The following is a 115071-nucleotide window of genomic DNA, read 5'->3' as shown; positions in this document are numbered from 1 at the left end:
GAAGCTCTTGCGGTTCTCGGCCGTCAGCGTCGCCAGCTTCATGCCGAGTATACTTGTGTTTGCATGGGCCGGTGGCTGAGCCTGCGGCGACTGCTGCTGGTTGTCACCCTGGTCCTGTCCATCCATGCCATCATCATTGCCGCCGTCGCCCCCGTCCGGATTGATGACGCCGTCATGATTGCCCTCACCATCAGGCGCGAGCTGAGGCTGCTTGTCCTTGTCGGTGTTCGCCGCTGCCGCCTGATCGCTATTTTCCAGCCGGCCAAGCGTGACCTTGACGGTCTGCTCCTTGCCGTCGCGGAAAATGATCACATCCACTTCCTTGCCGACCGGGCTTTCAGCGACGACACGCGGCAGGTCGCGCATTTCAGCCACATCCTTGCCGTCGAATTTCAGGATGACGTCACCTGCCTTGATGGTGCCGTTGTCGACGGGGCCGCCCTTGATGACGCCGGCCACGAGTGCGCCCTTCGCGCTGCCGAGACCGAGACTGTTGGCGACATCATCCGTCACCGGCTGAATACGAACGCCGAGCCAGCCGCGACGGGTTTCGCCGAAATCCCTGAGCTGCTTGACGACGCCCTCGGCCAGCTCCGAAGGCACGGCAAAGCCGATGCCGATCGAGCCGCCGCTCGGGGAGATGATGGCCGTGTTGATGCCGATCACCTCACCCTTCATATTGAAGAGCGGGCCGCCGGAATTACCCTTGTTGATCGCCGCATCCGTCTGGATGAAGTTGTCGTACGGACCGGCATTGATGTTGCGCCCGCGCGCAGAAACGATACCGATGGTCACGGATCCACCCAGGCCGAAGGGATTGCCGATCGCCATCACCCAGTCACCGATCCTCATCTTGGAGGAATCGCCGAACTTCACCGCCGTCAGCGGATGCTTCGGCTCGACCTTGAGGAGCGAGAGATCGGTCTTCGTATCGGTTCCGATCAGCTTCGCCTTCAGCTTCGTCCCGTTCGGGAATATCGCCTCGATATCATCGGCGCCTTCGATGACGTGGTTGTTAGTGACGATATAGCCGGCCGCATCGATGACGAAGCCAGAGCCGAGCGAGCTTACCTTGCGGTTGCTGTCCTCGTTATTCCTGTTCTTGAAGAAATCGTTGAAGAAATCCTGGAACGGCGAATTGTCCGGCACCTTCGGCGTCGCCGGGCCATCCCCCTCGTCCTTCACCTTCTGCGAGGTGGAGATGTTGACGACGGCATCGAGCAAACCGGAAGCAAGATCTGCAACCGAAGCGGGGCCGGCATTCATCGCCGGGTTCATCGTCATCGTCGGTGTGTCCGCAGGCGGCGTCTGGTTGTTGGTCGCTGCCGGTGCCTGAGCGCCCGCAGCCGCGCCGCTATTCTGCGTCTGCGCATAGGCCTGTTCGGCGCCACCGACGACGGGACCGGCAATCAGCGCCATGCTGGCCAGCAAAGCGAACGAACGTCTGAAAGGCAGGCGAAGGGTCGGGGCCATCAGGCATCCTCATCGATAAAGGGAAATCTTGAATAAGCATCAACATAAGGCGGAATGATGAAGCGCGAAATCACCTTTTTGCGAAATCCCCGAACCTCAATCCGACCAAGGCATTTATGGCAAAGGTGATGTGGTTTCCGATAAAGAAAAGGGCCGCCGTGAGGCAGCCCTTGGATTTCAGCGGGTTGACGCCTCAGTTCGCCGGAGTCGTCGTCGGACTGGCCAGCGCCGGCGCGCCGGAATTGGGCGCGGTACCGTTGGGACTATCGAAGAACTTGAAGAAGTCCGACTTGTTCGGCGGCAGGACCAGCGTCTTGCCACCGGAAACGAACGCCTTGTTGTAGGCGGCCATCGTGCGATAGAATTCGTAGAAATTCGGATCGCGCGACGAGGCATCGGCGAAGATGCCGTTGCGCTCGGCTTCACCCTGACCACGCAGGACTTCCGAATCCTTCTGCGCATCCGCGATAAGCTCGACGACCTGACGGTCCGCGATCGCGCGGCGGCGCTGGCCTTCTTCGTTACCCCGTGCGCGGAGGAGCTCGGCTTCCGCCAAACGCTCGGCCTTCATACGATCATAAGTATTCTGCGACACTTCCTGAGACAGGTCAGTGCGGCGGATGCGGACATCCTCGATGTTGAGACCGAGCGTCTCGGCATCGCGGCGCAGATCGTCGCGCACTTCGGTCATCATCGACGCGCGTTCGTTGGACAGCGCCGCTTCGAAGTTGCGCAGACCGTAGACACGACGCAGCGAGGCGTCGAGGCGGGTTCTGAGACGGGATTCCGCCGCATCACGATCGCCCGACACCGCCTCGCGGAACTTGCGAGCATCGGTGATCTTGTAGACCACGAAAGCATCGACCTCGTAGAACTTGCCGCCCGACACCTGGACGCGGATATTGTCCAGATCGAAACGGAGTTCCTGCAGCTGTATGTATTGAACGCGGTCAGCATCCATGAAGGCGAAAGGCAGCTTGAAGTAGAGCCCCGGCTCCGCCTTGACTGCGCGGATCTGGCCGAAACGCAGGACGATAGCCTGCTCCCGGGCATTGACCACGAACACCGACGAATAAACGAGCAGCAGCAGCACCGCGAGCGCGATGAGAATGGTTGGTAAACGGCTGGACGTCATTATTTGGCCTCCGGCTGAGCTGCAGTGGCGGGCTTGCCCGCCCGCGTCGCGGGCTGCTTGCCGATGTCGTTCAGCGGCAGATAGGGCACGACGCCCTGCTTGTCATCGATGATGACACTGTTGGAATTGCCGATAACGGTCTCCATGGTTTCAAGGAACAGCCGCTTGCGGGTGACTTCCGGCGCCTTGATGTACTCGTCGTAGATCGAGATGAAGCGCTGTGCTTCACCCTGAGCTTCCTTTACGACACGATCCTTGTAGGCAGCCGCTTCTTCGCGGATCTGAGCCGCGCGACCGCGGGCCTGACCGAGCTGCTGGTTGGCGTATTGATTGGCCTCTTCAACCTGCTGGTCTTCGTTCTGCTCGGCGCGCTGTACTTCTTCGAACGCATCGGCCACTTCGCGCGGCGGTGCTACATCCTCGATCGGTACGGCAGTAATGGCGATGCCGGCGCCGTAGCGGTCCAGCGTATCCTGGATGATGGCCCTCACCTGAACGGCGATTTCCTGGCGGTTATCGCGATAGATGTCCTGGGCGGGACGGCGGCCGACGACTTCGCGCATGGCGCTTTCTGCAACCTGCTGCAGCGTTTCGTCGGGACTTTCGAGATTGAAGAGATAGGATTGCGGATTAGTTACCACAAAGAGAACCGAGAATTGGACGTTGACGATGTTCTGATCGCCCGTCAGCATCAGGCCGGCAGTCGAACCGGCGGCCGAGCGACCGCCGATATTGCGCTGCTGTTCCGTGACCTTCACGAACTCAACGCGATCCATCGGCCAGAAATGGAAATGCAGGCCGGGCATCGAGACTTCCGTGTTCGGCTTGCCGAAACGCAGTTCCACACCGCGCTCATCCGGCTGCACCGTATAGACGCACTGAATCAGCCAGAAAACACCGATAACCGCAGCGATGATAAGAAAGACGCCCGCATTGAAGCCACCAGGGATAAAGCCTTTCAACCGGTCCTGGCCGCGGCGAATAATATCCTCGAGATCCGGAGGCCCTCCGTTGCCGCTTCCCCGCGGCCGGTTCGGTCCTTGCCCCCAAGGTCCCTGATTATTTCCACCGCCGCCGCCGCCGCCCCACGGGCCACCGCCGCCGCCATTCTGATTGCTCCAAGGCATCAAAACCTCTTTGTTTGTTGACTCCCAGCACCGCGCCGAACCCGCAAAATTAGCAGGCGGCAGCGATTGCATCCCGTTATAGGTATCGACGCACCTGCTTTCAACGCAACTTCAGGAAGTTCGGCGGATTAACTGGAAAATATTTGAATTTTCAGGGCAGCCCTTATGCATTTCGCCTAAAATAACTGACGAAACGTGTCGGATAGGTGTCCTTCTCGCCGGCGGGCACGGCAAGCTCGCTGTCGACCTGCCAAAGGGCGGGATCGATGGCCGGGAAGGAGGTGTCGCCATCCACCTCCGCCTCGACATGCGTGATGAGCAACCGGTCGGCCAGACCGATCGCCTGCCGATAGATCTCGCCACCGCCCAGAATGCAGATCTCGTCGACGCCGCTCTCGGTCGCAAGGCGGGACGCAGCATCGATGGCTTCGCTCAGCGAATGCACCACCGTTACGCCTTCGGGCGAAAAGCTTTCATCGCGAGTGATGATGATGTTCGGTCGGCCGGGCAGCGGCTTGCCGATCGACTGGAATGTCTTGCGTCCCATGATGACGGGCTTGCCAAGGGTCATCGCCTTGAAGCGCTTGAGGTCGGACGACTGTCGCCAGGGCATGTCGCCGTCACGCCCGATAATGCCATTGCGCGAAACGGCAACGACGATGGTCTTGATCGGCTGGGTCATGCTTCCTCCCTCAAACAACGTTACCATCGCCATAGGCGAGTCGGCCTCATGATTCCATTGCATGATAGCGCTGACAGACCTTGGAAAGCACCCACCCGCCTGCAATCAACCGCCATTGTTGAGTTTATCGAGCTGTCCGGCCAGCACGCCGCCATCCTCGCGATCATCCGCCATCTTGCGGTAAAGACCGGCCATGCCTTTGAATATCAGCGCGGCGGGATCATCTTCGCCGAGGAAATCCGAGATCTCCTCCATCTCCGCGACCCAGCGATAGGCTTTCGGATACATGTCTGGGATGCCCTGCACAAATTTCGCATCGAGATCCGGCAGGCTTTCCCGGAGCTCGCGTTTCAGGGCCTCATCCGCTCCGGAGCGGATGGCGGCGAGCAGCATGGTGGTCCCAAGGCCTGTCACGCCCTTGTTGATGCCGGCATAGCACATCTTCAGCGCCGATGCGGCGCCGATCGGCCCATCGATTCGGCGCACCTGAAGCCCGCGTTCGGCCAGCGTGGCGCTGCTGTTGGCCGCATCGCCGCTGACATAAAGCTTGGGTCCCTTCTGGCCGGGCTTCGGCGGGCCGCCGATGATGGAACCATCGAGAACCACGCCGCAATCGCTGGCAAAGATCGAGGCGACCTGCACCATCGTCTGCGGCGAAATCGCATTGCAATCCATGAATGTCGTCTTCGTGCCGCGTCGACGCACGGCTGCTGCGATCTGCTCGGCCACGCCGATGGCGGCGGCGGGTGGAACGATGGAAAGGATGAGGCCGGCTCCGGCGATAGCGTCCAGCCCGACAACCTCCATGCCCGCAGACTTCGCTCGATCGATCGTTGTCGCCGAACGGCCTTCGAGATGGGTCAGCACCTTCGCGCCATTCTCGACCAAACGCCTCGCAATGGCGCTGCCCATCGCGCCGGCTCCGATGACTGCGATATCCACGACCGATCTCCCTCTTCACGCAAGGACGACAACATAGCGCCTCGCGACTAGGCCGACGAGCGGAATGCGGCGCGGGAACGATAAGTTTTGCGCATGGGCGATGGGCCAAAAAGCGATCGGCCAAGACAGGCGCCATAGCTTTTTCTTATAGGCTGCCGACCATTTCGAAATGGGCAATCGTCGCGCTTCCCGTCATCCCTAGTCGCCAGTCAAGACCTATCAGGGCTCGTCAAACACGGTACGGCACCGCATCCGGACCGAGCGGTCTCGACGCGGTGTTGGCCGGAGACGGAGGAAAATGCTGATCCATTTATTTGATGGCCTCGCCCACGGCATGCTGCTGTTCGTGCTTTCGTGCGGGCTGGCGGTGGGAGGGTCCGTGCCGCAGCACGGCCCTCCTTGCAGGCCTTGTCTGCAATCCGCCCCACCGACTTTTCGCATCACGAACCACCAGTCGCATGTCGACGATCGCATTCATCGGCTTCCTCAAGACCTGTTTCTGCGCTTCGTCCGCGAAAGGGTGAACGCATCGCCGGAAGCAACTTAGCCGCCGCGACGCTTGCTCTACGCGTTGCGGAGAACAAGAACGGCATAGATGCAGGGCCTGCCGCTCTTGTTCTTGAACATGCAATCCGTCGGCGGGCCGAGCTCGAGGCAATCGCCTGCCGACATTCGATGCCTTGCATCGCCTTCGAGAAAAATCAGCTCGCCCTCCAGCACCCAAATGAGCTGCCGCATGAAAGCATAGGCCGATGCCGGCATGGGAACATCGGCTCCCGCGGGCAATTCGATGCGAACCAGATCAAGCGGCAGGTCCGACTTCGGGGACACATGCCGCCGCTCGTAGCCGGTCTGCGGATCGACCCACACGGGCTGATCCTCCTTCTTCAGGAAACGGCCCTGCTGCATTTCAGCACGTGCCATCAATGTCGACATGCTCAGGCTGAAAGCACCCGACAGCTTGCCGAGCAGCGTTGCCGTCGGACTGCTCTCGCCACGCTCGATCTTGTGGATCATGGCGCGGGAAACGGCGGAACGTTCGGCAAGCTCTGTCAGCGACCAGCCGCGGCTCTCGCGTTCGATGCGAATGCGCGCACCGATGCGCTTGTCGATTTCATCAAGTTGAGACATCGTTTTACTATAGTAGACTTTCCTGAGGATAGCAATATGGAAATCCACAACAATTCCATAGCTAAATAATTGATATATTGACGTAATATTTTAAAATCAATTCATGCCTTAGGCCGCCCGTTATCAGCCTGATGGTTTTTATGATAACATAGTGGACAAGCGCAGAAATCGGCGTATGACAGAGTGAAACGATCAATCACACCAGAATCCAATTTAGTGGATAGCTTCACGGAGCAATCGATGCAAATTCGCGATGCCAATGACGAAGATGTCGCGGGAATAACCGCGATCTACAACGACGCCGTCGTCAACACAGCCGCGATCTGGAACGAGACACAGGTCGATGCGGACAATCGAAAGCGATGGCTGCAGGATCGGCGCAGGCTGGGCTATCCGGTGCTGGTCGCCATTGACGATCGCGGCGAAGTCGTCGGATATGCCTCATTCGGCGATTGGCGGGCCTTCGACGGCTATCGGCATACGGTCGAGCATTCCGTCTATGTCCGAAATGATCAATATCGAAGCGGAATCGGCAGGGCGTTGATGGTCGAGCTGATCGAGCGCGCCAAAACCATCGGAAAGCATGCGATGATCGCCGGCATCGAGGCCGGAAATGTCGCTTCGATCAGGCTCCATGAGAAGCTCGGCTTTCAGCAGGTCGGCCTTCTCCCGGAAGTCGGCACGAAATTCGGCCGATGGCTCGATCTGGCGTTCCTGCAACTGCTGCTCGATCGGCGCACTGAGCCCGATTCCCCGCCGACAGCCTGAAAGCGCCGGATACAATGGCAATCACGGTCGCAACGTTCGTTCTCTCGGGCTAACATTCGTTGCCGGCCGAAACGCCGCCTAGACGGCAACCTCAGCCGCAATCGCCGCGTGCGGCTCGTAGCCTACGACTTCGAAATCCTCGATGCGGTAGCCGTCTATGCTGTCGGGCCGACGCAGCAAGCGCAGGGTCGGGAACGGCTTGGGTTCGCGACTCAACTGCTCGCGGATCGCATCCAGATGGTTGAGATAGAGGTGCACGTCGCCGCCCGACCAGACCAGTTCCCCCACGTCCATATCAACCTGCTGCGCAACCATGGCCAGCAAGGCCGCCTGCTGCGAGATATTGAAGGGGTTCCCCAGGAACAGATCGCACGAGCGCTGGAAGACCATCAGGCTGAGGCGCGGACGCCGGCCTTCGGCGCCGGATATGTTCGACACATGGAACTGATAGACCATGTGGCAGGGATGCAGCGCCATGTCGGCCAATTCGCCGACATTCCACGCATGGAAGATCATCCGGCGGCTGCTGGGATTGGTTTTCAGGTCGTGAATGACCGATGCGAGCTGATCATGCACCCGGCCCTCGGCATCGCGCCACTGGCGCCATTGCTTGCCATAGACCGGGCCGAGATCGCCCCACTCGAGCGCAAAAGCCTCGTCAGCCAGAATTCGCGCCTCGAAAGCGATCTGATCGATGTTCTCGCCGGTGGCCTTGCGATATTTCGCCAATGGCCAATCGGTCCAGATCCGCACGTTTTCCTTAAGGAGGTTGCGGATGTTCGTATCACCCGTCAGGAACCAGAGCATTTCCTTGACGGCGAGCTTCCAGTAGACGCGCTTGGTCGTGAAGACCGGGAACTGCCCCTTCGAGAGATCGAAGCGCATCATCGCTCCGAGGCCGCTCAGGGTGCCGACGCCCGTTCTATCGATCCGGCGATCACCGTTCTCGAGCAGGTGCGCCATCAGGTCGAGATATTGATACTCCGGGTGGCGAACCATCTTCAGCTCCGAAATCGCTCTTGAAGTTTTCCGGGCGGCGCGAGTGACGCCAGCGGCAGTTCGCCGCCGCGCGCCCGGCCGATTCCTTTTTCGCAATTCTAGTGACAAGCTGGTGGGAAACCAACCGCGGCTGACAATAATCTCACCGATTCTCTGCCTTCCTGCCGCAAACCGATGTTTCAGCAAAGCATTTATGACAATTGCCCTTCCCTTCGCCCGCGGAAAACACTATATCAGCCATGCCGGTCTTCGGGCCGGCTATGGCGATAAATGAGCGGTGTAATAAACCTATTGGACCCGGGGGCGGTACCCGGCGCCTCCACCAAAAACCGGCCGGCTAACTGGCGTCAGACCGGCTTTTGATGGGGGCGAAACAGGATCGACAAGGGTGTAAAGATCGACTTTTTGCTCGGCATTGTACCGCCGTTATCGGGCTAAAATTGTAGTTGCAAACGACAACTATGCGGAAGCTCGTCTCGCTGCTTAATCGCGGTGTGACACTTCAAATAAAGTCCTAAGGGGTCGCACTCTTAGGCGGGGTTCGAAGGCACCTGGCAACAGAAGCCTTCACCTTATCCTCCAGTGCTATATTATATATGACGAGGCGATGACTCGCGCACGGGGCTTTCCCGTCGACGTTCGGCGTGGCATAAGCCTTACAAAAAGCATGGGCCAACGAAAGACAGGAAAGCATGGCGCAGGATCATATCCGCTACGACATTTTGGCACAGGACGCCCTGCGTGGAGTCATACGCAAGGTGTTGACCGAGGTTGGCGCCACCGGCCGTTTGCCCGGTGATCATCATTTCTTCATCACCTTTCTGACGGGCGCTCCCGGTGTGCGCATTTCGCAGCACCTGAAGTCGAAGTATCCAGAGCAGATGACCATCGTCATCCAGCATCAGTTCTGGGATATGAAAGTCACTGAGAGCCAGTTCGAGATCGGCCTGTCTTTCTCCGATGTCCCCGAAAAGCTGGTCATCCCCTTCAACGCGGTCCGCGGCTTCTACGATCCTTCCGTCAACTTCGAACTGGAGTTCGACGTGCCGTTGGCCGACGACGAGGAAATCACTTCCAGCGAGATCACCGCCTATCCCGTGACGGCCGAACACGCCGAAGAGCCGGCAGCGGCCAAGGACGGCGAGGAAAAGAAGCCTGGTTCCGTCGTCTCTCTCGACGCATTCCGCAAGAAGCAGTGAGCATGTCGGGGAAGCATCCGCTTCCCCTTTCCACATCGGCAACGGGAAAAGATCGATGAACGCCGAAATCGTCAATCTGCGCCAGTTCCGCAAGAAACAGGCTCGTTCCGAGAAAGAAAAGCAGGCAGAACAGAACCGCATCACGTTCGGCCGCACCAAGACGGAAAAGAACCTGACGAAGGCGCTCAACGACAAGGCCACAAAAGAACACGAGGCCGGCCGCAGGGAGACGCCAGAAACAGACGACTGACTACTGCGCCAGAATTAAAAAACTTCCGAAATCAGTTGCTTACCCGTGCATTTTGAATCACGTTACCAATATCCCACCGTTTCCGATTTTTTTGATCGACCCGCCGATGATCCGTAAACATTCCGCGACGCTGCATGGCCATCGCACGAGCTTTTCCCTTGAGGATGCCTTCTGGACAGAACTGAAGGCAATCGCCAATGTACGCGGCACGTCGCTCGCAGCGCTGATTTCCGAAATCGACGACGGACGCGATGCAGAGAGCAACCTCTCCTCCGCGCTGCGCCTCTATGTTCTCAAGTGGCTGAAAGAACGCAACTAGCGTCACTACTCCAGATTACGGCATCCGGTTGAAACCAATGCCGCACAAAGCCATGCGCTATTGGGGCCATGCGCTATTGGGCGACACCGGGCAATCCGTTGAAGTTCAATGGCGTTGTCGGCTGCGGCGACTGGCCGTTGAGCGCCGGCAATTGCTGGACCTCGGCTTTGGCACGAGCTTCGGCGGCGGCCTTGGCCTTAGCCTCCTCGTCCGCTTGCTTCTGTGCCGCAGTGCGCCTCATCAAATCGCGCAGCCGGATTTCTTCGGCCCGCCGCTGCTGCTCGATGGCCGCGTCGCGCTGCCGTTGGGCTTCGCGCGCAACGGCCACGTATTTGTAAAGCGAGACCTCGCGCCGGAGCCGCTGCTTTTCGAGGACATTGGCCTGAAGGCGCTCGACGCGCCGGCGCTCGCGCTCGAAAGCGCGCAGCGACAGGAAGCTGGTGACGTCGCTCACGTCCATCGTCCGGCCGGGCGTTGCCAGCGGGCCGGCGAAATCGAGGCGCAAAGCCGGCTCGGCGCCACTCTGCGCCTCGCTTGCGGCATTCAAGTCGATGCCGAGAGAGCCGCGCATACGCTCATCCGGCAAGCTGATTTCGGCATTGCCGGAGAGCTTCGCCACATCGTTGCCGGCGACGATGTTCGTAGCACGCACGACGCCGGAGGAGATATTGAACGGTATGCTCGTGGCCGGCAGCACCGCCTCGCCATTGTTGAGCAGCGTCTGCACGATCGGCAACACCTTTTCGGCCGTGATATCGCCCTGGATCTGATCCGTCGCCGACAGCAAGGGCGGCAGGACGGACAGATTAAGGCCACGCACATGAGTCTCTCCGAGCTTGACCTCGCCCGAACCACTGGCGTTGGCCGCAAGGTCGCCCATGCTCTTGCCGCTGGCTTCGACATTCATGGCCAGGCCAAAGCGGCCGCTGGCAAGTGGCGCACCGTCACGTTGCCAGGCGACCGCGGCAAGATCGCCGTTGGCGAGGCTGAGCTTCGTTTGCATAAGTCCGGTGCCGTCGGAATTGGCGAGCATCAGGCTGCCATTCAGCGTGCCGCCGTTCCAGCCGCCGGACAGATCGTTCAGCCGCAATTCCTCGCCCTTGTAGGCGACATTGCCGGTGAAATTCGAAATCGGACCGAATATGCCCGGCCATACCTGCTTCGCCGAAAGCTTGATGCCGATATCGAGCCCGCTGAAAGCCGGCAATCCGAGCTTGTCCCTGGTCAGCTTGCCGGTTTTGGCGTCCGTGATCGGGCCATAGATCGCCTCGGCCAGCCAGCCGAGATCCACCTTGTCGAGCGACAATTCCCCGGTCGCCTTTATGTTCGGCGCCTTTCTGTCGAAGGTGAGCGCGCCCGACACATTGTTGTCGGCAAACAGCCCCTTCATGCCGGAGAATACGATCTTGTCGGGGCTGACAGCGGCATTGGCCTGGAACTTGACCGGTAAGCCTGTGCCCATCTGCGGGATGCCGATGCCGTTCATGACGAAATAGGGATCGAGATCGGCGCTATCGAGCGATAGTGCGACGTTGCCGTTGAGGAAGCTGTCGGGGCGCACATCGACCTTGCCATTTGCAGTGAACGAGGTCTTATCGGTCGCGAAAGTCAACGCCGCATCGGCCGGATCTGTGCCGCTGGCGGACACTTTCAAGGTCATGCGGCCATTCGCATCGGCTTCGACCGGCAGCGGATCGAGACCGGCCTGACCGAAGAGGATCGACGTCACGGAATTTTCGAGCGTTCCTTCCAGCGTCGTCTTGCCCTTGCCTGCGAACGCCGCCAGATCGGACATGCGGTAATCGAAATTGACGCGGCTGCCGTTGGACACGCCGGCGAGCGTCACCGTCAACGCATTGTCCTGATCGCCGCCGAGCGTCACCGCGCCGCGAAGCGCGGTGTTTCCGTACCAGGCGGCATTGCGCACCAGACGATCCATGACAGGATGATGGGGCAGATGCTGGCGGAGCATTTCGAAGAAGGGGCCGGGATCGGCCGCCTTGAAAGTGATTTCGCCCGATCCTTTATAGCTCGCGGGCGAACCGTCGGCGCGACCCGTCGCAGTGATCTCCGCGCCGGCGACATTGCGTACCGCAAGCTTGTCAAGCGTCAGCGCGCCATCCGCGATCGAGAACGATGTATCGACATCGTCGGCCGGCACGCCGAAGGCGACGAATTTCGCAGCCTGCAGATGAGCGGTGATCCGGTGATCAAAAAGGGATTCGCCGGCGTCCTGACCGGTGAACAGGCCGGTCAACGCTCTCAGCGCATCGAGATCGAACGCATCGCCGGTAAGATCGACGGCAAGCTTCGGCGCATCCTTGTCGTTCGGCGCCTGGCGATCGAGGCGGCCCTTGAGCGTAGCCGAACCGATGGCGATCTCCAGATTCTCGAAGCGCTGCTCTTCATGCCGCAGGCTGACGTCAGCGGAGAAGCCGGCCTGGTGCAGTTGGCGGATAGACGGATCCACGGATCCCACCAGCCAGGAGGCGAGGCCGGAGGGCTGGCTGGAGGCCACGACGAGATTGCCGATGAAATTCGGCTCGCCCTGCAGCATCAGATTGCCCCGCGCCTCGACCTGCGTGCGCCCAGGCAGCGTGCCGATCGCGTGATCGATCTTCCAGCCCGTTCCCGCCGGCTCGAGATCGAGCTGCACGTCGCGAATGGTCGTGTCGCCGGCAACAATCGCGGGCAAGCGGAAGGTCGCCTTACCGGGCACTTGCGGCACCGGAATTTCTGCCGCGGTCTCAATCAGGCTGTTCAAACGCTGGCGAGCCGAAACGGCCGGGTTCCGGTTGGTCTTGCCATTGGGACCCTTGCTGTTACCCAGGCGATTGACGTCGATCTGCTGGCCATCGGCGGTCAACAGAAACTCCGGCTTGGTCCCGGTATCCAGTGTCGCCTCGCCCGTCACCACGTAGGGGTCGTCGGCAGCGCCGACTTCCAGCCTATACTCGGGAACGCGAATACGATCGTTTGTCAGCTCGAAACGGCCCTTGATGCGAGGCTGGACTTGCTGGTCGCCAGAATTGCCAGAACGTTTGTCGTCGACCCCGGCGTTGAACGAACCCATGTAGTCCGGTTTGCTGTTGACCAGCTTCAACTCGCCATCGAGATCGACATTGAGCGGATGCCGGTCGGGCATCAGCCGGGTGCGAACGCGCAAAACGCCGTTGTCATCAGGCTGGCTGCTGGAAATACTGAAGTTACCGTGCTCGCCATCGAGCGCCGCATCGCCTTCGATCCGCCATGGCCCTGCCAGCGATTTCGCCGACATCTCAGCATTGAAACCGGTAATATGCCGGGTGCGGCCGGATTGCTCGTCGATGAACAGGATATCGCCATCGTCCACATGCACGCTTTCGAGCACCACCGACTTGGCGGGAATCTCTGGCTGGCTGCCGCGCATCCAATCCAATGTGCCGTCCTTTGCCAGCCGCAGGTGCACCTTCGGCTTCGACACGCGCATATCGAAGATCAGCGCTTCGCCGGAAAGAAAGGGCGCCAGCTCGGCATCCATGGAGAATTCGGCAATCTGCACCAGAGGCGTACCATCGGCCTCCTGACCAACGCGAACATCATGCAGCGTCACGGAGGGAAAAGGCAGGAGGCGCGCATCGACGGTGCCGTGAACCGTCACCTTCTTGCCGATGATACGGCTCGCCTGATCCTCGAAATTCTTTCGAAAATCGGTCCAGTCTATGAAGATCGGAGCGAGCAGCGCCACGAACAGCACTACCACAAGCAATCCACCCAGAAAAACCAGGACCTTACCTAACAATGCGCACCGTCTCCAATCTTCATTCCAAATATACGATAGACCGTAACCTATCGGAGCACATACACCACATCGCCCCGGATACGCACGTTTCTATCCGATCCCATTGCAAAATCGCATCATTTTTCCCGAACGATGCGGCGTGATCTAGCGCATCCTGGCCGCTTTCCATGACAACGGTCAGAAAAGGGTGGCTCAAGCCTAGCGCCATTCACGCGGGTAGCAAGCCAAGATCATGGGAATGCTCCACCTTTCAATGCGTATGGAATATCTTACCAGGGTTGAAAATGGCATCGGGATCGAGTGCTTCCTTGATCTGTCGCATCAAATCGACGGCATCGCCGAGCTCCTGTTCAAGGAATGACATCTTGCCCTGCCCCACGCCATGCTCGCCTGTGCAGGTGCCATCCATGGCCAGTGCACGCGCATTGAGGCGGGCAACGAAAGCCTCGACCGTCGCGATGCCTTCGGGGGTCTTGTCGTCAAACAGGACAAGCACATGGAAATTGCCGTCGCCGGCATGGCCGACGATCGGCGCCAACAATCCATTCGCCTCGATATCGGCCTGGGTCTCCGCGACGCATTCGGCCAGCCGCGATATCGGCACGCAGACGTCCGTCGACAGTGCCGCCAGGTCAGGCGCAAGGGCGCGCGCTGCCCAATAGGCATCATGCCGCGCCTTCCAGAGCTTGTTGCGCTCCTCCGCATTAACAGTCCAAAGGAATTCACCACCGCCGCACTCGGCTGCGATCTCGGCGAATTGTGCCGATTGCAGCGCAACGGTCTCGTCGGTGCCGTGAAATTCGAGGAAAAGCGTGGGCTTCTCGTCAAAGGTCAGGCCGGAATAGCGATTGCAGGCCCGAAGCTGCATGGCATCGAGCAACTCGATGCGCGCAACGGGAATGCCCATCTGGATCGTCATGATGACGGCATCGCATGCCGCCTTGATATCAGGAAAGGCGCACGCGCCGCCGGCGATCTTCTGGGGAATTCCCTGCAGGCGCAACGTCACCGACGTCAGCACCCCAAGCGTTCCTTCCGCGCCGACGAACAGCCGGGTCAGATCATAGCCGGCGGACGATTTCTTGGCGCGGCGGGCGGTGCGGATTTCCTCGCCATTGGCGGTAACGACAGTCAATGCCAGCACGTTGTCCTTCATCGTGCCGTAGCGGACCGCATTCGTGCCCGAGGCGCGAGTGGACGCCATGCCGCCGATCGAGGCATTGGCGCCGGGATCTATCGGGAAGAACAGGCCGGTGTCACGAAGATAGGTGTTGAGCTCCTCGCGGGTCACGCCTGGCTCGACGGTGCAATCCAGATCCTCGGCATTCACTTCAAGAACCCGGTTCATCCGGCTGAAATCGACGGAAATTCCGCCTTGTGGTGCATTCACCTGCCCTTCCAGCGAAGAGCCCGTGCCGAAGGGGATGACAGGCACCTTATGCTCGGCGCAGACCTTGACGACAGCCTGCACGTCCTCGCGCGTTTCGGCGAAAACCACGCCGTCGGGAAGCTGCGCGGGAATATAGGTGGTCGTATGGGCATGCTGGGCGCGGAAGCTTTCGCCGGTCTGGAAGCGCTCTCCGAACGTCTGCTTCAGAATGCCGAGAACGGCTGATATCCCCGCCTCGTTGCGTTTTCCCGCCTTAGCATCAGCCAGCACCATCTTCCGAATCTCCCATCGCGAGCGTCAAAGGACGTTAACCTTTTGTCGGTTCTATGGGACATAGATGTGGCGGTGTCCAGCCATGAAAATGATCCACCGTTCTCGCGCCACATCGCCCCTTGCTTCTATTGCATGAGTGCCCGTTTGCAGCGCCCCGGATAGACACGTGCAAAGAAACGTCGCGACCTTAAAATGCGTATTTTTTAGGCAAGCGCCGGCAAACTATCCATCGAAGACGAACCCCTCTCGCGAGGATACCGGCAGCCGCCTGAGATGAACGTCGTGCCGGCGACTGGCATGGGTCTTGCGTTTGGCCCTCCAGCTTTCACATAGCCCGATTGGAAGGACACTCGATGAAGCGCAGACAATTGCTCATGGCACTCGGCATCGCGATGCTCGCGATGGGATCGCTTTCCGCCCCGCACACAGCCCGGGCGGATGCCTTGAGCGACATAACATCGCGCGGCACGCTCCGCGTCGCCGTTCCGCAGGACTTTCCGCCTTTCGGCAGCGTCGGCACTGATATGGCGCCGATGGGTTATGACATCGACATGGCCAACCTGATCGGCGAAAAACTTGGCGTGAAGACCGAGCTCGTGCCGGTCACCAGCGCCAACCGCATTCCCTATCTGCAGACGAACAAGGTCGATCTGGTGATTTCAAGCCTCGGCAAGAATGCCGAACGCCAGGCCGTCATCGATTTCTCCGACGCCTACGCGCCGTTCTTCAACGGGATCTTCGGCCCCGCCGACATTGCCGCCACCAAGCCGGAGGACCTTTCCGGCAAGACGATCGGCGTCACTCGTGGCGCGATCGAGGATCTGGCGCTGACGAAGGTCGCGCCGCAGGACGCGACGATCAAGCGCTATGAAGACAATAACGGCACCATCTCCGCCTTCCTCTCCGGCCAGGTGCAATTGATCGCGACGGGCAACGTCGTCGCGGCGGCAATCCTCGCCAAAAACCCGCCGAAAAAGCCCGAGATGAAATTCCTCATCACCAACTCCCCCTGCTACATCGGCTTCAACAAGAGCGAGCCGGCCCTGCAGAAAAAGGTCGATGAGATCATCGCCGCCGCCAAGGCCGATGGGACGCTGAACAAGATATCGCAGAAGTGGCTCGGTGCCGATCTTCCCGCCGGCTTCTGATCAACGCACGACGGACCGCACCACTGGCTGGCGGCGCGGTCCGTCCGAGCGAGGTATCTTCCCATGCGCTATCATTTCGACTTCGGCTGGCTCGCCGAATATTACCCCGTCCTGATCAAGGGCATCCTTGTCACTCTGGAGCTGACCCTGATCGGCGCCGTGCTCGGCATCATCCTCGGCATCGCCTGCGCCTGGGCGCGCGCGCTCGGCCCACGCGGGCTCAAGCCCGTCGTTGCAACCTATGTCGAGCTGATCCGCAACACGCCTTTCCTGATCCAGCTCTTCTTCATCTTCTTCGGCCTGCCCGGCATCGGCGTCCAGATGAACGAGATGACCGCAGCCAACCTCGCCATGGTCATCAATCTCGGCGCCTATAGCTGCGAGATCATCCGCGCCGGCATACAGGCAACGCCGCGTGGCCAGTTCGAAGCCGGCGCGAGCCTCGCGATGACGCCGTTCGAGACCTTCCGCCATGTCGTTCTCGTGCCGTCCCTGCAACGCATCTGGCCGGCGCTATCGTCGCAGGTCGTCATCGTCATGCTCGGTTCATCGGTCGTCTCGCAAATCGCGGCAGAGGATCTGACCTTCGCGGCAAACTTCATCCAGTCACGCTCGTTCCGCGCCTTCGAAGCCTATTTCGTGTCCACGGCGATCTATCTGGTGCTGGCGATCCTGCTCCGACAGGCGCTCGCGGGCGTGGGCGCATTGATCTTTCCACGCAGGGCCAGCCGATGATCCAGTTCACCACATGGGATATTCTCCGCGGCCTGCTGTTGGCCACGCGCTGGACGATACTTCTGTCGCTGGTCTCCTTTGCCGGCGGCGCCATCGTCGGCGCGATCCTGCTGTTCCTTCGCATCGGCAAGCGCAAGGCCGGTCGCATCGCCGTCAAATACTTCGTCGAGCTGTTTCAGGGCACACCGCTGCTGATGCAGCTCTTCCTCGCCTTCTTCGGCCTTGGCCTCTTCGGCATCGACGTGCCGGCTTGGCTGGCCGCCGGCGCAGCGCTGACCCTCTGGTCGTCCGCCTTCCTCACCGAGATCTGGCGCGGCTGCGTCGAGGCCGTCGCCAAGGGGCAATGGGAAGCCTCCGCCAGCCTCGGCATGGGCTATATCCAGCAGATGCGCTATGTCATCCTGCCACAGGCGCTGCGCATCGCCGTGCCGCCGACGGTCGGCTTCTCCGTGCAAGTCGTCAAGGGCACGGCGCTGACCTCGATCATCGGCTTCGTCGAGCTGTCAAAGGCCGGCACCGTCATCACCAACGCGACCTTCCAGCCATTCACCGTCTATGGCTTCGTCGCTCTCATCTATTTTGCCCTCTGCTGGCCGCTGTCGAAAAGCAGCCAGATCCTGGAAAGGAAGCTCAATGTCGCTCATCGAGGTCACTGAAGTCCGCAAAAGCTTTGGCAGCAACGAAGTCCTGAAAGGCATCAACCTCGATGTCGAGCCGGGCGAAGTCATCGCCATCATCGGCAAGAGTGGTTCGGGCAAATCGACGCTGCTGCGCTGTATCAACGGGTTGGAGACAATCAACGACGGCTCGATCTCTGTTGCAGGCGCGCAGCTTCTGCCAGATGACCTGCATCTGAAAGCATTACGTCTGAAGGTCGGCATGATCTTTCAGCAGTTCAATCTGTTCCCGCATCTAAGTGCCGGACGCAACGTCATGCTGTCGCAGATGGTCGTCAAGAAGATCGCCAAGGCCGAAGCCGAAACCATGGCACGCCGCATGCTCGATCGCGTCGGTCTTGGGCACAAGTTCGACGCCTTTCCGGACGAGCTCTCCGGCGGCCAGCAGCAGCGCGTCGCCATTGCCAGGGCGCTCGCCATGCAGCCGATCGCGCTTCTCTGTGATGAGATCACCTCGGCCCTCGACCCGGAGCTTGTGGCTGAGGTCCTCGCCGTCGTGCGCGAGCTGGCAAGCGAAGGAATGACGCTGCTGATGGTGACGCACGAAATGAAATTCGCCCGCGACGTCTGCTCCCGCGTCGTCTTCATGCACCAGGGCCGAGTGCATGAAATCGGCCCGCCGGGCGAAGTCTTCGCCAACCCGCAGACACCGGAGCTCAAGCAGTTCCTCGGATTTCACTGAGCGCCAGTCAGCTTCGCGGTCCGGCTCCCCGCACCATGCTGCCCCATGCGCCCGGTGCGATGCCGAAGGCTTTCTTGAAATGCCGCGTCAGATGGCTCTGATCGGCAAAACCGGTCGCGGCGGCAACCTCGGCGATCGACTCGCCGTTGCCGATCATCACCTTCGCCTGCTGCAGCCGCCGCATCAGCAGGAAGCGGTGCGGACTGGTCGCGAAGGCGGCGCGGAAATGCCGCGCGAGCGCAAAACGGTCGAGGCCGGTGATGCGCTCGAGCTCCTGTGAACGCACGTCGCGCGTGACATGCGCTTCGAGATAGTCCCGCGCTGCCTTCGCCTGCCCCCAGGCGATGCTGCCCAACGGCCTCTGTGGCAAGCGCGCATGCTGCACGAGGCCGTCAGCAAGGCGGGAGACGAAATCGTCGACAAAGAGCTCATCCAGTTCGCGATCGAGCTCGCCGAGTGCCGCCAGCAGCAGACCGGCAAGGCGATTGTCCTCAATGACGGGTTCGTCGACGAAGGGCAGCCCGATACGGGCAGCCGCCAGGCATTGAAACAGCACGGAAGGCTCCAGATAGAGCATGCGGTAGACGAGGCCGTCATCGGTTGCAGCACCGCCATCATGCAGTTCGTCCGGATGGAGGACTATCACCCGCCCCGGCAGGCTATTGCGCTGCTCGCCACGATAACGAAAGGTCTGCACGCCGCGCATGGTGACACCAAGCGCATAGGTATCGTGCCGATGCAGTTCGAAGGCATCGCCGCGAAACTGTGCCTGGATGCGCTCGATACCCGGATAGGGGGGCGCCGACAGGATGCGGTTCGCCTCCGGCGTCACGCACAAACGTTCAAGACGCTCGAAGGTCTCTACGGCTACATCCCCGCGCAATGTCCCATGTCCAGACTGCATGAAAGTGACCACCAATGTTCGATACCAAAATCGCCATCGTTCTGCGAAACGATCTTCAATCCTGGCAAAAGCTGAATGTGACCGCGTTCCTGACAAGCGGCATTGCCGGACAAAGTCCGGAAATCATCGGCGAACCCTATCGCGATCGTGCCGGCAACGTCTACAACGCATTATCGATCCAGCCGATCATCGTCCTCTCGGCCAATGAAGACAGCATCGCGACCATCCATCGCCGCTCGCTGGAACGCGGCGTCACTTCTTCGCTATTCATCGAGGAGATGTTCGCGACCGGTCACGACGTCGCCAATCGCGCCGTTTTCTCCGAATTCGCTCCTGAAGATGCCAAGGTCGTCGGCATCGCGATCCGCGCCGACAAGAAGATCGTCGACAAGATCACCAAGGGAGCAAGCATGCACGCGTGATAAAAGCGCGCAAGAAAAACGGCCGGATCGTGAGACCCGGCCGCACTGATTGAAAAGACTCAGCCGTTTTGGGTGATCGGTGCGATCTGGATCTCGACGCGGCGGTTCTGGGCGCGGCCAGCTTCGTTTGCATTGGACGCGACCGGCTGCGACGGACCGAAGCCGATGGCGGACATGCGGCGCTGGTCGATGCCCTGGCTGCCGAGGTAGGAGGCAACCGAGCCGGCACGGCGCTCGGACAGATCCTGGTTATGCTGCAGGCTGCCGGTCGAATCCGTGTGGCCGTTGACGTCGATCAGCGTACGATTGAACTTGCGCAGGACGATGGCGACGGAATTGAGGGTCGCAAAGAACTCCGGCTTGATCGCATCCTGGTCGACATCGAAGGTGATCGCCGACGGCATGTTCAGGATGATGCGGTCACCCGCGCGGGTAACCGAAACCCCGGTGCCCTGCAGCTGCGCGCGCAGCTCCGATTCCTGCTGATCCATATAGTTGCCGATGCCGGCACCTGCGAGCGCACCGACGCCGGCGCCGATCAGCGCGGCATTGCGGCGCGAAGCCGGGGAATGACCGATGAGAAGACCGGCAACCGCACCGACGCCGGCACCGAGTGCTGCACCGCCCGCCGTATTGGACACCTTCTGCTCGCCCGTATAGGGGTCAGTCGTGGTGCATGCATTCAAAAAACCCGCCGCTAGGGCAAGGATGGCAATTTTCTTGATCATAGAATCGTCGCTCTCCGGTTCGATGGCCGCAGCAGATATGAAGCATTGCGGCAATATGATGAAGAGAAATCTTATCCGGACCTTTGTCCCCTGTGCATAGCGCAAAGGCACAGCTTTTGCGGAAACCAATCGCCGCCCGCGATCTGCGGGGCTGACATCAACCCGTTTCACCCCGCTGCGGCGTAGGCCCGACAGTCAGAGATTCTGGAAGAGCTGCAAAACCGTATTGTAGCTCGCATTGGCGATCGAAAGCGATTGCAGCCCGAGCTGCTGCTGGGTCTGCAACGCCAATACCTTGCTCGACTGCTGTTCCATATTGGCATCCACGAGCTTGCCGACGCCGCTCGTCAACGAATCGCTGAGATTGCCGGCGAACTGGCTCTGAAGGTTGATGCGTGTCTCCAGGGAGCCGAAGGCCGAGCCGATCGTATTGAGCTGCTGCAACATCGCCGTAACGGTATTGACCATATCGACGATGGCGCCCTTCGTCGTATTCGCATCGAGTGAAATTTCCACCTGGCCGCTCGTGTCGCCATTCTTGCTGTCGATCAGCACATAGTTCTTCGCTGCCCCGGCATCCGTCGCAAAGGCCGTCGAGGTCAGCACGCCGTAGCCGCCGGTTCCACTCGACTGATCATCGATCAGGTATCGCGCATCCGCTGGGACGATGGTGCCTCCCGTCGATGCCACGCCCTCGTAGTTCAGCATGCCGATCGAAATGCTTCCGTTGGTGTGGCGGATGAGAGAGCCCGGCACCTGGTGCGGCTCTGTCGGGTCTTCGCCGTCCTGCAATACGATCCAGTTGACGCCGTTGAAGCTTGCCGACTCCCCGACGCTGCGAAGCTGCTGCTTGAGTTCGGTAATCTCGTCATTGAGCTTCGTCTTGTCGACGCTCGTCTCAAAGGCGCTGACAAGCTTCGTTCGGATCTGCGTCACGATGTCGATTGCACTGCTGACGCCCGTGGAGGCGGTGCTGACCGTGGATGCGGCAAGGCCAAGCGCATCATGCACCGCCGAAATGGCGCCGACATCGGTGCGAGTCAGAGTCGAAATTTTCCAGTATGTAGCGTCGTCCTTTACCGTCTGCACACGCAGACCGGACGACATCTGCCGTTCGGCATTGTTCAGTTTGACCTGGGTGTCCCTCAGCACTTTCAGCGCTGTATTCACAGAGGGACTGACCCTGATGAAAGTCGAAAAAATACTCACGGCACACGAACTCCGGACGCAACAATACGCAACAAATACAATGAGACATTGGAACCTTGCCGCGGGCGCTCATGCGCGCGGGCCGAGAGTGTCGGCAAACGGGAAGCCAGGCAAAAACAACACCTGAACTCCGGCGGTTACAGGTCACTATCATTAGCAAACATGCTTAATAAACAGCTAATCGTAACACATGATTTGCCATAAATAAGCGCAGAAGCTGCAGCGGGCGCAACTCACCCGTGCTCGACCTTCATTCGGCAGCCCGGAGATCGGCCAGTTTCGCGCGGAGCGCCGCGTCCGACATTTCCTCATGCAGGCGTTGCTCCTCATGTGTCTGCGGCTTGGCGAAGCGGGCAATAAGGAGATAGGCGACGGGCGTGATGTAAAGCGTCACCAGGGTCGCGAAACCAAGCCCGCCGACGATCACCCAGCCCAGCGCTATGCGCGCTTCCGCGCCCGCGCCTTCGGCAAACACCAGCGGCACGCCACCGAGGATGGTCGCAATCATGGTCATCATGACGGGACGTAGGCGGAGCGCGCAGGCCTTTTCGATTGCTTCGCGCACGCCCTCGCCCTTGTCGCGAAGCTGGTTGGCGAATTCCACGATCAGTATGCCGTTCTTCGCCATCACGCCGACAAGCAGCACCAGCCCAATCTGGCTGTAGATGTTGAGGCTCGAACCGGTGATGACAAGCGCGAAAACGGCACAGGCAAGGCCAAGCGGCACCGTGGACATGATGATCAGCGACGACAGCACGCTTTCGAACTGCGCAGCAAGCACCAGGAAGATGATGACGATGGCAAAGCCGAAGGTCAACGCCATGCCGCTGGAATTCTCCTCCAGCGTCGCCGCTTCCGCCAAAGGCATCAACCGCGCGCCAGGCGGCAATAGCGGTGCCGCGATCCTGGTCACCTCCTCGACGGCTTGGCCGAGCGACATGCCGTTCTTGAGGCCGGCGGTGATAGCAACCGACGCAAGCTGCTGCTCGCGGGTCAGCTGCGGCGCAACAGCATTCTCCTTCAGGGATGCGATAACCGACATCGGCACGATCTTGCCGTCGCCGGTCTTCAAATAGACGTTCTCAAGATCGGTCGGATCGTCGATCGGGCGCATCGTCGAGGTCAGCAGCACCGGATAGGACTCGCCGGCGACGAAGACATCGACCACGGAACGCCCTTCAAGCAGCGACTGCAGCGCGACCGAAAGACCTGTAATATCGACCCCGAGATCGGAAGCGCGCTCGCGATCGATGGCGACGGAAACCTGGGCCTGGGTCGGTTCGTTGTTAAGACGCGGCGTGTCGAACTGGCCCGTTGCATCGAGCGCCTGCACCAGTTTCAGTGCCGATTCAGTCAGCGCCTCGTGATTATTGCCGATAAGCGCCATCTGCACGCCACTGCCGGCGCCGCGAATGCGCAGGCTATTGGCCTGAATAACGTTGCCGCGTAGGGCCGGCACATTTGCCGTGGCGCGGTTGATGTCGGAAACGATGTCCTGCTGCGTGCGATGACGCTCGCTCCATGGCGCCAGGGTCAGCACCATGAAACCGCTATTCTTCTGGCCGTTCATGCCGGAGATTGCGTAGATATTGCGGATATCGCCGCTATCCATCAGCGGCTGCAGCCGCTCCTCGACGCGCTGCAATTGATCCTTCGTGTAATCGAGACCCGCCCCCTGCGGCGTGGTCAGGCGAAGCATGACCATGGCCCGGTCTTCGTTTGGCGTCAGTTCGCTTTTGACATTCATGAATGCCAAGACGGCGGCAGCCGAGAACAGGGCGCAGAAGACGATGACCACAAGCGGTCCATTGAGACAGGCCCGCAGCGTCCGACGATAGACGGCGGCAAACAGCTCGCCGAAACGGCCGAGCATGCCGTGATCCTCGCGCATCTCCTTGGTCAGCATGCGCGACGCGAGCATGGGGCAAAGCGTCAATGCCACGATCGACGACAGGCCGACGGAGAAGGCAAGCACGAAGCCGAACTCGCGGAACAGGCCGCCCACCTGCCCCGGCAGGAACGACAGCGGAATGAACACCGCAGCAAGCGTGGCCGTCGTCGCAATGACGGCGAAGAAGACTTCGCGCGTGCCGAGCACGGCGGCGGCCCGCGGCCCGATTTTCTCGGCCCTGCGACGGACGATGTTTTCCAGCACGACGATGGCGTCGTCGACCACGAGGCCGGTGGCAAGTACGATCGCCAGCAGCGTCAGGATATTGACCGAGAAACCGACCATGTAGAGCGCGGCGAGCGTACCCGTCAGCGCCACCGGCATGGTGACGACCGGGATCAGCGTTGCCCGCCAGTCTCTCAGGAAGAGATAGATAACGACGGTGACGATCAGCGCGGAAAGGATGAGCGCCAGCACCACCTCGTGGATCGCTCCCTGAATGAACACGGCATCATCGCTGGTGATGACGATACGCGTCCCCTCGGGCAGCGACTTCGAAAGTTGCGCGACAACAGACTTCACGCCTTCCGAGATATTGAGCGTATTCGACTGCGCCTGACGGATAATGCCGAGGCCGATCCCCTGCACGCCGTTGGAGCGCAGCGCGGTCGTCCCGTCTCGCGGACCGAGCGTTACGGTAGCGACATCAGAAAGCCGCACACGGTCCTTGACCATCAGCCGCGCAAAATCCTCCGGCGTCTGCAGCGCAGCCGTAGCGCGCACGACGATATCCTGACGGGCGCTTTTCAGCGACCCCGCCGGCACGTCGAGCGCGGCCGTCGCAAGCGCGGTCGTCAGATCGCCGATCGTCAATCCTCGCCCCGCCAGCGCTGCCTGATCGACATCGATCCGGAAGACTTTCTCCTGATCGCCGTAAAGCTCGACATCGGCAACGCCTTCGACCGAAGCCAGCCGGTCGGTAATCTCCTTGTCGACGAGCTGCGTCAGGTCGTCCATCGTCAACGTGCTGGAGGTTACGGCAAGGCGCATGATCGGCTGCGAATCCGAATCCGCTTTGACGATCTGCGGCGCATCGGCCTGATCGGGCAATTGCTCGGTGATGCGGCCGATGGCATCGCGGACGTCGTTGGCGGCGACCGAGAGATCCGTGGCGTCGGAGAACTCCAGCGTCACCCTGCTCTGTCCGAAGGACGAGCTGGAGGAGACCGATTTCAGACCACTGACGCGAGCAACAGCACCTTCGATGACCTTGGTCAGCTCCTGATCCACCGTCTGCGGCGACGCGCCGTCGAATACGGTTCGCACCGTGACGACGGGACGGTCGACATCCGGCAGCTCACGCACCTCGACACCGACATAAGCGGCAAGGCCGGCAACGACCAACAGCGTATTGAAAACCAGCGCCAGGATCGGCCGGCGCACGAAAAGCGCGGTGAAGGACTGCTTGCCCGAACCCGCGCCGGCTTCCTTCATCTCATCGCCCTGCTCCGTCATTGCGTGATGACCTCCGAGGCCTGGGCGACATCGCGCGCAAACCGAACGTCGCCGCCTTCGGTCACACGCTGCAATCCTTCGATGACGATGAGATCGCCATCGCGAAGATCGCCCTTGACCAAGACGGCATCCGGATTGCGCTGCACGATGCTGACACGCACCTTCGACGACTTGCCGTCGGCAACGCGCCATACATGCGCGCCCTCTCCGTCCCACTGCACCGCAAGCGGATCGACGGAGGGATAGGTTTCGCCGGAGAAGCGCATGCCGACATTGAAGGACATGCCGGCCCGCAGCTCATCGGCGGCGTTGTCGATGCGGGCGCGCACGCGCAAGGTCCGGCTGGCGCCATCGATACGATTGTCCACCGCCTCGACCACACCGGTGAAGACGCGCCCCGGCAGCGCAACCGATGTCGCTTCCGCCGGTTGATTGACCTTGACCGTATTGGCGAAGCGTTCCGGCACCCAATAGTCCACCAGGATCTCGGAGCGGTCGTCCAGTGTCACGATGCTCGTCGTCGTCGTCACGTTGTCGCCGACGACGACCGGCACGATCCCGACGATGCCGTCGATCGGCGCAACGATATCGCGGCGCTTCAAGGCGAGTTCCGCCGATTGCAGCGCCAGCTTGGCGCCCTGCTCGACGATCTCGGCATCGAAGACATCCATGCGCGACACGCTGGACTTGATATTGCGATAGAGCTGGGATTTCTCGGATGCGCTCCTCAGCGCTACTTCCGCCTGGCCGCGAGCGATGACCTGCTCGTCATCGTCGAGGCGGGCCAACACCTGTCCCTGCTTTATCCGATCGCCGGACTTGATGAGGATTTCCCGGATCGTGCCGGCTGCCTGCGGCATGACGACGACCGAACGAATGGCGTCGCCTGTACCGATGGCGCTGAGGCGGTCATTGACGATGCCGCCGACCACCGGCTCCGTAACGACGAGCGGCACATTCTGGCCGCGGCGTGCACCGCCATTGGCAGCACTAGCCTGCTTCTCGCCAGTGTCGCTCTTGCCGGGCGCAACAACCGCCACCACGGCTTCTGGAACGCCAGCTCCCCGCAACAGGCCAGCTGCGCCCGGCACGAAGGCCACGGCGGCGGCAAGACCTGCCACCAGCAAGAAAAAACACAAGGAAAGCTGCTTCCAGGCGGTCATGCACGTCTCCGGCTCGTTGTGTCAGAGGCGATGAAATCGCGTCGTCGGTTTGGCATGGCCTCGTCGCGTCAAGCGCGCTTGCCGAGGCCAAGTTCGGGTTGGCTTCATAACGCACGATTGTGCCCGATTTTGTGCAATATCGTTTTTTTATACATATGCGGCAAGCATTGCCGCAGACTATGACAAAGTTGTAATATTTCCGCAGACAACGAGGCGTTTCATTCGCACTCCCACATCTCCGTTCAGATGCGGGAACAGACTCCCCGTTACCTGCCTTTGCCTGTGAATGTGCACTTTTTGTTCTATTTTCAGCCCGTTTCTTTTGCCTTTCAGGGTAGAATCATTACATTGGGCCACATGACCATCGGACATGACGACATTCCCTTCTTTGACGAGGAGCCGGAGCATCTGGCGCCGCGCCGTTCTGCGCCGGATGCAGGCAGCATCGGCGGCGGCATTGCGGCCCGTGCCATGGCGGCGCGCGACAGCCACCGCCGGCCGGACTATCTCGCAGGCCTCAATCCGGAACAGACGGAAGCGGTGGAGACGCTCGACGGGCCCGTTCTGGTGCTTGCCGGCGCCGGAACCGGCAAGACGCGTGTGCTGACGACCCGCATCGCCCATATCCTCTCCACCAACCGCGCCTTCCCCAGCCAGATCCTCGCCGTCACCTTCACCAACAAGGCGGCGCGCGAAATGAAGGAACGCGTCGCCCTGCTCGTCGGCGGCGCTGTCGAGGGCATGCCCTGGCTCGGCACCTTCCACTCGATCGGCGTCAAGCTTCTGCGCCGCCATGCAGAGCTGGTCGGCCTCTCTTCCAGCTTCACCATTCTCGATACCGACGACGTCATCCGCCTGATCAAGCAGCTGATCCAGGCAGAGGGCCTGGACGACAAGCGCTGGCCGGCCAAGCAATTCGCCGGCATGATCGACACGTGGAAGAACAAGGGTCTTGGCCCCGCCGAGATTCCCGAGGGCGACGCCCGCGCCTTTGCCAACGGCAAGGGCCGCGAACTCTATGCCGCTTACCAGAACCGCCTGAAGACGCTGAACGCCTGCGACTTCGGCGACCTTTTGCTGCATCCGATCAATATGTTCCGGCAGAATCCTGACATATTGAAGGACTACCATCAGCGCTTTCGCTATATCCTCGTCGACGAGTATCAGGACACCAACACGGCGCAATATATGTGGCTGCGACTCCTGGCCCAACGGCCGAAGGGCGAGCTGCAGAATGTCTGCTGCGTCGGCGACGACGACCAGTCGATCTATGGCTGGCGCGGCGCGGAGGTGGACAATATCCTGCGCTTCGAAAAGGATTTTCCCGGCGCCAAGGTGATCAAGCTCGAGCGCAACTACCGCTCCACCGAGCACATCCTCGGTGCAGCCGCGCATCTGATCGCCCATAATGAGGGCCGGCTCGGCAAGACGCTGTTCACCGACCGTTCCGACCCTGACGACATCAAGGTGCAGGTGCACGCCTCCTGGGATTCCGAGGAGGAAGCCCGCGCCATCGGCGAGGAGATCGAGCAGCTTCAGCGCAACAAACACAAGCTGAACGACATGGCGATCCTGGTGCGCGCCTCCTTCCAGATGCGCGAATTCGAAGACCGTTTCGTCACGCTCGGCCTGAACTACCGCGTCGTCGGTGGCCCTCGCTTCTACGAGCGCCTCGAAATCCGCGACGCCATGGCCTATTTCCGCCTGGTCTGCCAGCCGGCCGACGATCTCGCCTTCGAGCGCATCGTCAACACCCCGAAGCGCGGCCTTGGCGACACCACGGTGCGCGCGCTGCACGACTACGCCCGCGTGCGCGATATTCCGATGCTGGCGGCAGCGGCCGACATCATCGAGACCGACGAGATGAAGCCAAAGGCGCGCAAGGCGCTGTTCGACGTCGTGCAATCCTTCCGCCGCTGGCAGGGCCTGCTCGAAAATACGCCGCACACCGAACTTGCCGAGCAGATCCTCGAAGAGTCCGGCTATACGGACATGTGGAAGAACGACAAATCGGCGGAAGCGCCCGGACGGCTTGAAAACCTGAAGGAACTCATCCGCTCGATGGACAGCTTCGAATCCATGCGCGGCTTCCTCGAACACGTCGCCCTCGTCATGGACGTCGAGCAGAACGAAAACCTCGATGCCGTCTCGATCATGACGCTGCACTCCGCCAAGGGCCTGGAATTCGACACCGTCTTCCTGCCCGGCTGGGAGGAAGGTCTTTTCCCTCATCAGCGCTCGCTCGACGAGAGCGGCCGCGCCGGCCTGGAGGAAGAACGCCGCCTCGCTTATGTCGGCCTCACCCGCGCCAAACACCGCTGCCACATCTGGTTCGTCTCCAACCGCCGCATCCACGGCCTATGGCAATCGACCATCCCGTCCCGCTTCCTCGACGAATTGCCGGTCACCCATGTCGAAGTCGCCGAAGTCGAGCAATCCTACGGCGGGTACGGCCGCGGCGGCTATGGCCAGTCGCGTTTCGACAAAGCCGAGCCTTTCGCCAATTCCTATTCCACCCCTGGCTGGAAACGCGCCCAGGCCAACAAGACCGACGCGACCCGCGACAACTGGGGCAGCCGCTCCGGCCACGCCGTCGAACGTATCGGCTACGGCGAAAGCGGCCCGAAAGTGCGCACGATCGACGGCGAGCTGGTGGCCAAGTCCACCTCCTCCGAACCCTCCAAATTTGCCATCGGCGACCGCGTCTTCCACATCAAGTTCGGCAATGGCAATGTGTCGGAGATCGAAGGCAACAAGCTGACGATCGAATTCGACCGCGCCGGGCAGAAACGTGTGCTGGATGGGTTTGTGGAGCGGGTTTGATTACCTAGATCATCCGGTTTGGGACCAGAGGGCGCACACGAATGCGAAGGCCTACGCCAATATAAAGCGAGGCCTTGGACTCACTGTAGGGCTCCTCATCTCCCCACCCTCCGTCATCCTCGAGCTTGACCCGAGGATCCACGCAAAGCATTCCGACCGGACGCATTGTGCCCACTAGAACCACGGGCGCGTCACACACCCGGATTCGCATGGAAGTATGGTTGCACGCGGCTCGTCTGGTATGAAGATCACGCAGACATCGTTTCAGCCATAAAGCGGGAAAAGTCTCTGAAACACTGGCATCGCCAATGGAAGATCGAGCTGATTGAGAAAATGAACCCCGATTGGCGCGCCCTATATTATGAATTGTGGTAGACGCTCAATCAGCCGCCCGCCCCCAACATCCCAGCCCTGCAAAATCCGCATCGCTAGCAAGCTACCAATCCAGTCCTAATCGATTATATCGACTTTGGCGGCTTCGGGATTGCGCGTTTCCCGCGGTATCTCGGCAAGCCGCTGCCAGCCTGCATCTCGGCCCGTTCGGGCTCTCGCCCGGGCCGATCGTCGAAGCCTGGCAAAAACAAAAACCGAGGATAAAAAAGTGGCTGGCTCAGCAACAAGCTCTGCGCCCACCAGCGCCCGTGCATCCGCACACCAAGGCCAGGGCAGTTATCAATTCGCGCTTATCGCACTCACCTCACTCTTTTTCATGTGGGGCTTCATCACCTGCCTGAACGACATTCTGGTCCCGCACCTGAAGAGCGTCTTTCAGCTCAATTACACCCAGTCGATGCTGATCCAGTTCTGCTTCTTCGGCGCGTATTTCATCGTATCGCTGCCGGCCGGAGCGCTTGTGAAGCGCATCACCTATAAGTGGGGGATCGTCGCCGGCCTCGCTATTGCCGCCGTCGGCTGCGCGTTGTTCATTCCTGCCGCCAGCTATCGCGTCTATACCCTCTTCCTCGGCGCCCTCTTCGTGCTTGCCACCGGCATCACGATCCTGCAGGTCGCCGCCAACCCCTATGTCACCGTATTGGGACCTCCCGATACCGCCGCAAGCCGGCTGAACCTGACGCAGGCATTCAATTCGCTCGGCACAACGATTGCACCGCTCTTCGGCGCCATGCTGATCCTGTCAGCCGCAACCGTTGCCGCAACCAACGCCACACCGGAACAGATCGACGCCATGCGCCTTGCCGAGGCGGGTGCGGTGAAATTCCCCTATCTACTGCTTGCGGTGGCTTTCTTGGTGCTTGCCGCCATCTTTGCGGCGCTGAAGCTGCCCGAAGTCGAAGACGAGGAAACGGTCGAACCGATGCGCGGCGGCGGCTCGGCCTGGCAGTATCGCCATCTCGTGCTCGGCGCTGTCGGCATCTTCCTCTATGTCGGCGCCGAAGTCAGCGTCGGCAGCTTCCTCGTCAACTTCCTGAGCCAGCCTGACATCGCTCATCTCTCCGAGGCCGATGCCGCGCATTATGTCTCCTATTTCTGGGGCGGCGCCATGATCGGCCGCTTCATCGGCTCGCTGATCATGCGCCATATAGACGACGGCAAGGCGCTTGCCTTCAATGCCGCTGCGGTCATCATCCTGCTCCTGGTCACCGTGCTCACGACCGGCCATGTCGCCATGTGGTCGGTGCTGGCAATCGGCCTGTTCAACTCCATCATGTTCCCGACGATCTTCAGCCTGGCGCTGCACGGTCTCGGCAAATATACGAGCCAGGGCTCCGGCATCCTGTGCCTGGCCATCGTCGGCGGCGCCATCCTGCCGATGATCCAGGGCGGACTTGCCGACACCATCGGCATCCATCTCGCCTTCCTGATGCCGATCATCTGCTACGTCTATATCGCCTTCTACGGCCTGATGGGCCACAAGCCCGCGTAAACCTTTGCAAACCATTGCGCCTCGTCCGGTCCGCCGGCGGGGCGCAAAAGGCTTGATCCGAATCCCGTCGCTTGGCATCGTGCAGTGCAACAGAGACGGAAGGACAGGCCTCATGAAAGCACTGCTGCTCATCGACATCCAGAACGGCTTCTGCCCCGGCGGCAATCTTCCGGTGCCCGATGGCGATCAGGTGGTGCCTGTTGCCAACGCGCTCATCGATAGCGGCAGATACGACCTGGTTGTGGCATCGCAGGACTGGCATCCGGCCGGTCACGGCAGCTTTGCCTCGGCCCATCCCGGCAAGAAGCCTTTCGAAATGGGCATGCTCTCTGGCAAGCCGCAGATGATGTGGCCAGACCATTGCGTCCAGAATACCGAAGACGCCATCTTCCACCCCGATCTCAACTCCGACGGTATCGACTTCGTCCAGCAGAAGGGCCAGAATCCGGCCGTCGACAGCTATTCCGCCTTTCGCGACAACGATCAAGCGGCGCTCACCGGCCTTGCCGCACGTCTGCGCTCCGAAGGGGTGACTGAGCTCGATCTCTGCGGGCTGGCGACGGATTATTGCGTGAAGTTCTCAGCGCTCGACGCGGTCGAGATGCTGCCGGGTGTCACCGTTCGCTTCATTGAGGATGCGAGCCGCGGTATCGATCCGGCCGGCGTCAAGGCGGCGATCGACGAAATGCGCACGCGTGGCGTCGCCATTATCGGCAGCAAGGATGCGCTTGCGTAAAATCGCGACGGCCCGGCTAAACCTTCTCTAAAGAAAATGGTGCAAGCTGTTCCCGATCAATGAGATATCGGGATTTTTCGCGTGCAATCGATCATCATCAACGGGCGTTTTCTCGGCCAGCCTCTGTCCGGCGTACAGCGCTTTGCGCGCGAACTCACGCTGGCGCTCGACCGTAAGATCTCCGCCGGCAATGTACCCGCCGTATTAAAGGGTGCAAGCTGGCGGCTGGCCGTTCCGCGGCACACCCCAGTCGATCTTGGGCTTTCCGCCATAGTGGTCGATTCCTTCGGCTCCGGCCCCGGCCATGTCTGGGAGCAGACGGCACTGCTGGCGCGTTCGCGCGGCGGCCGGCTGATCGGCTTCGGCGGCAGCGGCCCTCTCCTGCACCGCCGCCAGGCCGTCGTCATCCACGACGTAACGATCTTCCGGCACCCCAAATCCTTCAAGCGCAGCTACCGCCTGCTGCATGGCGCACTCGGCACGGTGCTAACCCGCACGGCCAAGATCGGCACGGTCTCGGAGTTTTCGCGCCAGGAGCTTGCCTCGGTCTTCCGCGTCTCGTCCGGCGGGATCGATGTCGTCTACAATGCCGTCGATCATTTCGCCGCGATCGAGCCGGATGAGACCATCGTCCAACGCCTCGGACTGCAGACCAACGGTTTCTTCCTGCTCGTCGGCACGATGAAGCCGAACAAGAATCTTGATTTTGCCATGCGCGCTTTCGAGGCGCTCGGCGACGAAAGCCAGAAGCTCGTGGTCGTCGGCGGCACTGCGCCGACCGTGTTCAAATCGGATGGTCCGCAGTCGAGCGATCGCCTGCTCTTTCCGGGGCGGCTCAGCGATGCAGAGATCGCCGCGCTGCAGCGTCATGCCACCGCCTTTGTCTTTCCGAGCCTCTATGAAGGCTTCGGCATCCCGCCTCTCGAGGCCATGACGCAGGGCTGCCCGGTGCTCGCGGCCGATATTCCCGCCGTGCGTGAAGCCTCCGGCGACGCGGCGCTCTATTTCGATCCAACCAGACAGGCCGAGCTTATCACCGGCATGCGAAGGATCGCCGAGGACAGCGCCCTGCGAGAGAACCTGCGTCGACGCGGCCGAGAAAACGTCGCCCGCTTCTCCTGGGACCGCAGCGCCGATCGTGTACTCTCGATGCTGGAAGATCTTTGAGCGCGAAGAGCATTCCGGACGGAAAACCGCTACGCACTTTTCCTGGAAATGCTCTAGGACCGGGCTTTCGGCCGGAACATCGTAACGAAATAGCTGTAGAGCCCGAGCAGGCAGAAGAGCGCACCACCGATTACGCCCGCCGAGACCGATATCCAGAGTGAATAGGTGAAGCCCGCAGTCGCAAGCACCGGCACGGCGAGGCCGACGGCGGAGAGCAAGACCGGCTGCCAGACGAAATCGAAGGGCAGCGATATCAGCACCTTCACGCCGACCGCCATCGCAATCAGCGCCCCGATCATGCCCCCGGCCATCAGGGCCGCATCGCCAAAGGAGCCGAGATAGCCGCCCGCCAGTGTCCCGGCATTCAACAGCACGCAGTCGATCGCGGCGAGCAGGAAAATCGCCAGCAGCCGATGCTGCAGATGCGCCGGCGTCGGCAGCATGTTGAGTGTCAGGGCGCGGCACACCGCAAGGCCGGTCACGAAAGGCGCCGCCACGAGAAACTCGTTGCGCAGGCCGGCGGAAATGACGAATTGCCCGATGGGCTGCAACAGCGCGAAGATGCCGGCCGCCGTCATCAGAGTAAAGCCGGTCAACAGCGAGTAGTAGTCGCCGAGCTTCTTCCTGAAAGCCGGAGTTGCGCCCTCGCGATCATAGGCGGTAACCACATCCGGATATTGAATGGCTTGCAAGGCTGAAACGATCAGCACGAAAGGCCGTTGCAGCAGATCGAACGCCAACAGCGCGCCGGCAGCCCCCCCTGCGCCCAGCACCGACGTCAGGATCGACTTCAATGCCAACGGCGCCAGAATGCCGATAACCGATGCACTGGCCGCGACGCTGCCATAGACGAAGTGCTTGCGGACCAGCGGCGGCTCGAAATGCGCCGCCTCGCGCAGGCTGTTGCGCGTGAGGAACCCAGCCCAGATACTGTAGGCGACATAGCCGGCCAGCAAGCCGGCGACCGTGCAGGTGAAATTCGGCGCAACGGCCGCACCGGCCAGCGTACCGACCGCAAGAATAGTGGCGCGCGAACCCTGGAGGCGCGAAAAGGCGCGAAACTCCTGGCGGAAGCGCAACATGGTGAGGTGCAGATCGCTGCCGCCCTGGAAGATAGCGACCATGCCACCGAACACGGCAATTTTGCCGGGAACCGAAAAGAAAATCGACGCAGATGCCGCCACCAGACAAATCGCGGCGCATACGGTGAATTCGATCGTCAGCGCGCTTCGCTCCAGGGCCTCGCTTCCGTGCGTCGACCCCGGATAGAAACGGCTGCAGGCAAAGCGGATCCATTCGAAACAGAAGATCGCCGCGAACTGGCTGATCGAGATGAAGAGCGAATAGGCAGCGTAATCAGCAGGAGCCAGCAGATGCGCGACCGCGATCAGCAGCCCGAAGGCCACCGCCGCCTGATAGAAATATGCCGCCAATGCCACGATCTTCGCCATGTGGGCAGCTAACAGCAAAAGATTGAGAAAAGCGCTAAGCTTGAGGGGAAGATTCGGAAATTGAGTGGCAAATGCCATTGATGACGACGTGACTGCAATCGCAACTTGGGGCCGCAAGCAGACATCTAGCTCGCCCGTGCTAAAGAACAGCCGTCATCACCAAAGAGTAGAGACGCCGTTTTGACGGAGCCTAAATTACTTGCAGGCGGCAACCCGCAAATACCCAAAGGCGAAGGCAATGGGCCTGTCCAGGCCTATATTGCGGCGATGCCCGGTTGGAAGCAGCACGTCGGACGCGCCATCGACGACGTCATCGAACGCACCATTCCCGGCGCAAGAAAAGCGGTCAAATGGAACACACCGTTATATGGCGTCGAAGGCCAAGGCTGGTTCCTTGGTTTTCATTGCTACGAGCGATATGTGAAAGTGACGTTCTTCCGCGGCGCATCGCTCGATCCGGTACCGCCGGGCCAGTCGAAGCAGAAGGATGTTCGCTACCTCGATATCCACGAGGATGACCTGATCGACGATAGCAGTCTTTCAGACTGGATCAGGCAAGCGAGCGCATTGCCTGGTGGAAGGCTCTAGAACCGCCCTTCTCATTCACCCTTGGCTTCGTTCCTCCATCGGATAGCTCTAGGTAAAGTCACAGACGATTGAACCCCAACGCCAGTGCACGGATTGCCGGCGATGCGCTCCGGAGCCATGGGGGCCGATTGGCATTGAATTGCCTTTTTGCACTGCACACGTTAGAAGAGCCGCCAAATTCAAGGGATGGAAACGGGCGGTGGGGGACAGCGCGGCCCGCGGAGGAGTGCCATTATGGAGATCGTCAATACGATAGCCGCCTTGCGCGAGCGCCTTGCTGCGCATCGCAGAGCCGGCAAGAGCGTCGGTCTGGTGCCGACCATGGGCTACCTGCATGCCGGCCATATGGAGCTGGTATCCCGCGCCAGGATGGAAAACGATATCGTTGTCACCTCGATCTTCGTCAATCCGTTGCAGTTCGGCGCCAACGAGGATCTGGCGAAATATCCGCGCGATCTTGAGCGCGACAGCGCCGTGCTGCGGGACGGCGGCGTCGATTTCCTCTTCGCGCCCGGCGTGACCGACATGTATCCCCGGCCGATGGAAGCGGTGGTTGACGTGCCGAACCTCGGTGCGGAGCTGGAAGGCGCGGTTCGCCCCGGTCACTTCGCCGGTGTCGCCACTGTCGTCACCAAGCTTTTCAATATCGTCCAGCCCGATAGCGCCTATTTCGGCGAAAAGGATTATCAGCAGGTGGCGATCATCCGCCGCATGGTCGAGGATCTGGCGCAGCCGGTTCGGGTCGTGCCGGTGCCGACCGTCCGCGATGCTGACGGATTGGCATTGTCCTCCCGCAACGTCTATCTCTCGCAAGAAGAGCGTGCCGCCGCTGTCATCGTACCGAAGGCATTGGCGGAAGCCGAAAGGCTCTACGATCTCGGCGCCGACGATCCCATCGCATTTGAGGAGGCCTTGCGCGCCTTCATCGAAAAGGAGCCGCTGGCAACTGCCGAAGTCGCCGCCGTTCGTCATCCCGATACGCTGGCGGAGCTGACGAAACTGCAGGGCCAGCCCGTGCTCGTCGCCCTCTTTGTACGCATCGGCACCACCCGCTTGCTCGACAACCGCGTAATCGGCCGCAAGCAGGCCGCCAGCGAAAAGGCCGCCTGAGATGAGCACTGTCGGACAAACCAAACGCATGAGGCCCGCCGCCATCGAAGCGATGAAGGGCACGCGCCCGATCGTCAGCCTGACGGCCTATACGACGCCGATCGCCCGCCTGCTCGATCCGCATTGCGACCTGCTGCTGGTCGGCGATTCCCTTGGCATGGTGCTCTACGGCATGGAGACAACGGTCGGGGTGACGCTTGACATGATGATCGCCCACGGCCAGGGCGTCATGCGCGGCGTCAAGCATGCCTGCGTCATCGTCGACCTGCCCTTCGGCTCGTATCAGGAATCGAAAGAACAGGCCTTTCGCAATGCCGCACGAATCCTCAAAGAGACCGGCTGCGATGGCGTGAAGCTGGAAGGCGGTGAGGAAATGGCTGATACGATCGCTTTCCTCACGGCCCGCGGAGTCCCCGTCTTCGGGCATGTCGGGCTGATGCCGCAGCAGGTGAACGCCACGGGCGGCTACCGCTCGCTCGGCCGCTCTGACAAGGAAGCCGACAAGATCCGGCGCGACGCCAAGGCGGTCGCCGATGCCGGCGCCTTCGCCGTCGTCGTCGAGGGCACGATCGAGCCGCTTGCCCGCGAGATCACCGCCTCGATCAGCATCCCCACCATCGGCATCGGCGCATCCCCCGCCTGCGACGGCCAGATCCTCGTCTCCGACGACATGCTCGGCCTCTTCAACGATTTCAAGCCGCGCTTCGTGAAGCATTTCGCGGAGCTGGCACCCGTCATTTCAAAGGCGGCGGAAACTTATGCGGAAGAAGTGAAGGCGCGGACGTTTCCCGGCCCGGAGCATACCTTCCAGCCAAAAAAATAGAGCCGGGTTCAACCCTTGGCCGGCTCCTTCTCCAGCAGGTAGATCGCCTCGCCGAAATCCTCCATCTTGCTCATCAGCGCGGCATGAGCATCCCGCAGGCCCTGATTGTAGTAATGGGGGCCAATCTCGGCGGTGAAGAAATCTAGCAGGAATTCGGCGGGCAGCGTGCCGAGCGTCTGGTCGAGCTCGTCGGCGAAATAGCGCTGAAGGCGGGCGACCATGGCTGCCTTCTCTTCCTTGGCAAAAGTGATCTTCTTCATAGTCAACGCCTCCCATTTTGCGAACAAGCCCAATAAGATGGATCAAGGAAATCAATTCACCCATCAAGTAAATTGAATTGCCGCCTCTTCGCGCGCAGCTTACAGCTCCGCCATTGAACAGCGCGCGGGAGCGGACACGCAAGGGGTGCAATCATATTTGTGATCCGCGCCCGGGGATGCAAATCCACTGTCCGGGATTACGCGCCGGGTTTTCCATGAAGGACAGAGCGGACCATGAGTCGCGCGGAATTTCTTGACGGGTTGAAGGGTGGCATCCCCGTCGGCCTTGCAGCAGCGCCCTTCGGCGCCTTGTTTGGCGCCTTGGCGCGCGATCAGGGCATGTCGCTCGGCGAACTGACCCTGATGAGCGGCACTGTTTATGCCGGTGCCAGCCAGATGGTGGGGCTGGATCTCTTCGGCCACAACGTCCAGGCTTGGCTCATAGTGCTGTCGATCCTGGCAGTGAACTTCCGCCACGTGCTCTATTCGGCGGCAATTGCCCGCTATATCAGGCATTTCTCGGCGGTCGAAAAATTCTTCACCTTCTTCCTGCTGGTCGATCCGCAATTCGCCGAGACGGTCAAGCGTCATGAAAGCGGCAAGCCCGTAACTTTCGCCTGGTATTTCGGCTTTGCGGCAATGGTTTATGTTCCCTGGGTACTGGTGAGCCTTGCCGGCGGTTCGCTCGGCAGTCTCATCGGCGATCCGAAATCCATCGGCCTCGATATCCTGCTGCCGATCTATTTCCTCGGAATCGTCATAGGCTTTCGCAAGCGCGATAACTTCCTGCCCGTCGTGGTGGCCAGCGCCGCGGCTTCGGCCCTCGCCTATCGCTATGTCGGCTCGCCCTGGCATGTCAGCATCGGAGCGTTAGCCGGCGTCGCCATCGCCGCTATTCTGCCGCCGGTGAAAGCAAATCGTAAGCCCGACCTCGTTCACGAAAACCACGAGGTCTGACCATGCTCGACTTCAATTCGCATATGGTCCTGCTGATCCTGGCTGCAGCCGTGGTGACCTTCCTGACGCGCATCGGCGGCTACATCCTCATCGTCAAGATGACCCGCATCCCGCCGCGCGTCGAGGCGGCGCTGAATGCGGTGCCCGCTGCAGTGCTGACGACCCTCGTCGCACCGGCCTTCTTCATCGGCGGCTGGGATACAAGGGTGGCACTATTCGCGGCCCTTCTGGTGGGCTTGCGCTATCCGCCAACATTCATGTTGATCGTAGGCTGGATCGTCGTGATGGCCTGGCGGCATTTCATCGGCGCTTGAAATGCCCGCAGCCGATCCCGCCCCTCAAACGAGAGGCGGGATGGCATGGTCTCAATGGCTGAGTTCGAGCGTCGCGTTCTCCAGCCAGGCCCGGATATCCGCATCATGGATCAGCGGCATCAGCGCTTCACGAGTCTTGGTATGATAGTCGTTCAGCCAATGCAGCTCTTCATGCGTCAGCAGTTCCACAAGGACCAGGCTGCGGTCGATCGGGCAGAAGGTCAGCGTCTCGAAACCCAGCATCGGCATATCACCGCCTTCGATCTCCTCCGGATCGCGAATGTAGATCAGGTTTTCGATGCGGATGCCGAAATGGCCGGGGCGGTAGTAGCCGGGCTCGTTCGAGAGAATCATGCCGGGCAACAGTTCCTGCGTCGATAGCCGCGAGATGCGCTGCGGCCCCTCATGCACCGAGAGATAGGAACCGACGCCATGGCCGGTGCCGTGGGCAAAATCGACGCCGGCTTTCCAGAGCGCGATGCGCGCCAGCGGGTCGAGATCGCAGCCGCGCGTGCCCTTCGGGAAGCGCGCCGTGCTGATGGCGATCATTCCCTTCAATACCAGCGTGAAGAGGCGCCTCTGTTCTTCGGGGACGGTGCCGACGCCGACCGTGCGGGTAATATCGGTGGTGCCGTTGATATACTGCGCGCCTGAATCGATCAGGAACAGCTCGCCGGCCTGGATCAGCCGGTCGCTCGCCGTCGTGACGCGATAATGCATGATCGCGGCATGCTCGCCGGCGCCCGAGATCGTATCGAAGGAAATGTCCTTCAGCGGGTTCTGCATGCTTTCGCCGACACGGGCGCGGCAGGCTTCCAGCCGTTCGGCGGCAGCAATTTCCGTCAGGGTGCCCGGCTTGGTGGTTTCCAGCCAGTAGAGGAATTCCACCATGGCGGCGCCGTCCTGCAGATGGGCTGCCGCGGATCCGTTGATCTCAGCGGCATTCTTGCAGGCGCGCGGCAGCTTGGCGGGATCATTCCCCTCGACGACCTCGCCACCCTCGCGGCGGATGATATCGGTGAGCGCATAGGAAGCGAGGTCCGGATCGACCAGGATGCGCCCACCATTCGCAGCCGCGAGAGCCAGCCGCTTCGCGAGGTCGAACGGCGGCAGCTGCTTGCAGATCTGCGCCAGGTAGGCCTCGGCCTCGACCTTGGTCTTGCGCTTGTCGAGGAAGAGCTCGGCCTCGGCCTCGGCATAGATGATGGCGCGTGCCAGCGGATGCGGTGTGTGCGGCACGTCGCTGCCGCGAATGTTGAAGATCCAGGCAACCGAGGACGGATCCGTGATCAAGGCCGCCTTGAGGTTCTTTTCCTTCAGACTGGCTGCGATCGTCGCCAGCTTGTCTCTCGCCAATATGCCTGCCTGGCCAATATCCTGAATGATGACGCCGCCGAGCGGTTCGTCGGGCCGGTCGCTCCAGAGCCGGTCCAGCGGATTGTGGGGCAGGAAAACCAACTTGCCGTCGATTTCGCCCAGCGCCTTCTCCAGCCGCCGCACTTCGGCGCCCGTATGCAGCCACGGATCGATGCCGAGCCGGAATCCCTTCTTTGCATTGCGCGGCAGCCAGACATGCGGCGGCTCGTTCACCAGGTCGCCGCCGGTAAAGACGGTGCGATCCACCTGCTCGGCGAGCTGCGTCACATAACGACCGTCCACGAAAACCACGGCTTGGCTGTGTGTCACAAGCGCAACACCCGCCGACCCAGTGAAGCCTGTGAGCCATGCCAGACGCTCCGAGCATCTGGGCACGTACTCGCCTTGATACTCATCGGCACGAGGCACGAGGAAGCCGTCAATGCCGAGATCGCCGAAGGCGTTGCGCAATCCGGCGACACGTTCGCGGCCGAATTGCGGGGTGGAGGTGACGTCGAAAGACTGAAACATGGCTTGATCCGAGACTGATGGGAATCCGTGAAACTGAGTGCTGCCAGTATGTTAGAGCATGATTGTCGGAAGTGCGACGTGATTTTCGGCTGCGGGCGAAAACTGTCGGCTGGGCGGCAAATCGAGCCCGCAGCATCGCAGGTCTCGAACCTGGCCGTTAACGAATCCGCCCATTTCATGAGCATCGCTGGTCAATTATGACATCTTCACGGCATGCAATATGCATATGACGCATGGCTCCCATGAGGCGTACCCCCTGCCACGCAAGCGGGCGAGTCGCTATATCCAGCGCATCGAACGGGGCTCACAACGAGCCCAACCAAAAAGGACTAAAAACAATGCCTATCTCCCGCTCTGCATATGTTAGCCCGGCGCTGGCTGGCGAGCGTCGCACCGTACGCCACTCCGTCGGCTCGCTTCGTCAGCTTGAAGTCGAAACGTCCAGGGCAATCGGCACAAGCCGTGGCGATCGCCACTAAGAGTTCATGAGCTACGCGTTCTAATTCGGTCGTGGTCCGGTTCTCCTCCTCCCTCCCCGGATCATGATCAGAACGGTAGAGCCCGCTTGAGCACTCCTCCACACGCTCGCGGGTAAGATCGGTCTAGGCCGATCCAAGGCGGTGCCTCGGCACCGCCTTTTTTTATTTTCTCTCGTCGGAAACAGGATTACGGAAAAGCGACCGGCTCAAGGCCGGTCGAGATGGATGGTGACCCAGCCGTTGCGCCAGATGGTGCGCACATGGCGCAGCTTCGCACCATTATAAGCAGCAAGAACCTTCCAGCGCTGTTCGGCGAGAATGCCGGAAAGAACGACCGAGCCGCCCGGCGCCAGATGGGCCACAAGTTGCGGCGCCATCTTGATCAGCGGACGCGCAAGAATATTGGCGATGATCAGATCGAACGGCCCATGACGCGAAAAGGCCGTGGAATGAAAGCCCGGCGCAGTCTCGAGCGCGATGCCTGAGGAAATGCCGTTGCGGCGCACATTTTCGCGCGCGACGCGCACGGCGACCGGATCGATGTCGGTGGCAAGAACCGGAATATTGCGCAGCTTGCGCACCCCGATCGCCAGCACGCCGCTGCCGGTGCCTAGGTCGAGCGCATTGCGCACACGCCGGCTGGCGAGAACCTTCTCGATCGTCTCCAGGCAACCCGCCGTGGTGCCGTGATGGCCGGTACCAAACGCTTGGCCGGCATCGATCTCGATGGCGATGTCGCTCGAGCCAATCTTGTCGCGGTCGTGCGAACCATGCACCAGAAAGCGCCCGGCGCGAACCGGCTTCAATCCCTCCAGCGACTTGGCGATCCAATCGACATCAGGAATGATTTCCTTTTCGACGGCAAGCTCGGGAAAGGCCGGCTTCAGCAAGGCGGCAAAGCGAGCGCGCACGTCGTCTTCGTCATCCGCGTAGAGATAGATCGAGGTTTCCCAGATGTCTCTCTTCTCGTCGATCTCGCTGGTAGCTATCGGCAACTCTTCGTCTTCGAACACCGGCGTCATCAGATCGAGAATCTGCTCTGCCTTCTTCTCGGTCGTCGTCACATAAAGGCGGATTTCACTCAACTCGTCGCTCTTTCTCGTTCTTACTCGGCCCAATCGATCCAAGGCGGCTTTGGCGTATCGTAACCGGCTACACTCCGAAGCAGGGCCAGCCGGGCCGGGCCGAATCGCAAGAGTAGCGGTGCCAACAGATTGCGCGCCTCAATGGCCAGCGGATTTGTCATGGTGATCAGTCGCGTCAGGCCATAGGTCTGCTTCAACACCTGCTTCACGGCGGGAATTCTCAGCGCCGAATACTCCTGTTCTCGCCCTTCCGCAATGAGCCAGGCAAGCCAGCAGGCATCTTCGATGCCGAGGTTCATGCCGCGCGCGCCTGCTGGCGAATGGATGTGGGCAGCATCACCGGCCAGAAACACATTGCCCTTCGCCATCGGCTCGACATGGCGAAAGTGAATGCGGAACTGCGAGGCCCAGGTCTTCTCGGCAACCTTGGCCGGATGAACGATGCGGCTTTCGAAACCCTCCAGCGTCGAAATATAGCGTATGACATCGGCAGCGACGGGCAGGCGTCCGATCATGCCTGGATCGAAGAGCGAGATCTCGGCGACATGCGTATCGACCGGATCTTCGTAGCGGAAATCCGCGAGATAGAAATAGGCCTCTAACGCCTCCCCGGGGAAACCGGCACTCAGCGCCTTGCGCACGACAGAATGCGCACCATCGGCACCGACGAGGATATCCGGCCGAACCGTTTCCATCGCGCCGTCGGCATGCCTGAGCGTAACCTCCGGCTTCCTCAAATCGGCCACCTCGCCCGCGACAACAGCCGTTTGCCATTCCGGCGCAATGCCGTGGGCCGAAAGCGCCTCGATCAGCAAGCGTTCGGTGCGGCCCTGCGCTAAAGCATGAACGGCGCTGAAACGACCGTTCACCTGCCGGGTATCCAGCTCGATGAGAGTTTTCTCTCCCGAACGAACACGAAAATGTTCGATGGGTTGAGCGGTGGCGATGATGCGTTCACCGACGCCGCAGGCGGAAAGCAGCGTCAGCGTGCGTGCATTGACACCAAGAGCTCGGCTCTCCTCGGCGGGTGTCGGGCCAGTGCCGTCATCGATGATGCGCGGCGCGAAGCCGCGTCGGGCAAGCTCAAGCGCGGCGGTTAAGCCGACAGGCCCCGCCCCCGCAATCAGGATGGATCTGGATTTCGCTTGGCCGCCAACCCCGTCGCCCATCTTGGCCCCTATCCCTTCTTGATCAGGTTCTCCAGCTTCTTCACCGCCACGTCCGGATCCTCCTGGTAGGCAATGGTTCCGGCAAAACCGCCGGCCGAATCCAGCAGGAAAACCGAGGCGGTGTGATCCATGGTATAATCGCCGTTCGGTTGCTTTTCGTCCACCGGCACCTTCTTGGCATAGACACGGAACCCCTTGACCATGTCCATCACCTTCGAGGGATCGCCCGAAATGCCGGTAATCCGCTTGGATACGTTGGAAACATACTGGTCCATGATTTGAGGCGTATCGCGCTCGGGATCGACAGTCACGAAATAGGCATTGAGCTTGGTGCCATCGGGATCGATCTTCTGCAGCCAACCGTCCAGTTCGAACAGGGTCGTCGGGCAGACATCCGGGCAATGCGTGTAGCCGAAGAACACGGCCGAAGGCTTACCGCGAAACGCTTGATCGCTGATTGGCTGTCCGCTCTGCGAGACGAGCGTGAAAGGCACGCCGTAAGGCCCCGCCGCTGCCGCCTCCGGCGCCCTTCCATTTCCGAAGCTCAGCCAGCCCAATATCCCGGCCACGATCAACACGGCCACCCAGACACCAATTCGCACGCTTTTCATGACTGCAATTCCTTGATCGGCCCCACCGTCCATCCCGCCTGAAAAATGCCGAAGGACGGTCCTCCAGCCGGTGTAACGGCTCGTCGTGGAGGACGCAATTCAACAAGACGTTTTGACGGAGCCGAAATCGTCGCAGCAGGGGGCCGCTAAGCCTCAAGCGTCCTCCGGCTCTTCCTTGCCGTTTCGGGCAGACCGAGGCGAAATCTGCCTGTGTGTTAAACCAATCCTAACCTGTCCGCGCCAACATCAACAATAAAAGCAAGACTCGACTTCGCCGGCCGCAGGCAAAGCGCGGCAGACCGATTTCTTTCAGAAGGGCATGACGCCCGCCGGATCAGCCAGGCGTTTTCCGCCGAAGCCACCGGATGCTGCCGCTGCACAAGCCGCTCCAGCCGATCCCTCTTTTTCAATCGCTAGCGTCGCGTGCCGCCGACGCCAAACGGGAAGTCCTCAATCATGACGAACGCCATCAAACAATCGGGCGCCTACCTGGAAATCGTCTCCTTCCATCTCGGCGATCAGGAGTTTTGCATCGATATCATGGCCATCCGCGAAATCCGCGGATGGGCGCCGGTAACGCCCATGCCTCATACGCCGCCTTACGTGCTCGGTCTCATCAACCTGCGCGGTGCCGTCATCCCCGTCATCGACATGGCCTGCCGCCTCGGTATGAAAATGACCGAGCCATCCGAGCGCTCGGCGATCATCGTCACCGACATAGCCGGAAAACTCGTTGGCCTCCTCGTCGAACAGGTATCCGACATGATGACCATCAAGAGCGAAGATCTGCAGCCGGCGCCGGAGATCATCCCGGAAACACAGCGCGCCTTCTGCCGCGGTATCGTGGCGCTGGAAAAGAGCATGGTCTGCTTCCTCAACCTCGATACCATCATCGCCGATCAACTGGCGCAGGCAGCCTGATCTCAACACATTGCCGCAAAAGAGAATCGCCCTGGGGCCAAGGCTCCAGGGCGATCGTTTTTGTTCGACCGACGTTGGCAGGGGTGTAGCCAATGCGCCAGCCATGCAGGCCGTGAACAGACGGAAGCATCGCTTCACTGTTCGTCTTCAAAATTGCATCAAAAAGATGCAATCCGAAAGCAACTAGAAGGAATTCGACAACCAAAGAGTATGACTTTTTTTGGTAATAGCCCTCTAACGGTTGTCGATGTGGTATCCTGATAGCTTATTTGGGTTTCCCGTTCTTCCAGCTAACGTTCTGACCGAACAGCGGTATTGTCGAAATCGCCATCTTGGCCGAGCCGTCCGTCAATTGCCGCGAATGGATGAGATAGACCAGCGTATCGTTCTTCTTGTCGTAGATTCGGGTCACGACCAGCTTCTTCCAGATAAGCGACAATCCGGCGCGAAACACTTCCTCGCCACTCTGGGACAGATTGATATCGCCGATCTCGATCGGGCCGGTCTGACGGCAGGCGATGGAGTTGTTGGAAGGATCCTCGAACCAGTTGCCCTTGCGCAATCGATCTATGACGCTGCGGTCGAAATAGGTGACGTGGCAGGTGACACCGGAGACCCCCGGATCAGACACGGCATCGACCAGAATATCATTGCCTGTCCAATCCACTCCCACCTTGCCGACGACTTCGGCAGAGGCGGAAACAGGAGCCAAAGCCAGGAAAGACGCGGCAATGGCGGCACAGAATTTCGGTGAACTCATCGGTCATCCTCCAATATCAGCCGCGGAGCTAGAGCGGCATCGCTAAGGTAAGAGTGCCGGTGAGCTATGCAAGAGAAGGCCGCTAATGCCGCTGCCTACGAACGACCGCTCAGCGATGGGCGCCGACGGCAGCTCCCATCGCGAGACGCCATCGCCAGGGCGACAGCGCCTCAAACCACGTCGAGAGCATTTGGCTTCATTTGCTTTCGATCGCGACCCCGCCCGTCTCCAACAGTGACTTGAGGTTGGACAATATCTTCGGCCAACCACCGGAGACCGCCTCGATGAACTTGGAATTCTCAAGCTCGATCGTATGGGTGACCGTCAGTTTCACCGCACCGTCGGCCGGCTCAAGCTCCATCACGCAGCGCGACCAGCCCTCGGCTTTCAGCTCCGGCCTGAACTCGTTGCGCCATCTGATGGCAAGACGTCGTGGCGGCTCGAACTCCGCGATTTCGCCCATATCGGCGATACGGCCATCGGGAAAGAGCATCTTCCATGGCGAGCCGACCTTCCAGTCGGTCTCGTGCGTCATGTCGAACCAATACTGCCTGATGAATTCGGGCGTGGTAAGCGCCGACCAGAGTTTCTCCGGCGCAGTGCGGATGAAGGTGACGTAGACGAACTTGCTTCCAGTCATGCCATTTCTCCTTGTTTCAATAGTCGTGCTTGTTGGGGCTATTGGCCGCCCTCGCCTTCGAGCGCCTTCTTCAAGGCCGAAAGCGTACTCAACTGCCGATGCTCGAACTTGTTGATCCAGCGCTCGGCGATCTCATTGATCGGCAGAGGATTGATAAAATGCAGCTTCTCCCGACCCTGCTTTTCGGAGGACACCAGATTGGCTTCCTCCAGAATGGCGAGGTGCTTTGCCACCGCCTGGCGGGTCATCCGCAGATCCTCGCAAAGCGCGCTCAATGTCTGGCCGTTGCGATCATAGAGTTGATCCAGCAACTGTCGCCTGCTTGCATCCGCCAAGGCCTTGAAGACCGCGTCATCATTCATATCAATACGGAACCATTTGGTTGCCTCTTTTGATCTTATAGGCAACCAAATAGTTGCCTGTCAAGCAATCTTTGAGAGAACGCGCTGTCGTAGTCGGGGATCGCAGAAATGATGGGGGTCGATTGACAATGACGCTTTCGCATCGGATCATTCGCCTCATGATCGCAAACCGCACCACCACGATGCATCTTATCACCACCTCACCCCTTGCAGGGCGAGTGGAAGCTGTGTTGCGCTGAGCGAACCGCGATCCATTTCAACCCTGCCGAGGCGAGCAGGGTTGAAATGGTCCTTGCTCTCCTCCCTTATCCCAAGGAGAGCCCATGAATTCCGAACAGGCAGAACCAAGCGAACGACGATCCGGCAAAATCGGACCCGTCGAGATTCGTGCAGCGCGTCCGTCCGATGCCGAAGCGATCACATCGATCGCCAACCTCTCCGGCTTTCGCGTCGGCACGCTGCGCCTGCCCTTCCAAAGCATCGAGGAGACGCAGCAGTGGCTGGATAAGCCTGCGCCTGGTGCGATCAACCTTGTGGCTGTGCTTGACGGACAGATCGTCGGCAATGCCGGCCTCCGCCGCCTCACAGGTCGGCGGATTCACGTTGGGCAAATCGGCATGGGCGTGCATGACGATTTTACAGGCCGCGGCGTCGGCTCCGCACTCCTCGCAGCCCTCATCGATACCGCCGACAACTGGCTGGCGATCAAGCGCGTGGAGTTGACTGTCTATGTCGACAACGCACCGGCGATCCGGCTCTATGAGAAGTTCGGATTCGAAACCGAAGGGCGGCTCAGAGCCTTCGCATTCCGCAATGGCGAATATGTCGACGCTTTCACCATGGCACGTCGGAAACTTTGAAAAATTCTGGCGGCGGATGCAGTACCGCCGCCATCCTCACCCACCGATAAGGTCGAGCCATTCGTCCTCAGTCATGACCTGGACGTCGAATTCCCGCGCCTTGTCGAGCTTCGAGCCTGCGCCCGGCCCTGCCACCACGATATCGGTCTTCTTTGAAACCGAGCCGGAAACCTTGGCTCCCAGGCTCTCGGCCTTGGCTTTCGCCTCGTCGCGGGTGAACTTTTCCAGCGATCCGGTGAAGACAACGGTCTTGCCGGCGACGGGGCTGCCTGAAGTCACCGGCTGCTCGGCCTCCTGAGGCTGCACCTCTTTGAGCAAGCTCGCGATCACCTCGGTATTTCGAGGCTCCTTGTAGAATTCGACGATCGCGCGCGCTACCACTTCGCCGATGCCTTCAATATTGTTGAGATCGTTCCACGCGTCGCCCGCAAGCGGGACCGCTTCCTTCATCGCCATCTCGAAGGCTTCGTAGGTGCCATAAGAGCGTGCAAGCAGCTTCGCCGTCGTCTCGCCGACATGGCGGATGCCGAGCGCGAAGATGAAGCGATGGAGCGCAATCTGGCGCCGTTCGTTGATCGCGGCGTAAAGTTTGCCAACGCTGACCTTACCGAAGCCGTCGATGTTCTCCAGCTTGGTAAGCGACGACTGCTGACGCCTTTCCAGGGTGAAGATGTCAGGCGCAGTCTTTATCTGCAGCGCCGGGTCATCGCTCGCAAAGAAGAAGTCGATCTGCTTCGAACCCAGTCCTTCGATGTCGTAGGCATTGCGCGAGACGAAATGCTTGAGATGCTCGGTCGCCTGCGCGCGGCAGATGAAGCCGCCGGTGCAACGGGTCACGGCATCGACCTTGCCGGTCTTTTCGTTGATATCGCGCACGGCATGGCTGCCGCAGACCGGGCATACCCTAGGGAATTCGTAAGGCACGCTCGACGCTTCACGCTTTTCCAACACGACGTCGACGATCTGTGGAATGACATCGCCTGCCCGCTGCACGATCACCATGTCGCCGACACGAATATCGCGGCCGTCGCGGATCGGCTCGCCCTTGTTGCCGATACCCCTGATGTAATCGGCATTGTGCAGCGTCGCATTGGTGACGACCACGCCGCCGACGGTGATCGGCTCCAGCCGCGCGACCGGCGTCAGCGCGCCGGTACGGCCGACCTGGATGTCGATATCGATCAGATGTGTGAACGCCTGCTCCGCAGGGAATTTATGCGCCGTCGCCCAGCGCGGTGAGCGCGAACGGAAGCCGAGGCGAACCTGCAGTTCCAGGCTGTCGACCTTGTAGACGACGCCATCGATGTCATAATCGAGATCGGGCCGCTGCAGGCCGATCTCCTGATAGTGGCCGAGAATGTCGTTGACGGAATTCAGCCGCTCTATCAGCGGATTGACCGGGAAACCCCATGTCTTGAAGGTCTGCACCATGCCGAACTGCGTATCGGCCGGCATGTCCGACATCTCGCCCCAGGCGTAGGCGAAGAATTTCAGCTTGCGGCTTGCCGTTACCCTCGCGTCGAGCTGGCGAAGCGAACCTGCAGCGGTGTTGCGCGGGTTGACGTAGGTCTGTTTGCCCTCCGCCTCCATCTGGGCGTTGAGCGCCAGGAAATCGCTCTTGGCCATATAGACCTCGCCACGCACCTCAACGACCGCAGGCGCGCCCGCTGGCAGGGTCTGGGGAATTTCCTTGATGGTTCTGATGTTGGCGGTGACATTCTCGCCGGTCGTACCGTCGCCGCGTGTAGCAGCACTGACCATTCGCCCGTTCTCGTAGCGGATCGACATCGAAAGGCCGTCAATCTTCGGCTCGGCTGTAAAGGCGATCGAGTTGTCGGGCAAACGGCCGAGGAAGCGGTAAACGCTCGCCACAAAATCCGCCACGTCCTCCTGCGAAAACGTATTGTCGAGCGACAGCATCGGTCTTGCATGCACGACGGGAGCAAAGGTTTCCGAGGGTGCGGCACCAACCCGCCGCGAAGGGCTGTCGGCTCGAATGAGCTCCGGAAACCGCGCCTCGATGGCATCGTTGCGCCGCTTCAGCGCATCGTAGTCCGCATCCGAGATCTCCGGCGCATCCTTGCTGTGATAAAGCGCATCGTTGCGCGCGATCTCCGCGGCCAGATAGGCGAGCGCGGCGGCCGCTTCCTCTTCGGTCAAATCCTCGACGGGCTTCTGTTCGGTGCTCATGAATCGACACTCCCCGATTTCGGAGATGTTTTAGAGCACTTCGAGAAAAAGTGCGAAGCGGTTTTCCGTCCCGAATGCGCAAAAACAAGGAGAAAAATCGGGCAATGGGACGAGGGCTGGAGTGCAGGGATCAGCCGTTGCCTGCCAGCAGCCGCTTTGCAGCCGCCCTCGCCTCTTCGGTCACCGATGCGCCTGCTAGCATGCGGGCGATTTCCTCGGTGCGGTCTTTCGGCGCCATGGTGGCAACCCGCGTGGAGATTTTTTCCGAGCCATCCGCAACGGGGCCTTTGGAGATCAGCAGATGAGTCGCAGCGCGTGCCGCGACCTGCGGCGCATGGGTGACGGAAAGTACCTGCACGCGATCGGACAGGCGCTTAAGCCGCTGGCCGATGGCATCCGCCACCGCACCGCCGACGCCGGTATCGATTTCGTCGAAAACAAGGGTCGGCGCGGAACCTCGATCGGCCAACGCCACCTTCAGCGCCAAGAGGAAACGCGACAGCTCGCCGCCGGAAGCGACCTTGGTGATCGGGCCTGGCCGCGTGCCCGGGTTGGTCTGCACATGGAATTCGACGACATCTATGCCATCGGCCGTCGCCGCTTCCGAATCGCTGGTGATTTCAACCATGAACCGCGCCCGTTCAAGCTTCAGCGCCGGCAACTCCGCCATCACGGCGGCGGCAAGCGCTTCACCGGCATGGTGGCGCTTATCGGAGAGGCTGCGGGCGGCCGCATCATATTCCGCCTTGGCAACGGCAAGCTCGCCAGCCAAACGCGCCAGTCTTTCCTCCCCGGCATCCACATCGGCAAGATCGGAGATCATCCGAACGGCCAGTGCCGGAAGCTCGGTCACCGGCACCGAATATTTGCGCGAGGCTCCGCGGAGCGCAAATAGACGCTCCTCGACCCGCTCCAGTTCCCGCGGATCGTATTCCGTCTTGCGGAGCGCGGCCTCGACTTCCATTTGCGCGTTGGAGAGCTGGTCCAGCGCCGCATCGAGCAGCGCTACGGTGTCTTCCAGCAAGCCTGGCGCCTCGTGGCTCTTGCGCTCCAGCCGGCGCACCAGCGAGGCAATGTGCGGCACGGGAGAAGCATTGCCGTTGAGGAATTCGGAGGCTTCAGCGATGTCGCCGGCGATGCGTTCGGCCTTCATCATCCGCGAGCGGCGCTCGGCCAGATCATCCTCCTCGCCATCCTGCGGCGATAGCTTCTCCAGCTCTTCGACGGAAGCGCGCAGATAGTCCGCCTCACGCGCGGCGCTCTCTACCTGTTCCCTGTGCTTTCGCAATGTCCGGTCGGTATCGCGCCAGACCTTATGAAGCCTGCCGACCCCTTGCGCTTCCTCGGCAAGACCGGCAAAGGCGTCAAGCAGCATGCGATGCGCATCCGTATCGACAAGCGCACGGTCGTCGTGCTGCCCATGAATTTCGACGAGAAGCTGACCCACCTGGCGCATGAGCTGAACGCTGAGCGCCTGATCATTGACGAAGGCCTTGGTGCGGCCGTCTGCGGACTGGATACGGCGAAAGATCAGGTCGCCGTCGTCGTCGATACCATTGTCGCGCAGCAACTTGCGGGCCGCGTGCTGCGTACCGACATCGAAGACCGCGGTCACCTGGCCACGATCCTCTCCATGACGCACGAGACCGCCATCGCCGCGCCCACCTAGGGCCAGCGACAGGCTGTCAAGCAGGATGGATTTGCCCGCGCCCGTTTCGCCTGTCAAAACCGAGAGCCCGGACTCGAAGGCAAGATCCAGCCGCTCGATCAGGACGATATCGCGGATCGAAAGCTGGATCAGCATCTGCGCTCAATCTCACGTCCCAAGTATAAGTTTCTTGCCCGCTCTGGAAATCCAGGAACCAGTGTTTTCGCTCGGCTCGACGCCGCCGCTCTTCAGCAGCTTATATGAGTCGGCATACCAGCGGCTATCCGGATAATTGTGGCCGAGAACAGCTGCTGCCGTCTGCGCCTCGGGAACGATGCCCATGGCGTAATAAGCTTCGACCAGGCGCGCCAGAGCTTCCTCGATCTGATTCGTAGTTGGATACTGCTCGATGACCACGCGGAAGCGAGCGATCGCGGCAAGATAATCCTTGCGCTCGAGATAGTAGCGCCCGATCTGCATTTCCTTGCCGGCGAGCTGGTCGCGGGCAAAGCGAATCTTCTCCTGCGCGTCGCTGACATACTGCGATTTCGGATAGTTGTTGACGAGTTTGGTCATCGCCTCCATCGTCTGCTGCGCGGCGCGCTGATCCTGGGTCACGTTGACAATCTGCTTGGCGTAGGACGAACCGACGAGATACTGGACGTAGTCAGCATCCTCGGAGCCGGGATATTGCTTGAGATAGCTATTGCCTGTCTGCACGGCATCATCATAGCGACCTGTGCGGTACTTCACGAAAGTGCTCATCACCAGCGCCTTGCGCGCCCATTCCGAGAATGGCTGCTGCTGGTTGATGGCATCGAACTTTTTACCGGCCTCCGTCATATTGCCTGCCTTGATGTTGGCAAGGCCCTGATTATAGAGCAGTTCCGGCGGATCGGTCTCGACACCGAGCTTGGTGATGTCGATATCCTTTTTCGTATTACAACCCGTCACCACCGCACCGGTACCAGCGAGGAGAAGCGATACGAGCAAAGCCCGTGTTGTAATCTTCATGCTTTCAGACCTTGCAAAACCCATCGGATCACTGTCCCACTAGCCGTCGTTGCGGAGACGGCATTCTCTCGCTGGCGTTTCTAGCCGCAAAAACACCATCAGGGCAACGCAATGATGATGCATTAACGCATTTTTGTGGCGAAGACCGCATATCAGCGGGCTTAATCACTGTTTTGACTGGGAATTCTTTCGCCGGTCTCCCTGACTTCCATGTCCTGCACCGACTGAAGGCAAACCTCGCGAATCTCCCGCCCAAAAAAAAGCCGCTCCTCATCGGAGCGGCGTCGTTTCCTGTCTAAGGTCTGAAAATCACGCCGACCAGGGCGCGAATTCCGGCGCGTTGACCGGAACGAAATCGCGGCTGTGAGCACGCTGACGCGGCGCCGATGTTTCGACGACATCGTAGGCGCTGGGATCGCTGAGCAATGCCTTCAGAGCATTCGCATTCATACGATGACCGCCGCGATAGGAACGGTAATGACCGATGAACTGCGCACCTGCCATCGCCAGATCGCCAACGGCATCCAACGTCTTGTGGCGAACGAATTCGTCCTTGGCGTAACGCAGACCCTCAACGTTGATGACCGTATCGTCGTCGGAGATGACAACGGAATTTTCCAACGACGAACCCAGCGCGTGACCCGAAGCCCAGAGGCGTTCGACATCGCGCATGAAACCGAAGGTGCGAGCGCGCGACAGTTCGGTCTTGAAGGTCTCGGCGGTCAGGTCGCCTTCCCATTTCTGCCGGCCGATCAGCGGGCATTCGAAATCGATCTCGACCTCGAACCGCGTCCCGTCATAGGGACGGAATTCGCACCAGGAACCGCCAGCCTCGATACGCACCGGCTTGGTAACCCGGATGTAACGGCGCTTGACGCCAAGCGAAACGATACCGACCTGCTCGATGGCCTCGATGAACGGAAAGGAACTGCCGTCCATGATCGGCATTTCAGCGCCCGTAACTTCGATGGCGACGTTGTCGAGACCGACGGCGTAGATAGCCGCCATGACATGCTCCACAGTCGCGACGGAGCGCGACGGCGAGAAGCCGAGCACGGTGCAGAGATCCGTATTGCCAACCTGCGAGGAAACGGCGCGCAGTTCCGTCACGTCGCCATTGTCATGCAGACGCTGGAAAACAATGCCGCTACCAGCCTCGGCTGGATAGAAAGTGATCGACACATCGGCGCCCGAATGAACGCCTATACCCGAAAGTGTCACGGGGTTTGCAATGGTGGTCTGAAAACCCAGCAATCCGATTGCCATATAAGTTCTGCCTTCGTCTATCTGATCCAGGCCGGGCGGTCATCTTCGGACGCTTACCTTATTGCCGGTTCAGTCTGTTAATCATGCTGCGGGCGCCACATACGTTCATCATTGAATGTGATTCCGCAGGCTTGCTTGGTAACTACATACGCGCCGAGGCATCGCATTCCAAATCACTGTTTCTTTCGCTTTGTTACGAAAGCAGTTGTTTGAATTTGCAGGATAATTTCAGATACGACAACGAGTCTGAAATAAGGAAAACCGGGATCTTTCGACCCCGGTTTTCTCAAAGATGGTTAGCAACCTATTAAAAGGCCGCCCAATATTGGCTCAGTTCGACTGACGACGCAGGAAGGCCGGAATTTCGAGCTGATCGTCTTCATGGCTCGTCATGCGTGCCGCCGGAACCTGGCGGCCCTGATCGTCGAGCTGGCCGCGACGCGGTGCGTAGAGGCTCGCTTCCGGCGACGGCGCACGACGCTGCTGCGGAGCGGCAGCGGCCGGAGCCATCATATCGTCGAAAGCAGGATCTTCGTCGCGACGACCAAGCGAATTGGTGATTCGCTTCAGCAGGCCCATGGGACCGCGCTCTTCGGCAGCCTGAGCGGCGACCGGCTGGGCGCGATGTTCCATCTCGGCCTTAACCACCGGCGGGAAGTCTTCCACCTTCGGCATGCGGACCTGCTCGGGAGCCTGACGGATGATCGGCTGCTGCTGCATGACCGGCGCCGGCTGCGGCTGAACCGGAGCCTGACGGACGGGCTGAGCTTCCGGCGCTGCCGCAAAGATGCGGCTCTGCGGACGGAAGTTCTCCTCAGGCGCTGAAGCCTGCGGCATGACCGGCTGCTGCTGAACTTGAGGCTGACGACCCATCTGGATTTCCAGCTCGCGTTCCAGGTCGGCTTCGGCAGCACGAATGGTCTGGGCGACCGGATCGATGGTGCGAGGAGCCGGAGCGGTGTGGGCCTGCGCGACATGGGCAGGCTGAGCTGCGGCCGCTGCCGGGGCGGCGGCCGCGGAAGGACGGATAGCCGGCTTCGCGACCGGGCGGAATTCCATGCCCCTGTCGGCCGCTTCGTTCATCGCACGGTCGATACCCGTTGCAACGACGGAGACGCGGATGATGCCTTCGAGCGATTCGTCGAAGGTGGCGCCGAGGATGATGTTGGCGTCCGGATCGACTTCCTCGCGGATGCGGGTCGCAGCCTCATCGACTTCAAACAGGGTGAGGTCGCGACCACCGGTGATCGAGATCAGCAGGCCCTGTGCGCCCTTCATCGAGGTTTCGTCGAGCAGCGGGTTGGCGATGGCGGCTTCTGCAGCCTGCATCGCGCGGCCCTGGCCGGAAGCCTCGCCGGTACCCATCATGGCGCGGCCCATTTCGCGCATGACCGAGCGGACGTCGGCGAAATCGAGGTTGATGAGACCTTCCTTCACCATCAGATCGGTGATGCAGGCAACGCCCGAATAAAGAACCTGGTCGGCCATCGAGAACGCGTCGGCGAAAGTCGTCTTGTCGTTGGCGATGCGGAACAGATTCTGGTTCGGAATGACGATCAGCGTGTCGACCGACTTCTGCAGTTCCTGGATACCCATTTCAGCAAGCCGCATGCGACGGCCGCCTTCGAAGTGGAACGGCTTGGTGACGACGCCGACGGTCAGGATGCCCTTGTTGCGGGCGGCCTGCGCGACAACAGGCGCTGCACCCGTGCCCGTGCCGCCGCCCATGCCGGCGGTGACGAAGCACATGTGCGTGCCGTTGAGGTGATCGATGATCTCATCGATGCATTCCTCGGCAGCTGCGCGGCCGACTTCCGGCTGCGAACCGGCGCCGAGACCTTCCGTGACGTTGACGCCGAGCTGGATGATTCGCTCGGCCTTCGTCATCGTCAGCGCCTGCGCGTCGGTGTTGGCGACGACGAAATCGACGCCCTGCAAGCCTGCCGTGATCATGTTGTTGACAGCATTGCCGCCGCCGCCGCCGACACCGAACACGGTGATACGCGGCTTAAGCTCGGTGATGTCTGGCTTATGCAGCTTGATAGTCATTGTACCCGTTCCTTCTCTCTATGGCCGCATCGCCACGCCGGCCAATTCACTCGATTTCACTTGCCTGACGCCTACCCCGGAAAGATTTGCCGGGATCAGGCATTCAAAAACTCTCTTTCAGCCATTGGCCGACACGGCCGATCCGGCTGTTGTTACCTCCAAGCGACGAGAGCAAGCCGCTGCTCGGCGCATGTGTCTCCATGTCCGCAACCTGCGGATAGATCATCAGGCCCACCGCCGTCGAAAAAGCCGGCCCCTTGGCCGCGGTCGGCAGGCCGGACACGCCCATGGGGCGGCCGATGCGGACATTGCGGGCAAGAACGCGGCGCGCCACATCCGGCAGGCCGGTCAACTGGCTGGCACCGCCGGTCAGGACGACGCGTTTGCCGACGATCGGGCTGAAGCCCGAGCGCTGAATGCGATCGCGGATCAGCTCGAGGGTTTCCTCGATGCGGGCCTTGACGATGCGCGACACCAGAGCCTTCGGCACCTGTGTCGGCTGATCGCGCTCATCCTCGCCGATCGGCGGAATGGAAATCAGCTCGCGCTCATCCGAGGAGTTCGCCAGCGCGGAGGCATGCACCACCTTCAGCCGCTCGGCATCCTCGATGCGGGTCGAAAGGCCGCGGGCAAGATCTGTGGTCACATGATGGCCGCCAAGGCTGACGGCATCGGTATGCACCAGCTTGCCTTCGGCAAAGACCGAGATCGTCGTCGTGCCGCCACCCATATCGATTGCGGCGCAACCGAGCTCGACTTCGTCATCGACGAGAGCGGCAAGGCCGCTGGCATAAGGAGTTGCCACCATGCCCTCGACCGACAGATGCGCACGATTGATGCAGAGCTCGAGATTGCGGAGCGCCGCACGCTCGGCCGTCACGACATGCATGTCGACACCCAGCACATCGCCGAACATCGCCAGCGGATCGCGAATGCCGCGCTCGCCATCGAGGGAATAACCGGTCGCCAGCGAATGCAGGACGGCACGCTCCTGGCGGATCGACTGCTGGCAGGCCGCGGCCAACACTTTCTTGAGATCGTTGCTTTCGACTTCCTGACCGCCCAGATCGATCGTCGCGGTATAGATATCGCTGCCGAGGCGTCCGGCGGAAACATTGACGATCAGGCTATCGACGGTAAGGCCCGCCATGCGCTCAGCCGCATCGACGGAGAGCCGGACCACGCTTTCCAGCGCATCGAGATCTGCGATCACGCCGGTCTTGATGCCGCGGGAGCGCTGATGGCCGATGCCGATGATCTCGATATTATGCGTGCGGTTCGGGAGAACCTGGCTCTCCTCGCGCGGTGTCAGCCGGCCGATCATGCAGACGACCTTCGTCGAGCCGATATCGAGGACCGATACGATATGCGACCGCTTCGAGGACAGCGGCTTCAACCGAGGCAGGCCAAAATGGGACGAACCGAACAAGCTCATGTATCCTGCCCTGCTTTCTTCAAAGCCTTGTTTCTGGCGTCGACAGCAGCTTCACGGCGAACCGCTGCGTCTGGGGTCAATTCAATGGCGGTACGATCGCCGAGACGGAGATCAACGGCGGCGATGTCGCGCTGCAGAAGGTTCTGATCCTTGTCGAGCTTGGTCAGCCGGGCGAGCGCGCCATCGATATTGTCTTCCGGCAATTTGATGATTACGCCGTTGTCGAGATAGAGATCCCACCGGCGACCGGCGACGCGTACAAACGCCCTCACATGGTCGCGAATATCCTGCCACTTGGCGAATTCGTCATCGATGGAAGCGGCTGCCGTTTCAGCATCGCGGCCGACGAAGAGCGGCAGCTTTGCGAACTTGTTGTCGCGCAGTGGTGCGATCACGCTGCCGTCCTTCTGGATCAGCGAAAGCTCGGAGCCATGCTGCCAGATGGCATAGGCCTTGCGCTCCGTCAGCTTCACCTCGACAGTTCTGGGATAGACCTTGCGGACCTCGACGCTCTGCACCCAGGGCAGATTGGCGATCTTCTGGCGAGCCGCATCCGCATTGAGAGCGACCAGCGACGTCGTACCGTCGAGACCGAGCAGCTGCAGGATCTCGATTTCCGACGTTTCGTCGTTGCCCGAAACTTTCACGTCCTCGATGGCGAAACCGGCAGCCGACGTCGTCGCCTCGGCGACAGCCTGGCTGTGCCCGCCGATCGACATGCCGTAAAGACCCGTCACAGCCAGGAGTACAAGGGTGGAAACCGTGCCCGTATGAGCTGGAATGTTAACGCGGCCCGAGCCGAGACTGACCAGGAAGCGTACGGTGCGGCGCATCGGGCGCGGCAGCACGAACGTATCCTCGACATCGTCGATGGCGAGCGGGACGCGATGACGGGACCGCCTCATATTTTTGACCGTCAGCGCAAACAAGACGCGTCCTCCACCATCCACCGGAGAAATTCACCAAAAGCGTAGCCGGCGTGAGCGGCCATTTCGGGCACCAATGAGGTAGGCGTCATGCCCGGCTGAGTATTGATCTCCAGCCAAACAAGTTCACCCTCTTCGGAAAAGCGATCGTCAAAACGGAAGTCAGACCGACTGACGCCACGGCAGCCGATAGCTTCATGCGCCCTTAACGATAATGTTTGTATGTTTTGGTAAAGATTTGGTGAAATTTCCGCCGGAAGCACATGTTTTGATCCACCATGGGCGTACTTGGCGTCATAATCATAGAAACTGTGACCCAGCGGCACGATCTCGGTGACGCCGAGAACCTTGTCGCCCATCACCCCGCACGTCAGCTCGCGACCCGGAATATAACGTTCGACCAGCACTTCATCGCCATAGCGCCACTCCGAAGACGTGATGATCTGCGGCGGATGCGCCTGATCCTCCTTGACGATGACGACGCCGAAGCTTGACCCTTCGCGCACAGGCTTGACGACATAGGGCGGCTTCATCGGATGCTCGCCGACAATGCCGAAGCGATCCATGACGATCGAACTGGCAACGGGAATGCCGGCCGCTGCGGCAACCGTCTTTGCGCGGGATTTGTCCATCGCGAGAGCGGAGGCGAGCACCCCGGAATGCGTGTATGGGATCTGCAGATATTCAAGAATACCCTGAATGGTGCCGTCCTCACCGAAAGGACCGTGCAGCGCGTTGAAGACCACGTCGGGCTTCATTTCGGCCAGGCGGCTGGCGACGTCGCGATCCACGTCGATGCGGGTAACCTCAAATCCTTCGGCTTCGAGGGCATCAGCGCATGCCTTTCCCGAGGAAAGGCTGACCGGCCTTTCCGAGGAAAATCCGCCCAAAAGGACAGCCACATGCTTGCCACCCATCAATACCCCCAGTGTTTACAGTCTCTTCTCTGCGTTCGCTCGACCTCGCCTACAGCGATTCTCGCCCCGCTTTCCATGGTCCGATTAGAACGACATTAAGGTTAATGAAGCGTTTACTTTCGTTAACTTTCGGTCGCCCTGCCGATGGTCGGTTTTCTCGAATCAAATCGGTCTAAAGAATTCTGCCATTGGAATCAGAGAGTTGCTACTTTTGAATGTCGACATTTAGATTTTTTTAAACAAAGAGGCCCGCATCGAGGGGTCCGATGCGGGCCTGAAAATCTTAAACCGACGCTGATCTCATTCGTTGTCGTCGACCAATTTCCAGACGAGTCCCCCTAACGCGCCACCCACGATCGGCGCCACCCAGAACAGCCAAAGCTGCTGCAACGCCCAACCGCCGACGAACAGGGCCTGCCCTGTCGAACGGGCCGGATTGACCGAGGTATTGGTGATCGGGATCGAAATGAGGTGGATCAGCGTCAGCGAAAGGCCGATCGCGATCGGCGCGAAGCCGGCCGGCACCTTGCTGCTCGTCGAACCGAGAATCACAACCAGGAAGAACAAGGTCAACACGATCTCGGCGACCAGTGCCGATAGCAGGGGGTAGCCACCCGGCGAATGTTCTCCGTAGCCGTTTGCCGCAAAGCCGCCGAGCTGGAAGTCGGCCTTGCCGCTCGCGATCAGATAGAGCACGGCCGCCGCCACGACCGCGCCGACAACCTGCGCGACAATATAAGGAATGAGCTGCCCGGCGGGGAAACGACCGGCAACCGTCAGACCAACCGAAACGGCTGGGTTGAAATGGCCGCCCGAGATACCGCCGACCGCATAGGCCATGGTAAGCACCGTCAAACCAAACGCAAAAGCAACACCTAGAAAACCGATACCGAGGCTCGGAAATGCCGCGGCGAAGATTGCACTGCCGCAGCCGCCGAATACGAGCCAGAACGTCCCAAGAAACTCAGCAATGAGTTTTTTCTGCATTAACCCTTCTCCTGTGCCCGCAACCGAAGCGAAAGTCAGCCATTTTTAGAAAAAGATCCCGGGAAGGACTCGCCGAAGACACGCCCACTCAGTGGCCAACATTCGCTCAGTTGCTCGCGAATCAACCATTACGGTTAAACAATAGCATGCAACCGGTGATTTCTTGTTCATTTAGCGTTTGCGTCGAATAAAAATTACGCTAAGGACACCTTTTACTCGCTAAGGTAACCTTAGCGTCATCTAAAATGGTGGGACCATGACTGACGCGATAACTCCTTTATCGCCGACCCCCTCGTCATCGAACAATGCTGTTGCGAATTCCCCGGCACGTGTTCTGATCGCGAGCCTCATCGGCACAACGATCGAATTCTTCGATTTCTACGTCTATGCAACGGCGGCGGTTATCGTCTTCCCGAAGCTGTTTTTCCCTGCAAGCGATCCGACCTCGGCGACGCTGCAATCCTTCGCGACCTTCTCCATCGCCTTCTTCGCGCGCCCGATCGGCGCGATGATCTTCGGCCACTTTGGTGACCGAATCGGCCGAAAGGCGACGCTCGTCGCGGCATTGATGACCATGGGCCTCTCGACCGTAGTGATCGGTCTGCTTCCGACCTATGAATCAATCGGCGTTGCGGCTCCGCTCCTGCTGGCACTTTGCCGTCTTGGCCAAGGCCTTGGTCTCGGGGGCGAATGGGGCGGCGCGGTGTTGCTCGCCACGGAGAACGCGCCGGAAGGCAAGCGCAGCTGGTACGCCATGTTCCCGCAGCTCGGCGCCCCCATCGGCTTCATCCTTTCGGCAGGTCTCTTCCTGACCCTCCGCGAAAGCATGACGGATGCCGACTTCCTGAGCCATGGCTGGCGTATCCCCTTCCTGATCAGCCTCGTATTGGTCGCAGTCGGCCTCTATGTCCGACTGAAAATCACCGAAACACCGGAATTCCGCCGCGCCATCGAAAAGGAAGAGCGCGTTTCCGTTCCGATCGCTGTCATCTTCCGCTCGCACCTCCGCAGCCTCTTTCTCGGCACGATCATCGCGGTCGCGACCTTCGTGCTGTTCTATCTGATGACTGCATTTACCTTGAGCTGGGGCACCAGACCGGCGGGCACTGGACCGCTGCCGGCAGGTCTCGGCTATTCGCAAGGCCAGTTCCTCGTCGTTCAGCTCGTTGGCGTCGTCTTCTTCGGCCTGATGATTCCGATCTCCGGCCTGCTCTCGGACCGCTATTCGCGCCGGCTGGTTCTGGTGCTCACGACCATCGGCATCTTGATCTTCGGCCTGTTCTATTCGTCGCTGCTGACCGCCGGCCTTGCGGGCGCCTTCGCCTGCTCGATCATCGGCCTGGCGCTGATGGGCTTCACCTACGGTCCGATCGGAGCGGCATTGGCTGCCCCCTTCCCGACCGCCGTGCGTTATACCGGTGCCTCGATGACCTTCAATCTCGGCGGCATCGTCGGTGCATCGCTCGCTCCCTATATCGCCACCTGGCTCGCAACGAACTACGGCCTGGTCTACGTCGGCTACTACTTGACGGCCGCGGCAGCGCTCTCGCTGATCGGCATCGTCCTGTCGGGCAACGACGAAATCTGAGGATATTGCGATAACCAACTGAAAAGGCCGGGTGAAAACCCGGCCTTTTCAGTTGAATCAATTTGTGAGCTACAGACGGATCAGAATACCCTACTCCGTCGTGACGCCCTGGAACGGACGAACTTCCCGGCCGGGCATGAAGCTGCCGAGGCGCTTGATTTCCCATTCCAGCTTGACGCCGGACTTCTCGAAAACCTCGCGGCGAACCTGCTCGCCCAGATATTCGAGATCGTAACCGGTTGCCTGCTCCATGTTGATCATGAAATTGCAGTGCAGCGACGACATTTGCGCGCCGCCGATGACAAGACCGCGGCAACCGGCCTCATCGATCAATTTCCAGGCGGAAAAACCATCCGGATTCTTGAAGGTCGACCCGCCGGTCTTCTCCCGAATCGGCTGCACGGTTTCGCGATGCGCCCGCACGGCATCCATCTCTGCGCGGATCTTGGCCTTGTCCTCGGGATAGCCCTCGAACAGAACATGGGTGAAGATCAGATCTTCCGAAGCGTCGGAATGTCGATAGCTATAGCCCATCTCGGCATTGGTCAGCACATGCTTCTCGCCCTTGCGGTCGACCGCGTGCACCTGGACGACGCGTTCGCGTGTCTCGACGCCGTTAGCGCCGGCATTCATCCGCGCCGCGCCGCCGATAGTGCCCGGTATGCCGTAGTAGAAATGGAAACCGCCAATGCTGTTGTCCATCGCCATGGCCGCGACGTGCTTGTCCGGGCATGCGGCGCCCGCCTGGATGCGGTTATCGCCCTGGAGTTCGACAGAGCCGAAGCCCTTGGCCGAAAGCCGCAGGACAATGCCCGGGATGCCGCCATCGCGCACCAATATGTTCGAACCCACGCCGACCACCGTCAGCGGCACTTCTTCTGGCAGGATCTTCAGGAACGCAATGAGATCGTCCGTGTCGTGCGGCTGGAACATCAGCTCCGCCAACCCGCCGGCGCGGAACCACGTCACACGATCCATCGGCGCATCCGGCGTCAACCGACCCCTGATGTCCTTTACACCGTCGCCGAGCGACGCCAGAAGCTTTTCCCCATTTACCTGTTTCATGCGGACTTACCCGAGAGGCCTTCCAATTCCTTTGGCAATGATGCTGCCCAATACGTAATGCTGCCAGCCCCCAACAAAACCACAAAATCACCCGGTCGCGCAATCTCCGCAACCATGGCGGCAAGATCTTCCTGCGATGGCAGATAGCGCGCGTCGCGATGGCCACCAGCCTTGATGCGCGAAACCAGCGTCTGCGAATCTACGCCTTCGATCGGATCCTCGCCGGCGGCATAGACGGGTGCCAGGAAAATGCTGTCGGCATCGTTGAAGCAGGCGGCGAATTCCTCGAAGAGGCTCGACAGACGCGTATAGCGGTGTGGCTGGTGGACAGCGATGACACGGCCATTGCAGGCTTCGCGCGCGGCCTTCAGCACCGCCTTGATTTCGACAGGGTGATGGCCGTAATCGTCGAAGACCTTGATCCCGTTCCATTCGCCGGTCAGCGTGAAGCGGCGCTTGACGCCGCCGAAAGACGCCAGACCCTTGGCGATCGCCTCGCTGGAGATGCCGAGCCGGTTGGCAACGGCAACCGCCGCCGTCGCATTGGAAATATTGTGCCGACCAGGCATCGGCATCACGAGGTCCTTGATGTGGATCACCTTGCCGGTGCGGCGCCTGCGGATTTCGACGTCGAACAGCGACCGCGTGCCGTCGATGCGGACATTTGCAAAGCGCACATCAGCCTGCGGGTTCTCGCCATAGGTGATGATCTTGCGGTCCTCGATTCGACCGACCAGGGACTGGACTTCCGGATGGTCGATGCACATGACGCCGAAGCCGTAGAACGGCACGTTTTCGACGAACTGCCGGAAGGCGGCGCGGACGGCATCGAAATTGCCGTAGTGATCAAGATGCTCCGGGTCGATATTGGTGACCACAGCGACGTCGGCCGGCAACTTCAGGAAGGTGCCGTCCGATTCGTCGGCTTCGACCACCATCCATTCGCCCTCGCCCATGCGCGCATTGGTGCCGTAGGCATTGATGATGCCGCCGTTGATCACGGTCGGATCGAGCCCGCCGGCTTCGAGCAGCGTTGCCACCAGCGACGTGGTCGTGGTCTTGCCATGCGTGCCGCCGATGGCGATGGCATTGCGGAAACGCATCAGCTCGGCAAGCATCTCGGCACGGCGCACCACCGGCAACAGCTTTTCGCGCGCGGCAACGAGTTCCGGATTGCTCTTCTTGATGGCAGTGGAGACAACAACGACTTCGGCATCGCCGAGGTTTTCCGCCTTGTGACCGATATGGACCGGGATGCCCTTGTCGCGCAGCCGCTGCACGTTGGCGCTTTCCGATTGATCGGACCCCTGCACGCGATGACCGAGGTTATGCAACACCTCGGCAATGCCGCTCATGCCGATACCGCCGATCCCGATAAAATGTACAAGGCCGATTGCCTTCGGCAGCTTCATGCGCCTGCCCCCTTGAATTGCTGAATTGAACGTCCCCCGGCAATAGCCTCAACCATGTCGGCGAGCAAGTTTGCCGCATCCGGCTTGCCTGCCTGTTTGGCGGCAGCCGCCATCTTTGCGAGCTTTTCCGGCATCGTCATCGAACCGCGCAGAATGGTCGAAAGCTTCTCCGGCGTAAGCTCGGATTGCGCGATGACCTTGACGCCGCCGGTTGCCGCAAGCGCTGCCGCATTGGCGGCCTGATCATGATCCAGCGCATGCGGATAGGGCACGAGGATCGCCGGGCGGCCGATGACGGCGAGCTCGGATACCGTCGAAGCCCCGGAGCGGCAGAGAACCAGATGCGCCGCACCGATACGCTCGGCCATGTCGGTGAAGAACGGCGCTATATCCGCGCCCATCTCCAGCCTTCTGGTGCAGCTGTTGACCGTCTCCATATCCTCGGGTCGCACCTGCTGTGTAATCCGCAGGCGCTTGCGCAGCGGCTCTTCCAGCAGGCTGATGGCCGTTGGCACCGCCTTTGAGAAATACTGAGCACCCTGACTGCCGCCGAAGACGACCAGGTTGAAAGGATCATCCGGTACAGAAGGCACATAGGGCCGCTTGGCAGCCTCGATGACGGCCGGGCGCACCGGGTTGCCGGTCGTCACCGTCTTTTCCGAAAAGGCGCCGCCATCTTCCACCAGGAAACCGCCCGCGATCGCGCGTACCCGCGTCGCAAGCATCTTGTTGGCACGCCCCATGACCGCATTCTGTTCATGGATCATCGACGGCACACCCATGCGGGTGGCGGCCAGCAGCGGCGGAACGGTCGGGTAGCCGCCGAAGCCGACGACGCAGAGCGGCTTGATTCTATTGATCAGCTTGCGCGCCGCGCGCATGCCCGTCCACAGCGTCAATAAGGCGCCGGCAACCTTCAAGGGATTCTTGGAGCCGATCGTCGCCGAGGGCACGACATGGATCTCATCGGCAGGAAACTTGCCGGCATAGCGTTCGGCGCGGCTGTCGGTGACGAGGTGCACGGAATAGCCGCGCTCCTTCAGCTTATAGGCCAGCGCCTCGGCCGGAAATACGTGACCGCCGGTTCCGCCGGCGGCAAGAAGGATAGTACCTTTACTCATAATCTTCGCTCCCGCGAATACCCCACTACTCGGGGCATATCCCTAATATAGGAAGCCGCCTCGACCGCGTCATCAACGCGGGCCAAGCCTCCCTCATAGACGGCCGCCTCTGGAAAAGCGACCGGAGAATGAGCAAGAGAGAGATGTCGGGGATGGAGCACAGGCAAGTTCAAGACAGTCACTCCGCCGGCAATCCATGCGTCACGCGGAACTGGCTGCGATCCTGCGCCCGCTTTTCCGGGCGGTGACGCGTCAGCGCCAGAATGAAGCCTGCGGTCACGCAGATCGCGGTCATCGATGAACCACCATAGGAAATCAGCGGCAAGGTCATGCCCTTGGCCGGCAGCAGCTGCAGGTTGACGCCGATATTGATGATCGACTGGATACCGATCTGCAGCACCAGGCCGGCAACGGCGAAGCGATTGAAGTCGTTCTTTTCCTTGTAGGCATGGGACAGACCCCGCAGTACCAGGAACGCGAAGATGCAGACGAGCACCATGCAGAAGATGACACCGAACTCTTCGGCGGCCACCGAGAAGATGAAGTCGGTGTGGGCGTCGGGGATGATGCGCTTGACGATGCCTTCGCCCGGGCCGACACCGAACCAGTTGCCGTGAACGATCGCTTCCTTGGCGGTATCGACCTGGAACGTATCACCCTCGCCGGTCATGAATTTATCGACGCGGAGCGCCACGTGGGGAAAGACGTAATAAGCGGCGACGAACCCGCCGGCGCCAAGCCCGCCGAGCACCGAAATCCAGAGCCAGGGCATGCCGGCCATGAAGAACATGCCGCCCCAGACGGCTGTCGTCAGGATCGTCTGACCAAGGTCCGGCTGCGCGACAAGCAGCGCAGCGACAATGCCGAAGAGAATGATGGCGAAGAGATTACCCGGAATTTCCGGCTGGCGCGCATGCTCGGCAAACAGCCAGGCGCAGACGACAACGAAAGCAGGCTTCATGAATTCCGACGGCTGGATCGACAGCGCCGCGATGTTGACCCAGCGTCGCGACCCCTTGACCTCGATGCCGAAGAACAGGGCAAAAAGCATCATTGCCAGCGAGACAACCAGCAGGATGACCGCCGTGCGCCGCACCTGCCGCGGCGTCATGAAGGAAATGCCGATCATCGCCGCGATTGCCGGAACGAGGAACAAGGCGTGGCGTTTGACGAAGTGGAAGGGCTCAAGCCCGATGCGCTCCGCCACCGCCGGCGAGGCCGCGAAGGAAAGCATGAAGCCGATACCGATCAGCAGGATGAATAATGCCAGGAACACACGGTCGATGGTCCAGAACCATTCGGCCAAGGCCCCACGCTCAACGCGGCTTACCATATCATATGCCTCCTGTTGCTGAACCGATCAGCATGGTGACACCCTCGATCGCAGCCACATGACTGACGAAGGCGTCACCCCTGACCTCGAAATTCTTGTATTGATCGAAGCTTGCGCAGGCCGGTGAAAGCATCACCGCTGCGGACTCATGTTCATCCCTGTCCGCATCGGCGGCCGCGTGCGCGACAGCGCGTTCCAGCGTGCCCGATATCTCGTAGGGCACCTGTTCGCCGAGCGTCGCCGCAAAGGCGGGCGCCGCCTCTCCGATCAGATAGGCTTTCGCAATACGCGGAAAGAGCGGCGCCAGGGTCGTGATCCCGCCCTCTTTCGGCAGGCCGCCGGCGATCCAATAGATATTCTCATAGCTCGAAAGCGCCGGCGCCGCGGCATCCGCATTGGTCGCCTTGGAGTCGTTGACGAACACGACCCGGCCGCGCCGTCCGACCGGCTGCATGCGATGCTTGAGGCCGGGAAAGGATTTCAGCCCGGCGCGGATCTCATCGGGAGAAACGCCGACCGCCAGGCATGCGGCGATAGCCGCTGCAGCGTTCTGCGCGTTATGGCCGCCACGCAATGTCTGGATGCCATCGAGATCGGCGATCTCTCTCGTCGCACCGACAGATGCCTGCATGATGCGGCTGCCTTCGGCATAAAGGCCGTCAGCAAGCACGTGCCGACGTGAAATCCGCGTCACCTTGCCCCCGGCCCGCTCGATACGATCGGCGATCAATGAAGAATGACTGTCATCGACGCCAACGACGGCCACGCCGCTTCCGGCGACGAGCCGCTCCTTGATATCGGCATAGTGCTGCATCGTGCCGTGCCGATCGAGATGATCGGGCGTCAGGTTCAGCAGAATGCCGGCCGAGGGATTGAGCGTCGTTGCAAGATCGATCTGGTAGGACGAGCATTCGACGACGTAATAGCGCCCGGCCTTCGGCGGATCGAGCGTGAGGATGGCCGTGCCGATGTTGCCGCCAAGCTGCGTGTCGCGACCGCTCGACTGCAGGATATGGGCGATCAGCGCCGTCGTCGTCGATTTGCCGTTGGTTCCGGTGATGGCGATGAACGGGCAATCCGGCGCGTGCGCCCGGCGCTCGCGGACGAACAGCTCGACATCGCCGATGATCTCGACGCCTGCGGCATGCGCAAGATCAACTGTCCAGTGCGGCTTGGGATGTGTCAGCGGCACGCCGGGCGACAGAACGAAGACCGATAGCCCGTTCCAGTCGATCGTCCTGAGATCGGCGACCGCTATTCCTTCCGCGGCCGCTGTAGCCACGCTGTCCGGATTGTCGTCCCAGGCCGTGACCTCGGCACCGCCGGCAACAAGCGCACGCGCCGTCGCAAAGCCCGAGCCGCCGAGGCCGAACAGGGCGACTTTTTTTCCTTTCAGCGTGGTGACGGGGATCATCGATGCCTCACCGCAGTTTCAGGGTGGAGAGGCCGACCATCGCCAGAATGACCGCGACGATCCAGAAGCGAACCACCACCTGGCTTTCCGTCCAGCCCTTCTTTTCGAAGTGATGGTGGATCGGCGCCATTAGGAAGACGCGGCGCTTGGTCATCTTGAAGAAGCCGACCTGGATGATGACGGAAAGCGCCTCGACGACGAAAAGACCGCCGATGATCGCCATGACGATCTCGTGCTTGGTGGCGACGGCAACCGAACCGATCATGCCGCCCAGCGCCAGCGAGCCGGTATCGCCCATGAAGATGGCCGCCGGCGGCGCGTTGAACCACAGAAAGCCAAGGCCGGCGCCGATGACTGCGCCGAGAACCACCGCCAGTTCGCCCGTACCCGGCACGAAATTGATGGCGAGGTAGTCAGCAAAGACGAAGTTGCCGGCGAGATAGGCGATGACACCGAAGGAAGCCGCCGCGATCATGACCGGTACGATTGCAAGCCCGTCAAGTCCGTCGGTCAGGTTCACGGCATTACCGGCGGCAACGATGACGAAAGCCCCGAAAAACACAAAAAACATGCCGAGATTGAGCAGCAAGCTCTTGAAGAAGGGGAAAGCGATCGACGAACCGAAGGTCGAGCCGGCAGGACCGGAGGACAGTGCCGTGGTCATCATGAAATACACGGCAATGCCTGCAATGACGAATTCGATGCCCAGGCGAGCGCGACCGGAGAAACCCTTGTCGCTCTGCTTCGTCACCTTGAGATAGTCGTCATAAAAGCCGATCGCGCCGAACCCGAGCGTGACAAGCAGCGTGGCGACCACATAGACGTTGGCAAGATCAGCCCACAGCAGAGACGATACGACAATACCGGCAAGGATCATCAATCCGCCCATCGTCGGCGTGCCGGCCTTCTTGAAGTGCGTCTGGGGACCATCGGCGCGAATCGGCTGCCCCTTGCCCTGACGCACGCGCAGGGAGGAGATGATTCGCGGCCCGAAAAGGAAAACGATAAACGCGGACGTAAAGAGGGCGCCACCGGTACGGAACGTGATGTATCTGAACAGATTGAGAAATCTGAAATGTGTACTAAAAAAATGAACGTGGTCCGACAGTTCGGCTAGCCAGATCAGCATAAGAGCCCTTTCTAAAGCCCCTGATGGGCGTGGGTGCCCGTGTCGGAAAATGCGGGAAACTTGTCAAGCAAGCCTGCCACGATCTTTCCAAACCCCATGCCCAGCGACGATTTCACCATCAAGACGTCACCGGGGGCGACAGAATTGAGCGCGAATTCCGAGAGTTCCTCCGTCGTCTCACGATATTCGACATGAACACTTTCCGGCAGCTCATCCCTCAAAGCCGCCATCTCCGGACCCGCCAGCCAGACATGCTCGATACCGGCCGCCAAGAGCGGCCCGGCAAGGTTTGCATGCACTCGCTGGGCGTAATCCCCCATTTCCAACATATCGCCGAGGACGGCGATTCGCCTGCCCGTCCGACTGCCGGCACCCGCATTCGGCGACGTCGTCGCCAGCAGCGCGATAGCCGCGCGCATGGATGCGGGATTGGCATTGTAGCTTTCATCGATCAGCGTGAAGTAGCCGCTGCCGATCGCGCGCTTGTGGCGTTGTCCCCTGCCCTTTTCCGGCCGCAGGTCCGCCAGCGCTTCGACAGCCTTGTCGAGATCTGCCTCTACGAGCATGACAGCGCCGAGCACGGCGAGCGCGTTTTCCGCGATGTGACGGCCCGGCGCGCCGATCGCCACTTCCATCGTCTCACCGCCGATCGTCAGCCATAGCGTCGAATTCTCTTCCGAGGCATTGAATTCGGCGAGACGCACGTCGGCCTTGGCATGCTGGCCGAAGCTGTGCACATGTTCGATACCGGCTGCCAAAGCAGCCTGTTCCAGCATCTCGAACTGATCGTTGTCGTGATTGAGGATGGCGTGACCGCCCGGCACGACACCGTCGAAAATCTCCGCCTTCGCGGCGGCTATTTCCGTGATGCTGTTGAAATTACCGAGATGCGCCGGTGCGATCGTGGTGATGATCGCGACATCCGGCTGCACCATCTTGACGAGCGGCCTGATCTCCTCGGGATGGTTCATGCCGATTTCAAAGACGCCGAAATCGGTGTCTTCGGGCATGCGCGCCAAGGTAAGCGGTACGCCCCAGTGATTGTTGAAGGAGGCGACGGAAGCATGCACCTTGCCCGATGGAGCGAGCGCGCGACGCAGCATTTCCTTCGTTGTGGTCTTGCCGACCGAGCCGGTAACGGCAATGATCTTGGCCTGCGTCCGCTGGCGTGCGGCGACACCCAGGCGGGCGAGCGCTGCCAATACGTCATCCACGACGACCTTCGGCACGGTCAGCCTGCCCATTGCCGGCAGCCGTGCCTCGCTGATCACGATGAATGCCGCACCGTTCGCCATAGCCTGGTTGGCAAAGTCATGACCATCTACGCGATCACCCTTGATGGCGAAAAAAGCCTCGCCGGGCTTGATGGAACGACTGTCGATGGAAATGCCCGTAATGCCTTCGGGCAGCGCTCCGACGAAGCGGCCAGAGATTGCGGCAATCATATCCTCAGTTGTCCAAAGCCAGTTCAAGGTTTCAAATCCTCCAGTGCTTTTCGCAGTTCGGCGTGATCGGAAAAGGGCAGCGTGACGCTGCCGATCGTCTGACCTTCCTCATGCCCCTTGCCGGCAACGATCAGCGTGTCACCGGATTTCAGCATGCCGACCGCCTTGCGGATGGCTTCGGCGCGATCGCCGATCTCGCTGGCGCAGCCAGCCGCCGCCATGATCTCTGCACGAATGGTCGCCGGGTCTTCCGAACGCGGATTGTCGTCAGTGACGATAACGATATCGGCGAGACGGCAGGCGATTTCGCCCATGATCGGCCGCTTGCCGCGATCACGGTCGCCGCCACAACCGAAGACGACGATGACGCGGCCTGTCGTGAATGGGCGCACCGAATTGAGGACGTTTTCCAACGCATCCGGCTTGTGAGCGTAATCGACATAAGCGAGCGCGCCGTCACCCGTATGGCCGACGAGTTCCAGACGGCCCGATGCGCCGACGAGCTTCTCCAGCGCCGCCATGGCGACGGGAGCGGCGACGCCGGTGGAGATGGCAAGGCCGGCAGCCACCAACGCATTGGCGACCTGGAAATCACCGGCCAGCGGAATATGAATCTCGAAAATATCGTCGCCGAAATGAACTTCGGCGGTCTGCTTGTGACGGAAATGCTCGACGCGCTTCAACGCCAGGAAATCACCCTTGCGCCCGACCGTGCGCACATCCTGCCCGGCATCGCGTGCGGCGGATATTGCCTGGGCCGACCATGCATCGTCGGCAAAGATCACGGCCGGCGAACCCTTCGGAAGCAGGTCCCTGAACAGCCGCATCTTGGCGGCCATATAGTCTTCGACCGTCGGATGGTAATCCATGTGATCGCGACCGAGATTGGTGAAGGCGGCGGCAGCAAGCCTGACGCCGTCGAGACGGAACTGATCGAGGCCATGGCTGGAAGCCTCCATGGCCGCATGCGTTACGCCCTCGTCGGCAAGCTCGGTGAGCAACTGGTGCAATGACACCGGGTCCGGTGTCGTCAGCGAGCCGTAGTCGTTGCGCGTCGGCGATATCACGCCAGTGGTGCCGATCATGGCTGCCGGATGGCCGGCATGAGCCCAGATCTGGCGCGTGAAGGAGGCAACCGATGTCTTGCCGGCGGTACCTGTCACGGCGACCATCGTCTCAGGCTGTTTGCCGTAAAAACGTGAAGCGGCGACGGAAAGAAAGCGGCGAGGTTCGGAAACGGTCAGCAGCGGCACGCCGGCGACGGCGTCGCCATGGCCTGCGACAACGACGGACGCGCCACGCGAAACGGCATCGGCGATGAAACTTGTTCCATCCGCCTTTGTGCCGGCGACAGCTACGAAAGCCATGCCTGGTACGACCTTACGGCTATCGGCGGAAAGGCCTGTTATCTCAAGATCGCCAAGTGTCCCGCCGATTTGTCCGTTGAGTTCCGGAAACGCATTTCCGGCGATATCTCGCAAGTTCATCGAATATACTTTTCATTTTTGATCGGTCCGCCCTCTCGCGAATCGACCCGTGTATTCTTTCACGCTTAATAAGACGCCAGCAAGGCCGAGTTATCTTTTCCGAAGCTGGGTTGCACCCCAAGGATAGGCGCCGCCCTGGCGATGATGTCGCGAGCGATCGGCAATGCCGTAAAGGCCGAGATCGTGCCGCCGCCGCGCTCACCGCTCTTCGGCTCATCGATGAAGGTCATGACCATGTATTGCGGATTATCGATCGGGAACGCCGCCAGGAAGCTGTTGAAATTCAACGTATTCGAATAGCGGCCGTTAACAACCTTGTCGGCTGTGCCGGTCTTGCTGCCGACGTTATAACCGGGAACGCGAGCGTTGCGACCGGAGCCCCTGGTGCCGTTGAATTCAAGCAGGAAACGGATGTCGTCGCTGGTGCTCTTCTTGACGACCATCTTGGCAATGGCATCGGCCTGGTCACGCGTGCGCGGCAGGAAGGTCGGCTCGATCAGCTTGCCACCGTTGACGAGGGCTGACGCGGCAACCGCTGTCTGCAGCGGCGTGGTCGAGACACCGTGGCCGAAGGAAATGGTGATCGAGTTGATCTTCTTCCAGACGCGAGGCTGGCTCGGCGCCTTCACTTCCGGCAGTTCGGTGTCCATCTTGTTGAGCAGACCCAAGCGGGTCAGGAATTCCTTGTGCGGGTCGATGCCGACAAGATCGGCGATCTTCGCAGTACCAATGTTCGAGGAATACTGGAAAATTTCCGGAACGGTCAGTACGCGATGCTGACCATGGAAGTCGTGGATGATGAAACCGCCGATCCGGATCGGATTGGTGGCGTCGAAGGCATCACGCAACGTCACCTTGCCGGAATCGAGCGCCATCGCCATGGTGAAGGTCTTGAAGGTCGATCCCATTTCGAACGTGCCGTTCGTCATGCGATTGAGCCATCCTTCGGTCGCGCCTTCGTTCGGATAGTTCGGATCGAAGTCGGGAGCCGAGGCCATGCCCAGCACTTCGCCCGTGTGGATGTCGATCACGGCAGCGCCCGCGCCCTTTGCCTGAAAATTCTTGACCGCGTTGACGACCGCATCACGGACGATGCCCTGCACACGCAGGTCGATCGAAAGCTTCACCGGCTGCAGAGGCTGGTCGTTGGTCATGCCGGCGGCGGCAAGGTCGGCAAGACCCTGGTCGTCGATATATTTCTCCATGCCGGCAACGCCGCGGTTGTCGATATTGACGTAGCCGAGGATATGGGCGGCGGTCGAGCCGCCCGGATAGAAGCGGCGCTTCTCGGGGCGGAAGCCGATGCCGGGAATGCCTAGCGCCAGAATCTGACTCTGTTGCTTCGGCGTGAGCTGGCGGCGCAGCCACGCAAAATGCGAGGTCTTGGCGGCGAGCTTCTTGTATGTACCCTTGGTATCCAGATCCGGCAGGACCGTGCGCAATTGTTCGACGGCCTCATCGGGATCGATGATCTTGTTCGGCTCGGCAAACAGCGAGACGGTACGGATGTCGGTGGCAAGCAGGGCGCCGTTGCGGTCGACGATATCCGGGCGCGAGGCCATCAGGCGATCCGGCGGCAGGATGCTCGACGTGGTGTCCGGCGGCGTCATGGCGAACTGGGCAAGACGGCCGCCGATCACGCAATAGACGGCAATGAAGCTCGTCACCAGCAGAACGACGCGGCTTTTGGCCTGATTGGATTTGCGCTTGCGAGCCCCTTCGAAGGTCGAACGGGAGAAGCTATCGCTCGGGCGGTTGTTCCCGTCGGTGGAGAAGTGCGCCTTGCTCTTCAAGATCATGATGCGAGAAAGAAAAGACATTATTCGTCCACCGATCCCGTTGCGATGTTGTCGACTTCAGGTTTTTTGCGCTTGGCCAAAGCCGGCGACTTGGGCCGTGGCGCCGGAGCGGCCGCCACATCGGCGATGGCCTTCCTGATCTCGGCATCGGTCGTATCGCCGTTCTTCGAGGCCGAAGCGACATTGCCCTTGGAGCCGGTTCCCTTGCCGCTCTTCGTGCTGTCTTTCGCATCCGCAACTATCGGCGGCGGAACCTGCGAGCGCAGCATCGGCAACTCGTTCGGCTGAACGATGGCCGTGGAGAGGGTCGGCTGCAGCTGAAGCTCGTTGCTGTAGTTGTTGACGAGACGCTCAAGACGATTCGGCTGCGAGACCAGTGCCCAGTCCGCCTTGAGGAGCTCGATCGTATCCTTCTCGAGCTTGATCTCGGACTCGAGACGGTGAACCTCTTCCAGCTTCAGCTCGGCTCGGTGCTTGATCGTATAGGTCACGCTGGCCATTGCCGTCATGACGCCGATCAGCACGATGTCAAAAGTCTTCAGCATATCAACCTCCGAGCTTTCCGAGACTGGCGAGATTGGGCAGATCGAAGATCGAAAGATCGGCGGCCTCGGCGGGTGCAGAGGTGCGAACACCGGCGCGCAGCTTGGCCGAGCGGGCCCGTGGATTGGCCTCCGCCTCCGCATCGCTGGCGGACACCATCGATTTGCCGATGGGCTCGAAGGTTGCTGGCCGCTCATGCACGATCGGCATGTGGCGCGATCCCACGGCACGACCGGACCGATCGGCGAAGAATTTCTTGACGATCCGGTCTTCCAGGGAATGGAAGGTCACGACGACAAGCCGACCACCCGGCTTGAGCGCGCGTTCGGCGGCGAACAGCGCCTGAGCCAACTCGCCAAGCTCGTCGTTGACGAAGATGCGAAGCGCCTGGAAAACGCGGGTAGCGGGATGAATCTTGTCCTTGGCCTTTCGCGGCGTCACGATCTCGATCAGGCCGGCCAGATCGCGGGTGGTCACGAAGGGAGCTTCGGCACGCCGCTTCTCAATAGCATGCGCGATGCGTGGTGCCTGTTTTTCCTCACCCAGAAAGACGAAGATGCGAATGAGGTCCGCCAGCTTGGCGCGATTGACGACGTCGGCCGCCGATACGCCGCTTGCCGACATGCGCATGTCGAGCGGGCCACTCTTATTGAAGGAAAAGCCGCGCTCGGCCTCGTCGATCTGCATGGAGGATACGCCGATATCGAGCACGATCCCGTCAAGGCCACCCTCAGGTGCATGGTCGGCAAGCTGGGAGAATTGCGATTGAATGAGCTTGAGGTGCCCCGCATGGGCTTCAACGATCGCCTGCCCCGCCGCAATCGCCGTCGGATCACGATCGAGCGCGATCACATCGGCACCGGCTGCAAGCATGGCCGAGGTGTAACCGCCAGCCCCGAACGTTCCATCGAGGATAACTTTGCCGGGCGCAGGCGCCAGCGCCTCGAGCACTTCGGAGAGGAGAACCGGAATGTGACGAACTGGTCCGCCACCGGCATCAGTCAAACCTCCGCCTGAATTCGCCACCATTCCGTTTCCCCGCTCTATTCCGAGCGCCTGCCCGCCAGCCTGCGCTCCTCTCGTGCCTGCGCCTGCAAGGCCTGAAAAGCCTCCGGTCGCCACAATTGAAAATGATCCGCCCGCCCGACGAAAGTCACTTCGCCAGTAATGCCGGTGAAGTCGCGGATGAAATCCGTGATCATCAGCCGCCCCTCGGCATCGAGCTTCATAAAGACCCCGCCCCCGTGAATCAGGAGCGACATCTGGTTCGCCGCCGGCGAAAAAGGATCGTCCGCCGCAATCTGCCGCTCGAATCGATCGAGCAGATCGAGGCCGCCGACGCTGATCGCCGGAAACACAAAATCCTGGAAGCAATACAGCTCCTGGATATTGCGCTCGGCCAGCACGGAACGGAATGCCGCCGGCACGGAAACCCGCCCCTTGACATCGATCCGGTTGGTCGCATTCGACAGGAAGCGGTTCATGACGCGAAACACCCGTCCCCCATGATCCGCAAGCAATCACGCACTCACGGACACAGCCAAAATCGGACACAGCTTCGCAAGCCGAAAGAGCCGACGCCCCTTCGACACCCCCCTGGTGAGGGCAATCACGGCTTTGCGATGATTGGGCTCTGATTTGCCCGTTTGCAGTGTTGTTTTGGGATACCATGGGACCATATGGGCGTCAATGGGATGAAGCCGCATCGGGCGCGGCCACACCCTGAATATTCATAAGCCGTTAAGTTTAACGAAAGGTTAGGATCGCCTTCAGCGAGCGCTCCGAAACGGATTGTTTTCACAAGCGAAAACGCTCGCCCGCGATGACCGGAAACCCCGGGAAACCGGGGCGTCCGGCGGCCCTCGAAATTATTTGCGGAGAGCGAAAAGGCCCATCCGAAAAAAGGGGCGATGATTTGCCAGTTGGCCTGTAAGCCGGGTTCTGTATGGCTCCGGCCGAGGCCGGAACGTGGCAGCCATTCATCTGGGACGGCGCTTGCGCGACGCCTCTTGCAACCCACCCGGATGACCGGCCCGGAAACAGGCTGGAGCGCTTGCGCGCTCCGCGTCATCCCTATTCGGTTTTGCTCCCGGTGGGGTTTTCCGTGCCGTCGCTGTTTCCAGAGACGCGGTGGGCTCTTACCCCACCCTTTCACCCTTACCCGATCCTGAGACCGGGCGGTTTGCTTTCTGTGGCACTTTCCCTGAGGTTGCCCTCGCCGGACGTTATCCGGCACCGTGTTTCCGTGGAGCCCGGACTTTCCTCACCTCATCGCCTTTCGGCATTGATGAAGCGCGGCTGCCCAGCCAACTGGCACTGGCTCATTAACTGAGACTTCAGGCAATTGCCACCTAAATATGCGGCCCGGTTTCCGTCCAATGCTAGCTGCGGAAATGCGCAGAGAAATCCGTGCTGTAGCCTTCATCCTTGATTCGACCCGCGAGCAGCAGTTCCGCGCCCAGCCGGCCGATCTCGTCCGAGCTCTTGGCAGCTGTGCCGCAGCCGCCGGTCAGTACCGCGACGCGCGGCGAAGAGGTGTAGCCGATCATCGGATAGCCTGATGGAGAATAGGAGACGGCGCAGGAATTGGTGAAGGCCGGCGGGCGGGCCACGCTGGGAACGAGATCGTGGAATCTCCGCACCAGATGTTCGCGCGCCTTGTCGCGGCCGGCGGTGCGGAACCAGGCCCGGAGTTCCGGTTCGCTCTCGAATTGAAGGTCGTCGGGATCGCCGCCGATCTTGATGTAGTATTTGCCGTCCGGGTAGCGGATCGGCGGCAGCATATAGATGCTGTCCACGTCATCAAGCGCTACAGATATCAGTGACGGCATGCCGGAAAGAGCCCCGGCTTCGGCCTCGCTGACCTCGAAAAAGGTGACGGTGCGGCCATAAACCTTCATCTCAACCGGTCGCGGCAACAGATTCTCGGCAATGGAGAATCCGCCTGCGGCCAACAGGATCTTCTCGGCGCTGAACGTCTCACCTTCGGCGGTCGTGACAACTGCCAGGCCGCCCTCATCACGGATCGACAGGGCGGTCTGCTTGATCACCCGCGCTCCCGCCTTTTCCGCCAGCAACGACTGCGCTTTCACCAGCCGCCGTGGGCTGATATGGCCGGCCCCGCGCGCCTCATAGGCGCCTTCGCTTCCCGATGCGAAAGAGAAGAACGGAAACTTCGTCTTGAGCCCGGCATCGTCGAGAATGTCGGCCTGAACACCTAGCCGCTCCGCCGCATCCACCACGTCGCCGACATAACCGTTATCGCCGCCGCGCTTCGGGCCTGCGACCAGGCAGCCGACAGGTGCATAGAACTGGATACCGCTATCCCGTTCGATTTCCGCGTAGCGGCTGATCGAGCGGTTGGCGAGGCGAGCCCAATCGGTATCGGGGTCGATCGTACGGGTAATACGGCCCTCGTCGTAGTGACTGCCGAAGACACCCTGATGGCTGGTGCGGTCCTCGGGTTCATCCGGCCCGATGACGGCAATGCCATCCGTTTGCCCGGCGAGATGACGGGCGGCAGCCGCCCCCATCATTCCCCGGCCGACGACGATGAACCTGAAATCCGCTGCCATGCTACGCCCTCTCAAATAACAGCGGATTCGATAGCATGGAAAGCGATTCAGCCCCACCCGCAAATGCTCAGTGGACGGTTGTCAGTCCAGAAGCGCCAGCACCTTGCCGCAATAGCGCTTCGAGACCGGATTCATGCGCGTCGCGCCATGGCCGGCATTGTATTTGAGAATGGTATTGCAGGTCTGCCCGCCGCCGAGATCCTGAGCCATGGCAAGGTATTTCATACCGAACTTGATGTTCGTTTCGGGATCGAAAAGCCCCTTGGCCCGGCCGGCGTACCCCATCAGTCGGGCCGTTGCCGGCTTGATCTGCATCAGGCCGATTTCCCCGGCACTCCCCCGCGTTTTCGGATTGAAATTGCTTTCGATCTGAACGACGGCAGTTGCCAGTTGCACCGGCACGCCGTTCTGCTTTGCATATTTGGCAATGAGATCGGAATAGCGATTCTGCCGCACAAAGGCATTTTCAGCGTCACGTAATTCGGCGGGAACGTTCGGCACCGGATAGCCGGTGGTACGATAAGCGATCTTCAAAGGAATCGTTTGACTTTTCTCGCCCCGCTGACCCGCAAAGGCGCAATCATACCCCGCCAGCAGCACGCCCACGCATGCTGCAGCCGCAACAATTAAATTTTTCATGTAGTCTTTTGTCTCCAGGCGCGGGACCGCGGACGGCCTCAAGCCGTCATGTCCGGCTGGAGGCAAAAAGAGCCGCCGGAGTGCACAGTCCCCATTAGTCGTCTACGGCCGCGCGACACACAAAACCAAACTGCGCGACCGCCGTTCAGCGAGCGTCGTTAGACCAGTGCAATGCGGAGATAATAGGGAAATGATGTGGCGCAGCAGGGGGTTACGCTTTTTCGCACTGATAGCCGGCTATAAAGATGGCCAGCACCCCTCACCTTTCTATGAAAAGCGAGGCAGCGCGGACAGAAGACGATGGAGCGTATCGATCGTGGAAAAATCGGCGATGCCATCCACACGCTGCGGGCGGAAATGGCGCTGGAAAGCCTCGACGTCTCCCTTCAGCCTTTCCGAGAATTCACCAGTGATTTCAGTTTTATAGCCATAGAGCGAGAGCATGGACTGCAGTGCTTCGATCGGCTGGCCCACATCCCCCTTCTGGAAAAATCGGCCGCCGGTAATCGCAGCCGGCTCAACCCAGTGCCCGACGCCCTCAGCGGCGAGCCGGGCCCAGGGGAATTTCTCGCCCGGATCGACCTTGCGCACGGGGGCTACATCGGAGTGTCCGAGCACCCGCTCGGGTGCGATTGCCCAGCGTTGGCCGCAATCACGACACAGTTCGATGACCGCTTCGATCTGCGCATCGGGGAAATCCGGCAGCCCTCCGGGATGGCCGGCGTTGGCTATTTCAATACCGATCGACAGTGAATTGATATCGGCCTCATTGTGCCAGGTGCTCTTCCCCGCATGCCAGGCACGGCGCTCCTCTGGCACGAGCTGAATGACCCGCCCGTCCTCGAAGACGAAATAATGGCTGGATACCTGGCTCTCCGCGCGACAGAGCCAGTCCAGCGCGCCCTCGGCCGTACCCATGCCGGTGTAGTGCAGAAGGATCATGTCCGGTTTGCGCCCATCTCGCCGCTCGCCGTGATTCGGCGAAGGCTGCACCATGGCGCGAGCGAAATCGGCCGGAAAGGCATTCATGCGGCGCGGCGTTCTTTCTCGATTTCAGCGTAAGCGGCGTTCAGAGCGGCCATACGCTCGTTGGCGATCAGGTGGAACTCCTCCGGCACGCCGCGCGAGACGAGACGGTCAGGATGGTTCTCATAGACAAGGCCGTGATACCGGCGGCGGATCGTCGGGAAATCATCATGGCGCGATACGCCGAGTATCTTGTAGGGGTCGCGTCCACCACTCACATGGCGCGCCATGATCTGATCGAACCGTTCCTCGCTCATATGGAATATCTCGGCCACATGTTGCAGGAAGGCCATTTCCTTTTCGTGGATCAGCCCGTCAGCCTTGGCAATGTGAAACAGGCCGTCGAGCACGTCTTCCAAAACAGGGCAATTCTTGGTGCAGGTCACGCAAAGCGACGAGAGCCGCTCCGCATAGGCTTCGTAGCCCGCCACATCCTGCCGTGCCAGATTGTAGAGACGCGCGACGTTCTTGGCCTGATCCGGCGGAAACTCGAATATCTCGCGGAACGCGTTGACCTCGTTTTCGGTCACAATGCCGTCAGCCTTCGCCATCTTGGCGGAAAGGGCGATTATCGCGACGGAAAACGCCACCTTGCGGCGGGTTTCCGGATCGCCCTCGAACAAGGTTCGAATAGCCTCGACCACTGCCGACAGGGCATTGCCAGCGGTGCCACCGATAGCATTCAGCAATTTTTCCCAAAACGACATATTGGTCCCGACGGCTCTCATAGACAGTAGAATACCTTGACCAAATAATGCCTGCCATTGCAAGCAGTCCATTCGTCGCAAGGCGGAAAACACTTTTCACAATTTGGTAATGATGGCGTGTTCCAAACCGCATCCGACCGCGCGTTCGCGAGCAGACAAAGCGCGCGTTTCTTAAATTCTTTACTTTACAGCCATGCACGCCTGTCGCATCCATTCCCACCGCAACCATTGAAATGAAGCAGCTTGACTGCAAGGAGGATCTCCATGGCCAAACAGAAAGTCGCAATGCTCACTGCCGGTGGATTGGCGCCCTGTCTTTCTTCCGCCGTTGGCGGGCTGATCCAGCGCTATACCGACGTGGCGCCCGATCTCGACATCATCGCCTATCGGTCTGGCTACCAGGGAGTTCTGCTGGCTGACAGCATCGGGGTGACGCCGGCCATGCGCGAGCGTGCGCACCTGTTGCATCGTTACGGCGGCTCTCCGATCGGCAACAGCCGCGTAAAGCTCACCAATGCCGCCGACTGCGTCAAGCGCGGCCTGGTCAAGGAAGGTGAAAACCCGCTGCGCGTCGCAGCCGAGCGTCTCGCCTCCGATGGCGTCACCATTCTTCACACGATCGGCGGCGACGATACAAACACCACGGCCGCCGATCTGGCCGCCTATCTCGGGGCCAACGGCTACGACCTGACCGTCGTCGGCCTGCCGAAAACGGTCGACAACGACGTCGTGCCGATCCGCCAGTCTCTCGGCGCCTGGACGGCAGCCGAGGTCGGGGCGCATTTCTTCGACAATGTCAGCAACGAACAGACCGCCGCACCGCGCACGCTCGTCATTCACGAGGTCATGGGACGGCACTGTGGCTGGCTGACGGCGGCCACTGCCCGCGCCTATATTCAGAAGACCGCTGCCAACGAATATATCGACGGCTTCATGATGAATGCCGAGATGAAGAGCATCGACGGCCTCTATTTGCCTGAAATGGCCTTCGACATCGAAGCCGAAGGCGAGCGCCTTCGTTCCATCATGGAAAAGACCGGCCAGGTGACGCTGTTCGTATCGGAAGGTGCGGCCCTCGACGCCATCGTCGCCGAGCGCGAAGCCGCAGGTGAAAGCATCAAGCGCGACGCCTTCGGCCATGTGAAGATCGACACCATCAATGTCGGCGGCTGGTTCCAGAAGCAGTTTGCCTCGATCATCGGCGCCGAGCGCTCGATGGTACAGAAATCGGGCTATTTCGCCCGCTCTGCGCCGGCAAACGGCGAAGATCTTCGCCTTATCCAGGGCATGGTCGATCTCGCGGTGGAAAATGCACTCAACAAGGTATCTGGCGTCACCGGCCACGACGAAGGCCAGGGCGGCAAGCTGCGTGTCATCGAATTCCCCCGAATCAAGGGCGGCAAGGCATTCGATCTCTCGCAGCCGTGGTTCGCCGACGTGATGGACCACATCGGGCAGAAATACACGCAAGCCTGATTGATCGGCGATCAAGCGGCCTGATCGATGATCAAGCGGATTGACGGATCGTAAATCCGATGTCTTTGCTGGCGGCGAAAAAGGAATAGAGGAGGATTCCATGTCCATCGAAACCTGGCTCGCTTTCGCCGCCACATCCTGCATCATGCTGGCCATACCGGGGCCGACCATTCTCCTTGTCATCTCCTATGCCCTCGGTCACGGTCGCAAAACGGCGCTGGCGACCGTGACGGGCGTGACGCTTGGCGACTTCACGGCGATGACCGCCTCGCTCGCGGGCCTTGGCGCCATTCTCGCCGCATCCGCATCGCTGTTCACGATTCTTAAGCTGATCGGCGCGGCTTATCTCGTCTTCCTCGGAATCAAGCTCTGGCGAGCCCCGATCGTGACCGGCCCGATGGGCGATAACGACAATCTCCCCGAGGAGAAGCCGCTAAAGATCATGCTGCACGCTTACGTTGTAACAGCCCTCAACCCGAAGAGCATCGTTTTCTTCATCGCTTTCGTGCCGCAGTTTCTCGACATGTCGAAGCCCTTCCTTGAGCAAACGCTTATTTTGGAGGCAACTTTCCTCACTCTCGCCGCATTGAATTCGCTGCTTTACGTCTTCGTCGCCGACATGGCGCGCGGGTTTATCCGCAAGGCAAGCGTGCAACGCGCCGTCAACCGCACAGGCGGAACCCTGTTGATTGCCGCGGGTGCTGTGACCGCCGGATACCGCCGGATGGCCGCTTGACGCCGTCCAGGGTTGCGGCGCGATCACGGATAGGTTAATGGGGATTCATAATTTTATCGATCCTGTGGCCGAATTGTGCGGTCCTGTGGCCGATTTGCATCGCAAATAGGTTTGGTTTTTTCGAAAGTGACAGAATGGTAGCGATCGGATTTCCCAGCCTGAAGCGCAGCGTTGCCTTGTCGGCAATGATGTGCGGCGCTCTTGTGGGGTGCGCAAGCACTCAGCAGCAGGCGTCTCAGGCAGAACTCCCGTCGGCACACACCAACGTGCCGCATCCGAATACGGCCCCGACCGCAACTGGCGTTGCCTCGTCCACGGGCGGCGTTGCGATGGCTTCAGCCGCTCCTGCATCTTCGACGGTTCCCGTATCGAACGAACCGCAGCAGGCAGCCTTGGCAAAATCCGGCCGTGTAACGGCGGGTGCGGTCAACCAGCAGCAGATGGACGCCGCTCAGGCTCGCTTCGGTGCTCCGGCGACAACCGCGAACGCACCAAGCCAGGGAACGGTGGCCATTGCGGCGGCTACAGGCATGCCTGCAACCGGCACCTCGACCGCAGCCGCCTATGCCGCATCGGACGTGCCGCTCATACCCTCCGTGGTCGCAATCCCGATACCCAATCCGGCGCGCCCCGGCGACGCGGCACTCACGCCGGTCTCGAGTTCGGTCGCTGATGCGGCGGCAACCATTCCGATGACCTCGGACGTCGCCGCCATCCAGGCCCCAGTGCCGATGCCCCGCCCCGATTCCCGCCCCGCGACGGAAGTCGCCTTCGTTTCGCCGGCGCAGATGGGCCTGCCGCGCTATGCGGATAACCGCATGCATTACGATTTCAACTTCGACACCACCGGCCCCACGGTCGTTACGGCTGTCTTGACCAGCCCGAGTTATGATTCCGATGTTCCCGCCGCTGAAAAAAGCTACGTTTCGAGGCTCATTCAGAAGTACGCCAAGATCTACGAGATCCCGGAATCGCTGATCCATCGCGTTGTCCACCGCGAGAGCCGTTACAATCCGAAAGCCTATAATCGGGCCGGATATTTCGGTCTCATGCAGATCAAATACAACACGGCCAAGTCGATGGGCTATGAAGGCCCGCCCTCAGGCCTGCTCGATGCCGAGACCAATATCAAATACGCCGCCAAATATCTGCGTGGTGCGTGGATGACAGCAGACAGCAAGGCCGAAAACAAAGAAACGAATGCCGTGCAGCTCTATGCCCGCGGCTATTACTACGATGCCAAGCGCAAGGGCCTGTCCAGCGTCGCCAACGGCGACTATTGATTTCTCAAGGAAGCTTTGGAAAGCCGGCCTAGTTTGTGGCCGGCTTTGTTGCATCCAGGATCCGCTTGAGCAGAATTTGCGGCCTGTAATCCGCCCAGGCCGGCGTCAATCCCATCCGCACTACAACAAGATTGGCCGAAGGAACGATGGCAACAGTCTGGCCATCGTGACCGCTCATCCAGAAAGTATCAGGGGGCAAGCCGAATTGCGCGTTCGAACCGCCGGGACCGGCGAGCCAGGCCTGAACTTGCGAATAGACCCCTTCCGAAGCCGTCGTCGGCGTGCGCATGGCCCCCACAAAGCCCTCCGGCAGCAAGCGCTGTCCTTTCCAGACGCCATCCTGGAGCAGGAATTGCCCGAAACGCGCCCAATCGCGAGCAGTGGCGTAGAGATAGGAACTGCCGACATAGGTGCCGCGCTCATCTGCCTCGAGCACCGCACTGTGCATGCCAAGCGGCCCGAAAAGCGCCTCGCGCGGATAGGATATGGCCGCACTCAGGTTCGGCAGCCGGTTCATCCAGAGCCTTGAGAGTAGCGTTGCCGTACCGCTGGAATAGTTGAAGCGTTCTCCAGGCGCAGCCACCTGGCGCGCATTGGCCACGATGCTGGTCGTGTCCGGCTCGAGATAAAGCATGCGGGTCACGTCCGATACGTCGCCATAGGCTTCGTTGAAGGCAAGACCGCTTTCCATGGCGAGAAGGTCGCTGAGCTTGATATTCTTGCGCGCGTCGCCACTCCATTGCGGCAGGAGATTTTGGTCGTCGAAAGACATGCGGCCGGCCAACATGAGGCGGCCGATGATGGCGGCGTTGACTGTCTTTGTCATAGACCAGCCAATCAGGGGCGTTCCCTCGTTGAAACCGTCGCCATAGGCCTCGGCTACGATATGCCCGTCTTTGACGACGACAACGGCGCGCATCGCTGGCCCGGCAAGATCCGGGTTTGCCACCAGCTTAGCAAACTTGGCGTCTTGCTCACCCGAACCGAGCGTGACCGTATTGCCATCAGGCCAGAACGCATCGCTCTTCGGCGTCTTCAGCTTGTTCAGGAAGACCGCGCCGCGTGCTGCCTGGAGATCGCCATCGGGCACCGTCGTGCAGCCGAGCGCACCGCGATAGAGCGCATAATTAGGCGCAAACATTCCAAGGAAGCGCGCTCTGACGACGCCTTCGTCGCGGTCGACCGAAACATGGATAAGCTTCAACGCCGGATTGCCCGGTGCCTGCACGTCATCCGCCAGCACCTGATCCGGGTCCCGTTTGGCGACAAACGTGTTGGAACACACCATCTTGGCGGCATAGCCATCGCCGACCCTGAGCAATTCCGGCGGGTAAACAGAGAGCCAGACGGCTCCGCCTGCGACAATGATCAGCAGCAAAACAACAAATGCTCCGATCACTCTCGATATCAAACGCATGTCACATACCCTCCAAAAGGTAGGCGGAGACAAGCAGGAAACGCAGCAAGATGAAAGAGCTATCGTCGCTGCCGCCACTCAAATATGTGCAGGGCCATATCTCGACCGAATCTGCCAACAGCCCGCGTCATCAGACTGTAGCATTGCCGGGTTAAACGCGCTGAACCCTGACAAATTGGTGACAAGACTCAGATGACGGAATTCGCCCCAGACGCCGGTCTCCAAAAGAACCGGAAACTCAAGGACGCTCTGCTGCAACATAAGGCGCTGTCCAAGGCCGGCCTTTCGGAGCGCCTCTTCGGCATGCTGTTTTCCGGTCTTGTCTATCCGCAGATCTGGGAGGATCCTGATGTCGACATGGAGGCGATGGAACTCCAGCCACATCACCGCATCGTTACCATCGGCTCTGGCGGCTGCAATATGCTCGCCTACCTTTCGCAGAACCCTTCCTCGATCGATGTGGTCGATCTCAACCGCCACCACATTGCTTTGAACAAGCTGAAGCTGGCCGCTTTCCGGCTGCTGCCCGGCCATGCGGATCTGGTGCGTTTCTTCGGCACGCCAGGCGTTGCCGCCAACAGCCAGGCCTACGACCAGTTTATCGCGCCGCGGCTGGACGAAGCTACCGCTTCCTATTGGGGTGGCCGCGACATGTATGGTCGTCGCCGCGTCACGGTCTTCAATCGCAACATTTACAAGACCGGTCTCCTCGGCCGCTTCATCGGTGCCGCGCATGTGCTGGCGCGCCTGCACGGCGTGCGCCTCGCCGGGATGACGGAAGCCCGCACTCTCCGCGAGCAGCGCCAGTTCTTCGAAAACGAGATCGCCCCGATCTTCGACAGGCCGGCGGTTCGCTGGTTGCTCGGTCGCAAGAGCTCGCTCTTCGGTCTCGGCATTCCGCCCCAGCAATATGATGAGCTTGCAAGCCTTGCCGGCGATGATTCGATTTCTGCCGTATTGAAGCATCGCTTGGAAAAGCTGGCATGCCACTTCCCGATGCGGGATAACTATTTTGCGTGGCAAGCCTTCGCGCGCCGCTACGCCGGCCAGCATCAGGGTCCCCTGCCCACCTACCTTAAGCCGGAGCATTATGCCGCAATCCGCGCCAATGCCGACCGCGTCGATGTCCATCACGCCAACTTCACCGAACTCCTGGCCTCCAAGCCGGCAGCCTCCCGCGATCGTTACGTCTTGCTCGACGCGCAGGATTGGATGACCGATGAGCAGCTCAACGGCCTTTGGGCGGAAATCACCCGCACGGCGCGCGAAGGCGCTCGCGTCATTTTCCGCACGGCTGCGGAAAAGAGCATCATCGAGGGCCGCCTGTCACCGGCCATCCGCGATCAGTGGGTCTATTTCGAGGAGCGTTCGCAGGAGCTCAATGCCCAGGATCGTTCGGCGATCTATGGCGGCTTCCACATTTACGGGAAAAAAGCGTGAGCCAGGCGGATACGGGCACGGAAACCGGCTCGAACAATCATGCAAGGCTGATGGACGGCATGTACCGTTATCAGCGGCATATCTACGATCTGACCCGCAAATACTACCTCTTCGGGCGCGACCGCACGATTGAGCAGCTTAACGTGCCCCCGGGTGGCTCATTGCTGGAAGTGGGCTGCGGTACGGGCCGTAACATGCTGCTGGCCTACCGGCATTTCCCTTCCGCGAAGCTTTATGGCCTTGATATCTCGCAGGAGATGCTGATTTCGGCGCGCAACAATTTTCGCGGCCTGAAGCAGATGCCGGATTTTCGCGTTGCAGACGCCACCACGTTTTCACCCACCGATTTCGGCACTGATGGATTCGACCGCGTGATGGTTTCCTACGCGTTGTCGATGATCCCGGATTGGACGAGCGCGATCGATGCATCGCTTGGTGCAGTCGCCCCCGGTGGCGAACTGCACGTCGTCGATTTTGGCCAGCAAGAAGGTCTGCCGGGCTGGTTCCGGACCCTTCTCAAAGGATGGTTGAAGAAATTCCACGTCACCCCCCGCGCCGATCTTCTGACGGTTCTGGAAGAGAAGGCAAAGGCGCGCGGCATGACGCTCAAGATCGAAAAGATCGGTCGTGGCTACGCCTGGAGAGCCGTCGTCGCCAAGCAAGCCGCATAAGCGGCGGCGGAATTCGGCGAGAAATACGGTGCCATTGTGCTTCAAGCATAAGAATTTGCTTGAAGATAACGCATTTTTTACGTTGATATGGTGAATAAAGTGGCAAGGCCGGCTGACAGCAGCTTGGCCTGCCGCTCTTTTGGATTTTCGGGGACCACAATACGGAAGCCAAGTCTTGGGGCAGCCAGATCACTCGCGTCATAACGGGATACTCATGCGCCGGCTTCTGTTGTGCTTAATGCCGCTTGCCCTTTTTTTGAATGGCTGCACGATGGGCTACGACGCTTTTTCGACGGCGTCGCTTCCCAAGACCAGGTTCAGCGATACAAAGCCGCAGGATTTCGGCCGCGACCATCCTGACCGCCATCCCATCCACGGCATCGATATTTCCAAGTACCAGGGCGATATCGATTGGCAGGCCGTCAAGTCTTCCGGCGTGGCCTTTGCCTTTATCAAGGCGACGGAAGGCAAGGACCGGATCGATCCGCGCTTTACCGAATATTGGCGCGAAGCTGCCGCTGCGGGACTTCTTCACACAGCCTATCATTTCTATTATTTCTGCTCGACTGCCGACGATCAGGCGGACTGGTTCATCCGCAATGTACCGAAGGACGCCACAATGCTTCCGCCGGTCATCGACGTCGAATGGAACCCCAGTTCCCCGACCTGCCGCACGAGACCGGCCCCTGAAACGGTGCGGACGGAAATGAAGCGCTTCATGGATCGCCTCGAAGCCTATTACGGCAAGCGCCCGATCATCTACACCTCGGTCGACTTCCACCGCGAAAATCTCGCTGGTTATTTCAAGGATTACCACTTCTGGGTCCGCTCGGTCGCGAAGCATCCCAAGGAGATTTACGCGAATCGTGACTGGGCCTTCTGGCAGTATACATCCACCGGCCTTATCCCCGGTATCAAAGGGCCGATGGATATCAATGTCTTCGCCGGTTCCGAGCAAAATTGGCACAGCTGGGTGGCGGCAGTACAGAAGCAAGGAAATTCTTGAGTTTGACGCTATTTCTCTCTTGCTTATGTCACAATCTTCTGTGAAAGCGACCCTATTCTATCACTAGAGAGGATCGCCCATGGACCGTTACACCATTCGACGCAACGCACTCGCGTTGATCTTCGCCTCAGCCATAACCGGCGCGGCGATGGCTCAGAGCGCGGCCCCAGCCGCCGCACCGAGCACGGATGGCGTCAGCGCTCCCAAGGTGGCTTGCGGCGGTGATCTTGCACCCTTCCTGGCTGGTGTGAAGGCTGAAGCAATTGCGGCTGGCGCCGATGCCGCGGCGGCCGACAGGACCTTGGCTGGCGCGCAAATCGATCCCAAGGTTCTCTCCATGGACCGTGGTCAGGGCGTATTCCGCCAGACCTTCCTCGAATTCTCTCAGCGCACCGTCAGCCAGGGGCGCCTGGATATCGGTCGCCAGAAGATGAAGCAGTATGCCGACGTCTTTGCAAAGGCTGAAAAAGACTACGGCGTCGCCCCCGGCGTCATCACAGCCTTCTGGGCGATGGAAACCGACTTCGGCGCCGTTCAGGGCAACTTCAACACCCGCAACGCGCTTGTCACCCTCGCGCATGACTGCCGTCGGCCGGACTTCTTCCGTCCGCGTCTGATCGCGCTGATCGAATTGGTGCAGCGCGGCGATGTCGACCCGGAGACCACGACAGGTGCATGGGCCGGCGAAATCGGCCAGACGCAGATGCTGCCGCCCGATATCATCGCGTACGGCACCGATGGCGATGGCGATGGTCACGTCAACTTGAAGACAAGCGCGCCCGACGTCATTCTGACGACGGCAAGATTCCTCCAGCATCTCGGCTTCCAGCGCGGTCAGCCCTGGCTGCAGGAAGTAACCGTGCCGGATAATCTGCCTTGGGAGAAATCCGGCATCGGCGGCACGCTCACCGCCGCCGACTGGTTCCAGCTCGGCGTCAAGCCGCGCGACGGCAACACAAGTTTCGGCTCGCTGCCGGCCGCCCTCATCCTGCCGCAGGGCCGCAAGGGTCCGGCTTTCCTGACCTATCCGAACTACAACGCCTATCTCGGATGGAACCAGTCGTTCATCTACACGACCTCCGCCGCCTATTTCGCCACCCGTTTCGCCGGTGCTCCGCCCTATAACAAGGGCACGCCGGAACCGGGCCTGAACGATGTCGATATGAAAACGCTTCAGACCAAGCTTGTGGCGCGCGGCTACGATGTCGGCAAGATCGACGGCATTCTCGGCTCCGGCACGCGCATCGCCATTCAGAAGGAACAGTTCCGCCTCGGCATGCCGGCCGATGGCTGGGCGACTTCGGCGCTTCTCGGCGCACTCTGAGTTTTCCTGCTTCCCTATCAAAAAGGCGGCCGCAAGCCGCCTTTTTAATTGAGCTCCTCTCTCCCCGAACGCTCAGAGAAACCCATTCTGCCCGGTGTCGCAGGAAACGGGTGGAACCCCCGCTCTCTCCCGGTTTACATGAGCCGAAACGGGATGAACGGCGATGGACAGCGAAAACCGAATGAGTGCACTCACCTGGGGCCTGCTGCTATTGCTCGGGCTGATCTGGGGTGGGTCGTTCTTCTTTGCCCGTATTGCCGTTCACCATGTCCCACCCTTCACCCTCGTCCTTCTGCGATTGTCGCTGGCAGCGGTGGCGTTGCATGTCTATCTCGCTGGCCGTTTCGGGATCTATCAGGTGCTGCGGAGCCATTGGCGGCAATTCTTGATGCTCGGCCTCATCAACAATGCGGTACCGCACACATTGATCTTCTTCGGCCAGACAGAGATGGGAGCGGGACTTGCCTCTATCCTCAACGCAACCACACCGATCTGGACGGTCCTGATCGGCAATCAGTTGACGACGGACGAGCGGCTGACATCGGCCAAGCTGGCCGGCTGCCTCGCCGGGCTCGTCGGCACGGTCATCCTGCTCGCGCCAAGCGTGACCAACAGCGCTTCTGTGCCCTTCTGGGCGCTGCTGCTGCCGATCATCGCGGCAATTTCCTATGGCTTCGCGGCGATTTACGCCAAGCGCTTCAAAGGCATCGCGCCGCCCGTCGTCGCGGCTGGCCAGCTGACCGGCTCCTCGCTCATCATGTTGCCGGTCGCCCTGGTCATAGACCAGCCTTGGATGCTGGCGACACCGCCGGCCGCCGCGATAGCAGCCATTCTAGGGCTAGCCCTGCTATCGACCGCTTTCGCCTACATCCTCTATTTTCGCATCATGGCGCTTGCCGGCGCGACGAACGCCTCGCTTGTCACCCTCCTGGTACCGCCAAGCGCTATGCTGCTCGGCTTTCTTTTCCTGGGTGAACGGCTCGGCTTCACCGAGATCGCCGGCATGATGCTCATCGCGCTGGGCTTGCTCATCCTTGATGGCCGCACCTACGCATGGATAAGGCATGGCATGCGCGCCGGCGCGGCATAATCCGCACCCCTCCACCCGAAATAAGTCATACACGGCGTTGGGAATAGGTATGCGTTAACACTTATTCACAGCGGGCCAGGCGGCAAACAAGGGAGATTTATTTAATGAAATCAATTCGCTAAGGCGAAACCATGAATCAAAACGCCAACCGGATACCGCGCCGCAGCATCGAATTCTCTTTCCAAGCGACACATTATCGACATAAAATTTAACGGCTGACTGAGGAGGAAGACATGGGATTGACGCGATCCATCAACGTCCTAGTGGTTGGTGCGGCCTTCATTTTCGTCGTAACGATGCTTTTCATCTAACGGCATGACGATCACCGCAGGCGACCGAACTCCGAAAAGCTAACAAAACGACTATTCCATTAAAAAAGCGCATGCCCGGGAGGGACATGCGCTTTTTCATGTGTTGTATGGCAACCTTAGGCGGCAGCGCCCGCCCGAGCATCCACCTTGCGCTGGAGGCCCAGCCGCTCGAGGACGGCAGAAACGAGAGGCGAGCGGTTCATCGTATAGAGATGAAACTCGTGAATGCCGCGACGCATCAGATCCTGGATCTGTTCGGCGGCGACATCGGCCGCGACCTTGGCGCGCTCATCGGTATTTTCGTCGAGACCATCGAAACGTTCATCGAGCCAGGACGGAATGCTGGTACCGCAGGCACCGGCAAAGCGCTTCAGTTGCGTCAGGTTCTGGATCGGCATGATGCCCGGCACGACCGGGATCTTGATGCCGGTTGCGCGAACGCGATCATGATAGCGCTCGAAGGCATCATTATCGAAGAAGAACTGCGTCAGGGCGCGGTCTGCGCCGTTGTCAGCCTTGCGCTTCAGCATATCGATGTCGGCTACGGTATCGCGGCTCTCCGGATGCTTTTCCGGATAGGCCGATACGGAAATATCGAAATCCCCCCGCTCACGCAGCGCGGTCACCAGTTCGGCGGCATTGGCATAGCCGCCCGGATGCGGCTGGTAGGCGGAACCGACACCGCCCGGCGGGTCGCCGCGCAGGGCGACGAAACGGCGGACGCCGGTGGCGAGAAATTCGTCGATCACCCGATGCGTATCCTCGCGCGTCGCACCGACGCAAGTCAGATGCGAAGCAGTCGTGAACGGCGTCTCATGGATCATCTTTCGCACGGCCGAGAGCGTCGGCGCCTTGGTCGATCCACCCGCTCCATATGTCACCGAAACGAATTCCGGCTCCCATTCGCTCAATTCCGAAACCGTATTCCATAGCTGCTGCTCGGCTTCTTCCGACTTTGGCGGGAAGAACTCGAAGGAAATACGGATACCGCCCTGGCCATTTTCGGATTTAGAAGACATGTCAAACTCTCCCGGCAAGAATGGGGGACGATTGGCGGTCCTGCTCGGCTGCCATCAGCAACCGCGGGTCGCGCGCCAGCCAGATCGTGACTGTCAACGCCTGACCGCTTTCCCTCCCCGAATGAAGATCCTGTACCTGCTCGACATCGAGCCCGGCCAATTTCAGCCAATCGGATATGGTCTGATGCGAGAAACCGAGACGCAGATGCGCATGCTCATCGCGCAGATATTCCAGCCCGTGCGGCGCGAGATCGATGATGGCAAGCCGACCGCCGGGCCGCAGCATTCGCGCCGCTTCCGCAACCGCGATCTGCGGCTGATCAAGGAAATGCAGTACCTGGTGAATGGTGATCAGATCGAAATCCTGCTGCTCGAGCGGCAGGTTGAAAATATCGCCCTGACGCACCGATGCGGCCATGATGTTGGAACGGTCGAGATTGGCGCGGGCTACGGCCAGCATGTCGCGGCTGGCATCGATGCCGATGGCGCGGCGATAGTGACCCGCCAACAGCTGCAGCATCCGGCCCGTGCCGGTACCGAGATCGAGAAAGGAATCGATCGGCTGCGGGCCTATCAATTCGATCAGCGCCTTGTCGACATCCTCGTCGGCGACATGCAGACGGCGCAGCTCATCCCACTCGGCAGCATTCCGGCTGAAATAGGCTTGCGCGCGCTCGGCGCGAATGCGCTTCACGGAAGCAAGACGCTCCCCGTCGCGCAACAACACGGAATCCTTCTCCGCCGTATGGCGCAGAAGCGTTCGTGCCATCATCACGGCCTTGCCGTCCTGCTTCAGTCGGAAATAGGCCCAGGCGCCTTCCTGATAGCGGTCGATCAGGCCCGCTTCTCCAAGCAGTTTCAGATGCCGCGAAATGCGGGGCTGTGATTGGCCGAGAATTTCGGTAAGATCGGTGACTGTCAGATCGCCGGCGGCAAGAAGTGCCAGTAGCCGCAGCCGCGTGGGCTCGCCGACGGCTTTCAGCACGTCCACAACCTCATCCAAGCCGAGCTTCACAACATCAGTCATTCCACACCCAATCAAGATATAAAGATATCTTTATGTGATTTGGGTGCATTCTGCAAGAGCCAAACGATCGCCGACGCGGTTTGACATCGGAAATCTGTTAGTTTCTGCCGAAAACGGAACACCGAATGCCAACGCCGGATAAACAAAAACCCCGGTCAAGCCGGGGTTTTCGAAGAGCAAAAGCAGAAGCTTATCGCGTCAGGCGCTTATAGGTGACGCGGCTCGGATTGATGCTGTCAACGCCGAGACGGCGCATCTTGTCCTGTTCGTAATCCTCGAAGTTGCCTTCGAACCATTCGACATGGCTATCGCCTTCGAAAGCGAGGATATGCGTGGCCAGACGATCAAGGAACATGCGATCGTGGCTGATGATGACGGCGCAACCGGCAAAGTTTTCAAGCGCGATCTCGAGAGCGCCAAGCGTTTCCGTATCAAGGTCGTTGGTCGGTTCGTCGAGCAGCAGAACGTTGCCGCCGGCCTTCAGCATCTTGGCAAGATGCACGCGGTTGCGCTGGCCGCCCGAGAGGTTACCGACCTTCTGTTGCTGGTCGCCGCCCTTGAAATTGAAGGTCGCGCAATAAGCGCGCGAATTCATTTCATACTTGCCGAGCTTGATGACTTCGGCGCCGCCGGAAATCTCTTCCCAGACGGTCTTGCCGCCATCGAGTGCGTCACGGCTCTGGTCGACATAGCCGAGATGAACGCTGTCGCCGATGCGGATGCTGCCGCTATCCGGCTTTTCCTGGCCGGTGATCATGCGGAAAAGCGTCGTCTTGCCGGCGCCGTTCGGACCGATGACGCCGACGATACCGCCCGGCGGCAGCTTCAGCGACAGACCTTCGATCAACATTCGGTCGCCATAACCCTTGTTGATGCCTTCCATTTCGATGACCACCTGGCCGAGACGCTCACCGACCGGAATAATGATCTGCGCATCGCCGGGACGCTGGTTCTCGGCGGCATCGACCAACTCGTCATAGGCGCGGATACGGGCCTTGGACTTCGACTGGCGGGCTTTCGGGCTGGAAGCGATCCATTCCTGTTCGCGAGCGATCGCCTTCTGGCGACCGGCCTCTTCGCGACCTTCCTGCTGCATGCGCTTCGCCTTCGCCAGCAAGTAGGAGGAGTAGTTGCCTTCGTAGGGAATGCCGCGACCGCGGTCGAGTTCGAGGATCCAGCCGGTGACGTTATCCAGGAAGTAGCGATCGTGGGTAATCATCAGCACGGCGCCCGGATAGGCACGCAGATGCTTTTCCAACCAGGCGATGGTTTCGGCGTCCAGATGGTTGGTCGGTTCGTCGAGCAGCAGCACGTCCGGCTGCGACAGCAGCAGCTTGCACAACGCCACACGACGGCGTTCGCCGCCGGAGAGTTTGGTGACGTCGGCATCGCCAGGCGGGCAGCGCAACGCATCCATTGCCATCTCAACCTGGCTTTCCAGGTCCCAGAGATTCTGGCTGTCGATGATGTCCTGGAGCTTAGCGCCCTCTTCCGCCGTCTCGTCGGAATAGTTCATCATCAGTTCGTTGTAACGATTGAGGACGTCAGTCTTCGCCGCAACGCCTTCCATGACGTTTTCGAGCGCCGTCTTCGCCGGATCGAGCTGCGGCTCCTGCGCCAAATAGCCGATGGTGGCACCCTCGGCCAGCCAGGCCTCGCCGGTATACTCCTTATCGAGACCGGCCATGATCCGCAGCACAGTCGACTTACCTGCACCGTTCGGACCGAGAATACCGATCTTGGCATCGGGGTAGAAGGAGAGATGGATATTCTCGAGAATTTTCTTGGCGCCATAGGCCTTATTCAGACCGGCCATATGATAAATGAACTGACGTGCCATAGCTTGGGTTACTCCACGGGCGGACAACATTGTGAATTGTGCCGCTATGTAGGCGAAACCCCGCCCTCGGGCAACGGCGAAACCTTGTCCGAGGGCATTATCCGAGTCATAAAGCCCGTATTTCCTCAGAAACCGGCCGCATCCACCACGCCGCGATCGCACCCGAACGACGTGCTGCCGGCACCCTGGATCAGTTTGCCAAGCCGTGGCTCGCCGCCCTGCTGCGGATCGATCGCATCTTCGGAGAGGCCGATCGTCAATTCCGAAATCATCCTGGTATTGCCGACCCGGCGGCAGCTCATCTTGATGCGCGCATTGGCACCCTCGCCGAAGCTCTGGTCGAAGGCGGCCTTGATGGTTTCGGCATCCAACTCCTTGCCGATATTCTCAGCGAAAAGATCGCGCACAGCCGATGCATTGAGTTCGGCGATCAAACCGGCAGCGGTCGAGAAAAACTGATCGGCGCTGAGCTTCGTGCATGTGCCGTGCTTGATCCATTCATGGCGTTCGAGGCCGGACTGGGTGCCCGGCATGACCTTGTCGAGCTTTGCCTTGACTTCCTGCGACAGCTGAACCGCCGGTAGATCCTTCCAATCGCTGCTGCGGTCGGCCTGTTTCAAATCGTCCGAAACGTCGCAATATTCCTGCCGCATCGGCCAAAGGCCGTGCAGCGAGAAATTTGTGGCGTCATAGTTGTTCGACGATTGGTTCCGGCATTCCGCCTTCTTCTGGTTCGTCGCACAAAACGCCGGCTCCCAGCTCGCCGCCAGTATAAAGCGCGTCCGCCCTCTGCTCTGCTCCTGCGCCGCCGCGCTGGCGATCGTTCCGGCCGAAAGGAGCACAACCGCAAATATCCGAAGCAAATGCTTCATTTCATGCCTCCAATTAGAACATTATAGGAACAAATAAGCAGTTTGGTTGAGTAGATGCAACCCTGAATCACATGGCTTGCGAAGATTTATTTCTGTGGGCTTCGATCGTTATCCATTGCAATCAACCGAATGATGACCTTTCGTCCAAATGGGGAGGAACCATGCATGTTCGCCGAGACGCAACGCCTGGAAAGCCCGACGGGCGCGACGATTGCCTATCATCATTCGCCGGCTAAAGGCGATGCACGCGGCATCCTCCTGATATCTCATGGCCTTGCCGAACATTCACGCCGCTACGCAGCTTTTGCTGAAGCCATGGCCGCGCGCGGCTTTCATGTCTATGCCCATGATCATCGCGGCCATGGCGAGACTATTGCTGCCGACGCTCCAATCGGCCGTTTCGCGCGAAGAAACGGCGTCGGGCAGGTCATCTCTGATGTGCTGGCCATGCGCGAGCTTGCCGCGACGGCCCATCCCGGCCTGCCCATCATTCTCTTCGGTCACTCCATGGGAGGATTGATCAGCCTCAACACGGTCGTCACGCATCCGGATAAATTCGATGCCGTCGCGGTCTGGAACTCCAACTTCAATCCCGGCCTCGCCGGCCGCGCCGCCCAGCTCATCCTGAAGACGGAGCGCATGTTCAAAGGATCGGACGTCCCCAGCGGGCCGTTGCCGAAACTGACCTTCGCTACCTGGGGCAAATCCATCCCGAACCGCCACACCGAGTTCGACTGGCTTTCGCGCGTTCCCGAGCAGGTGGACAAGTACATCGCCGATCCGCTCTGCGGCTTCAATGCATCTGTCTCGCTCTGGCTTGACATATTCGAGCTCAGCTTTCGCGCCCCGCAGAAGACCTATCTCGACCGGCTGCGGCGTGACAAGCCGATTCATCTGACGGGAGGCGGCAAGGATCCGGCGACCGACAACGGAAAAGCGATTTCCTGGCTGTCAAACCATTTGAAAAATGCCGGCTTCTCTCATATTACAACCGCGATCCATCCGGACATGCGGCACGAGACGCTGAACGAAATCGGCGCCGCCCAAGCCATTTCCGACTTTGCCGACTGGTGTGAGAAGGTGACGGCAAGGAACTGATTCTCAAAGGAATTCTACAATGAATGCCAGCAGCGGCACCTCGCTTCGATTGCCGCAGTCGGAGCTGACCTTCGGCCTGTTGATGATGTTCCTCTCCGTCGTCCTCTCGCCGATCATCGACATATTCTCCAAGCTCGCGGCAGCCACCATTCCGCCGGCTGAAGTCACCGCCGCGCGTTTCATCTTCCAATCGCTCTTTGCGCTGCCGATGATGGCCATGCTTGGACAATGGGGCGTATGGACATGGCGTCGCAGCGGCGTGCATGCCATCCGCGCCGGCGTGCTCACGCTGTCCATGGTTTCGTTCGTGACGACGCTGCAGGTCATGGAAGTCGCCGATGCCATCGCCATCTTTTTCGTCGAGCCGATGATGCTGACCATTCTCAGCAGCATCTTCCTCAAGGAAACCATCGGCTGGCGGCGCTACACGGCCTGCGCCGTCGGTTTTTTCGGCGCGATGCTGATCATCCAGCCAAGCTTCGAAGAGGTCGGTTTCGTGGCGCTTTTGCCCGTCGTCACCGCGCTCTGCATTGCCGTCTACGTGATGATCACGCGCGTCGTCTCCCATAGCGAGGATGCATGGTCGATGCAGTTTCAAACGGGCATATGGGGCGTCGGCTTCAGCCTGATCCTGCTTGCGATCGGCCGTGCGACCGGTTCTGCCATCCTCGATCCCGTCCTGCCGGACCTGATTGCCATGCTTTATCTGCTCGGCGTCGGCGCCAGCGCAGCCGCCGCCGGCATCCTCACCGTACACGCCTATCGTGCCGTGCCAGCCTCGACGCTTGCTCCCCTGCAATATTTCGAGATCGTCTCGGCGACGATCTTCGGCTGGCTGGTCTTCGGCAACTTTCCGGATGCGATCAAGTGGCTCGGAATATTCATCATCATCGGCTCCGGGCTCTACATTCTCTGGCGCGAGCGGCGCTTTGCTTCCAAGCCGGTATCCGATACATCTGCAACAGCATTCACGCCTTAAGCGAGAGAGCGGGTCGACATGACAGACCAGAAAACCAAGAAACCTCCGCTGTCCGGTATTCGAGTCATCGAGCTTGCTCGTGTGCTCGCCGGCCCCTGGGCGGGGCAGATGCTGGCCGATCTCGGCGCCGACGTCATCAAGGTGGAAAATCCCGACGGCGGCGACGACACGCGCCAATGGGGCCCGCCCTTTGTCGAGGGCAAGGATGGCGAAAATCTCTCGGCCGCCTATTATCATTCGGCCAATCGCGGCAAGCGTTCCATCGTCGCCGACCTCAAGAACGAAGAGGGTCAGGAGCTCGTGCGCCGGCTTGTTAAGACGGCCGACGTCGTGATCGAGAATTTCAAGCTCGGCGGCCTGGTCAAATACGGCCTGGACTACGAAAGCCTGAAAAGGATCAATCCGAGGATCGTCTATTGCTCTATCACGGGCTTCGGACAGACAGGGCCTTATGCCGGCCTGGCAGGCTATGACTACATCGTCCAGGGCATATCCGGCTTCATGTCGATCACCGGCGAGCCCGACGGCCAACCGATGAAGGCAGGCGTTGCGATTGCCGATATCTTCACCGGTATCTATGCGGTCTCGGCAATCGAGGCCGCCCTGATCCATGCGCTCAAGACCGGTGAAGGCCAACTCGTCGATATGGCGCTTCTCGACGTGCAGTCGGCCGTGCTCGCCAATCAGAACATGAACTATCTGATATCGGGCAAACCGCCCGTGCGCCTCGGCAATGCCCATCCCAATATCTCGCCCTATGAGGTCGTTCCCACCGCCGACGGCTATCTCATTCTGGCTGTGGGCAATGATGGGCAGTTCCGCCGCCTGTGCGCAATTCTCGGCATCGATGCCCACGCCGACGACGAGCGCTATGCGACCAACAAGGCCCGCGTCGCCCACCGCAACGAGGTCCGGGCATTTATATCGGCGAGGACGCTGACCTGGAACAAGGCGGATCTGCTGAAGGCCTGCGAGGACAATGCCGTCCCGGCCGGCGCCATCAATACGATCGAGGACATGTTCGCCGATCCGCAGATCAAGTCGCGCGGTTTGCGGATCGATCTCGAGGACAGCGTCGGCACCATGATCCCAAGCGTGCGGACGCCGATCGTTCTGTCGGAGACGCCCTTGACCTATACACGGCCGAGCCCGCGCCTTGGCGAACATCAGGAGGAGGTTCTGGCCGAATTGGCCGAACTGGAGGGAAAGGCGAAGATATGAAGCGAACGGGCGGCCAACTCATCGTCGAAGCTTTGAAGGCCAATGGCGTAGCGCGTATTTCCTGCGTGCCGGGCGAGAGCTTTCTTGCCGTGCTCGATGCGCTGCATGACAGCGACATCAAGGTGCTTGTCTGCCGTCAGGAGGGTGGTGCGGCGATGATGGCGGATGCCTGGGGCCGGCTGACGGGAGAGCCGGGCATCTGCATGGTCACCCGCGGCCCCGGCGCGACCAATGCCTCCGCCGGCCTGCATATCGCCCGGCAGGATTCGATCCCGATGATCCTCTTCATCGGTCAGGTTCAGCGCGACGCCCGCGAGCGCGAGGCCTTCCAGGAAGTGGAATTCCGCCGCGCCTTCACCGAATTCGCGAAATGGGTCGGCGAGATCGACGATGCTGCCCGCATCCCGGAATTCGTCACCCGTGCCTTCGCGGTCGCGACGTCGGGGCGTCCCGGCCCAGTCGTACTGACCCTGCCCGAGGACATGCTCCGCGACGAGGTCGAAGCGCCGGAAGCCAAGCCATATACGCCTGTCGCCGCATATCCCGCCCGCAGTCAGCTCGCCGATCTTCATCGGCGCCTCATAGCGGCGGAACGCCCGATGGTCATTCTCGGCGGCACACGTTGGAATGAGGAGGCGGTTGCCGGCATCCGGCAATTCGTGGAGCGTTTCAGCCTGCCGGTCGGCTGTTCCTTCCGTCGCCAGATGCTGTTCGATCATCTGCATCCGAACTATGTCGGCGATGTTGGGATCGGCATCAATCCGGCGCTCGCCAAAGAAATCAAGGAGGCGGATCTGCTCATTCTTCTGGGTGGGCGCCTCTCCGAGATGCCGTCCTCCGGCTATACGCTGGTGGATATCCCCTACCCGCGCCAGCAGTTGGTCCACGTCCATCCCGACCCGTCAGAGCTTGGCCGCGTCTACCGCCCAGATCTGGCGATCTGTGCGAGTCCCACTGATTTCGTCGCGGCGCTGGCCGATCTGGATGCACCGAGCGAAACACCTTGGGGCGAACGCACCGAACGCATGCATGCCGCTTATCTCGCCTGGTCGAAGACGCCGGAGAGAAGCCCCGGTGCGGTTCACATGGGCCGCATCATGGACTGGATCGAAGCCAATACCGCTGATGATGCGATCTTCACCAACGGCGCTGGCAACTATGCGACCTGGCTGCATCGCTTCCATCGCTTCCGCCGTTTCAACACCCAGGCGGCCCCCACCTCGGGATCAATGGGCTACGGCTTGCCGGCAGCGGTCGCCGCCAAGCAGCTGTTTCCGGAGCGCGAGGTGATCTGCTTTGCCGGCGACGGCTGTTTCATGATGCACGGCCAGGAATTCGCGACTGCCGTTCAATATGATTTGCCGCTGATCGCGCTGGTCATCAACAATGGCATGTACGGCACCATCCGCATGCATCAGGAGCGGGAATATCCCGGCCGTGTCAGCTCCACAGCACTGAAGAACCCTGATTTTGCCGCCCTCGCCCGCGCCTATGGCGGCCACGGCGAGACGGTGATGACGACGGAGGAATTCGGCCCGGCATTCGAGCGGGCCCGTGCCAGCGGCAAACCGGCGATCATCGAGATTGCGCTCGATCCGGAAGCGATCACGCCCTCGCGCACCCTGACGGAAATCGCTCAAACGAAAGGCCGGTGAGCGCGAGCCCACCGGCCTTCCAAAACACGCCGCGTCGACTTAGAGCGCGGCCGTCACGATGAATTCGACCTTGTACTTCGGTGCAGCGAGCTTGGCTTCGCTGGTCGCGCGAGCCGGCGTGTTGGCCGGATCGACCCAGGCTTCCCAGGCGGCATTCATTTCTGCGAAATAGGAAATATCGGAGAGGTAGATGAGCGTCTGCAGGATCTTCGACTTGTTGGAGCCGGCTGCTGCGAGCAGGCGGTCGACTTCGGCCAACGCCGACTTGCACTGATCGGTGACGCTTTCGCCTTCACCGACCTGGCCGGCGAGGTAGACGGTGTTGCCGTGGATGACGGCGCCGCTCATGCGGGCGCCAACGTCGATACGCTTGATGCTCATGGTTTTCTCCTGATGTTGTTCTTCGACAGGTAACGGAAAGGCACGGCCGGTGGCCTGCCCTTCAATCTCAAGATTGGGAATGCGCCCGTTCAGCCGCGAATATGATGCGTCTTCTGATAGATCGCCGTCGAGCGCGCGCCGGAACGGCAATAGCCGAGCATCGGCCGCGGAAACTCGTCCAGCGCATCGACCATACCCTGCACGGCTTCTTCGGTGACGCCCATGGGGCCGACAGGCACATGGGTGATCTCGAGGCCAAGTTCCTTGGCGCGAGCTTCAATGGCCGAGAACGGCGTCTGGTCCGGGCTTTCATCGTCCGGGCGATGGCAGACGATCGACTTGAAACCCATGGCCTTGATCTGGTCGAGATCCTCTACGGTGATCTGGCCGGACACCGAGTATTCATCATCGATCGGGCGGATATCCATGGTTCATGTCCTCTCTAAAACCGAGGGCTTTGATCTACGCCGCCCCACGGCGAGCGTCAACCGCTCGGCACCCTCAAACAAAGGCAAAGTTGAGCATGAAATTGCGGGCTTCGTCGGGCTCAAGAATATTGAATTCACCAGCCTCTTCCAGCTCCGCGCGCGAGACCCAGCGATGCGAAACCGGCTCAATGCCGAGAACATGCGCCGGCGCACGCTGATTGCGCCAAACCTGCAGGAAAGGCAGCGTGTCGGTGCCAAAGCGCACCCTCAATGTCTTGCCGCCGATCGCCGCGATCGGACCGAGGCTGATCTCTGCCCAGTCCTCGCCTTTCTCCAGCGCCGGCACACAGAAAATGTCGCCGGGTTCTTCACCGAATGTCCAAGGAAAGCCACCATTCTCCAGCATCTGGCCCGACAGGCGCGTGCCGGCGTCGAACCATTTGCCACCGATGTTCATATGATACATGAGGAAGACGGGCATCGCCTCGGTACTCGTATTGACGAGACGATCGGCAAGCGAAACCTCGCCGGTGGCACCGTCGATCCGCCAGTGACGTTCCAGCCTTGCCGTGCGGCCTTCAGCGGTGACGACGTCGATGTCCGCGCGGCATTCGGCATTGCCGTTCTCGAATTTGGTCGAGAGAATCCTGGCCGGATGAGAAGAGAGCGAACCATGCAGCGGATAACGTCTTCCCTCAAAACTATCAGGCATCAGCTCTGGATGGCGAATGTGATCCGGCCCGCAGGTGAAGAGGAAGCCCTCCAGGGAATGATCGATGCGCGGATCGCCATCATCGGGAATGGCGCGTCCGGGCGCAAGATTGTTGCCCTCCACGATGCAGGCGCCGATATCCAGCACTGAGCTTTCGTCCAACGTCAGTTTTGGCCCCTTGGCCGCGGAAAAATCCATCATTTTCTAAAATCCTCCCTGATCGGCGCTCCCGCAAGCATCGTCCCATGATGGAGCGCAGCGAGAATAAGCGGTGAGTTGTCTTACCAAATGTTAACTTGAAGCCTTGATCACGCAATTTTTTATATTTTATTCAGCATGATAAACTAAATCTCCATACTGGCGTCAAAATTGCCATGTGTGTGTCAGCCGAACTACATCCGAGGATTCGACAGACGTGAACGGGTTCGTGAAATTCAGCCTTTCCCTGGCAATGACTGCCATGGTGTCCATGCTTGCGCTCACCGACGCGCAGGCACAATACTATCGCAGCGGAAACAACAATACCGTTCTCGTGACCCCGGATGGCCGGATACTGGATCAGTACCCAGATCAAGGCGCAGGCGGATACGTCATGGCGCGCGATGGACGCGGCAGGCGGGTTCTCATCGACAGCTATGGCAACGTGGTTGCCACGGAGATGCGGGCCAGCACCTATTATCCGCGCGCGCCGGCTCGTGACGCCTATGGCGATAACGGATATGGCGCCGGCAACCGTTACGGCGACACGCAACTTTCTTCCAACGGTGATGGCTATCGCGACTATCGTCAATATCGCAGCGATGGCTACGGAAATTACAATGGCTCTGATCAGCAGGACCGCAACGTCGTGACCGGCGGCATTCCGCGCGACGGCGACATCCAGCGTGAGCCGCTCGACAACCAACCGCTGCCGGGCACGAAGGCGCAGACCCAGCAAGGTCAGACCAACCCGAGCGACAACGACTACGCAGCGATAGACCCGCAGCAGGGGACACCGGATATCGTCCGCAAGCCTCCGGCCGATCCGGTCATTACCCTCAAGGGCAAATCGAAGGCGGAGATCACGGCGCTCGAGGTCTTTCTCGCACGCCAGGGCATCTCGCCGGGCGCGATCGACGGCCGCATGGGCGCGAACGTCACCAAGGCTGTTTATGCCTATCAACAGATGACCGGCCAGACGCTGGATCCGAACAACACCGACGGGATACTAGAGCAGCTGCGCATGTCCGGCGGCATGCCGATTATCAACTACACGATTACCGCTGCCGACGCGGCTGGCCCCTATGTCGCGTCCATCCCCGAGGACTATGCCGCAAAGGCTCAAATGCCGTCGCTTGGCTATACATCGACGACGGAAATGCTGGCGGAACGCTTTCATATGGATGAAGGCTATCTGAAAGAGCTCAATCCAGGCGTCGATTTCACCGTTCCGGGCAACACGATCAAGGTCGTCAATACCGGCCCCGCCAAGACCGGTACGGTCGCAAAAATCCTTGCGGATAAGGGCCGCAAGCAGGTTTTCGCCTATGATGCCAACGGAACGCTGATCGCGGCCTATCCGGCCAGCATCGGCTCGACCGACACACCATCGCCCTCCGGCACGGTCACAGTCGAGCGCGTCGCCTTCAATCCCGGCTATACATACAACCCGAAGATCAACTTCAAGCAGGGCGCGAACGACAAGATCCTCGACATTCCGCCTGGTCCGAACGGCCCGGTCGGCACTGTCTGGATGGCCCTGTCGAAGCCAACGTACGGCATCCATGGCACGCCTGAACCCTCGAAGATTGGCAAGTCGCAGAGCCACGGCTGCGTTCGTCTCACCAATTGGGATGCAACCGAGCTCGCCAAGATGGTCAAGCCCGGCGTGGTCGTCGAATTCGTCGATTGATCGCAGGTAGAACAAACAAAAAGGCCGCCGGGCGATCTTCCGGCGGCCTTTTTTATAGCTACAAAATGGTCGACGCGTCGCGATCCCTTCCGGCGCGTCGATGGTGTTCTAGAAGCAATCGCGGAAAAGTGCCTTGGTGTTTTCCAGCGTCATCGGCACCGGATTGCCGCCGGCGCTTGGATCTTCAATCGCCATTGCCGAGAGTTCATCGATCCGATCCGGCGCGATGCCCATAGCCGAAAGGCTTTCGGGGACGCCAAGTTCGGCGCGCAATTGCAGCACGTAGTCGTAGAAGCCGTCAAAACCACCGGAAATGCCGAGGTAGGCCGCGGCACGCGCAATCTTGTCTTCAATGGTTTTCCGGTTGAAGCGCAGGACCGCCGGCATAACGACGGCATTGGTCATGCCGTGATGCGTGTTGTAGACGGCACCGATGGGATGCGACAGCGCATGAATGGCGCCGAGCCCCTTCTGGAAGGCGACAGCGCCCATCGCGGCGGCGCTCATCATATTGGCGCGAGCTTCGAGGTCTGTTCCCTCCCTGTAGGCGCGCGGCAGGAATTCCTTGACCAGCCGCATGCCTTCCAGCGCGATGCCGGCCGACATCGGGTGATAGAAAGGCGAGGAATAGGCTTCCAGGCAATGAGCAAACGCATCCATGCCGGTGCCGGCGGTGATGACTTTCGGCATGCCCACAGTCAATTCCGGATCGGCGATGACGACGCCCGGCAGGAATTTCGGATGGAAGATGATCTTCTTCACATGCGTCGCGGAGTTGGTGATGACGCTGGCGCGGCCGACTTCCGAACCCGTGCCTGCCGTGGTCGGTACAGCCACGATCGGGGCAATGCCCTCGAGGCTGGCGCGGGTCCACCAGTCGCCGATATCTTCGAAATCCCATACCGGCCGCGTCTGACCGGCCATGAAGGCGACGCACTTGCCGAGGTCGAGACCGGAACCGCCGCCGAAGGCGACGACGCCGTCATGACCGCCATCCTTGAATGCCTTCACGCCGGCTTCGAGATTCTTCTCGTTCGGGTTCGGATCGACATCGGCGAAAATGGCGCGGCCGAGACCCGCGTCTTCCAGGATGTCCAGCGCCGTCTTGGTGATCGCCATGGAAGCAAGTCCCCGATCGGTGACCAGGAGCGGCTTCTTCATGCCCAGGCTCTTGCAGGCGTCCGCCAGCTCCTTGATCCGGCCGCGGCCGAGCTTGAAGGCGTTCGGATAGCTCCAATTGGCTGAGATAGTGCTCATGCTGTTACTTTCTTCAGGTGATAGGATTTAGGACGCGTTAGATTGTGGAAGCCGATGATCGACAGCGAGCCGCCGCGGCCGGTTTCCTTCACTCCGGTCCAGCAAAGTGCCGGATCGAGATAGTCGGCGCGATTCATGAAGACGGTGCCGGTCTCGATATCGTGGCCGATGCGCGATGCGCGCTCGACATCCTTGGTCCAGAGCGAGGCGGTCAGGCCATAGGGGCTGTCGTTCATCAGCTCCAGCGCCTCGGCATCGTTCTTCACCTTCATGATGCCCACGGCCGGACCGAAGGTCTCTTCGCGCATGAAGGCCATCGAATGATCGACGTTGACGAGGATCTGCGGTGCGAGATAGGCGCCACCGTCATCGGCCGGGAACAGCTTGGGATCGACCAGCGCCCTGGCACCCTTGGCGACCGCATCGGCGATCTGCTCGCGCACCACCTTGGCGAAGCGCTTGTGCGCCATCGGTCCGAGCGAGGTTTCTGGATCGAGGGGATTGCCGAGCTTGTAGTTCGAAACCCAGGCAACCGACTTTTCGACAAAGGCGTCGTAGAGCGATTCATGCACATAGATGCGCTCGATACCGCAGCAGCATTGACCGGAATTGTAGGTGGCGCCGTCCATCAGCGTATCCACGGCGGCGTCGAGATCGGCGTCCTCCATGACATAGCCCGGATCCTTGCCGCCAAGCTCAAGGCCAAGGCTGGTGAAGGTGCCGGCGGCGGCGCGTTCGATGGATCGTCCGCCTTCGACGGAGCCGGTGAAATTGACGAAATTGAAGCTGCCGGCGGCAATCAGCGCCGAGGTCGTTTCATGGTCGAGGAACACGTTTTGGAAAACATCGGCGGGAACGCCGGCCTCAACGAAGGCCTGCACCAACCGCTCACCGACCAACAGCGTCTGGCTGGCGTGCTTCAGAATGACGGTATTGCCAGCCATCAGCGCCGGCGCGATCGTATTGATCGCCGTCATATAAGGATAGTTCCAGGGGGCGATGACGAAGACGACACCCTGCGGCTCGCGTTCGATGCGCCGCGCGAAATTCGCGCTGTCCTCGACCACCAGCGGCGCAAGCGCATCGGCGGCGATCGACGCGACATAGTTGGAGCGCTCGTTGAAACCGCGATACTCACCACCATACTTGATCGGTCGGCCCATCTGCCAGGCAAGCTCGGGCACGACCACATCGGCCATCTCATTGAGCCGGGCGGCACCCTTCAGCACGAGCTGGACACGATCCTCCAGCGGGCGACGGGCCCATTCCTTCTGCGCCTTGCGGGCGCGGGCCACTGCTTCCTTGGCGGCATCCAGCGACAAGGCCGGACGCTCGGCATAAACCTCTCCATTCACCGGAGAGACGCATGTGATCATGGTCATGATCGAATTCCTGTTTTCATCATCAATAATTTGATTGCCGGATGTTCCGCAACCTGCCTCCCGCACCATCGCTCAAAGGCGAACAAGCGGGTGCGCAGATCATCCCAGCGCCCTGCCCGACTATAAAATGAAAATCGGGTTGGAGTCAGGTCGAAAGAGCCTTACGCCCTTTCGAATCCGCGCGCCACTTCCCAATCCGTGATGCGACGATCGTACTCTTCCTGCTCCCATTCGGCAGCGCGGGTGTAGTGATCGATCACATCGTCACCGAAGGCTGCGCGCAACATCTTCGAATTCGTCAGCGCCACGGCAGCATCGCGCAAGGTACGCGGAATTTCACGAACCTCGCGGGCACCATAGGCGTCTCCCACGAAAGGCGCTTCCAGCTCCAGCTTGTTCTCGATGCCGTCGATGCCGGCGGCAATGAGCGCCGCAAAGGCGAGATAGGGATTGAGGTCGGAGCCGCCGACGCGGCATTCGATGCGGATGCTCTTGGTCTCGGCGCCGCACAGGCGATAACCGGCCGTGCGGTTGTCGGTGCTCCAGATCGCCTTCGTCGGGGCGAAGGTGCCGGCGACGAAGCGCTTGTAAGAGTTGATATAGGGCGCCAGGAAATAGGTAATTTCGCTGGCATGCGTCAAAAGACCGGCGACATAATGCTTCATCAGCGGCGTCATGCCGTGTTCTTCTTCCTTGTCGAAGAACAGCGGCGTCTTGCCGTCTGTGCTCCAGAGCGACTGATGAATATGCGAGGAGCTGCCGGCGGCGCTGTAGTTCCATTTCGCCAGGAAGGTGATGGCCTTGCCCTTCGACCAGGCGATCTCCTTGCAGCCGTTCTTGATGATCGCATGACGGTCGGCCATATCAAGTGCATCGGCGTAGCGGACGTTGATTTCCTCCTGGCCGGCCGAGGCTTCGCCCTTGGAGTTTTCGACCGGGATATCGGCGCCCTGCAGGCCCTTGCGGATCGCCCGCATCACATCCTCTTCCTTGGTGGTCTGGAAGATGTGGTAGTCCTCATTGTAGCCGCTGACGAGATTGAGGTTGCGATATCCGGACTCGCGGGCACTATCGTAAGTTTGATCGAACAGGAAGAATTCGAGTTCCGAGGCCATGTAGGCCTTCATGCCCATCGCCTCGAGGCGCTTGATCTGCTTCTTGAGAATGGCGCGCGGAGAATGAGCCACTTCCTCATGCGTATGATGGTCGAGCACGTCGCAGAGGACGAGCGCCGTCCCTTCCAGCCACGGGATCCGGCGCAACGTCGCCAGATCGGGCTTCATCGTATAGTCGCCATAGCCCTTCTCCCAGCTCGTCGACTTGTAGCCGGAGACGGTCTCCATCTCGATATCGGTCGCCTGAAGATAATTGCAGCTATGCGTTTCCTTCCAGGCGCTCTCGACGAAGAATTCGGCCTGGAAGCGCTTCCCCATCAGGCGGCCCTGCATGTCCACCTGGCATGCCAGAACCGTGTCGATGCGCCCTTCGGCCACATCCTTTTTGAGGTCGTCGAACGTATAGCTAGTGCTCATAATTAAACCGCCTGAAAGATAGAAGAGTGATCGGCCGGCGGCGCTGTGAGACATACTGCCCCAAGCCGCTCGCCGAGTTGGATGGGGCCGCGACAACGGCCCCCGCCGGATTGATGATGGATAAGGATCATACCTCGCCGACGGCCCGTTCGGCGGCGGCGATATCGGCCTGACGCTTTGCGATCATGTCACCGATCGGCGGCCCCTGGAAGCGACGCTTTTCGAAGGCAAACCAAACGATCGCGGTCAAGACCAGGAAGCCGATGGTGATATAAAGCGCCCATTCATTCGGGGGCTGCACACCGATGATGAAGATGATCGCCATGGCAAGGATGACAAGAACCGAGACCACCTTATAAAGGCCGATCCCCATGTTCCACGGCCCCATCTTCGGCCATTTCGCAGTTCCAATCGCCTTGATGCCGAGTACGATCGGCACGGCGAAGGAGAGGAAAAGGAAGATGACCGTGCACGACACGACGATGGTGTAGGCCGAAGAGCCGGCGATCGTGACAAGCGAAGCGCCCCAGACGAACAGCACTGAAAGAACCGCAGCCGTCCAGATGGCGACGGAAGGTGTGCGAAACTTCGGGCTGACGCTGGCGAGCGCCTTCGAAAACGGCAGGCCGCCATCACGCGAGAAGGCATAGATCATGCGCGATGCCGATGTCACTGTCGCAAGGCCGCACAGGAGCTGCGAGATGAAAATCGCAACATAGAGGATGTTGGCGACGACAGGATTGGTAATGCTGTTGATCGTCCAGAAGAAGACGTTCCAGCCCTGCTTCGACGCCTCATTCATGTCCGGGATCGCCAGAAGGAAGGCGAGGAGCATGATATAGCCGAAGAAAGACGACCACCAGACCGAGGAGACCATGCCGCGCGGCACGGAACTCGACGCCTTGACGGTCTCTTCGGACGTATGCGCCGAGGCGTCATAACCGGTGATCGTGTAGATCGGCAGCAGCAGACCAAGCGCGAAGATGTACCAGACATTGTCCGTCTTCGGCCAAACCGAGGCGTCACCTTCCGGCGTGCCGGAGTAGTTGGTGAAGGTCCAGATGCGGCTGATGTCCCAGCTCTTCACGCCGATGAGGCAGACGATGGTCAGCGCAATCGCAGCGGCGAAGATCAGGTAGCCGGACATGTCAGTCAGTTTTGCCGTGAGCTTGATGCCGAAATGATTGATCAACGCCTGCAGGCCGGTGATGACAGCGACGAAAATGATCTGATTGGCGAAACCCGCCGAAGTCGTGGTATCGACGGCAATGCCGAACCATCCGGCGATGGAGCCGCTGAAGAAGCCCCAGGTGCCGACATTGATCGCGCCAAGCACCGTTATCAGGCCGAGAAGATTGAGCCACGCCGTCAGCCAGCCGGTGAACCGGTTGCCGAGGATCGAGCCCCAGTGATAAAGCCCGCCGGCCGTTGGATAGGCCGAGGAAATCTGCGCCATCGAGAGCGCGAAAACGCCCGAAATCAAGCAGCCCAGCGGCCAACCGATACCGATCGCAGCACCGCCCGCGCCCGATGTCGCCTGCGCGAGCGAGTTGATGCCGCCGGACAGAATGCAGATGATGGAGAAGGAAATGGCGAAATTCGAGAATGAACTCATGCGCCTTTCCAGCTCTTGAGCATAGCCCATGGAGTGCAGGATGTGGACATCCTGTTTCTTGTCTAAGTCTGTGTAATCAGACATGTCATTCCCCCTAAATCCCGGTTATCCGCGGAATTGCGGATAACCATGTGTCAGGTGAGCCGCCGGCATTTTGCCGTGCGGCCTGATCGCAGTTGAACTGCTCCCCGGGGTCTTTTTCTTTTTATGCTCAGGCTTCCAGACTGCTCTGGAGGAGCCCTGTCAGATAATCAGCCATGACCCCTTGGCCGACGTCGTCTCCGATGAGGTCGTTGCGGACCTCGATCATTACATTATGCAAGCCGTTGGCGATCCCATGCAGTTTCAGCGTATGGGTGACACCATCTTCCGGACCGTAAGGCTGGTTGCGCTCCGTGTGAAAGAGCGGCGCCTTAGCCGCCGCGTCCAGTATGCGGTCCGCCAGCCAACGGTCTTCATCATGCAGGATGCCAAGCTCAACCGCCCTCTGCCGACCATTATAGACCGGCGTAAAGCTGTGGATCGTCACGATCACGTTTTCTTGTCCGCTTGCCGCCCTCTTCTTGAGCATCGAGCGAATTCGATCGTGAAACGGTATATAGAGAGCTTCCGTACGCGCCTGGCGATCCATCTCACCGAGATGTTGATTGCCGGGAATGGTATAGATTTCGCTGGTTTCCGGCATGGCGCCGGCGCTTTCCGGCGGGCGGTTGCAGTCGTAGATCAGCCGCGAGAACCGTTGAGAGACCAAGGTTGCATCGAGGCTCGCGGACATCTTCCTTGCAACCGCAAGTGCGCCCGGATCCCAGGCGATGTGGCTGGAAAGCGCCTCGATGGAAAGCCCGAGATCGCCGAACTTCTCGGGCAAGGCGCGCGAGGCATGTTCGCAAATGATGAAGACCGCGCTGCTTCCATCCGGTCTTTCGACCGCAACGCAATCGCCGTCCGCTTCCGTCAAAATGCCTTGCTGCGCGAGCATTGGGGGGCCTTATCGCCGCTTAATAAAATCTTTATAAAGAAAAGAATTCTTCAGCTTTTGACCACTGTCAACTGGAAACTGAAATTATTTCTTCATTTGTGACATTGACTCGAAATGTGACAGCGTTGTTATATCCTTGCAGGAGATCGGCATAAGACCGTCCCGGGGAGCAAAAATCGAGTGAGCAATGCGTCGAAGACAGTTTCTGACGTGATCAACGCGCGTTTCGACACGCTGACACGGGCCGAAAAGCAACTCGCCACGAGCCTGCTCGACAACTATCCCGTTTCGGGGCTTGGCAGCATCACGACAGTCGCCGAAAATGCACGTGTCTCGACGCCAACCGTCGCACGCATGGTGCAAAAACTCGGCTACAAGGGCTATCCCGATTTTCAGTCTCACCTCCACCAGGAGGTTGAGGCTACCATCTCCAACCCGCTGACGAAGCATGATCGCTGGGCATCCAATGCGCCTGGCACGCATATTCTCAATCGTTTCGCCGATGCGATCATGGGCAATTTGCGCCAGACGCTTTCCGATATCGATGCCGCGACGTTCGATAGCGTGGCCGCCCTGCTATCCGAACGCAAACGCGGGCTCTATTTCGTCGGTGGCCGCATCACAGGCGCTCTTGCCGAATATTTCTTCACCCATATGCAGGTCATTCGCCCCAACACGACCCTGCTCTCTCCAAATTCCAGCGCCTGGCCGCAATATGTCCTGAACATGAATCCGGGCGATCTGCTCGTGATCTTCGACATCCGTCGCTACGAGCAGGAAATGGTCAATCTGGCAGCCGCCGCGCGCCGCCGCGGCGCCGAGATCATCGTCTTTACCGACCAGTGGGCGACACCGGCCGCCAAGCATGCCAGACACACGTTTCGCGTGCAGATTGAAGCGCCGTCGGCCTGGGATTCTTCCGTGGTGACGCTCTTCATCGTCGAAGCTCTGATCGAGGCCGTGCAAAGTTCGACATGGGACGAGACGAGCGAGCGCATGAAAACGCTCGAGGGTCTTTTCGAGCAAACTAAACTGTTCCGGAAGCTAAGTTAGAGGGAAACGGAAGCAAAAAATTGCGTGGTGCGAGGCGGTTGGACTGCAGCGACTGTCATACTTGACCGTTAAAAGCAAAACCCTTCGCATTCTTAGCAAACTCAACGCTTTGATGCCGTCACACAACCTTCACGTAACGTCATTAACAGCAACGCCAGACACTGATAACCCAAAGGAGGAAATGCAGTGATTTCGAATATTCATCGTCTTCTGACAATCTCCACCGCGATGCTCGTCGCTTCGACGGCCATCGCAGCCGCAGAACCGAGCGCCGATCTCATCGCCGCCGCCAAGAAGGAAGGCACGCTGACCACCATCGCCCTGCCCCACAACTGGTGCGGTTATGGCGACCTGATCGCTGCATTCAAGGCAAAGTACGGCATCGAAGTCAACGAACTGAATCCGGATGCCGGTTCGGGCGATGAAGTCGAAGCAATCCGCGCCAACAAGGGCAACACCGGCCCGCAGGCTCCCGACGTGATCGACGTCGGTCTCTCCTTCGGCCCGACCGCCAAGAAGGAAGGCCTGCTGCAGCCCTACAAGGTTTCCACCTGGGCTTCCATTCCGGACAGCGCAAAGGATGCCGAAGGCTACTGGTACGGCGACTATTACGGTGTTCTCTCCTTCGTCACCAACAAGGACGTCGTGAAGAACCCGCCGAAGGATTGGGCCGACCTGCAGAAGTCGGAATATGCGAACACCGTTTCGCTCGCCGGCGACCCGCGCACCTCGAACCAGGCTGTCCAGGCCGTTTACGCAGCTGGCCTCGCTGCCGGCGAGAAGGATGCAACCAAGGCCGGCCAAGCCGGTCTGGATTACTTCGCCAAGCTCAACAAGGCCGGCAACTTCGTTCCGGTCATCGGCAAGTCCGCATCGCTGGCTCAGGGCGCAACCCCGATCGTCGTTGCATGGGACTATAACGGTCTTGCATGGCGCGACAGCCTGAACGGCAACCCGCCGGTCGACGTCACCGTTCCGGCTTCGGGCGTCATCGCAGGCGTATACGTCCAGGCAATCTCGGCTTTCGCTCCGCATCCGAATGCTGCCAAGCTCTGGATGGAGTTCCTCTATTCCGACGAAGGCCAGATTGGCTGGCTGAAGGGCTATTGCCACCCGATCCGCTTCAACGATCTGGCGAAGAACAAGAAGGTTCCGCAGGAGCTTCTCGACAAGCTGCCGCCGGCTGCTGCCTATGAAAAGGCTATCTTCCCGACGCTCGACGAGCAGGCTGCCGGCAAGGCCGCCATCACCACCAAGTGGGATTCTGTCGTCGGTTCGAACGTACAGTAATCAGACCAGACATGACCTCCCCGCCTGGGCGGGGAGGTTTTCCGTATTCAAACGCTGCGGATTGGCCCACTCATGAGCACAGTGACAACATCAACGATCAGTTCCGCACCCCTGATCAACAAACGCGTGGTTGTCGACTGGCTGGGCATCGCGCCCTTCCTGATCTTCGCACTGCTGTTTTTGATTCTTCCGACGATCTACCTGATTGCGGGCGCATTTCTGACGCCTGACGGCAGTTTTACGCTGAAGAACATCGCGGATCTGTTCACCAAGTCCATCTGGGACTCCTACTGGATCAGCATCAAAGTATCACTCGCATCCTCGCTCGGCGGCGCGTTGATCGGTTTCTATCTGGCCTGGGCGCTGGTCATGGGCGGACTTCCAACCTGGCTCCGCCATGCGTTTCTGACATTTTCGGGCGTCGCTTCCAACTTCGCCGGTGTGCCGCTGGCCTTTGCCTTCATCGCCACGATCGGCCGCCTCGGCCTCGTCACTCTGCTGATGAGCAACTGGTTTGGCTTCAACCTTTATTCGAAAGGCTTCAATCTCTACAGCTTCCTCGGCCTTACCCTCACATACATGTATTTCCAGATTCCGCTCATGGTGCTGATCATCACGCCCGCACTTGATGGTATGAAAAAGGAATGGCGCGAGGCCGCCTCCATTCTCGGCGCGACCAACAAGCAATATTGGCTCATGGTGGCGCTGCCCATCCTCTGGCCGAGCCTGCTTGGCACGACGTTGCTGCTTTTTGCTAACGCCTTCGGCGCCATTGCAACAGCTATCGCGCTGACCGGCAGTTCGCTGAACATCATACCGATCCAGCTCTATGCTCAGATCCGTGGCGACGTGTTGCACAACGCCAATCTCGGATATGCCATGGCCCTCGGCATGATCGTAATAACCGGCATATCCAACGTCATTTACATCATCATGCGCGTACGCGCGGAACGGTGGCAGAAATGAAGCTGCAAAAACTCTTTGCCTGGATCGCTGTCGTCATCGGTGCCATCTATTTCATCGTCCCCCTCATCGGCACGCTGGAATTCTCGCTGCGCATGCGCCGTAACGCCTATAGTTTCGACGCCTACACATCGGTCTTTTCCGACTCTCATTTCCTGTATGCGTTCGGCTATTCCATGCTTATGGCCCTGCTGACCATCATCTTCGGCATGCTGCTGGTCGTCCCCACTGCCTATTGGGTCCGCCTTCGTTTGCCGCAGATACGTCCGATCGTTGAATTCATCACCTTGATGCCGCTGGTCATTCCGGCGATCGTCATCGTCTTCGGCTATCTGCGCCTCTACAATTCATCTTCGATACTGCCTTTGACGGGCTTCGAGCAGGCGACGAACTTCCTCTTGGTCTGCTCCTATATTGTCTTGTCTCTTCCTTATATGTATCGTTCGGTGGATACGGCGATGCGTACGATCGACGTCGGTACCCTGACGGAGGCAGCGGAAAGCCTTGGCGCGAAGTGGACCACTATCTTGTTCCGCTGCATTTTTCCCAATGTCATGAGTGGCGTTCTCTCCGGCGCCTTCATCACGCTTGCGATCGTCATGGGCGAATTCACCATGGCCTCGCTGCTCAATCGGCCGGCATTCGGCCCGTACATGCAGCTGGTCGGCGCCAATCAAGCTTATCAGTCTTCCGCGCTGGCAATCATCGCGCTTGCTGTCACCTGGCTCAGCATGGGCCTTCTGCAGCTGGCTTCCCGCTTTTCAAAACTGGCTCCGATTAAGGCGTAAGGTTCCCACTATGGCTTTTCTCGAACTTACACACATCAAGAAGTCCTTCGGCGACATTCATGTCGTCCATGATTTCAATATGCAAATCGAGAAGGGAGAATTCATCTCCTTCCTCGGACCATCAGGCTGCGGCAAGACGACCGTGCTGCGCATGATTGCCGGCTTCGAGACCCCGACCGCCGGCACGCT

Annotated in this window: 101 protein-coding genes, 2 other RNA genes and 1 pseudogene (1 of these 104 only partly in view); 42 read left to right on the top strand and 62 right to left on the bottom strand. The window is 60.1% G+C overall.

The features are described 5' to 3' along the window. The 5 genes from FHT29_RS23785 to FHT29_RS23765 all read right to left on the bottom strand — a co-directional run. On the bottom strand, positions 1-1473 hold the 5' portion of the coding sequence (locus FHT29_RS23785; protein ID WP_168600206.1) for a DegQ family serine endoprotease. 240 nt of this gene lie to the left of the window's left edge; only the first 1473 of its 1713 coding nucleotides appear in the window; it begins with the start codon at positions 1471-1473; its stop codon lies beyond the left edge, outside the window. A 193-nt stretch (positions 1474-1666) separates the two neighbouring features. After that, on the bottom strand, positions 1667-2608 hold the full coding sequence (locus FHT29_RS23780; RefSeq protein ID WP_037202677.1) for a protease modulator HflC: 942 nt from the start codon (positions 2606-2608) through the stop codon (positions 1667-1669). After that, entirely contained in the window at positions 2608-3735 is a 1128-nt protein-coding gene (hflK, locus tag FHT29_RS23775; protein ID WP_037202678.1) for an FtsH protease activity modulator HflK, read from the bottom strand. The genes FHT29_RS23780 and hflK overlap by 1 nt, the downstream gene beginning before the upstream one ends. A gap of 163 nt (positions 3736-3898) precedes the next feature. Continuing rightward, a complete protein-coding gene (locus FHT29_RS23770; protein WP_037202679.1) occupies positions 3899-4417 on the bottom strand; it encodes a dihydrofolate reductase in 519 nt (172 codons plus the stop codon). Positions 4418-4522: 105 nt separating this feature from the next. Then, positions 4523-5359: an NAD(P)-dependent oxidoreductase gene (locus tag FHT29_RS23765; RefSeq protein WP_168600205.1), complete on the bottom strand. Its 837-nt coding sequence runs from the start codon at positions 5357-5359 to the stop codon at positions 4523-4525. Positions 5360-5657: 298 nt separating this feature from the next. Here FHT29_RS23765 and FHT29_RS23760 point away from each other — a divergent pair, with 298 nt between their 5' ends. Next, a complete protein-coding gene (locus FHT29_RS23760) occupies positions 5658-5906 on the top strand; it encodes a hypothetical protein (RefSeq protein WP_168600190.1) in 249 nt (82 codons plus the stop codon). A gap of 17 nt (positions 5907-5923) precedes the next feature. On the opposite strand, the gene FHT29_RS23755 is transcribed toward FHT29_RS23760, so the two are convergent. Next, positions 5924-6490: an XRE family transcriptional regulator gene (locus tag FHT29_RS23755; protein WP_168600204.1), complete on the bottom strand. Its 567-nt coding sequence runs from the start codon at positions 6488-6490 to the stop codon at positions 5924-5926. 240 nt (positions 6491-6730) lie between these two features. Here FHT29_RS23755 and FHT29_RS23750 point away from each other — a divergent pair, with 240 nt between their 5' ends. Next, entirely contained in the window at positions 6731-7258 is a 528-nt protein-coding gene (locus tag FHT29_RS23750; protein WP_168596952.1) for a GNAT family N-acetyltransferase, read from the top strand. A gap of 78 nt (positions 7259-7336) precedes the next feature. On the opposite strand, the gene FHT29_RS23745 is transcribed toward FHT29_RS23750, so the two are convergent. Beyond that, positions 7337-8257, bottom strand: a complete 921-nt coding sequence (locus FHT29_RS23745; protein ID WP_168600203.1) for a thymidylate synthase — start codon at positions 8255-8257, stop codon at positions 7337-7339. Positions 8258-8459: 202 nt separating this feature from the next. Here FHT29_RS23745 and ssrA point away from each other — a divergent pair. The 4 genes from ssrA to FHT29_RS23725 all read left to right on the top strand — a co-directional run bounded on the left by ssrA (position 8460) and on the right by FHT29_RS23725 (position 10025). Further along, positions 8460-8829: a transfer-messenger RNA gene (ssrA, locus tag FHT29_RS23740) on the top strand. A 120-nt stretch (positions 8830-8949) separates the two neighbouring features. Then, positions 8950-9456 (top strand): SspB family protein, encoded by a 507-nt coding sequence (locus FHT29_RS23735; protein ID WP_037202684.1) that lies wholly within the window; start codon positions 8950-8952, stop codon positions 9454-9456. A 55-nt stretch (positions 9457-9511) separates the two neighbouring features. Next, complete coding sequence (locus tag FHT29_RS23730) at positions 9512-9706, top strand: DUF4169 family protein (RefSeq protein ID WP_037202685.1); 195 nt, start codon at positions 9512-9514, stop codon at positions 9704-9706. Between the two features lie 106 nt (positions 9707-9812). After that, entirely contained in the window at positions 9813-10025 is a 213-nt protein-coding gene (locus FHT29_RS23725) for a ribbon-helix-helix domain-containing protein (protein WP_037202875.1), read from the top strand. A gap of 73 nt (positions 10026-10098) precedes the next feature. On the opposite strand, the gene FHT29_RS23720 is transcribed toward FHT29_RS23725, so the two are convergent. Beyond that, on the bottom strand, positions 10099-13806 hold the full coding sequence (locus tag FHT29_RS23720; RefSeq protein ID WP_047558032.1) for an AsmA family protein: 3708 nt from the start codon (positions 13804-13806) through the stop codon (positions 10099-10101). A gap of 250 nt (positions 13807-14056) precedes the next feature. Then, positions 14057-15469 carry an FAD-linked oxidase C-terminal domain-containing protein gene (locus FHT29_RS23715; protein ID WP_037202687.1) on the bottom strand — a complete coding sequence of 471 codons (1413 nt, stop codon included), beginning with the start codon at positions 15467-15469 and terminating at the stop codon, positions 14057-14059. Positions 15470-15843: 374 nt separating this feature from the next. On the opposite strand from FHT29_RS23715, the gene FHT29_RS23710 reads away from it, so the two are divergent. The 4 genes from FHT29_RS23710 to FHT29_RS23695 all read left to right on the top strand — a co-directional run bounded on the left by FHT29_RS23710 (position 15844) and on the right by FHT29_RS23695 (position 18711). Then, positions 15844-16617: a transporter substrate-binding domain-containing protein gene (locus FHT29_RS23710; RefSeq protein WP_246703095.1), complete on the top strand. Its 774-nt coding sequence runs from the start codon at positions 15844-15846 to the stop codon at positions 16615-16617. A gap of 63 nt (positions 16618-16680) precedes the next feature. Continuing rightward, entirely contained in the window at positions 16681-17352 is a 672-nt protein-coding gene (locus tag FHT29_RS23705; protein ID WP_047558039.1) for an amino acid ABC transporter permease, read from the top strand. Then, complete coding sequence (locus FHT29_RS23700) at positions 17349-18008, top strand: amino acid ABC transporter permease (RefSeq protein WP_037202690.1); 660 nt, start codon at positions 17349-17351, stop codon at positions 18006-18008. The genes FHT29_RS23705 and FHT29_RS23700 overlap by 4 nt, the downstream gene beginning before the upstream one ends. Further along, positions 17986-18711: an amino acid ABC transporter ATP-binding protein gene (locus tag FHT29_RS23695; RefSeq protein ID WP_037202691.1), complete on the top strand. Its 726-nt coding sequence runs from the start codon at positions 17986-17988 to the stop codon at positions 18709-18711. The genes FHT29_RS23700 and FHT29_RS23695 overlap by 23 nt, the downstream gene beginning before the upstream one ends. A gap of 7 nt (positions 18712-18718) precedes the next feature. Here the strand turns inward: FHT29_RS23695 and FHT29_RS23690 are convergent, their stop codons facing one another. After that, complete coding sequence (locus FHT29_RS23690; RefSeq protein WP_168600202.1) at positions 18719-19594, bottom strand: AraC family transcriptional regulator; 876 nt, start codon at positions 19592-19594, stop codon at positions 18719-18721. 35 nt (positions 19595-19629) lie between these two features. On the opposite strand from FHT29_RS23690, the gene FHT29_RS23685 reads away from it, so the two are divergent. Further along, complete coding sequence (locus tag FHT29_RS23685; protein WP_037202692.1) at positions 19630-20037, top strand: DUF2000 family protein; 408 nt, start codon at positions 19630-19632, stop codon at positions 20035-20037. A gap of 59 nt (positions 20038-20096) precedes the next feature. Here FHT29_RS23685 and FHT29_RS23680 read toward each other — a convergent pair whose 3' ends face one another. From FHT29_RS23680 to FHT29_RS23665, 4 genes are all read right to left on the bottom strand, one after another. After that, complete coding sequence (locus FHT29_RS23680) at positions 20097-20765, bottom strand: OmpA family protein (protein ID WP_037202877.1); 669 nt, start codon at positions 20763-20765, stop codon at positions 20097-20099. Positions 20766-20960: 195 nt separating this feature from the next. After that, positions 20961-21974 carry a flagellin gene (locus tag FHT29_RS23675; protein ID WP_168600201.1) on the bottom strand — a complete coding sequence of 338 codons (1014 nt, stop codon included), beginning with the start codon at positions 21972-21974 and terminating at the stop codon, positions 20961-20963. 250 nt (positions 21975-22224) lie between these two features. Then, on the bottom strand, positions 22225-25359 hold the full coding sequence (locus FHT29_RS23670) for an efflux RND transporter permease subunit (protein WP_168600244.1): 3135 nt from the start codon (positions 25357-25359) through the stop codon (positions 22225-22227). Positions 25360-25376: 17 nt separating this feature from the next. Beyond that, a complete protein-coding gene (locus FHT29_RS23665) occupies positions 25377-26543 on the bottom strand; it encodes an efflux RND transporter periplasmic adaptor subunit (RefSeq protein ID WP_168600200.1) in 1167 nt (388 codons plus the stop codon). Positions 26544-26900: 357 nt separating this feature from the next. On the opposite strand from FHT29_RS23665, the gene FHT29_RS23660 reads away from it, so the two are divergent. From FHT29_RS23660 to FHT29_RS23640, 5 genes and pseudogenes are all read left to right on the top strand, one after another. After that, entirely contained in the window at positions 26901-29366 is a 2466-nt protein-coding gene (locus FHT29_RS23660; RefSeq protein WP_047558046.1) for a UvrD-helicase domain-containing protein, read from the top strand. A 195-nt stretch (positions 29367-29561) separates the two neighbouring features. Next, positions 29562-29741: pseudogene (locus tag FHT29_RS34615) on the top strand (GIY-YIG nuclease family protein); the annotation flags it as partial. Positions 29742-29967: 226 nt separating this feature from the next. Beyond that, positions 29968-31251 (top strand): sugar MFS transporter, encoded by a 1284-nt coding sequence (locus FHT29_RS23650; RefSeq protein ID WP_047558134.1) that lies wholly within the window; start codon positions 29968-29970, stop codon positions 31249-31251. Positions 31252-31363: 112 nt separating this feature from the next. Continuing rightward, positions 31364-31987 (top strand): bifunctional nicotinamidase/pyrazinamidase, encoded by a 624-nt coding sequence (gene pncA, locus FHT29_RS23645; RefSeq protein ID WP_047558050.1) that lies wholly within the window; start codon positions 31364-31366, stop codon positions 31985-31987. 81 nt (positions 31988-32068) lie between these two features. Beyond that, complete coding sequence (locus FHT29_RS23640; protein WP_047558051.1) at positions 32069-33154, top strand: glycosyltransferase family 1 protein; 1086 nt, start codon at positions 32069-32071, stop codon at positions 33152-33154. Between the two features lie 53 nt (positions 33155-33207). On the opposite strand, the gene FHT29_RS23635 is transcribed toward FHT29_RS23640, so the two are convergent. After that, a complete protein-coding gene (locus tag FHT29_RS23635) occupies positions 33208-34605 on the bottom strand; it encodes a hypothetical protein (protein WP_047558052.1) in 1398 nt (465 codons plus the stop codon). 180 nt (positions 34606-34785) lie between these two features. On the opposite strand from FHT29_RS23635, the gene FHT29_RS23630 reads away from it, so the two are divergent. The 3 genes from FHT29_RS23630 (at position 34786) to panB (ending at position 37126) form a co-directional block, all read left to right on the top strand. Next, positions 34786-35193, top strand: a complete 408-nt coding sequence (locus FHT29_RS23630; RefSeq protein ID WP_047558054.1) for a DUF1801 domain-containing protein — start codon at positions 34786-34788, stop codon at positions 35191-35193. A gap of 234 nt (positions 35194-35427) precedes the next feature. Next, complete coding sequence (gene panC / locus FHT29_RS23625) at positions 35428-36303, top strand: pantoate--beta-alanine ligase (RefSeq protein WP_047558057.1); 876 nt, start codon at positions 35428-35430, stop codon at positions 36301-36303. Position 36304: 1 nt separating this feature from the next. Next, complete coding sequence (gene panB / locus FHT29_RS23620) at positions 36305-37126, top strand: 3-methyl-2-oxobutanoate hydroxymethyltransferase (RefSeq protein ID WP_047639875.1); 822 nt, start codon at positions 36305-36307, stop codon at positions 37124-37126. An 8-nt stretch (positions 37127-37134) separates the two neighbouring features. Here panB and FHT29_RS23615 read toward each other — a convergent pair whose 3' ends face one another. After that, positions 37135-37386 carry a DUF2164 domain-containing protein gene (locus tag FHT29_RS23615; RefSeq protein ID WP_037202701.1) on the bottom strand — a complete coding sequence of 84 codons (252 nt, stop codon included), beginning with the start codon at positions 37384-37386 and terminating at the stop codon, positions 37135-37137. Between the two features lie 234 nt (positions 37387-37620). Between FHT29_RS23615 and FHT29_RS23610 the strand changes: the two genes are divergently transcribed. Continuing rightward, complete coding sequence (locus tag FHT29_RS23610) at positions 37621-38343, top strand: AzlC family ABC transporter permease (protein ID WP_047639877.1); 723 nt, start codon at positions 37621-37623, stop codon at positions 38341-38343. A gap of 2 nt (positions 38344-38345) precedes the next feature. After that, positions 38346-38657, top strand: a complete 312-nt coding sequence (locus FHT29_RS23605; protein ID WP_037202703.1) for an AzlD family protein — start codon at positions 38346-38348, stop codon at positions 38655-38657. A 51-nt stretch (positions 38658-38708) separates the two neighbouring features. On the opposite strand, the gene FHT29_RS23600 is transcribed toward FHT29_RS23605, so the two are convergent. The 4 genes from FHT29_RS23600 to FHT29_RS23585 form a co-directional block, all read right to left on the bottom strand. Continuing rightward, entirely contained in the window at positions 38709-40544 is a 1836-nt protein-coding gene (locus FHT29_RS23600; RefSeq protein WP_168600199.1) for an aminopeptidase P family protein, read from the bottom strand. Positions 40545-41229: 685 nt separating this feature from the next. Continuing rightward, complete coding sequence (locus tag FHT29_RS23595) at positions 41230-42108, bottom strand: 50S ribosomal protein L11 methyltransferase (protein WP_168600198.1); 879 nt, start codon at positions 42106-42108, stop codon at positions 41230-41232. A gap of 20 nt (positions 42109-42128) precedes the next feature. Further along, positions 42129-43277, bottom strand: coding sequence for an NAD(P)/FAD-dependent oxidoreductase (locus FHT29_RS23590; RefSeq protein ID WP_168600197.1), 1149 nt, complete (start codon positions 43275-43277; stop codon positions 42129-42131). An 8-nt stretch (positions 43278-43285) separates the two neighbouring features. Then, complete coding sequence (locus FHT29_RS23585; protein WP_168600196.1) at positions 43286-43888, bottom strand: SCO family protein; 603 nt, start codon at positions 43886-43888, stop codon at positions 43286-43288. A 456-nt stretch (positions 43889-44344) separates the two neighbouring features. Here FHT29_RS23585 and FHT29_RS23580 point away from each other — a divergent pair, with 456 nt between their 5' ends. Beyond that, positions 44345-44809 (top strand): chemotaxis protein CheW, encoded by a 465-nt coding sequence (locus FHT29_RS23580; RefSeq protein WP_034504287.1) that lies wholly within the window; start codon positions 44345-44347, stop codon positions 44807-44809. Positions 44810-45074: 265 nt separating this feature from the next. Here FHT29_RS23580 and FHT29_RS23575 read toward each other — a convergent pair whose 3' ends face one another. The 3 genes from FHT29_RS23575 to FHT29_RS23565 form a co-directional block, all read right to left on the bottom strand. Continuing rightward, entirely contained in the window at positions 45075-45569 is a 495-nt protein-coding gene (locus FHT29_RS23575) for a CreA family protein (protein ID WP_037202707.1), read from the bottom strand. A 196-nt stretch (positions 45570-45765) separates the two neighbouring features. Next, positions 45766-46209 carry an SRPBCC family protein gene (locus FHT29_RS23570; protein ID WP_037202708.1) on the bottom strand — a complete coding sequence of 148 codons (444 nt, stop codon included), beginning with the start codon at positions 46207-46209 and terminating at the stop codon, positions 45766-45768. Positions 46210-46247: 38 nt separating this feature from the next. After that, the gene (locus FHT29_RS23565) at positions 46248-46571 is read right to left on the bottom strand and encodes a metalloregulator ArsR/SmtB family transcription factor (protein ID WP_047558067.1); all 324 of its coding nucleotides are present in this window, start codon (positions 46569-46571) and stop codon (positions 46248-46250) included. A 323-nt stretch (positions 46572-46894) separates the two neighbouring features. Here FHT29_RS23565 and FHT29_RS23560 point away from each other — a divergent pair, with 323 nt between their 5' ends. Beyond that, complete coding sequence (locus FHT29_RS23560; RefSeq protein WP_047558068.1) at positions 46895-47431, top strand: GNAT family N-acetyltransferase; 537 nt, start codon at positions 46895-46897, stop codon at positions 47429-47431. 36 nt (positions 47432-47467) lie between these two features. Here the strand turns inward: FHT29_RS23560 and ligA are convergent, their stop codons facing one another. The 9 genes from ligA to aqpZ form a co-directional block, all read right to left on the bottom strand. Further along, the gene (gene ligA / locus FHT29_RS23555; protein ID WP_168600195.1) at positions 47468-49621 is read right to left on the bottom strand and encodes an NAD-dependent DNA ligase LigA; all 2154 of its coding nucleotides are present in this window, start codon (positions 49619-49621) and stop codon (positions 47468-47470) included. Between the two features lie 130 nt (positions 49622-49751). Beyond that, positions 49752-51425, bottom strand: coding sequence for a DNA repair protein RecN (gene recN / locus FHT29_RS23550; protein WP_037202712.1), 1674 nt, complete (start codon positions 51423-51425; stop codon positions 49752-49754). Between the two features lie 12 nt (positions 51426-51437). Then, on the bottom strand, positions 51438-52307 hold the full coding sequence (locus FHT29_RS23545; RefSeq protein ID WP_173410968.1) for an outer membrane protein assembly factor BamD: 870 nt from the start codon (positions 52305-52307) through the stop codon (positions 51438-51440). Between the two features lie 285 nt (positions 52308-52592). Next, positions 52593-53549 (bottom strand): UDP-3-O-acyl-N-acetylglucosamine deacetylase, encoded by a 957-nt coding sequence (gene lpxC, locus FHT29_RS23540; protein ID WP_047558072.1) that lies wholly within the window; start codon positions 53547-53549, stop codon positions 52593-52595. A 330-nt stretch (positions 53550-53879) separates the two neighbouring features. Then, positions 53880-55598, bottom strand: a complete 1719-nt coding sequence (gene ftsZ, locus FHT29_RS23535; protein WP_047558074.1) for a cell division protein FtsZ — start codon at positions 55596-55598, stop codon at positions 53880-53882. A 103-nt stretch (positions 55599-55701) separates the two neighbouring features. Beyond that, entirely contained in the window at positions 55702-57033 is a 1332-nt protein-coding gene (gene ftsA / locus FHT29_RS23530) for a cell division protein FtsA (protein ID WP_037202716.1), read from the bottom strand. Further along, positions 57030-57938, bottom strand: a complete 909-nt coding sequence (locus tag FHT29_RS23525; RefSeq protein ID WP_208865007.1) for a cell division protein FtsQ/DivIB — start codon at positions 57936-57938, stop codon at positions 57030-57032. The genes ftsA and FHT29_RS23525 overlap by 4 nt, the downstream gene beginning before the upstream one ends. 11 nt (positions 57939-57949) lie before the next feature. After that, positions 57950-58876 carry a D-alanine--D-alanine ligase gene (locus tag FHT29_RS23520; protein ID WP_047558077.1) on the bottom strand — a complete coding sequence of 309 codons (927 nt, stop codon included), beginning with the start codon at positions 58874-58876 and terminating at the stop codon, positions 57950-57952. 300 nt (positions 58877-59176) lie between these two features. Beyond that, positions 59177-59863 carry an aquaporin Z gene (gene aqpZ / locus FHT29_RS23515; protein WP_047558078.1) on the bottom strand — a complete coding sequence of 229 codons (687 nt, stop codon included), beginning with the start codon at positions 59861-59863 and terminating at the stop codon, positions 59177-59179. Positions 59864-60119: 256 nt separating this feature from the next. Here aqpZ and FHT29_RS23510 point away from each other — a divergent pair, with 256 nt between their 5' ends. Next, complete coding sequence (locus tag FHT29_RS23510; protein WP_037202724.1) at positions 60120-61451, top strand: MFS transporter; 1332 nt, start codon at positions 60120-60122, stop codon at positions 61449-61451. A 90-nt stretch (positions 61452-61541) separates the two neighbouring features. On the opposite strand, the gene murB is transcribed toward FHT29_RS23510, so the two are convergent. From murB to FHT29_RS23425, 17 genes are all read right to left on the bottom strand, one after another. After that, positions 61542-62516 (bottom strand): UDP-N-acetylmuramate dehydrogenase, encoded by a 975-nt coding sequence (gene murB / locus FHT29_RS23505; RefSeq protein WP_047558081.1) that lies wholly within the window; start codon positions 62514-62516, stop codon positions 61542-61544. Further along, the gene (murC, locus tag FHT29_RS23500; RefSeq protein WP_037202727.1) at positions 62513-63928 is read right to left on the bottom strand and encodes a UDP-N-acetylmuramate--L-alanine ligase; all 1416 of its coding nucleotides are present in this window, start codon (positions 63926-63928) and stop codon (positions 62513-62515) included. Before murC ends, murB begins: the two co-directional genes overlap by 4 nt. Then, positions 63925-65049: an undecaprenyldiphospho-muramoylpentapeptide beta-N-acetylglucosaminyltransferase gene (gene murG, locus FHT29_RS23495; RefSeq protein ID WP_037202728.1), complete on the bottom strand. Its 1125-nt coding sequence runs from the start codon at positions 65047-65049 to the stop codon at positions 63925-63927. The genes murC and murG overlap by 4 nt, the downstream gene beginning before the upstream one ends. A 178-nt stretch (positions 65050-65227) precedes the next feature. Continuing rightward, on the bottom strand, positions 65228-66382 hold the full coding sequence (gene ftsW / locus FHT29_RS23490; protein ID WP_037202730.1) for a putative lipid II flippase FtsW: 1155 nt from the start codon (positions 66380-66382) through the stop codon (positions 65228-65230). Position 66383: 1 nt separating this feature from the next. Further along, positions 66384-67796, bottom strand: coding sequence for a UDP-N-acetylmuramoyl-L-alanine--D-glutamate ligase (gene murD, locus FHT29_RS23485; RefSeq protein WP_047558083.1), 1413 nt, complete (start codon positions 67794-67796; stop codon positions 66384-66386). Between the two features lie 7 nt (positions 67797-67803). Continuing rightward, complete coding sequence (gene mraY, locus FHT29_RS23480) at positions 67804-68925, bottom strand: phospho-N-acetylmuramoyl-pentapeptide-transferase (RefSeq protein ID WP_037202734.1); 1122 nt, start codon at positions 68923-68925, stop codon at positions 67804-67806. Between the two features lie 11 nt (positions 68926-68936). After that, complete coding sequence (locus tag FHT29_RS23475) at positions 68937-70397, bottom strand: UDP-N-acetylmuramoylalanyl-D-glutamyl-2,6-diaminopimelate--D-alanyl-D-alanine ligase (RefSeq protein WP_037202736.1); 1461 nt, start codon at positions 70395-70397, stop codon at positions 68937-68939. Then, entirely contained in the window at positions 70394-71857 is a 1464-nt protein-coding gene (locus FHT29_RS23470; RefSeq protein ID WP_047558085.1) for a UDP-N-acetylmuramoyl-L-alanyl-D-glutamate--2,6-diaminopimelate ligase, read from the bottom strand. Before FHT29_RS23470 ends, FHT29_RS23475 begins: the two co-directional genes overlap by 4 nt. A gap of 65 nt (positions 71858-71922) precedes the next feature. After that, positions 71923-73677 (bottom strand): penicillin-binding protein 2, encoded by a 1755-nt coding sequence (locus tag FHT29_RS23465; protein ID WP_047558087.1) that lies wholly within the window; start codon positions 73675-73677, stop codon positions 71923-71925. Then, entirely contained in the window at positions 73677-74201 is a 525-nt protein-coding gene (locus tag FHT29_RS23460) for a hypothetical protein (protein WP_037202741.1), read from the bottom strand. Before FHT29_RS23460 ends, FHT29_RS23465 begins: the two co-directional genes overlap by 1 nt. Position 74202: 1 nt before the next feature. After that, positions 74203-75228 carry a 16S rRNA (cytosine(1402)-N(4))-methyltransferase RsmH gene (rsmH, locus tag FHT29_RS23455; protein ID WP_037202742.1) on the bottom strand — a complete coding sequence of 342 codons (1026 nt, stop codon included), beginning with the start codon at positions 75226-75228 and terminating at the stop codon, positions 74203-74205. Positions 75229-75242: 14 nt separating this feature from the next. Beyond that, on the bottom strand, positions 75243-75683 hold the full coding sequence (mraZ, locus tag FHT29_RS23450) for a division/cell wall cluster transcriptional repressor MraZ (RefSeq protein ID WP_037202743.1): 441 nt from the start codon (positions 75681-75683) through the stop codon (positions 75243-75245). A gap of 430 nt (positions 75684-76113) precedes the next feature. Next, an RNA gene (gene rnpB / locus FHT29_RS23445) (RNase P RNA component class A) lies at positions 76114-76513 on the bottom strand. A 67-nt stretch (positions 76514-76580) separates the two neighbouring features. After that, positions 76581-77774 (bottom strand): FAD-dependent oxidoreductase, encoded by a 1194-nt coding sequence (locus tag FHT29_RS23440; RefSeq protein WP_037202745.1) that lies wholly within the window; start codon positions 77772-77774, stop codon positions 76581-76583. Positions 77775-77855: 81 nt separating this feature from the next. Then, the gene (locus FHT29_RS23435; protein WP_168600194.1) at positions 77856-78413 is read right to left on the bottom strand and encodes a transglycosylase SLT domain-containing protein; all 558 of its coding nucleotides are present in this window, start codon (positions 78411-78413) and stop codon (positions 77856-77858) included. 267 nt (positions 78414-78680) lie between these two features. Beyond that, entirely contained in the window at positions 78681-79442 is a 762-nt protein-coding gene (locus FHT29_RS23430; RefSeq protein ID WP_047558091.1) for an N-acetylmuramoyl-L-alanine amidase, read from the bottom strand. Next, positions 79439-80146, bottom strand: coding sequence for a DnaJ family molecular chaperone (locus FHT29_RS23425; RefSeq protein WP_037202748.1), 708 nt, complete (start codon positions 80144-80146; stop codon positions 79439-79441). The genes FHT29_RS23430 and FHT29_RS23425 overlap by 4 nt, the downstream gene beginning before the upstream one ends. A gap of 264 nt (positions 80147-80410) precedes the next feature. Between FHT29_RS23425 and FHT29_RS23420 the strand changes: the two genes are divergently transcribed. From FHT29_RS23420 to FHT29_RS23410, 3 genes are all read left to right on the top strand, one after another. Next, positions 80411-81622, top strand: coding sequence for a pyrophosphate--fructose-6-phosphate 1-phosphotransferase (locus FHT29_RS23420; protein ID WP_037202750.1), 1212 nt, complete (start codon positions 80411-80413; stop codon positions 81620-81622). A 100-nt stretch (positions 81623-81722) separates the two neighbouring features. Then, positions 81723-82358 carry a LysE family translocator gene (locus FHT29_RS23415; protein ID WP_034504243.1) on the top strand — a complete coding sequence of 212 codons (636 nt, stop codon included), beginning with the start codon at positions 81723-81725 and terminating at the stop codon, positions 82356-82358. 134 nt (positions 82359-82492) lie between these two features. Beyond that, on the top strand, positions 82493-83641 hold the full coding sequence (locus tag FHT29_RS23410) for a transglycosylase SLT domain-containing protein (RefSeq protein WP_168600193.1): 1149 nt from the start codon (positions 82493-82495) through the stop codon (positions 83639-83641). A 28-nt stretch (positions 83642-83669) separates the two neighbouring features. On the opposite strand, the gene FHT29_RS23405 is transcribed toward FHT29_RS23410, so the two are convergent. Further along, positions 83670-85058: a serine hydrolase gene (locus FHT29_RS23405; protein ID WP_047558096.1), complete on the bottom strand. Its 1389-nt coding sequence runs from the start codon at positions 85056-85058 to the stop codon at positions 83670-83672. Positions 85059-85250: 192 nt separating this feature from the next. Here FHT29_RS23405 and FHT29_RS23400 point away from each other — a divergent pair, with 192 nt between their 5' ends. The 5 genes from FHT29_RS23400 (at position 85251) to FHT29_RS23380 (ending at position 90589) form a co-directional block, all read left to right on the top strand. Next, a complete protein-coding gene (locus FHT29_RS23400) occupies positions 85251-86498 on the top strand; it encodes a DUF3419 family protein (protein ID WP_037202756.1) in 1248 nt (415 codons plus the stop codon). Between the two features lie 50 nt (positions 86499-86548). Further along, positions 86549-87169: a class I SAM-dependent methyltransferase gene (locus FHT29_RS23395; protein WP_051964456.1), complete on the top strand. Its 621-nt coding sequence runs from the start codon at positions 86549-86551 to the stop codon at positions 87167-87169. 214 nt (positions 87170-87383) lie between these two features. Beyond that, on the top strand, positions 87384-88175 hold the full coding sequence (locus tag FHT29_RS23390; RefSeq protein ID WP_037202761.1) for a GH25 family lysozyme: 792 nt from the start codon (positions 87384-87386) through the stop codon (positions 88173-88175). A 79-nt stretch (positions 88176-88254) separates the two neighbouring features. Next, positions 88255-89499 carry a lytic murein transglycosylase gene (locus FHT29_RS23385; RefSeq protein ID WP_037202763.1) on the top strand — a complete coding sequence of 415 codons (1245 nt, stop codon included), beginning with the start codon at positions 88255-88257 and terminating at the stop codon, positions 89497-89499. 163 nt (positions 89500-89662) lie between these two features. Then, positions 89663-90589 carry a DMT family transporter gene (locus FHT29_RS23380; RefSeq protein ID WP_037202765.1) on the top strand — a complete coding sequence of 309 codons (927 nt, stop codon included), beginning with the start codon at positions 89663-89665 and terminating at the stop codon, positions 90587-90589. Between the two features lie 427 nt (positions 90590-91016). Here FHT29_RS23380 and metF read toward each other — a convergent pair whose 3' ends face one another. The 4 genes from metF to FHT29_RS23360 form a co-directional block, all read right to left on the bottom strand. Beyond that, positions 91017-91919, bottom strand: coding sequence for a methylenetetrahydrofolate reductase [NAD(P)H] (gene metF / locus FHT29_RS23375; protein WP_037202766.1), 903 nt, complete (start codon positions 91917-91919; stop codon positions 91017-91019). 1 nt (position 91920) lies between these two features. Next, positions 91921-92946, bottom strand: coding sequence for a metalloregulator ArsR/SmtB family transcription factor (locus FHT29_RS23370; RefSeq protein ID WP_047558106.1), 1026 nt, complete (start codon positions 92944-92946; stop codon positions 91921-91923). Between the two features lie 190 nt (positions 92947-93136). Next, a complete protein-coding gene (gene ettA / locus FHT29_RS23365) occupies positions 93137-94786 on the bottom strand; it encodes an energy-dependent translational throttle protein EttA (RefSeq protein ID WP_037202770.1) in 1650 nt (549 codons plus the stop codon). 125 nt (positions 94787-94911) lie between these two features. Continuing rightward, complete coding sequence (locus FHT29_RS23360; protein WP_037202771.1) at positions 94912-95658, bottom strand: ribonuclease; 747 nt, start codon at positions 95656-95658, stop codon at positions 94912-94914. 165 nt (positions 95659-95823) lie between these two features. Between FHT29_RS23360 and FHT29_RS23355 the strand changes: the two genes are divergently transcribed. The 4 genes from FHT29_RS23355 to FHT29_RS23340 are packed head-to-tail and all read left to right on the top strand — an operon-like array spanning position 95824 to position 100611. After that, complete coding sequence (locus FHT29_RS23355) at positions 95824-96756, top strand: alpha/beta hydrolase (RefSeq protein WP_168600192.1); 933 nt, start codon at positions 95824-95826, stop codon at positions 96754-96756. A 19-nt stretch (positions 96757-96775) separates the two neighbouring features. After that, positions 96776-97735, top strand: a complete 960-nt coding sequence (locus tag FHT29_RS23350) for a DMT family transporter (RefSeq protein WP_037202775.1) — start codon at positions 96776-96778, stop codon at positions 97733-97735. 18 nt (positions 97736-97753) lie between these two features. Then, entirely contained in the window at positions 97754-98956 is a 1203-nt protein-coding gene (locus FHT29_RS23345; RefSeq protein ID WP_047558109.1) for a CaiB/BaiF CoA-transferase family protein, read from the top strand. Then, the gene (locus tag FHT29_RS23340) at positions 98953-100611 is read left to right on the top strand and encodes a thiamine pyrophosphate-binding protein (RefSeq protein WP_037202779.1); all 1659 of its coding nucleotides are present in this window, start codon (positions 98953-98955) and stop codon (positions 100609-100611) included. The genes FHT29_RS23345 and FHT29_RS23340 overlap by 4 nt, the downstream gene beginning before the upstream one ends. A 39-nt stretch (positions 100612-100650) precedes the next feature. Here FHT29_RS23340 and FHT29_RS23335 read toward each other — a convergent pair whose 3' ends face one another. From FHT29_RS23335 to FHT29_RS23325, 3 genes are all read right to left on the bottom strand, one after another. Then, complete coding sequence (locus FHT29_RS23335) at positions 100651-100992, bottom strand: RidA family protein (RefSeq protein ID WP_015340385.1); 342 nt, start codon at positions 100990-100992, stop codon at positions 100651-100653. Positions 100993-101081: 89 nt separating this feature from the next. Next, on the bottom strand, positions 101082-101420 hold the full coding sequence (locus tag FHT29_RS23330; RefSeq protein ID WP_037202781.1) for a TIGR01244 family sulfur transferase: 339 nt from the start codon (positions 101418-101420) through the stop codon (positions 101082-101084). A gap of 73 nt (positions 101421-101493) precedes the next feature. Continuing rightward, a complete protein-coding gene (locus FHT29_RS23325) occupies positions 101494-102333 on the bottom strand; it encodes a DUF4432 family protein (RefSeq protein ID WP_037202783.1) in 840 nt (279 codons plus the stop codon). A 250-nt stretch (positions 102334-102583) separates the two neighbouring features. Here FHT29_RS23325 and FHT29_RS23320 point away from each other — a divergent pair, with 250 nt between their 5' ends. After that, a complete protein-coding gene (locus tag FHT29_RS23320) occupies positions 102584-104023 on the top strand; it encodes a L,D-transpeptidase (RefSeq protein WP_112442976.1) in 1440 nt (479 codons plus the stop codon). Positions 104024-104131: 108 nt separating this feature from the next. Here the strand turns inward: FHT29_RS23320 and FHT29_RS23315 are convergent, their stop codons facing one another. From FHT29_RS23315 to FHT29_RS23295, 5 genes are all read right to left on the bottom strand, one after another. Beyond that, complete coding sequence (locus FHT29_RS23315; protein ID WP_037202786.1) at positions 104132-105280, bottom strand: iron-containing alcohol dehydrogenase; 1149 nt, start codon at positions 105278-105280, stop codon at positions 104132-104134. Further along, complete coding sequence (locus FHT29_RS23310) at positions 105277-106662, bottom strand: aldehyde dehydrogenase family protein (RefSeq protein ID WP_047558137.1); 1386 nt, start codon at positions 106660-106662, stop codon at positions 105277-105279. The genes FHT29_RS23315 and FHT29_RS23310 overlap by 4 nt, the downstream gene beginning before the upstream one ends. A 161-nt stretch (positions 106663-106823) precedes the next feature. Next, positions 106824-108194, bottom strand: coding sequence for a glutamine synthetase family protein (locus FHT29_RS23305; RefSeq protein WP_047558113.1), 1371 nt, complete (start codon positions 108192-108194; stop codon positions 106824-106826). 127 nt (positions 108195-108321) lie between these two features. Then, positions 108322-109893: an amino acid permease gene (locus tag FHT29_RS23300; protein ID WP_047558114.1), complete on the bottom strand. Its 1572-nt coding sequence runs from the start codon at positions 109891-109893 to the stop codon at positions 108322-108324. A gap of 127 nt (positions 109894-110020) precedes the next feature. Beyond that, positions 110021-110788, bottom strand: a complete 768-nt coding sequence (locus tag FHT29_RS23295; protein WP_047558116.1) for an N-formylglutamate amidohydrolase — start codon at positions 110786-110788, stop codon at positions 110021-110023. A gap of 180 nt (positions 110789-110968) precedes the next feature. Here FHT29_RS23295 and FHT29_RS23290 point away from each other — a divergent pair, with 180 nt between their 5' ends. The 5 genes from FHT29_RS23290 to FHT29_RS23270 form a co-directional block, all read left to right on the top strand. Then, positions 110969-111841 carry a MurR/RpiR family transcriptional regulator gene (locus tag FHT29_RS23290; protein ID WP_037202794.1) on the top strand — a complete coding sequence of 291 codons (873 nt, stop codon included), beginning with the start codon at positions 110969-110971 and terminating at the stop codon, positions 111839-111841. A 186-nt stretch (positions 111842-112027) separates the two neighbouring features. Further along, on the top strand, positions 112028-113131 hold the full coding sequence (locus FHT29_RS23285; RefSeq protein WP_037202795.1) for an ABC transporter substrate-binding protein: 1104 nt from the start codon (positions 112028-112030) through the stop codon (positions 113129-113131). A gap of 72 nt (positions 113132-113203) precedes the next feature. Further along, positions 113204-114097 carry an ABC transporter permease subunit gene (locus FHT29_RS23280; RefSeq protein WP_037202796.1) on the top strand — a complete coding sequence of 298 codons (894 nt, stop codon included), beginning with the start codon at positions 113204-113206 and terminating at the stop codon, positions 114095-114097. Continuing rightward, positions 114094-114882, top strand: a complete 789-nt coding sequence (locus tag FHT29_RS23275; RefSeq protein WP_037202798.1) for an ABC transporter permease — start codon at positions 114094-114096, stop codon at positions 114880-114882. The genes FHT29_RS23280 and FHT29_RS23275 overlap by 4 nt, the downstream gene beginning before the upstream one ends. A 10-nt stretch (positions 114883-114892) precedes the next feature. Beyond that, positions 114893-115071 (top strand): ATP-binding cassette domain-containing protein (locus FHT29_RS23270; protein ID WP_168600191.1); only part of this gene is annotated, 179 nt, incomplete at its 3' end.

This window comes from Rhizobium sp. SG741 (assembly GCF_012275435.1).
Lineage (GTDB): Bacteria > Pseudomonadota > Alphaproteobacteria > Rhizobiales > Rhizobiaceae > Rhizobium > Rhizobium lusitanum.
Note: the sequence above shows the minus strand (reverse complement) of the source record. Positions and strands in the feature narration are given on the sequence as shown.

Excerpts from the sequence above, each read along its gene's own strand:
- FHT29_RS23315 (WP_037202786.1), bottom strand. The coding sequence starts at position 105,280 with ATGAGCACTATCTCAGCCAATTGGAGCTATCCGAACGCCTTCAAGCTC.
- mraY (WP_037202734.1), bottom strand. The coding sequence starts at position 68,925 with ATGCTGATCTGGCTAGCCGAACTGTCGGACCACGTTCATTTTTTTAGT.
- ftsZ (WP_047558074.1), bottom strand. The coding sequence starts at position 55,598 with ATGACTATCAAGCTGCATAAGCCAGACATCACCGAGCTTAAGCCGCGT.
- FHT29_RS23600 (WP_168600199.1), bottom strand. The coding sequence starts at position 40,544 with ATGTTTCAGTCTTTCGACGTCACCTCCACCCCGCAATTCGGCCGCGAA.
- FHT29_RS23635 (WP_047558052.1), bottom strand. The coding sequence starts at position 34,605 with ATGGCGAAGATCGTGGCATTGGCGGCATATTTCTATCAGGCGGCGGTG.
- FHT29_RS23440 (WP_037202745.1), bottom strand. The coding sequence starts at position 77,774 with ATGGCAGCGGATTTCAGGTTCATCGTCGTCGGCCGGGGAATGATGGGG.
- FHT29_RS23615 (WP_037202701.1), bottom strand. The coding sequence starts at position 37,386 with ATGAAGAAGATCACTTTTGCCAAGGAAGAGAAGGCAGCCATGGTCGCC.
- FHT29_RS23300 (WP_047558114.1), bottom strand. The coding sequence starts at position 109,893 with ATGTCTGATTACACAGACTTAGACAAGAAACAGGATGTCCACATCCTG.
- FHT29_RS23780 (WP_037202677.1), bottom strand. The coding sequence starts at position 2,608 with ATGACGTCCAGCCGTTTACCAACCATTCTCATCGCGCTCGCGGTGCTG.
- FHT29_RS23575 (WP_037202707.1), bottom strand. The coding sequence starts at position 45,569 with ATGAGTTCACCGAAATTCTGTGCCGCCATTGCCGCGTCTTTCCTGGCT.
- FHT29_RS23580 (WP_034504287.1), top strand. The coding sequence starts at position 44,345 with ATGACGAACGCCATCAAACAATCGGGCGCCTACCTGGAAATCGTCTCC.
- FHT29_RS23755 (WP_168600204.1), bottom strand. The coding sequence starts at position 6,490 with ATGTCTCAACTTGATGAAATCGACAAGCGCATCGGTGCGCGCATTCGC.
- FHT29_RS23470 (WP_047558085.1), bottom strand. The coding sequence starts at position 71,857 with ATGAACTTGCGAGATATCGCCGGAAATGCGTTTCCGGAACTCAACGGA.
- FHT29_RS23715 (WP_037202687.1), bottom strand. The coding sequence starts at position 15,469 with ATGGTGCTGGCTGATGCTAAGGCGGGAAAACGCAACGAGGCGGGGATA.
- FHT29_RS23745 (WP_168600203.1), bottom strand. The coding sequence starts at position 8,257 with ATGGTTCGCCACCCGGAGTATCAATATCTCGACCTGATGGCGCACCTG.
- FHT29_RS23335 (WP_015340385.1), bottom strand. The coding sequence starts at position 100,992 with ATGAGCATCAAGCGTATCGACGTTGGCGCCCGCATGAGCGGCGCCGTC.
- FHT29_RS23730 (WP_037202685.1), top strand. The coding sequence starts at position 9,512 with ATGAACGCCGAAATCGTCAATCTGCGCCAGTTCCGCAAGAAACAGGCT.
- FHT29_RS23370 (WP_047558106.1), bottom strand. The coding sequence starts at position 92,946 with ATGACTGATGTTGTGAAGCTCGGCTTGGATGAGGTTGTGGACGTGCTG.
- FHT29_RS23280 (WP_037202796.1), top strand. The coding sequence starts at position 113,204 with ATGAGCACAGTGACAACATCAACGATCAGTTCCGCACCCCTGATCAAC.
- FHT29_RS23340 (WP_037202779.1), top strand. The coding sequence starts at position 98,953 with ATGAAGCGAACGGGCGGCCAACTCATCGTCGAAGCTTTGAAGGCCAAT.
- FHT29_RS23610 (WP_047639877.1), top strand. The coding sequence starts at position 37,621 with ATGAGTCGCGCGGAATTTCTTGACGGGTTGAAGGGTGGCATCCCCGTC.
- ftsW (WP_037202730.1), bottom strand. The coding sequence starts at position 66,382 with ATGGTAAGCCGCGTTGAGCGTGGGGCCTTGGCCGAATGGTTCTGGACC.
- FHT29_RS23680 (WP_037202877.1), bottom strand. The coding sequence starts at position 20,765 with ATGATCAAGAAAATTGCCATCCTTGCCCTAGCGGCGGGTTTTTTGAAT.
- FHT29_RS23420 (WP_037202750.1), top strand. The coding sequence starts at position 80,411 with ATGGCCAAACAGAAAGTCGCAATGCTCACTGCCGGTGGATTGGCGCCC.
- FHT29_RS23415 (WP_034504243.1), top strand. The coding sequence starts at position 81,723 with ATGTCCATCGAAACCTGGCTCGCTTTCGCCGCCACATCCTGCATCATG.
- FHT29_RS23520 (WP_047558077.1), bottom strand. The coding sequence starts at position 58,876 with ATGGGTGGCAAGCATGTGGCTGTCCTTTTGGGCGGATTTTCCTCGGAA.
- rsmH (WP_037202742.1), bottom strand. The coding sequence starts at position 75,228 with ATGGTGGCGAATTCAGGCGGAGGTTTGACTGATGCCGGTGGCGGACCA.
- FHT29_RS23710 (WP_246703095.1), top strand. The coding sequence starts at position 15,844 with ATGGCACTCGGCATCGCGATGCTCGCGATGGGATCGCTTTCCGCCCCG.
- FHT29_RS23590 (WP_168600197.1), bottom strand. The coding sequence starts at position 43,277 with ATGGGCGACGGGGTTGGCGGCCAAGCGAAATCCAGATCCATCCTGATT.
- FHT29_RS23360 (WP_037202771.1), bottom strand. The coding sequence starts at position 95,658 with ATGAAGCATTTGCTTCGGATATTTGCGGTTGTGCTCCTTTCGGCCGGA.
- panB (WP_047639875.1), top strand. The coding sequence starts at position 36,305 with ATGAGCACTGTCGGACAAACCAAACGCATGAGGCCCGCCGCCATCGAA.
- FHT29_RS23705 (WP_047558039.1), top strand. The coding sequence starts at position 16,681 with ATGCGCTATCATTTCGACTTCGGCTGGCTCGCCGAATATTACCCCGTC.
- FHT29_RS23275 (WP_037202798.1), top strand. The coding sequence starts at position 114,094 with ATGAAGCTGCAAAAACTCTTTGCCTGGATCGCTGTCGTCATCGGTGCC.
- FHT29_RS23310 (WP_047558137.1), bottom strand. The coding sequence starts at position 106,662 with ATGACCATGATCACATGCGTCTCTCCGGTGAATGGAGAGGTTTATGCC.
- ftsA (WP_037202716.1), bottom strand. The coding sequence starts at position 57,033 with ATGAGCTTGTTCGGTTCGTCCCATTTTGGCCTGCCTCGGTTGAAGCCG.
- FHT29_RS23425 (WP_037202748.1), bottom strand. The coding sequence starts at position 80,146 with ATGTCGTTTTGGGAAAAATTGCTGAATGCTATCGGTGGCACCGCTGGC.
- FHT29_RS23405 (WP_047558096.1), bottom strand. The coding sequence starts at position 85,058 with ATGCGTTTGATATCGAGAGTGATCGGAGCATTTGTTGTTTTGCTGCTG.
- FHT29_RS23725 (WP_037202875.1), top strand. The coding sequence starts at position 9,813 with ATGATCCGTAAACATTCCGCGACGCTGCATGGCCATCGCACGAGCTTT.
- murB (WP_047558081.1), bottom strand. The coding sequence starts at position 62,516 with ATGAAACAGGTAAATGGGGAAAAGCTTCTGGCGTCGCTCGGCGACGGT.
- FHT29_RS23395 (WP_051964456.1), top strand. The coding sequence starts at position 86,549 with ATGGACGGCATGTACCGTTATCAGCGGCATATCTACGATCTGACCCGC.
- FHT29_RS23665 (WP_168600200.1), bottom strand. The coding sequence starts at position 26,543 with ATGACCGCCTGGAAGCAGCTTTCCTTGTGTTTTTTCTTGCTGGTGGCA.
- FHT29_RS23390 (WP_037202761.1), top strand. The coding sequence starts at position 87,384 with ATGCGCCGGCTTCTGTTGTGCTTAATGCCGCTTGCCCTTTTTTTGAAT.
- FHT29_RS23585 (WP_168600196.1), bottom strand. The coding sequence starts at position 43,888 with ATGAAAAGCGTGCGAATTGGTGTCTGGGTGGCCGTGTTGATCGTGGCC.
- FHT29_RS23320 (WP_112442976.1), top strand. The coding sequence starts at position 102,584 with ATGACTGCCATGGTGTCCATGCTTGCGCTCACCGACGCGCAGGCACAA.
- ligA (WP_168600195.1), bottom strand. The coding sequence starts at position 49,621 with ATGAGCACCGAACAGAAGCCCGTCGAGGATTTGACCGAAGAGGAAGCG.
- FHT29_RS23685 (WP_037202692.1), top strand. The coding sequence starts at position 19,630 with ATGTTCGATACCAAAATCGCCATCGTTCTGCGAAACGATCTTCAATCC.
- FHT29_RS23325 (WP_037202783.1), bottom strand. The coding sequence starts at position 102,333 with ATGATGGATTTTTCCGCGGCCAAGGGGCCAAAACTGACGTTGGACGAA.
- panC (WP_047558057.1), top strand. The coding sequence starts at position 35,428 with ATGGAGATCGTCAATACGATAGCCGCCTTGCGCGAGCGCCTTGCTGCG.
- FHT29_RS23460 (WP_037202741.1), bottom strand. The coding sequence starts at position 74,201 with ATGCTGAAGACTTTTGACATCGTGCTGATCGGCGTCATGACGGCAATG.
- FHT29_RS23465 (WP_047558087.1), bottom strand. The coding sequence starts at position 73,677 with ATGTCTTTTCTTTCTCGCATCATGATCTTGAAGAGCAAGGCGCACTTC.
- metF (WP_037202766.1), bottom strand. The coding sequence starts at position 91,919 with ATGTCTTCTAAATCCGAAAATGGCCAGGGCGGTATCCGTATTTCCTTC.
- FHT29_RS23410 (WP_168600193.1), top strand. The coding sequence starts at position 82,493 with ATGGTAGCGATCGGATTTCCCAGCCTGAAGCGCAGCGTTGCCTTGTCG.
- FHT29_RS23510 (WP_037202724.1), top strand. The coding sequence starts at position 60,120 with ATGACTGACGCGATAACTCCTTTATCGCCGACCCCCTCGTCATCGAAC.
- FHT29_RS23350 (WP_037202775.1), top strand. The coding sequence starts at position 96,776 with ATGAATGCCAGCAGCGGCACCTCGCTTCGATTGCCGCAGTCGGAGCTG.
- murD (WP_047558083.1), bottom strand. The coding sequence starts at position 67,796 with ATGATCCCCGTCACCACGCTGAAAGGAAAAAAAGTCGCCCTGTTCGGC.
- pncA (WP_047558050.1), top strand. The coding sequence starts at position 31,364 with ATGAAAGCACTGCTGCTCATCGACATCCAGAACGGCTTCTGCCCCGGC.
- FHT29_RS23380 (WP_037202765.1), top strand. The coding sequence starts at position 89,663 with ATGGACAGCGAAAACCGAATGAGTGCACTCACCTGGGGCCTGCTGCTA.
- FHT29_RS23345 (WP_047558109.1), top strand. The coding sequence starts at position 97,754 with ATGACAGACCAGAAAACCAAGAAACCTCCGCTGTCCGGTATTCGAGTC.
- FHT29_RS23295 (WP_047558116.1), bottom strand. The coding sequence starts at position 110,788 with ATGCTCGCGCAGCAAGGCATTTTGACGGAAGCGGACGGCGATTGCGTT.
- FHT29_RS23385 (WP_037202763.1), top strand. The coding sequence starts at position 88,255 with ATGGACCGTTACACCATTCGACGCAACGCACTCGCGTTGATCTTCGCC.
- FHT29_RS23545 (WP_173410968.1), bottom strand. The coding sequence starts at position 52,307 with ATGGGTTTTGCAAGGTCTGAAAGCATGAAGATTACAACACGGGCTTTG.
- FHT29_RS23355 (WP_168600192.1), top strand. The coding sequence starts at position 95,824 with ATGTTCGCCGAGACGCAACGCCTGGAAAGCCCGACGGGCGCGACGATT.
- murG (WP_037202728.1), bottom strand. The coding sequence starts at position 65,049 with ATGAGTAAAGGTACTATCCTTCTTGCCGCCGGCGGAACCGGCGGTCAC.
- lpxC (WP_047558072.1), bottom strand. The coding sequence starts at position 53,549 with ATGGCAATCGGATTGCTGGGTTTTCAGACCACCATTGCAAACCCCGTG.
- FHT29_RS23305 (WP_047558113.1), bottom strand. The coding sequence starts at position 108,194 with ATGAGCACTAGCTATACGTTCGACGACCTCAAAAAGGATGTGGCCGAA.
- FHT29_RS23430 (WP_047558091.1), bottom strand. The coding sequence starts at position 79,442 with ATGAATGCCTTTCCGGCCGATTTCGCTCGCGCCATGGTGCAGCCTTCG.
- FHT29_RS23400 (WP_037202756.1), top strand. The coding sequence starts at position 85,251 with ATGACGGAATTCGCCCCAGACGCCGGTCTCCAAAAGAACCGGAAACTC.
- FHT29_RS23565 (WP_047558067.1), bottom strand. The coding sequence starts at position 46,571 with ATGAATGATGACGCGGTCTTCAAGGCCTTGGCGGATGCAAGCAGGCGA.
- FHT29_RS23560 (WP_047558068.1), top strand. The coding sequence starts at position 46,895 with ATGAATTCCGAACAGGCAGAACCAAGCGAACGACGATCCGGCAAAATC.
- FHT29_RS23525 (WP_208865007.1), bottom strand. The coding sequence starts at position 57,938 with ATGAGGCGGTCCCGTCATCGCGTCCCGCTCGCCATCGACGATGTCGAG.
- FHT29_RS23435 (WP_168600194.1), bottom strand. The coding sequence starts at position 78,413 with ATGAAAAATTTAATTGTTGCGGCTGCAGCATGCGTGGGCGTGCTGCTG.
- FHT29_RS23695 (WP_037202691.1), top strand. The coding sequence starts at position 17,986 with ATGTCGCTCATCGAGGTCACTGAAGTCCGCAAAAGCTTTGGCAGCAAC.
- FHT29_RS23760 (WP_168600190.1), top strand. The coding sequence starts at position 5,658 with ATGCTGATCCATTTATTTGATGGCCTCGCCCACGGCATGCTGCTGTTC.
- FHT29_RS23670 (WP_168600244.1), bottom strand. The coding sequence starts at position 25,359 with ATGAAGGAAGCCGGCGCGGGTTCGGGCAAGCAGTCCTTCACCGCGCTT.
- aqpZ (WP_047558078.1), bottom strand. The coding sequence starts at position 59,863 with ATGCAGAAAAAACTCATTGCTGAGTTTCTTGGGACGTTCTGGCTCGTA.
- FHT29_RS23735 (WP_037202684.1), top strand. The coding sequence starts at position 8,950 with ATGGCGCAGGATCATATCCGCTACGACATTTTGGCACAGGACGCCCTG.
- FHT29_RS23570 (WP_037202708.1), bottom strand. The coding sequence starts at position 46,209 with ATGACTGGAAGCAAGTTCGTCTACGTCACCTTCATCCGCACTGCGCCG.
- FHT29_RS23750 (WP_168596952.1), top strand. The coding sequence starts at position 6,731 with ATGCAAATTCGCGATGCCAATGACGAAGATGTCGCGGGAATAACCGCG.
- murC (WP_037202727.1), bottom strand. The coding sequence starts at position 63,928 with ATGAAGCTGCCGAAGGCAATCGGCCTTGTACATTTTATCGGGATCGGC.
- FHT29_RS23700 (WP_037202690.1), top strand. The coding sequence starts at position 17,349 with ATGATCCAGTTCACCACATGGGATATTCTCCGCGGCCTGCTGTTGGCC.
- ettA (WP_037202770.1), bottom strand. The coding sequence starts at position 94,786 with ATGGCACGTCAGTTCATTTATCATATGGCCGGTCTGAATAAGGCCTAT.
- mraZ (WP_037202743.1), bottom strand. The coding sequence starts at position 75,683 with ATGAACCGCTTCCTGTCGAATGCGACCAACCGGATCGATGTCAAGGGG.
- hflK (WP_037202678.1), bottom strand. The coding sequence starts at position 3,735 with ATGCCTTGGAGCAATCAGAATGGCGGCGGCGGTGGCCCGTGGGGCGGC.
- recN (WP_037202712.1), bottom strand. The coding sequence starts at position 51,425 with ATGCTGATCCAGCTTTCGATCCGCGATATCGTCCTGATCGAGCGGCTG.
- FHT29_RS23660 (WP_047558046.1), top strand. The coding sequence starts at position 26,901 with ATGACCATCGGACATGACGACATTCCCTTCTTTGACGAGGAGCCGGAG.
- FHT29_RS23330 (WP_037202781.1), bottom strand. The coding sequence starts at position 101,420 with ATGGATATCCGCCCGATCGATGATGAATACTCGGTGTCCGGCCAGATC.
- FHT29_RS23605 (WP_037202703.1), top strand. The coding sequence starts at position 38,346 with ATGCTCGACTTCAATTCGCATATGGTCCTGCTGATCCTGGCTGCAGCC.
- FHT29_RS23770 (WP_037202679.1), bottom strand. The coding sequence starts at position 4,417 with ATGACCCAGCCGATCAAGACCATCGTCGTTGCCGTTTCGCGCAATGGC.